At 41.2% G+C, this 114080-nt stretch carries 127 protein-coding genes, 2 pseudogenes, 1 riboswitch and 2 other annotated features (2 of these 132 cut by a window edge); of the genes and pseudogenes, 22 read left to right on the forward strand and 107 right to left on the reverse strand.

Going from position 1 to position 114080, the window contains the following annotated elements:
- The 18 genes from aroB to ACXAD1_RS17115 form a co-directional block, all read right to left on the reverse strand.
- On the reverse strand, positions 1–259 hold the 5' portion of the coding sequence (gene aroB / locus ACXAD1_RS17030) for a 3-dehydroquinate synthase (protein ID WP_474910649.1). It extends 818 nt beyond the left edge of the window; only the first 259 of its 1077 coding nucleotides appear in the window; its start codon is at positions 257–259; its stop codon lies off the left edge, out of view.
- Complete coding sequence (aroC, locus tag ACXAD1_RS17035) at positions 259–1431, reverse strand: chorismate synthase (protein WP_206838203.1); 1173 nt, start codon at positions 1429–1431, stop codon at positions 259–261. Before aroC ends, aroB begins: the two co-directional genes overlap by 1 nt.
- Before the next feature lie 207 nt (positions 1432–1638).
- Complete coding sequence (locus ACXAD1_RS17040; RefSeq protein WP_474910650.1) at positions 1639–2412, reverse strand: CheR family methyltransferase; 774 nt, start codon at positions 2410–2412, stop codon at positions 1639–1641.
- Positions 2413–2534: 122 nt separating this feature from the next.
- Positions 2535–2981, reverse strand: coding sequence for a nucleoside-diphosphate kinase (ndk, locus tag ACXAD1_RS17045; protein ID WP_206838207.1), 447 nt, complete (start codon positions 2979–2981; stop codon positions 2535–2537).
- Positions 2982–3149: 168 nt separating this feature from the next.
- Positions 3150–4112: a heptaprenyl diphosphate synthase component II gene (hepT, locus tag ACXAD1_RS17050; protein ID WP_206838210.1), complete on the reverse strand. Its 963-nt coding sequence runs from the start codon at positions 4110–4112 to the stop codon at positions 3150–3152.
- Between the two features lie 82 nt (positions 4113–4194).
- Positions 4195–4896, reverse strand: coding sequence for a demethylmenaquinone methyltransferase (menG, locus tag ACXAD1_RS17055; RefSeq protein ID WP_474910651.1), 702 nt, complete (start codon positions 4894–4896; stop codon positions 4195–4197).
- A gap of 3 nt (positions 4897–4899) precedes the next feature.
- Complete coding sequence (locus ACXAD1_RS17060; RefSeq protein WP_243504623.1) at positions 4900–5748, reverse strand: heptaprenyl diphosphate synthase component 1; 849 nt, start codon at positions 5746–5748, stop codon at positions 4900–4902.
- Between the two features lie 245 nt (positions 5749–5993).
- Positions 5994–6230, reverse strand: coding sequence for a trp RNA-binding attenuation protein MtrB (gene mtrB / locus ACXAD1_RS17065; protein ID WP_206838215.1), 237 nt, complete (start codon positions 6228–6230; stop codon positions 5994–5996).
- A 122-nt stretch (positions 6231–6352) separates the two neighbouring features.
- Complete coding sequence (folE, locus tag ACXAD1_RS17070) at positions 6353–6919, reverse strand: GTP cyclohydrolase I FolE (RefSeq protein WP_206838218.1); 567 nt, start codon at positions 6917–6919, stop codon at positions 6353–6355.
- Positions 6920–7136: 217 nt separating this feature from the next.
- A complete protein-coding gene (hbs, locus tag ACXAD1_RS17075; RefSeq protein ID WP_009332755.1) occupies positions 7137–7409 on the reverse strand; it encodes a non-specific DNA-binding protein Hbs in 273 nt (90 codons plus the stop codon).
- Positions 7410–7845: 436 nt separating this feature from the next.
- Positions 7846–9324, reverse strand: a complete 1479-nt coding sequence (spoIVA, locus tag ACXAD1_RS17080; protein WP_474910652.1) for a stage IV sporulation protein A — start codon at positions 9322–9324, stop codon at positions 7846–7848.
- Positions 9325–9675: 351 nt separating this feature from the next.
- Entirely contained in the window at positions 9676–10389 is a 714-nt protein-coding gene (locus tag ACXAD1_RS17085; RefSeq protein WP_206838219.1) for a hypothetical protein, read from the reverse strand.
- A gap of 25 nt (positions 10390–10414) precedes the next feature.
- Positions 10415–10618 carry a DUF2768 domain-containing protein gene (locus ACXAD1_RS17090; protein ID WP_035330135.1) on the reverse strand — a complete coding sequence of 68 codons (204 nt, stop codon included), beginning with the start codon at positions 10616–10618 and terminating at the stop codon, positions 10415–10417.
- Positions 10619–10863: 245 nt separating this feature from the next.
- Positions 10864–11925: an NAD(P)H-dependent glycerol-3-phosphate dehydrogenase gene (locus ACXAD1_RS17095; protein WP_206838221.1), complete on the reverse strand. Its 1062-nt coding sequence runs from the start codon at positions 11923–11925 to the stop codon at positions 10864–10866.
- Between the two features lie 96 nt (positions 11926–12021).
- The gene (der, locus tag ACXAD1_RS17100; RefSeq protein WP_221878210.1) at positions 12022–13332 is read right to left on the reverse strand and encodes a ribosome biogenesis GTPase Der; all 1311 of its coding nucleotides are present in this window, start codon (positions 13330–13332) and stop codon (positions 12022–12024) included.
- A 581-nt stretch (positions 13333–13913) separates the two neighbouring features.
- Positions 13914–14099: a capping complex subunit for YIEGIA gene (locus ACXAD1_RS17105; RefSeq protein WP_113884521.1), complete on the reverse strand. Its 186-nt coding sequence runs from the start codon at positions 14097–14099 to the stop codon at positions 13914–13916.
- Between the two features lie 3 nt (positions 14100–14102).
- Positions 14103–14990 (reverse strand): YIEGIA family protein, encoded by an 888-nt coding sequence (locus ACXAD1_RS17110; protein ID WP_474910653.1) that lies wholly within the window; start codon positions 14988–14990, stop codon positions 14103–14105.
- Complete coding sequence (locus ACXAD1_RS17115) at positions 14987–15595, reverse strand: YphA family membrane protein (RefSeq protein WP_206838227.1); 609 nt, start codon at positions 15593–15595, stop codon at positions 14987–14989. Before ACXAD1_RS17115 ends, ACXAD1_RS17110 begins: the two co-directional genes overlap by 4 nt.
- Positions 15596–15742: 147 nt before the next feature.
- On the opposite strand from ACXAD1_RS17115, the gene ACXAD1_RS17120 reads away from it, so the two are divergent.
- Positions 15743–15886: a YpzI family protein gene (locus ACXAD1_RS17120; protein WP_113884518.1), complete on the forward strand. Its 144-nt coding sequence runs from the start codon at positions 15743–15745 to the stop codon at positions 15884–15886.
- A gap of 44 nt (positions 15887–15930) precedes the next feature.
- On the opposite strand, the gene fni is transcribed toward ACXAD1_RS17120, so the two are convergent.
- The 9 genes from fni to prsW all read right to left on the reverse strand — a co-directional run bounded on the left by fni (position 15931) and on the right by prsW (position 24218).
- Positions 15931–16992: a type 2 isopentenyl-diphosphate Delta-isomerase gene (fni, locus tag ACXAD1_RS17125; RefSeq protein WP_474910654.1), complete on the reverse strand. Its 1062-nt coding sequence runs from the start codon at positions 16990–16992 to the stop codon at positions 15931–15933.
- A 12-nt stretch (positions 16993–17004) separates the two neighbouring features.
- The gene (gene rpsA, locus ACXAD1_RS17130; RefSeq protein ID WP_370224033.1) at positions 17005–18144 is read right to left on the reverse strand and encodes a 30S ribosomal protein S1; all 1140 of its coding nucleotides are present in this window, start codon (positions 18142–18144) and stop codon (positions 17005–17007) included.
- 522 nt (positions 18145–18666) lie between these two features.
- Positions 18667–19248 carry a lysophospholipid acyltransferase family protein gene (locus ACXAD1_RS17135; RefSeq protein WP_206838235.1) on the reverse strand — a complete coding sequence of 194 codons (582 nt, stop codon included), beginning with the start codon at positions 19246–19248 and terminating at the stop codon, positions 18667–18669.
- Positions 19245–19925 (reverse strand): (d)CMP kinase, encoded by a 681-nt coding sequence (gene cmk, locus ACXAD1_RS17140; protein ID WP_206838237.1) that lies wholly within the window; start codon positions 19923–19925, stop codon positions 19245–19247. Before cmk ends, ACXAD1_RS17135 begins: the two co-directional genes overlap by 4 nt.
- 191 nt (positions 19926–20116) lie before the next feature.
- A complete protein-coding gene (locus ACXAD1_RS17145) occupies positions 20117–20302 on the reverse strand; it encodes a YpfB family protein (protein ID WP_370224485.1) in 186 nt (61 codons plus the stop codon).
- Positions 20303–20389: 87 nt separating this feature from the next.
- Positions 20390–21049 carry a flagellar brake protein gene (locus ACXAD1_RS17150; protein ID WP_206838239.1) on the reverse strand — a complete coding sequence of 220 codons (660 nt, stop codon included), beginning with the start codon at positions 21047–21049 and terminating at the stop codon, positions 20390–20392.
- A 150-nt stretch (positions 21050–21199) separates the two neighbouring features.
- Positions 21200–22549 (reverse strand): germination protein YpeB, encoded by a 1350-nt coding sequence (gene ypeB / locus ACXAD1_RS17155; RefSeq protein WP_206838242.1) that lies wholly within the window; start codon positions 22547–22549, stop codon positions 21200–21202.
- A 14-nt stretch (positions 22550–22563) separates the two neighbouring features.
- Positions 22564–23403, reverse strand: coding sequence for a spore cortex-lytic enzyme (gene sleB / locus ACXAD1_RS17160; protein ID WP_206838244.1), 840 nt, complete (start codon positions 23401–23403; stop codon positions 22564–22566).
- 125 nt (positions 23404–23528) lie between these two features.
- Positions 23529–24218 (reverse strand): glutamic-type intramembrane protease PrsW, encoded by a 690-nt coding sequence (gene prsW / locus ACXAD1_RS17165; RefSeq protein ID WP_206838246.1) that lies wholly within the window; start codon positions 24216–24218, stop codon positions 23529–23531.
- Between the two features lie 131 nt (positions 24219–24349).
- Here prsW and ACXAD1_RS17170 point away from each other — a divergent pair, with 131 nt between their 5' ends.
- Entirely contained in the window at positions 24350–25318 is a 969-nt protein-coding gene (locus ACXAD1_RS17170) for an asparaginase (RefSeq protein WP_206838249.1), read from the forward strand.
- A gap of 31 nt (positions 25319–25349) precedes the next feature.
- Here the strand turns inward: ACXAD1_RS17170 and ACXAD1_RS17175 are convergent, their stop codons facing one another.
- From ACXAD1_RS17175 to ACXAD1_RS17205, 7 genes are all read right to left on the reverse strand, one after another.
- Positions 25350–26330: a YpdA family putative bacillithiol disulfide reductase gene (locus ACXAD1_RS17175; RefSeq protein ID WP_370224818.1), complete on the reverse strand. Its 981-nt coding sequence runs from the start codon at positions 26328–26330 to the stop codon at positions 25350–25352.
- Between the two features lie 376 nt (positions 26331–26706).
- Positions 26707–27981 (reverse strand): Glu/Leu/Phe/Val family dehydrogenase, encoded by a 1275-nt coding sequence (locus tag ACXAD1_RS17180; protein ID WP_206838251.1) that lies wholly within the window; start codon positions 27979–27981, stop codon positions 26707–26709.
- 429 nt (positions 27982–28410) lie between these two features.
- Complete coding sequence (locus tag ACXAD1_RS17185) at positions 28411–28989, reverse strand: genetic competence negative regulator (protein WP_206838253.1); 579 nt, start codon at positions 28987–28989, stop codon at positions 28411–28413.
- Between the two features lie 127 nt (positions 28990–29116).
- Entirely contained in the window at positions 29117–30022 is a 906-nt protein-coding gene (locus ACXAD1_RS17190) for a MerR family transcriptional regulator (RefSeq protein WP_474910655.1), read from the reverse strand.
- 72 nt (positions 30023–30094) lie between these two features.
- Positions 30095–30865: a metallophosphoesterase gene (locus ACXAD1_RS17195; RefSeq protein WP_206838257.1), complete on the reverse strand. Its 771-nt coding sequence runs from the start codon at positions 30863–30865 to the stop codon at positions 30095–30097.
- A gap of 30 nt (positions 30866–30895) precedes the next feature.
- A complete protein-coding gene (locus ACXAD1_RS17200; protein ID WP_206838259.1) occupies positions 30896–31300 on the reverse strand; it encodes a hypothetical protein in 405 nt (134 codons plus the stop codon).
- Positions 31301–31359: 59 nt separating this feature from the next.
- Positions 31360–31992, reverse strand: a complete 633-nt coding sequence (locus ACXAD1_RS17205) for a CBS domain-containing protein (RefSeq protein ID WP_206838261.1) — start codon at positions 31990–31992, stop codon at positions 31360–31362.
- Positions 31993–32139: 147 nt separating this feature from the next.
- Here ACXAD1_RS17205 and ACXAD1_RS17210 point away from each other — a divergent pair, with 147 nt between their 5' ends.
- From ACXAD1_RS17210 to cotJC, 3 genes are all read left to right on the forward strand, one after another.
- Positions 32140–32364 carry a spore coat associated protein CotJA gene (locus ACXAD1_RS17210; RefSeq protein ID WP_019380371.1) on the forward strand — a complete coding sequence of 75 codons (225 nt, stop codon included), beginning with the start codon at positions 32140–32142 and terminating at the stop codon, positions 32362–32364.
- A gap of 2 nt (positions 32365–32366) precedes the next feature.
- Positions 32367–32627, forward strand: coding sequence for a spore coat protein CotJB (locus ACXAD1_RS17215; protein ID WP_035330112.1), 261 nt, complete (start codon positions 32367–32369; stop codon positions 32625–32627).
- A gap of 74 nt (positions 32628–32701) precedes the next feature.
- Positions 32702–33271, forward strand: coding sequence for a spore coat protein CotJC (cotJC, locus tag ACXAD1_RS17220; protein WP_206838264.1), 570 nt, complete (start codon positions 32702–32704; stop codon positions 33269–33271).
- 56 nt (positions 33272–33327) lie between these two features.
- Here the strand turns inward: cotJC and ACXAD1_RS17225 are convergent, their stop codons facing one another.
- The 5 genes from ACXAD1_RS17225 to ACXAD1_RS17245 all read right to left on the reverse strand — a co-directional run bounded on the left by ACXAD1_RS17225 (position 33328) and on the right by ACXAD1_RS17245 (position 37840).
- The gene (locus ACXAD1_RS17225; protein WP_206838268.1) at positions 33328–33786 is read right to left on the reverse strand and encodes a YpbF family protein; all 459 of its coding nucleotides are present in this window, start codon (positions 33784–33786) and stop codon (positions 33328–33330) included.
- A gap of 92 nt (positions 33787–33878) precedes the next feature.
- Positions 33879–34601: a LysM peptidoglycan-binding domain-containing protein gene (locus ACXAD1_RS17230; RefSeq protein WP_206838270.1), complete on the reverse strand. Its 723-nt coding sequence runs from the start codon at positions 34599–34601 to the stop codon at positions 33879–33881.
- 54 nt (positions 34602–34655) lie between these two features.
- Positions 34656–35279, reverse strand: a complete 624-nt coding sequence (locus ACXAD1_RS17235; protein WP_206838272.1) for a CPBP family intramembrane glutamic endopeptidase — start codon at positions 35277–35279, stop codon at positions 34656–34658.
- 6 nt (positions 35280–35285) lie between these two features.
- A complete protein-coding gene (locus ACXAD1_RS17240) occupies positions 35286–36785 on the reverse strand; it encodes a RecQ family ATP-dependent DNA helicase (RefSeq protein ID WP_474910656.1) in 1500 nt (499 codons plus the stop codon).
- On the reverse strand, positions 36782–37840 hold the full coding sequence (locus tag ACXAD1_RS17245; RefSeq protein ID WP_206838276.1) for a YpbB family protein: 1059 nt from the start codon (positions 37838–37840) through the stop codon (positions 36782–36784). Before ACXAD1_RS17245 ends, ACXAD1_RS17240 begins: the two co-directional genes overlap by 4 nt.
- A gap of 259 nt (positions 37841–38099) precedes the next feature.
- On the opposite strand from ACXAD1_RS17245, the gene ACXAD1_RS17250 reads away from it, so the two are divergent.
- Positions 38100–38348 (forward strand): ferredoxin, encoded by a 249-nt coding sequence (locus ACXAD1_RS17250; protein WP_009332793.1) that lies wholly within the window; start codon positions 38100–38102, stop codon positions 38346–38348.
- A gap of 131 nt (positions 38349–38479) precedes the next feature.
- On the opposite strand, the gene ACXAD1_RS17255 is transcribed toward ACXAD1_RS17250, so the two are convergent.
- The 19 genes from ACXAD1_RS17255 to ACXAD1_RS17345 all read right to left on the reverse strand — a co-directional run bounded on the left by ACXAD1_RS17255 (position 38480) and on the right by ACXAD1_RS17345 (position 56907).
- The gene (locus tag ACXAD1_RS17255; protein WP_206838277.1) at positions 38480–39064 is read right to left on the reverse strand and encodes an ECF transporter S component; all 585 of its coding nucleotides are present in this window, start codon (positions 39062–39064) and stop codon (positions 38480–38482) included.
- 162 nt (positions 39065–39226) lie between these two features.
- A riboswitch (FMN riboswitch) is annotated at positions 39227–39398 on the reverse strand.
- Between the two features lie 146 nt (positions 39399–39544).
- On the reverse strand, positions 39545–40357 hold the full coding sequence (locus ACXAD1_RS17260) for a histidinol-phosphatase (RefSeq protein ID WP_206838279.1): 813 nt from the start codon (positions 40355–40357) through the stop codon (positions 39545–39547).
- A gap of 68 nt (positions 40358–40425) precedes the next feature.
- Positions 40426–41325 carry a M23 family metallopeptidase gene (locus ACXAD1_RS17265; protein WP_206838282.1) on the reverse strand — a complete coding sequence of 300 codons (900 nt, stop codon included), beginning with the start codon at positions 41323–41325 and terminating at the stop codon, positions 40426–40428.
- A gap of 215 nt (positions 41326–41540) precedes the next feature.
- Positions 41541–42806 (reverse strand): hypothetical protein, encoded by a 1266-nt coding sequence (locus ACXAD1_RS17270; protein WP_474910657.1) that lies wholly within the window; start codon positions 42804–42806, stop codon positions 41541–41543.
- Positions 42781–43332: an RNA polymerase sigma factor SigX gene (gene sigX, locus ACXAD1_RS17275; RefSeq protein WP_206838287.1), complete on the reverse strand. Its 552-nt coding sequence runs from the start codon at positions 43330–43332 to the stop codon at positions 42781–42783. Before sigX ends, ACXAD1_RS17270 begins: the two co-directional genes overlap by 26 nt.
- Before the next feature lie 254 nt (positions 43333–43586).
- Positions 43587–45371: an ATP-binding protein gene (locus tag ACXAD1_RS17280; RefSeq protein ID WP_206838290.1), complete on the reverse strand. Its 1785-nt coding sequence runs from the start codon at positions 45369–45371 to the stop codon at positions 43587–43589.
- A complete protein-coding gene (locus ACXAD1_RS17285) occupies positions 45368–46084 on the reverse strand; it encodes a response regulator transcription factor (protein WP_019380359.1) in 717 nt (238 codons plus the stop codon). The genes ACXAD1_RS17280 and ACXAD1_RS17285 overlap by 4 nt, the downstream gene beginning before the upstream one ends.
- Positions 46085–46510: 426 nt before the next feature.
- Positions 46511–47692, reverse strand: coding sequence for a c-type cytochrome biogenesis protein CcsB (gene ccsB / locus ACXAD1_RS17290; RefSeq protein WP_474910658.1), 1182 nt, complete (start codon positions 47690–47692; stop codon positions 46511–46513).
- A gap of 12 nt (positions 47693–47704) precedes the next feature.
- Entirely contained in the window at positions 47705–49336 is a 1632-nt protein-coding gene (gene resB, locus ACXAD1_RS17295) for a cytochrome c biogenesis protein ResB (protein ID WP_474910659.1), read from the reverse strand.
- Positions 49337–49355: 19 nt separating this feature from the next.
- A complete protein-coding gene (gene resA / locus ACXAD1_RS17300; RefSeq protein WP_009332804.1) occupies positions 49356–49880 on the reverse strand; it encodes a thiol-disulfide oxidoreductase ResA in 525 nt (174 codons plus the stop codon).
- A 181-nt stretch (positions 49881–50061) separates the two neighbouring features.
- Positions 50062–50787 carry a 23S rRNA pseudouridine(2605) synthase RluB gene (rluB, locus tag ACXAD1_RS17305; protein ID WP_206838296.1) on the reverse strand — a complete coding sequence of 242 codons (726 nt, stop codon included), beginning with the start codon at positions 50785–50787 and terminating at the stop codon, positions 50062–50064.
- 210 nt (positions 50788–50997) lie between these two features.
- Positions 50998–51534, reverse strand: coding sequence for a spore maturation protein (locus ACXAD1_RS17310; protein ID WP_206838298.1), 537 nt, complete (start codon positions 51532–51534; stop codon positions 50998–51000).
- Positions 51535–51541: 7 nt separating this feature from the next.
- Entirely contained in the window at positions 51542–52129 is a 588-nt protein-coding gene (locus tag ACXAD1_RS17315; RefSeq protein ID WP_206838300.1) for a nucleoside recognition domain-containing protein, read from the reverse strand.
- Positions 52122–53273, reverse strand: coding sequence for a D-alanyl-D-alanine carboxypeptidase family protein (locus ACXAD1_RS17320; protein ID WP_474910660.1), 1152 nt, complete (start codon positions 53271–53273; stop codon positions 52122–52124). Before ACXAD1_RS17320 ends, ACXAD1_RS17315 begins: the two co-directional genes overlap by 8 nt.
- A 225-nt stretch (positions 53274–53498) precedes the next feature.
- Positions 53499–54389 carry a superoxide dismutase gene (locus tag ACXAD1_RS17325; RefSeq protein WP_474910661.1) on the reverse strand — a complete coding sequence of 297 codons (891 nt, stop codon included), beginning with the start codon at positions 54387–54389 and terminating at the stop codon, positions 53499–53501.
- Between the two features lie 129 nt (positions 54390–54518).
- Positions 54519–55007: a YpuI family protein gene (locus tag ACXAD1_RS17330; protein WP_206838308.1), complete on the reverse strand. Its 489-nt coding sequence runs from the start codon at positions 55005–55007 to the stop codon at positions 54519–54521.
- Between the two features lie 31 nt (positions 55008–55038).
- Complete coding sequence (locus ACXAD1_RS17335; protein WP_206838311.1) at positions 55039–55458, reverse strand: hypothetical protein; 420 nt, start codon at positions 55456–55458, stop codon at positions 55039–55041.
- A 98-nt stretch (positions 55459–55556) separates the two neighbouring features.
- On the reverse strand, positions 55557–56144 hold the full coding sequence (scpB, locus tag ACXAD1_RS17340) for an SMC-Scp complex subunit ScpB (protein ID WP_474910662.1): 588 nt from the start codon (positions 56142–56144) through the stop codon (positions 55557–55559).
- A gap of 1 nt (position 56145) precedes the next feature.
- Positions 56146–56907, reverse strand: a complete 762-nt coding sequence (locus tag ACXAD1_RS17345) for a segregation/condensation protein A (RefSeq protein ID WP_474910663.1) — start codon at positions 56905–56907, stop codon at positions 56146–56148.
- Between the two features lie 211 nt (positions 56908–57118).
- Here ACXAD1_RS17345 and ACXAD1_RS17350 point away from each other — a divergent pair, with 211 nt between their 5' ends.
- Together ACXAD1_RS17350 and ACXAD1_RS17355 are read left to right on the forward strand one after the other, a co-directional pair.
- Positions 57119–57217, forward strand: coding sequence for a YjcZ family sporulation protein (locus ACXAD1_RS17350; protein ID WP_206838319.1), 99 nt, complete (start codon positions 57119–57121; stop codon positions 57215–57217).
- Between the two features lie 205 nt (positions 57218–57422).
- Entirely contained in the window at positions 57423–57944 is a 522-nt protein-coding gene (locus ACXAD1_RS17355; protein ID WP_206838321.1) for a DUF309 domain-containing protein, read from the forward strand.
- A 127-nt stretch (positions 57945–58071) separates the two neighbouring features.
- Here the strand turns inward: ACXAD1_RS17355 and ACXAD1_RS17360 are convergent, their stop codons facing one another.
- Positions 58072–58419 carry a GNAT family N-acetyltransferase gene (locus ACXAD1_RS17360; RefSeq protein ID WP_206838322.1) on the reverse strand — a complete coding sequence of 116 codons (348 nt, stop codon included), beginning with the start codon at positions 58417–58419 and terminating at the stop codon, positions 58072–58074.
- 491 nt (positions 58420–58910) lie between these two features.
- Between ACXAD1_RS17360 and ACXAD1_RS17365 the strand changes: the two genes are divergently transcribed.
- Entirely contained in the window at positions 58911–59771 is an 861-nt protein-coding gene (locus tag ACXAD1_RS17365) for a DUF1002 domain-containing protein (protein WP_474910664.1), read from the forward strand.
- Between the two features lie 26 nt (positions 59772–59797).
- On the opposite strand, the gene lysA is transcribed toward ACXAD1_RS17365, so the two are convergent.
- From lysA to spoIIM, 16 genes are all read right to left on the reverse strand, one after another.
- Complete coding sequence (lysA, locus tag ACXAD1_RS17370; protein ID WP_474910665.1) at positions 59798–61117, reverse strand: diaminopimelate decarboxylase; 1320 nt, start codon at positions 61115–61117, stop codon at positions 59798–59800.
- A gap of 184 nt (positions 61118–61301) precedes the next feature.
- Entirely contained in the window at positions 61302–62786 is a 1485-nt protein-coding gene (locus ACXAD1_RS17375; protein ID WP_206838327.1) for a spore germination protein, read from the reverse strand.
- Positions 62758–63348 carry a stage V sporulation protein SpoVABEA gene (spoVAEA, locus tag ACXAD1_RS17380; RefSeq protein ID WP_206838329.1) on the reverse strand — a complete coding sequence of 197 codons (591 nt, stop codon included), beginning with the start codon at positions 63346–63348 and terminating at the stop codon, positions 62758–62760. Before spoVAEA ends, ACXAD1_RS17375 begins: the two co-directional genes overlap by 29 nt.
- A gap of 55 nt (positions 63349–63403) precedes the next feature.
- The gene (locus ACXAD1_RS17385) at positions 63404–63826 is read right to left on the reverse strand and encodes a stage V sporulation protein AB (RefSeq protein WP_206839292.1); all 423 of its coding nucleotides are present in this window, start codon (positions 63824–63826) and stop codon (positions 63404–63406) included.
- On the reverse strand, positions 63816–64436 hold the full coding sequence (locus tag ACXAD1_RS17390; protein ID WP_206838330.1) for a stage V sporulation protein AA: 621 nt from the start codon (positions 64434–64436) through the stop codon (positions 63816–63818). Before ACXAD1_RS17390 ends, ACXAD1_RS17385 begins: the two co-directional genes overlap by 11 nt.
- A 227-nt stretch (positions 64437–64663) precedes the next feature.
- Positions 64664–65422 carry an RNA polymerase sporulation sigma factor SigF gene (sigF, locus tag ACXAD1_RS17395; protein ID WP_009332823.1) on the reverse strand — a complete coding sequence of 253 codons (759 nt, stop codon included), beginning with the start codon at positions 65420–65422 and terminating at the stop codon, positions 64664–64666.
- Positions 65423–65434: 12 nt separating this feature from the next.
- Positions 65435–65875: an anti-sigma F factor gene (spoIIAB, locus tag ACXAD1_RS17400; RefSeq protein ID WP_206838332.1), complete on the reverse strand. Its 441-nt coding sequence runs from the start codon at positions 65873–65875 to the stop codon at positions 65435–65437.
- 4 nt (positions 65876–65879) lie between these two features.
- Positions 65880–66230 carry an anti-sigma F factor antagonist gene (gene spoIIAA / locus ACXAD1_RS17405; protein ID WP_206838334.1) on the reverse strand — a complete coding sequence of 117 codons (351 nt, stop codon included), beginning with the start codon at positions 66228–66230 and terminating at the stop codon, positions 65880–65882.
- A 225-nt stretch (positions 66231–66455) separates the two neighbouring features.
- Positions 66456–67619, reverse strand: a complete 1164-nt coding sequence (locus tag ACXAD1_RS17410; protein ID WP_206838337.1) for a D-alanyl-D-alanine carboxypeptidase family protein — start codon at positions 67617–67619, stop codon at positions 66456–66458.
- Positions 67620–67766: 147 nt separating this feature from the next.
- On the reverse strand, positions 67767–69071 hold the full coding sequence (locus ACXAD1_RS17415; RefSeq protein ID WP_206838340.1) for a pyrimidine-nucleoside phosphorylase: 1305 nt from the start codon (positions 69069–69071) through the stop codon (positions 67767–67769).
- A 228-nt stretch (positions 69072–69299) separates the two neighbouring features.
- A complete protein-coding gene (locus ACXAD1_RS17420) occupies positions 69300–70121 on the reverse strand; it encodes a purine-nucleoside phosphorylase (protein ID WP_206838342.1) in 822 nt (273 codons plus the stop codon).
- A gap of 31 nt (positions 70122–70152) precedes the next feature.
- On the reverse strand, positions 70153–71337 hold the full coding sequence (deoB, locus tag ACXAD1_RS17425) for a phosphopentomutase (protein ID WP_206838343.1): 1185 nt from the start codon (positions 71335–71337) through the stop codon (positions 70153–70155).
- A gap of 323 nt (positions 71338–71660) precedes the next feature.
- Entirely contained in the window at positions 71661–72554 is an 894-nt protein-coding gene (gene xerD, locus ACXAD1_RS17430; RefSeq protein ID WP_206838345.1) for a site-specific tyrosine recombinase XerD, read from the reverse strand.
- Between the two features lie 9 nt (positions 72555–72563).
- The gene (locus ACXAD1_RS17435) at positions 72564–72791 is read right to left on the reverse strand and encodes a YqzK family protein (RefSeq protein WP_206838347.1); all 228 of its coding nucleotides are present in this window, start codon (positions 72789–72791) and stop codon (positions 72564–72566) included.
- A gap of 242 nt (positions 72792–73033) precedes the next feature.
- Positions 73034–73501: a ferric iron uptake transcriptional regulator gene (gene fur / locus ACXAD1_RS17440; RefSeq protein WP_206838350.1), complete on the reverse strand. Its 468-nt coding sequence runs from the start codon at positions 73499–73501 to the stop codon at positions 73034–73036.
- A 236-nt stretch (positions 73502–73737) separates the two neighbouring features.
- Positions 73738–74382, reverse strand: coding sequence for a stage II sporulation protein M (spoIIM, locus tag ACXAD1_RS17445; protein WP_206838352.1), 645 nt, complete (start codon positions 74380–74382; stop codon positions 73738–73740).
- A gap of 168 nt (positions 74383–74550) precedes the next feature.
- Here spoIIM and ACXAD1_RS17450 point away from each other — a divergent pair, with 168 nt between their 5' ends.
- Positions 74551–75126: a GNAT family N-acetyltransferase gene (locus tag ACXAD1_RS17450; RefSeq protein WP_206838354.1), complete on the forward strand. Its 576-nt coding sequence runs from the start codon at positions 74551–74553 to the stop codon at positions 75124–75126.
- 15 nt (positions 75127–75141) lie between these two features.
- Here ACXAD1_RS17450 and ACXAD1_RS17455 read toward each other — a convergent pair whose 3' ends face one another.
- A complete protein-coding gene (locus ACXAD1_RS17455) occupies positions 75142–76308 on the reverse strand; it encodes an endonuclease Q family protein (protein ID WP_206838355.1) in 1167 nt (388 codons plus the stop codon).
- A 1-nt stretch (position 76309) separates the two neighbouring features.
- Positions 76310–76861 carry an NUDIX hydrolase gene (locus tag ACXAD1_RS17460; RefSeq protein WP_206838357.1) on the reverse strand — a complete coding sequence of 184 codons (552 nt, stop codon included), beginning with the start codon at positions 76859–76861 and terminating at the stop codon, positions 76310–76312.
- Positions 76862–76938: 77 nt separating this feature from the next.
- Here ACXAD1_RS17460 and mciZ point away from each other — a divergent pair, with 77 nt between their 5' ends.
- Together mciZ and ACXAD1_RS17470 are read left to right on the forward strand one after the other, a co-directional pair.
- Positions 76939–77073 (forward strand): Z-ring formation inhibitor MciZ, encoded by a 135-nt coding sequence (mciZ, locus tag ACXAD1_RS17465; protein ID WP_206838359.1) that lies wholly within the window; start codon positions 76939–76941, stop codon positions 77071–77073.
- 72 nt (positions 77074–77145) lie between these two features.
- Positions 77146–78069 (forward strand): aldo/keto reductase, encoded by a 924-nt coding sequence (locus ACXAD1_RS17470; RefSeq protein ID WP_474910666.1) that lies wholly within the window; start codon positions 77146–77148, stop codon positions 78067–78069.
- 33 nt (positions 78070–78102) lie between these two features.
- Here the strand turns inward: ACXAD1_RS17470 and ACXAD1_RS17475 are convergent, their stop codons facing one another.
- The 6 genes from ACXAD1_RS17475 to ACXAD1_RS17500 all read right to left on the reverse strand — a co-directional run bounded on the left by ACXAD1_RS17475 (position 78103) and on the right by ACXAD1_RS17500 (position 82283).
- Positions 78103–78825, reverse strand: coding sequence for a ZIP family transporter (locus ACXAD1_RS17475; RefSeq protein ID WP_206838364.1), 723 nt, complete (start codon positions 78823–78825; stop codon positions 78103–78105).
- 67 nt (positions 78826–78892) lie between these two features.
- Positions 78893–79138 (reverse strand): YqkE family protein, encoded by a 246-nt coding sequence (locus ACXAD1_RS17480; protein WP_206838366.1) that lies wholly within the window; start codon positions 79136–79138, stop codon positions 78893–78895.
- A gap of 77 nt (positions 79139–79215) precedes the next feature.
- Complete coding sequence (locus ACXAD1_RS17485) at positions 79216–79587, reverse strand: VOC family protein (protein WP_206838368.1); 372 nt, start codon at positions 79585–79587, stop codon at positions 79216–79218.
- A gap of 70 nt (positions 79588–79657) precedes the next feature.
- Positions 79658–80326, reverse strand: coding sequence for a 3-oxoacid CoA-transferase subunit B (locus ACXAD1_RS17490; RefSeq protein WP_206838371.1), 669 nt, complete (start codon positions 80324–80326; stop codon positions 79658–79660).
- 24 nt (positions 80327–80350) lie between these two features.
- Positions 80351–81040, reverse strand: coding sequence for a CoA transferase subunit A (locus ACXAD1_RS17495; RefSeq protein ID WP_206838374.1), 690 nt, complete (start codon positions 81038–81040; stop codon positions 80351–80353).
- A 55-nt stretch (positions 81041–81095) separates the two neighbouring features.
- Positions 81096–82283 (reverse strand): acetyl-CoA C-acetyltransferase, encoded by a 1188-nt coding sequence (locus tag ACXAD1_RS17500; protein WP_206838376.1) that lies wholly within the window; start codon positions 82281–82283, stop codon positions 81096–81098.
- Positions 82284–82476: 193 nt separating this feature from the next.
- Here ACXAD1_RS17500 and ACXAD1_RS17505 point away from each other — a divergent pair.
- The 3 genes and pseudogenes from ACXAD1_RS17505 to ACXAD1_RS17515 all read left to right on the forward strand — a co-directional run bounded on the left by ACXAD1_RS17505 (position 82477) and on the right by ACXAD1_RS17515 (position 84688).
- Positions 82477–83386, forward strand: a pseudogene (locus tag ACXAD1_RS17505) (hydroxymethylglutaryl-CoA lyase).
- 116 nt (positions 83387–83502) lie between these two features.
- Positions 83503–83634: a hypothetical protein gene (locus ACXAD1_RS17510; RefSeq protein ID WP_269082991.1), complete on the forward strand. Its 132-nt coding sequence runs from the start codon at positions 83503–83505 to the stop codon at positions 83632–83634.
- Between the two features lie 127 nt (positions 83635–83761).
- A complete protein-coding gene (locus ACXAD1_RS17515; RefSeq protein WP_206838380.1) occupies positions 83762–84688 on the forward strand; it encodes an alpha/beta hydrolase in 927 nt (308 codons plus the stop codon).
- A gap of 45 nt (positions 84689–84733) precedes the next feature.
- On the opposite strand, the gene ACXAD1_RS17520 is transcribed toward ACXAD1_RS17515, so the two are convergent.
- Together ACXAD1_RS17520 and ACXAD1_RS17525 are read right to left on the reverse strand one after the other, a co-directional pair.
- Positions 84734–85276, reverse strand: a complete 543-nt coding sequence (locus tag ACXAD1_RS17520) for a hypothetical protein (protein WP_474910667.1) — start codon at positions 85274–85276, stop codon at positions 84734–84736.
- Between the two features lie 182 nt (positions 85277–85458).
- Positions 85459–85785, reverse strand: a complete 327-nt coding sequence (locus ACXAD1_RS17525; protein ID WP_206838383.1) for an iron-sulfur cluster biosynthesis family protein — start codon at positions 85783–85785, stop codon at positions 85459–85461.
- A gap of 116 nt (positions 85786–85901) precedes the next feature.
- Between ACXAD1_RS17525 and ACXAD1_RS17530 the strand changes: the two genes are divergently transcribed.
- Positions 85902–86120 carry a CDGSH iron-sulfur domain-containing protein gene (locus ACXAD1_RS17530; protein ID WP_206838385.1) on the forward strand — a complete coding sequence of 73 codons (219 nt, stop codon included), beginning with the start codon at positions 85902–85904 and terminating at the stop codon, positions 86118–86120.
- A 17-nt stretch (positions 86121–86137) separates the two neighbouring features.
- Here the strand turns inward: ACXAD1_RS17530 and ACXAD1_RS17535 are convergent, their stop codons facing one another.
- The 3 genes from ACXAD1_RS17535 to ACXAD1_RS17545 all read right to left on the reverse strand — a co-directional run bounded on the left by ACXAD1_RS17535 (position 86138) and on the right by ACXAD1_RS17545 (position 87987).
- Positions 86138–86296 carry a hypothetical protein gene (locus ACXAD1_RS17535; protein ID WP_206838387.1) on the reverse strand — a complete coding sequence of 53 codons (159 nt, stop codon included), beginning with the start codon at positions 86294–86296 and terminating at the stop codon, positions 86138–86140.
- Positions 86297–86383: 87 nt separating this feature from the next.
- Positions 86384–86713, reverse strand: coding sequence for a YolD-like family protein (locus tag ACXAD1_RS17540; RefSeq protein WP_206838389.1), 330 nt, complete (start codon positions 86711–86713; stop codon positions 86384–86386).
- A gap of 14 nt (positions 86714–86727) precedes the next feature.
- A complete protein-coding gene (locus ACXAD1_RS17545) occupies positions 86728–87987 on the reverse strand; it encodes a Y-family DNA polymerase (protein ID WP_474910668.1) in 1260 nt (419 codons plus the stop codon).
- Between the two features lie 242 nt (positions 87988–88229).
- Here ACXAD1_RS17545 and ACXAD1_RS17550 point away from each other — a divergent pair, with 242 nt between their 5' ends.
- Positions 88230–88436 (forward strand): YqzH family protein, encoded by a 207-nt coding sequence (locus tag ACXAD1_RS17550; RefSeq protein ID WP_370224771.1) that lies wholly within the window; start codon positions 88230–88232, stop codon positions 88434–88436.
- Between the two features lie 204 nt (positions 88437–88640).
- On the opposite strand, the gene ACXAD1_RS17555 is transcribed toward ACXAD1_RS17550, so the two are convergent.
- Complete coding sequence (locus ACXAD1_RS17555) at positions 88641–89435, reverse strand: SDR family NAD(P)-dependent oxidoreductase (protein ID WP_206838393.1); 795 nt, start codon at positions 89433–89435, stop codon at positions 88641–88643.
- A gap of 1 nt (position 89436) precedes the next feature.
- Complete coding sequence (locus ACXAD1_RS17560; RefSeq protein ID WP_206838395.1) at positions 89437–90411, reverse strand: MBL fold metallo-hydrolase; 975 nt, start codon at positions 90409–90411, stop codon at positions 89437–89439.
- 362 nt (positions 90412–90773) lie between these two features.
- Positions 90774–91023 (forward strand) — a binding site (T-box leader).
- Positions 91024–91089: 66 nt separating this feature from the next.
- Between ACXAD1_RS17560 and proC the strand changes: the two are divergent.
- The 3 genes and pseudogenes from proC (at position 91090) to namA (ending at position 94242) form a co-directional block, all read left to right on the forward strand.
- Positions 91090–91919 (forward strand): annotated as a pseudogene (proC, locus tag ACXAD1_RS17565) (pyrroline-5-carboxylate reductase).
- 66 nt (positions 91920–91985) lie between these two features.
- The gene (locus tag ACXAD1_RS17570; RefSeq protein WP_474910669.1) at positions 91986–93125 is read left to right on the forward strand and encodes a glycosyltransferase family 2 protein; all 1140 of its coding nucleotides are present in this window, start codon (positions 91986–91988) and stop codon (positions 93123–93125) included.
- Positions 93126–93222: 97 nt separating this feature from the next.
- Positions 93223–94242: an NADPH dehydrogenase NamA gene (namA, locus tag ACXAD1_RS17575; RefSeq protein ID WP_474910670.1), complete on the forward strand. Its 1020-nt coding sequence runs from the start codon at positions 93223–93225 to the stop codon at positions 94240–94242.
- A gap of 48 nt (positions 94243–94290) precedes the next feature.
- Here the strand turns inward: namA and ACXAD1_RS17580 are convergent, their stop codons facing one another.
- From ACXAD1_RS17580 to rnz, 3 genes are all read right to left on the reverse strand, one after another.
- Positions 94291–95628, reverse strand: coding sequence for a sodium-dependent transporter (locus ACXAD1_RS17580; RefSeq protein ID WP_370224767.1), 1338 nt, complete (start codon positions 95626–95628; stop codon positions 94291–94293).
- 166 nt (positions 95629–95794) lie between these two features.
- Positions 95795–96010: a binding site (T-box leader), on the reverse strand.
- Positions 96011–96098: 88 nt separating this feature from the next.
- Positions 96099–96644, reverse strand: coding sequence for a histidine phosphatase family protein (locus ACXAD1_RS17585; RefSeq protein ID WP_370224766.1), 546 nt, complete (start codon positions 96642–96644; stop codon positions 96099–96101).
- On the reverse strand, positions 96645–97583 hold the full coding sequence (gene rnz / locus ACXAD1_RS17590; protein WP_206838407.1) for a ribonuclease Z: 939 nt from the start codon (positions 97581–97583) through the stop codon (positions 96645–96647).
- A 335-nt stretch (positions 97584–97918) separates the two neighbouring features.
- Between rnz and zwf the strand changes: the two genes are divergently transcribed.
- On the forward strand, positions 97919–99421 hold the full coding sequence (gene zwf, locus ACXAD1_RS17595) for a glucose-6-phosphate dehydrogenase (protein WP_206838409.1): 1503 nt from the start codon (positions 97919–97921) through the stop codon (positions 99419–99421).
- Positions 99422–99526: 105 nt separating this feature from the next.
- Here zwf and gndA read toward each other — a convergent pair whose 3' ends face one another.
- From gndA to mce, 6 genes are all read right to left on the reverse strand, one after another.
- A complete protein-coding gene (gene gndA, locus ACXAD1_RS17600; protein ID WP_370224765.1) occupies positions 99527–100936 on the reverse strand; it encodes an NADP-dependent phosphogluconate dehydrogenase in 1410 nt (469 codons plus the stop codon).
- Between the two features lie 173 nt (positions 100937–101109).
- Positions 101110–102408, reverse strand: coding sequence for a DNA polymerase IV (locus ACXAD1_RS17605; protein WP_474910671.1), 1299 nt, complete (start codon positions 102406–102408; stop codon positions 101110–101112).
- A gap of 124 nt (positions 102409–102532) precedes the next feature.
- The gene (locus ACXAD1_RS17610) at positions 102533–103009 is read right to left on the reverse strand and encodes a chemotaxis protein CheW (RefSeq protein WP_206838416.1); all 477 of its coding nucleotides are present in this window, start codon (positions 103007–103009) and stop codon (positions 102533–102535) included.
- 137 nt (positions 103010–103146) lie between these two features.
- Positions 103147–104259 carry a tripeptidase T gene (locus ACXAD1_RS17615; RefSeq protein WP_463445823.1) on the reverse strand — a complete coding sequence of 371 codons (1113 nt, stop codon included), beginning with the start codon at positions 104257–104259 and terminating at the stop codon, positions 103147–103149.
- Between the two features lie 77 nt (positions 104260–104336).
- On the reverse strand, positions 104337–105887 hold the full coding sequence (locus tag ACXAD1_RS17620) for an acyl-CoA carboxylase subunit beta (protein ID WP_474910672.1): 1551 nt from the start codon (positions 105885–105887) through the stop codon (positions 104337–104339).
- Positions 105888–105890: 3 nt separating this feature from the next.
- The gene (gene mce / locus ACXAD1_RS17625) at positions 105891–106301 is read right to left on the reverse strand and encodes a methylmalonyl-CoA epimerase (protein ID WP_206838422.1); all 411 of its coding nucleotides are present in this window, start codon (positions 106299–106301) and stop codon (positions 105891–105893) included.
- A 179-nt stretch (positions 106302–106480) separates the two neighbouring features.
- Here mce and prli42 point away from each other — a divergent pair, with 179 nt between their 5' ends.
- Positions 106481–106576, forward strand: coding sequence for a stressosome-associated protein Prli42 (prli42, locus tag ACXAD1_RS17630; protein ID WP_019380208.1), 96 nt, complete (start codon positions 106481–106483; stop codon positions 106574–106576).
- A 193-nt stretch (positions 106577–106769) separates the two neighbouring features.
- On the opposite strand, the gene ACXAD1_RS17635 is transcribed toward prli42, so the two are convergent.
- The 8 genes from ACXAD1_RS17635 to scpA all read right to left on the reverse strand — a co-directional run.
- Positions 106770–107297, reverse strand: a complete 528-nt coding sequence (locus ACXAD1_RS17635; protein ID WP_206838425.1) for a L,D-transpeptidase — start codon at positions 107295–107297, stop codon at positions 106770–106772.
- Positions 107298–107318: 21 nt separating this feature from the next.
- On the reverse strand, positions 107319–108311 hold the full coding sequence (locus ACXAD1_RS17640; protein WP_206838428.1) for an aromatic acid exporter family protein: 993 nt from the start codon (positions 108309–108311) through the stop codon (positions 107319–107321).
- Positions 108312–108427: 116 nt separating this feature from the next.
- Positions 108428–109150, reverse strand: coding sequence for an amino acid ABC transporter ATP-binding protein (locus ACXAD1_RS17645; RefSeq protein WP_474910673.1), 723 nt, complete (start codon positions 109148–109150; stop codon positions 108428–108430).
- Complete coding sequence (locus ACXAD1_RS17650; protein ID WP_206838435.1) at positions 109143–109802, reverse strand: amino acid ABC transporter permease; 660 nt, start codon at positions 109800–109802, stop codon at positions 109143–109145. Before ACXAD1_RS17650 ends, ACXAD1_RS17645 begins: the two co-directional genes overlap by 8 nt.
- A gap of 95 nt (positions 109803–109897) precedes the next feature.
- Positions 109898–110689: a transporter substrate-binding domain-containing protein gene (locus ACXAD1_RS17655; protein ID WP_370224758.1), complete on the reverse strand. Its 792-nt coding sequence runs from the start codon at positions 110687–110689 to the stop codon at positions 109898–109900.
- Positions 110690–110872: 183 nt separating this feature from the next.
- Positions 110873–111310, reverse strand: a complete 438-nt coding sequence (locus ACXAD1_RS17660) for a BrxA/BrxB family bacilliredoxin (protein WP_009332872.1) — start codon at positions 111308–111310, stop codon at positions 110873–110875.
- Positions 111311–111537: 227 nt separating this feature from the next.
- Positions 111538–112656, reverse strand: a complete 1119-nt coding sequence (gene meaB / locus ACXAD1_RS17665; protein ID WP_370224756.1) for a methylmalonyl Co-A mutase-associated GTPase MeaB — start codon at positions 112654–112656, stop codon at positions 111538–111540.
- Positions 112657–114080 carry the 3' portion of a methylmalonyl-CoA mutase gene (gene scpA, locus ACXAD1_RS17670; protein ID WP_474910674.1) on the reverse strand. It continues 769 nt past the right edge of the window, so the window shows 1424 of its 2193 coding nt (coding positions 770–2193); the start codon falls outside the window, past its right edge — the gene reads right to left on this strand; its stop codon occupies positions 112657–112659.

Raw genomic sequence — 114080 nt, forward strand, 5'->3', positions numbered from 1 at the left:
ATGACAAGCATTGATAGTAAACTTCAAAAGTCTTGGCTTTCTCCCCGCTTGGCACTGTGCAGACTTTTGCCTCTATATCCTTAAGTGCTGTTTCCAGAGCAGGAAGATGTATGGTCCGGACCGTTTCATCTGTGATTATCATTAAATTGGTCATAGCCGGAAAAGTATCTTTAATATATGATTCCAATCCTTCAATTGCCCCTGACCCTATATAAACTGGATAGGTCCTTCCGGGGGTTTTAATTGAAATACTATTCATTAAAACTCCCTCGCAAATTTTCTTTGCTGTTCAACCGAAGCTTTTAAAGCTTCGAACCGGTCAGAATAAAATTGATCGACAATAGCTGAAGCCAGTTCCCAGGCAATTACATTTTCTGCAACGACTGCTGCTGCAGGCACTGCACAGCTGTCAGAACGCTCTATGCTTGCTGAGAAGGGTTCCTTTGTTTCAATATCGACACTTTGAAGGGGCTTATAGAGGGTAGGAATTGGTTTCATCACTCCTCTGACGACAATAGGCATCCCCGTTGTCATGCCCCCTTCTAAGCCGCCAAGCCTGTTTGTTTTCCGATAATAGCCTTTTTCAGGATCCCATGCGATTTCATCATGAACTTCACTTCCGGGCTTCCTTGCAGCCTCAAAGCCAATGCCAAACTCAACACCTTTAAATGCATTAATGCTTACCATTGCCCCTGCTAGCTTTGAATCGAGCTTGCGGTCATAGTGTACATAACTTCCGACTCCCGGAGGCATGCCTTCAACAATAACCTCCACTACTCCGCCAATGGAATCGCCATTTTCTTTAGCGGAATCAATGGCATCCATCATTTTTTGGCCGGCATCCTGATCTAAACAGCGGACAGGTGAGTCTTCTGTGATTTCCTTTAACTCTTTTAGTGAAGAATAATCTCTTTTGCCTGAAACAACCCCGCCAATTTCAATAACATGGGCTGCAATTTCAATCCCCAATTCAGAGAGCAGTTTTTTGGCAGCTGCACCGGCCGCCACCCTCACTGTGGTTTCCCTGGCTGAAGATCGCTCCAGCACGTTCCTCATATCCCTGTGCCCATATTTAAGGGCTCCATTTAAGTCAGCATGGCCTGGACGGGGACGGGATATTTTTCTCTTTACTTCACCCTCATCCTCAGAATTAAGCGGGTCCTGGCCCATAATTTTTGTCCAATGCTTCCAATCATTATTCTCAACAACGAGTGCCACCGGCGATCCTAATGTATATCCATGCCTGATACCCGCTGTTATTTGAACAGTATCCTTTTCAATTTGCATCCTTCTGCCTCTGCCGTATCCTTTCTGGCGTTTGGCAAGTTCTTCATTAATATCTGAATCAATCAGCGGCATTCCTGCAGGCAGCCCTTCTATTATAGTGGTCAGCTGCGGTCCGTGAGATTCACCAGATGTAAGATATCTCAAAACTCTTTCCCCCTTCAACTCATTAAAGGATTATGTATCAATATAACATAATGATAAATATAAGAATAGATAAAATTGAAAATTCCTATAATATTTTATTTCTTATTATGAATGGAGCCATTTTAACACGAATAGTTATTTACTACAAAACGGGAAAAACAAAGAAAAGAGGATGTCTGAAAATAATCCCCTATGCTGTTGCTATTTTTATTCTTTTCTATAAAAAAAGGTTTCAGCAGATTCCAAGTGATAACGGCCAGCGTTAAAAATCTGTTCAGTGCTCCCAACAAAGAATATGCCATCTTTTCTTAATGCGCTGCTGAATTTATGATAAAGCTGATCCTTTGCTTCTTCTGTAAAATAAATAAGAACGTTCCTGCATACAATTAAATCAAAAGGCCCGCCGAAATCGTCTGCAAGGAGGTTTTGCTTTTTAAAATTTACCGTCTTTTTTATATCCTCTGATACTTTATAATAACTTCCTTCACGCCAAAAGAACTTCTGTCTAATCGTTTCAGGAACTTCATTAAGCGAACGTTCAGGGTATACACCAATCCGGGCCCTCGCCAGGGCATTTTCATCAATATCTGTTGCAGTAATCTTTATTTGGGATATTGGCAGCAATTTTGATAAAATCATGGCAATTGTATAAGGCTCTTCACCAGTGGAGCATGCTGCGCTCCAGATTTTCAGATTCCTATTCTGCTCTAATAGCCCCGGCAGGATTTTTTTTTCAAGCACCTCCCACCTCTGCGCATTTCGGTAAAATTCGGAAACATTTATCGTCATCCTGTCCAAAAAATCATTCAGGAGTTCCCTATCCTTGACTATGCCATTAAAAAAATCTCCAAATGAATTAAAGCCTTTTTTCTCATACAATGATATCAGCCTTCTCTTCATTTGTGCTTCTTTGTACAGAGAAAGATCGATCCCTGTTTTTCTTTTTATATTTAGAATAAAATCCTGATAATCGTTAGCCATTCCTTTTCCCCTCTTATAATAATTGGTGAGCATGTGTCTCCTTTTATCCATGCCCGCTATCTGTAAAAATGAATTCGGTTACAAAAAAAGCACTTGTCAGGGACAAGTACTTTTTTTGAATATTAGTTAATCCATTCATTCATTAGCTTTTTGTATTCCACTTTTTCTTCCTCTTTGAAGAAAAGCCCGATTTCACGTTCAGCACTTGCCGGTGAATCTGATCCATGGATTACATTTTTTCCAACTGTGATGCCGAATTCTCCGCGGATTGTTCCAGGAGCAGCATCTTTAGGATTTGTTGAACCCATCATCTGACGAGCTGTAGCGATAACATTTTCACCTTCCCAAACCATTGCGAAAACTGGTCCGGACGTAATAAAGTCAACAAGTTCTCCGAAGAATGGACGCTCTTTATGCTCTCCATAATGCTCTTCCGCAAGTTCCTGGCTGATGCTCATTAGCTTGCCGCCTACAAGCTGAAAGCCTTTCTTTTCGAAACGGGAAACGATTTCCCCGATTAGATTGCGCTGTACTCCGTCTGGTTTAACCATTAAAAATGTTCTTTCCATTGAATTCCACTCCTAAAACTTATGTATAGTGATTTATGTTAATCCACGAAAATATTAACATTGTTTTGAAAATTTAGCAACAGAAATCTGAAAGCGCTTTTACTTAATAATTCCCGGAAAAACAAAATTGCCGGCACCCTGTAAAAGTGCTGGCAATTAATTGGCGGATTAAAATTTTCTTTTGCCTATAAATTTTGCAATATCCCGCAAAGCTTTCTTTGACCTGGAAGGAGGCAGCTCTTCGAGAACCCCCAAGGCTTTCTGTAGATATTTATCACTAATTTGCAGGGATTTTTCAATTGCACCGGAGTCTTTGACCAAGGCAATTATTTTCTCTATATCTCTTCGTTCAGTTCCTTCGTGGACTCTGCTGATTTGATCACAGATGGTCCTGTCCTCCATCGCAAATAAAGCAGGGAGTGTAATGTTACCCTGATGGAGATCTCCTCCTGCCGGCTTGCCAAGCTCTTTATCAGTACCGACAAAATCCAGGACATCGTCAATAATTTGATACGACATTCCCACAAAATAGCCGAATTTAAAGAGCTTTTTATGTATACCTTCCTCTACATTAGCCGCAATGCCGCCAAGCTGGCAGCTCACCGCAATAAGCATGGCTGTTTTTCTTTTAATTCTCCGGAAATATGTCCTTATATTCTGATCATAGTTATACTTATCTTTAATTTGCTCAATTTCACCTATGCACAGTTCCACAAGGGTATGAGAGAGAATTTTGTGAGCATGCGGATTTTCCACATTGGTTATTAATTCCAAAGCGCGCGCGAAAATATAATCACCGGTATACATGGCAATCTTATTATCCCACTTTGCTTTAATGGTAGGCTGCCCCCGGCGGAGTTCTGCATCATCAATAACATCATCATGGACTAGCGACGCCATATGGATAAGCTCCAGTGATACCGCTACGTTTTTAATTTTATCAATATCATATTCTCCGAATTTTGCAGCAAGCAAAACAAAAACTGGGCGGATTCTTTTCCCCCCGGCCTGCAGCAGATGCAGGGATGCCTGATGCAATAGAGGAGACTCTGCCTTAATGGTCTCCTCAAGCTCGTTCTCTATAACAGTTAAATCTGAATTTAAAAATGAATACATCATTTTCAATTTCATTTGCTTACTCACCCAGCTTATCGATCCCGTCTGATCTATTCTCTATCGTTCGATGAGAAACATACAGAACAAGTTATTATTTTTATTTCGTTCCAATGTGTACAGCAGCCACACCACCGCTATAAGACTTAAATGTGACATTTTTAAAGCCTGCTTCCTCAAACATTCCTGCAAGTTCTTTCATCCCTGGAAAGTCTCTGGCTGATTCCTGCAGCCAGGAATATTCATTAAAGCTTTTGGCAAAAAGTTTGCCAAACATAGGCATGATAAAACGGAAGTAGAAATAATAAGCCTGCTTGTATCCGAACAGGGTAGGCTGAGAAGTCTCCAGACACACTGCTATACCGCCAGGCTTTGCAACACGGTGCATTTCTTTTAATACCTGCAGATAATCCGGAACATTGCGCAGTCCAAAACCGATTGTAACATAATCGAAGGAATTGTCCGCAAAAGGGAGCTCCATTGCATTTCCATGTACAAGCTCCACTTGCTTCAGTTTCCGATCCTTAATTTTTTCCTCGCCGATTTTTAGCATATTTTTACTAAAATCCAAACCTACTACTTTACCGCTTTCTCCTACGGCTTCAGCAAGCGCTATGGACCAATCGGCTGTACCGCAGCATACATCAAGAGCTTTTGAACCCTTTTGAACATTCATCTTTTTCATTGTATCTTTGCGCCATCTTAAGTGCTGCTGAAAGCTGATGACTGAATTCATTTTATCGTAGTTGCCATAAATCTTTTCAAATACGCTATGAACACGTTCTTCTTTTGATTGCTGCATATTTTATCCTTCTTCCACAAAAGTTTTAGCCACAGACTGACTATTATTGAAAATGCAGTGAATACGCTGCTCTAATAATTCATTTGCAAGAGGGAATTTCCTTAGGGATTGATCAACCAAATTCCTTGAAAAATCAATATATCTGTCACAAATGAGAATCAGATATCTCCGCTGCTCCGCAGACATGTCTTTCACTTTTGGGAAAGTCAGTTTTTTAAGGGCTTCAAAGACAACTGAGGTGCCTTCCTTCATGAACTGCTGCTTTTCTGCAATCAGGCGCTTTATGAATAAAAGATTCGATATTACCTCTTTCCAAGCTGCCTTGCTGAATGCATCAGCCAGTTTTTCAAAAAGTGACGCCTCAACTTTTTTGACTGAATTCATCAGGCTGTCAACTGCATCAGGAGACTTCTGATATAGCGAAATTTTATGCTCATTTACATCTTTTATCCCATCTGCGAAGGCCCTGATCATTCGGATATCATCAAAAGCTGCGAGAATCTTATAATATAAACCGCTGTAATAAACACCTGCAAGGACAGTAAGCTGTCTGTGTTTAAGACCTTTGTCTTCAGATTCATCGTTCTTAACAAGTTCATGGGTATCAAGGGCGATTTGGATAAGCATTGCAGTTACTGCATATTTTTCTGCTTTTGAGTCAGGTATTTCCACATCATCCAGGAAAGAGATTAGAAGCAGAAGCTTGTCTTCATCAATAACAGGAGAATCAATATATCTGAGCAGATAAGGGTGGTTAACTTTTTTCTCAATCTGTTCTTTAACATCTGCTAATTTAATCTTCACATCATGCATGCCATCACCCTTGTTTCCCCTTAGTTTTCTTTTTTCCATAGCCGCGATTTCTCAATGTGAATACTGCGACAAAGAGAACGGGCACATATTGTCTTATTCATCTTATCTATTTTTAGCCAAATCATTGATTACTATTAAATGTAAAACGGGCAAAAAAAAACCTTTTACCCGGTATCTTGTATTCAAGAGAAATAATCAAGCAGAGACAATTATATCATAAATTACAGGAACATGTCAGGACAATCTCCTGTGAAAATATCCTATCCTTCTAATCAAAGGGAAAGCTATTTCTTTCCTTCACTTTCTATTTCCCCGCAGCTTGTCATTATTCTTGCATTTCCCCGGATTTTAATCGCAGACGTATGCTCGGTAAACTGAGCAATCATTACTTCACCCTGGTCAAGTTTTTCTGAATGGTGGAATCTTGTATCAGAGCCTCTTGTTAACCCTATGACATTAACACCGTCTTCTTTGGCTTTTATCACAATATAATCATGTCCTGATGGACTTTTCTTTTCCATCCATACCATCCTTTGCTAAATAATGTTCATTCATAATTACTTACAAAAAAAGGCTAAAAGTTTTATCTTTCAGCCTTTGACCTATTTATAGCCTGAACTCACCATTAACAGAGCTCTAATTTTTATTGTTTAATCAGCGAAAGGACTTCAGCCCGTGCTCTTGCATCCTCTGCAAAAACGCCTCTTACTGCTGATGTCACCGTTTTTGAACCAGGTTTTTTAACACCTCGCATTGTCATACACATATGTTCCGCTTCTACAATGACCATTACACCATGGGGCTCAAGCTTTTCCAGGATGGAATTTGCTACAGTAGATGTGATGCGTTCCTGAAGCTGAGGACGCTTTGCAACTGCCTCCACAGCTCTGGCAAGTTTGCTTAAACCTGTTACTCTGCCGCCCCTCGGGATGTAAGCTACATGAGCAACACCAAAGAAAGGCACAAGGTGATGTTCACACATAGAGTAAAATGGAATATCTTTAACTAAAACAAGTTCTTCATGATCTTCGCCAAATACTGTTTCAAAGTATTCTTTAGGATCCTGGTTAAGCCCCATAAAAACTTCTTCATACATTTTTGCGACCCGCTTTGGCGTATCAAGAAGTCCCTCGCGATTCGGGTCTTCACCGATTGCCTCTAATATTAAACGCACCGCATCTTCTATCTGGGCACGATTTACTTCTGCCATAATTATGCCTCCTATGTATTAACACTGTGGTAATAATATGTTCATATTAGCATAACCCTTTCATTCAGGCAAAACGAAACTTCCGTGTCTTTCACTAATATTAATAAACCGCCGTTTCCCCTGTGGTCAGCGCGATTTCAGATCGGATAAAAAAGAAAAAACCGCGAATATTCGCGGTTTTTAGCTCAAGCATAAGCTTTAAGCACTTGTATGTAGATTATTTAACTGCATCTTTAAGCGCTTTACCTGGTTTGAAAGCAGGAACTTTGCTTGCAGCGATTTCGATTTCTTCGCCAGTTTGCGGGTTGCGTCCTTTACGGGCAGCACGCTCGCGAACTTCAAAGTTTCCGAAACCGATTAGTTGTACCTTATCACCATTTTTCAAAGCATCAAGGATTGTATCGAAAACAGCATCAACTGCTTTAGTCGCGTCTTTTTTAGAAAGTTCGCCAGCTTCAGCAACTGCGTTAATTAGTTCTGTTTTGTTCATGCCTTTCACCTCCTCCCAAATATGGATAAAACCCAGTAAAATAAGATTCCTTACATACATTTGTAAACAAAATTACTGAATTCTATACGTTATGGCGTTTTTTTGTTTAACAAGCCCTATAATAAATGATAAATTGAAATTTTTCAATCCAAAAATCATTATAAACCCTTTAAATATAAGGGTTTCGGACGCCATAACAGTAATTCTGTTAAAAGATTATCACAATCAAATGCTGTTATCAAGAATATTTCATGATTTAATGGGAATCTTTTCTTCTTTGCAACATATTTGTAATAAGCTGACCTGTTTTTATTACCCTTACGGCGCTTTTTAAAACACTATTTTAAAAAATCAATTCCAAATTAAGCAGTGAATTTTTCAAACGTTTCCTTTAAATTAGGATAAACGTAAAAAAAGACTCCAAAAGGAGCCTTCATTAAAGGATTATCGCAATTAATCCGCCAGAGCCTTCGTTGATGATTCTTTCTAATGTTTCTTTCAGTTTGTATCTTGCATTTTCAGGCATTAGGGAGAGTTTGGCCTGAATTCCTTCTCTTACGATGGAGCTTAGGCTGCGTCCAAAGATGTCGGAGTTCCAGATTGAAAGCGGATCGTCTTCAAAGTCCTGCATTAGATAGCGGACAAGTTCTTCACTTTGCTTTTCTGTCCCGATAATAGGTGAGAATTCAGATTCCACATCTACTTTAATCATATGAATAGATGGAGCAACTGCTTTTAGTCTTACACCAAAGCGGGATCCATGGCGTGTAATCTCCGGTTCATCCAGGCTCATATCAGCAAGCGAAGGAGCAGCAATGCCGTAGCCGGTTTGCTTCACCATTCTCAGTGCATCGGAAATTTGGTCATACTCTGCTTTAGCATGGGCAAATTCCTGCATCAGCTCGAGCAAGTGGTCTTTTCCGCGGATTTCAACACCGACTATCTCTTTAAGGACCTCATCGTAAAGATCGTCTGGCGCATATAAGTCAATTTCGGCTACTCCCTGCCCCATTTCAATTCCTGCAAGGCCTGCCCGGTCAATGAATTCAAAGTCGCTGAATTGATGGACCACACGGTCAACATCTCTTAGCCTCTTAATATCCTTAACCGTTTCTTTAACAGCGTCCTGATAGCTTTCACGAAGCCAGTGATCTTCATGCAGCACCATTACCCAGCTCGGAAGGTTTACATTGACTTCCAGTACCGGGAACTCATAAAGAGCTTCACGCATAACATTTAATACATCTGATTCCCTCATGCCCTCAACACTCATGGCCAGGACAGGGATATCATATTTTTCAGCAAGATCATTTCTCAGTGCATCCGTATTTGGATGGTGTGGCTGGACACTGTTAATGATCATGATAAACGGCTTGCCAACTTCCTTTAACTCTTCAATAACCCGTTCTTCGGCTTCCAGATAATTCGCCCTAGGGATTTCTCCAATTGTTCCGTCAGTTGTAATCACCACTCCGATAGTCGAATGCTCCTGAATCACCTTTCTTGTTCCTATTTCAGCAGCTTCATGAAAAGGAATCGGCTCTTCATACCAAGGTGTATTGATCATTCTCGGGCCGTTTTCATCCTCATAGCCCTTCGCCCCAGGTACTGTATATCCCACACAGTCCACGAGCCTGATATTTACATTCAGCCCTTCTGCAACATGTACTGTAGCAGCCTGGTTAGGGACAAATTTCGGTTCTGTTGTCATAATTGTTTTGCCGGCAGCACTTTGAGGAAGCTCATCCTGTGTGCGGGCACGTTCAGCTTCATTCTCCATATTTGGCAGTACAACCAGTTCCATAAACTTTTTTATAAATGTAGATTTGCCTGTGCGAACTGCGCCAACTACTCCAAAATATATATCGCCGCCAGTTCTTTCGGCAATATCTTTAAAAATATCAACCTTTTCCAAGTGATCCCCTCCTGAAATCTTGAGTTAATGGGATAATATTATCCTATCTATTATGTTTGGACATTATATGTGTATGATGTTGTCCTACATTGTTATGACAGTTTTTTTAAATTTTTACCCCCCTATCAGGAATGTGCACTGCACCTGCCAGCCCGGCTGGAAATCGGCAATCCTATGACAGTCTGAAATGGACAGCTGGCCACTCCAGATTTCCTTTTTTATTTACTAACTCCCCTTACTTCTTTATTTCTTTGCCTTTATGCTTATAGTCAATAGTTGAAGAGTGGTTATAAAAGTATATAAAAAAATAACCCTTCTCCTACAATATATTTTGCAGGAGAAGGGTTATGACTATTTCACCAAAAAGATTGGATCATTCGTGCCGGGATCAATTGTATATGGCAGAGAATAGGCGGGAACAAAATCAGAATCCTCCACAAGAAGATCTCTAATATCTTCTCCAGATTCAGGCTTGTTTTCCTTATTTTCCAATGCCTGATATAAATCAGCCCGATAATCCACATATACCTCTGCATTGCCGGTAACGACATACGGGAGGCTCTGGCCGCTGTATGGACTGAGGGCTTTAGGTTCTTCCTTAAATCCTAATTTTTTGAAATCCATTGTAAAGACATTTTCAGCAATCTGCTCTTTATAAGGCGGGAACCCATGTGCTTTAACCCTAAGGTTAATATCCCTGATGGTTTCAGCAATTCTTAAATCAAAAATCTTCACTTTCGGATCTGATTCTGCATCAACGATCACATATTGAAAAACTCCGCCTGATTCAAAGGCATTCCCAGGCGGCTCTGCCATATATTCCGGGGCAATTTTCTTAAAGTCAATTGGATACTTTTGATAGATAGGGGTTGTCTGATCCTTGGTTTTAATCGGCAGAAGGCCATTATTTGCTTCCCGATATTGGTCCACTGCCGACTGGACAGACTGGAGCTGATCCTTGTAGGCTATCTGATTTTGCGATAATTTCTCTTCAGGATACATACACCCCGTCAGAATTAAAGCTCCACTCAACAAAAGCAAAAACATGTTAAAAGCTTTTTTCATTTAATCAACCCTTTATGTAAAAGTGCTAGCTGCTTGTCGGACCGCTGAACACGACAATCACTATAATAATCCCGCTTATTATCATTAAAAAGTAGGCAACAATGGCTGTTATAACCTTAAAAACTCCAGCTTTCAGCTTGTAGCGGCTAAGATATATTAATATTATTGATAAAAACATAAATCCCATTGATGCTAGGGATATCCACATTTTCATTAAAGCCGGCGACATACAAATCAACTCCCTTTTCCGAGATGTATTATAACATATTAAATGAATAAATCTAAAAGCTTTTCATTGCGAAAAAAATTAAGCACAAAAAAAACTGAGGCAAAGAAGGGGCAATTCTTTACCTCAGCCATTTGACTAAATAACCCAGCACCCTGTTCATTACACTAGTTTGCTTCGTTGCATTGTATGCAGGAACCTGCTGTCTCGCATCATCTAATGCCTATATTTTTCAATTAATAAACATTTCAGTTCTTTTTATTCCCGCTTTGATCTTCCAAAACGTTCGCAAGATCTTCCATCTCATGTGTTTTTCCCCTTGCCATCAGAAGATCAACAGCATCCTTCGCATTGACATTATTAAACAGAACATCATACAGAACAGTGGTAATTGGCATTTTTACGTTATATTTTTGAGCCAGCTGATGTGCCGCCTTTGTTGTCCTGACTCCTTCTACGACCATGCCCATATTGTCAAGGACCTCCTGGAGATTATGTCCCTTTCCAAGAAGGTTGCCTGCCCTCCAATTGCGTGAATGGACAGACGTGCATGTAACGATCAAATCACCGATTCCCGCTAATCCGGAGAAAGTAAGCGGGCTTGCTCCCATCTTCATTCCGAGTCGGGCAATTTCAGCAAGACCTCTGGTTATCAGGGCTGCCTTGGCATTGTCTCCATAACCTAAGCCATCTGTAATTCCAGCTGCAAGGGCAATGATATTTTTTAAAGCCCCTCCAATCTCCACTCCAATGATATCCGGGTTTGTATATACTCTGAAATTGTTATTGATAAACAAATCCTGAATTTTTTCGGCGGAGTCCATATTTTTTGATGATACCGTAACAGTAGTTGGATGCCGCAGACTAACTTCTTCTGCATGGCTTGGACCAGAGAGTACCACTACACTATCCAGAAGATTTCCGGGCATTTCTTCTTCAATCATTTCAGAGATCCGGAGAAGTGAGTCTGGTTCAATGCCTTTACTTACATGCACTATGGTAAGAGGCTCTTTTCTAATTCCCTTGATCTTCCCTATTACTTCACGAATGGCCTTTGTCGGGACCGCCAAAATCAAAGTGTCTGTTCCGGTTAAAGCCTCTTCAAGCGACGTGTATCCTCTTATTCCTTCAGGCAGATGTATCCCTGATAAATATTTTTGATTCATATGCTGCTTATTGATTTCCTCTATTTGATCAGGATTATGGCCCCACAGTCTGACATCATGCCCATTATCCGCAAGCACCATCGCCAGGGCAGTACCCCAGCTGCCGGCACCTGCTACAGCTACACTTTCTTTTTTCCGCTCCATTTGATCACTGCCTTTTAACGTATTTGGATGCATCAAAAATTCATACGATTCTGCCTGCCAGACAACAATAAAGATTTCTGGCTGGCGTCATCATAATTATTTTCTTTCCCTAGCAAATATCTTAATAGGTGTGCCTTCAAAGCCAAAAGCGTCTCTAATTCTGTTTTCCAGGAAACGTTCATATGAAAAATGAAGAAGTTCAGGATCATTAACAAACACAACAAATGTCGGCGGCTTCACAGCAACCTGTGTTGTATAATAAATTCTTAGGCGTCTTCCTTTATCTGTAGGTGTAGGATTCATCGCGACAGCATCCATGACGACATCATTGAGGACGCTAGTTTCAACACGCAGAGCATGATTTTCACTTGCTGTGTTAATCATTGGGATGAGAGTATGAATACGTTTTTTCGTTTTAGCAGAAAGGAAAACAACTGGTGCATAATCAAGGAATTGAAAATGCTCACGAATATTTTGTTCAAAAGCCTTCATTGTTCTCTCATCTTTTTCAACAGCATCCCACTTATTGACAACAATAACAACGGCTCTGCCTGCTTCATGAGCATAACCGGCAATACGCTTGTCCTGCTCAATGATTCCTTCTTCCCCATCGATGACCACTAAGACAACATCGGAACGTTCGATTGCCCGCAAAGCTCTCAGTACACTGTATTTTTCTGTTGTTTCATAGACTTTCCCTTTTTTTCGCATTCCTGCAGTATCGATGATGACATATTCCTGACCGTCAACCTTCACCTTCGAGTCGATAGCATCTCTCGTGGTGCCTGCTATATTGCTGACAATGACCCGTTCTTCGCCAAGCATTGCATTTACAAGAGAGGATTTCCCGACATTCGGGCGCCCAATTAATGAAAACTTGATGACGTCTTCTCCATATTCAGTTTGGCCATGTTTCGGGAAATGCTTGGCTGCTTCATCAAGCAAGTCTCCAAGACCAAGCCCATGAGAACCTGAAATAGGAAATGGTTCACCAAAACCAAGTGCATAAAAATCATAAATTAGATCCCGCATCTCAGGGTTATCGATTTTATTTACACCAAGAACTACAGGTTTTTTGGCTTTATATAAAATTTTGGCAACTTCCTCGTCTGCAGAGGTAACACCCTCTCGCCCGTTTACAAGAAAAATGATGACATCTGCTTCATCTATCGCAATTTCTGCCTGAAGGCGAATTTGCTCTAAAAATGGCTCGTCCCCAATATCAATTCCGCCTGTGTCAATAATATTGAAATCATGAGTCAGCCATTCTGCCGAACTATAAATCCTGTCCCTTGTCACTCCCGGAATATCTTCGACAATGGATATCCGTTCTCCTACAATTCTGTTAAATATCGTTGATTTTCCAACGTTAGGACGCCCGACAATAGCCACCACTGGTTTTGCCATGAACATCACCCTTTCAATTCTTTATTCTAAAATGTTTCAACATCCCATTTATGTTCCAGAAATGCCTTTACCTTGGTAAGCATACAGATGGCTGTCCACAATAACACTACATTGATGTTAAAACCATCCAAACAGCTGTACATTTATAAAATAAACCCTTCTCAAAGATAGAAGGGCCTAACTTAGATATTTTAACAAAGAGAAACCTTCCTAGCAATAGGAAAAGCGGAAGGCGCCCGCTTAATGAAGGCACGCAGACTAAAAACGCCACGTCCTGTGGCAACGTCTGCATGACCCACATCCTGTGGGCCTCAAGCATAAGACGAGCCGGCTGAAAGGTTGTTCTTTAACCTTTTGGACTGATTGGAAGAAATGTTGAGGCGACTGCCCAGGGACGACAAGCATAAGACGGTCCCTGTAAGAAGGTGGTTTTTCCTTCTGGAAGGGAACGGCTTATGACCTCGAGTCCCTAGGAGCCGAAACTAGACAAGCTTATGACCTCGAGCCGATGGCGCCTGGAGCTAGACAGGTATCGAAGTTCAAAAATATAATTTCTGTTTTATTAAAACTTGGAAGCTACATTAATGCTTAACAATTACATATAGTTCTTCTGTTAATGCATGGGCAATACCATCAAGAATTGCTTCAAGATTGGCTGCGATGATTTCCATTTCTTTTTTATCTTCACAATGAAACACGGCGGTACCTGATGGTATCTTGGATGGATTTGTTGTAATTGCAGCCAGTATGAATTTTTCAAGCACCATACGCTAACTTCCTTTCCCATTCGTTTGCCGTTCAGTAGGCATCCTAATCGCATTTTCGAGTGTCGGAACCGCTTCGATGACTTTTATCGCTTTATTAATATTCTTTTCCTGCGGCAATACGAAAACTCCTACACGCCCATCATCCAGGTCCCTTTTCGCAAGCGGAACAAGCGCAGGAGTCCCGGAATCCCGGTAAACACCCAAAGCAGTAGAAACATCATGCAAAATAGCCTGCCTCTGCCCAAGATTGGCTATGGTGGAGCGGGCATTGAAATTTTTAGGTTTTAAAATAAATCCCATCCCATATCGCAGCACTTCCTCTTGTCTTTCGGGCAAACCTATATTCATGATATAAATATTATCCACATACAAGCCCGCTCCATCAAAACGCGGTTCCACAAACTCAACTTCAACAATTTCCTTCAGCCTTCCCCCTGACATTAATTTTTTGGAAATAAGTACGGCCAGAAGGGCTGCCGCAAGCCCTCCCCATATATTAAATACCAGATAGCCAAGCGTGCTTAATAAAGATGTGAAAATCACAAGATAATTTCTGCTCTCGAAGGCGATCGCTACACCTTCTATATACGTTTTGCCTCTCGGAACCATTTCGTAGCTGTCCAGTTCAGTAAGCGTGTTTCTTTCCATGTTTCTGACTTCCCTAAACTGGGATGCAGCAAGGGTCAGAAACGTAATAGCTGTGAATTCTTCCTCCATTATTGAAGGAATGGCCACCGTTCCCAGGCCGGCAGCAATGAATCCCAATGCAACGTGTATAATCTTTCCATGTAAGTATGTAGGATATTGCCGGTAGTCGGTCCGAAGCATATAAATACGGGTCAAAGTTCCAACTGCCAGACCAAAAAGTATCGGGTACGTATATTCGCTCATGATAATTTTTGTTTCTCCCTTTCGAAATGTTTAAAGTTGGTTTCAATAAATTTAACCGCCCATTGCACTGTAATCCATACGGCCGATATGGAAACAGAGATTGCCATGATATCCAGAAAGGCCAATGATCCAATAGTGTAAGGAAAGGAAAATTGTTTAAGAATGAGCGCATATAGAACTTCACCCTGGATGCCACCCAGCAATATTAGCGGCAGTCTGAGCATTCTGTTTTTTTGCAGGAGAACAGCCATATAAACGAGAAGGATTGACAGCATCCAATTCCGGGAGAACATTACCCAAACCGGATCAAACAGTTCAAACAGATGAAATATGACATAGGCCATCATCAGGATGAAAGTGCAAAAAAAGAAATAAAGTTTACTCAGTTTTTTTAATCTCCCGGCAAAAATATATAAAGATACAATCAGAAAAAGGCCACCAATACCAGTTTCAACATTGAAGATTTTAAATGTCCAGGGTGACAGCATAATGAAGATTAAAATCCAGGCAGACAATAGAAACCTGTATTTATTATTTCGATCCAGAAAAAAAGTTGCCATAATCCAAACCATCCAGGAAATCCAATAGAAAATTAATCCTTCCATCCTCTACCTCCTATCATTTCCATTATGGCTTTTTCGTATTAAAAATAACCCTGCAAGTTCAAAAGGATTATTCCTTTTGAATCACAGCTATCTTTTTGCATAATTCCTTTACACTCACTTCATCTTAATAACATGGAGGTGTTTATTATGGGTAAAGACAGACAGGAAAAAAAGCTGAAGAACAGCGGAAAAGTGGAATCCGATCGCGACCAGGCACTTCATTATCCTGGAGCTGCCAAGATGCAGAGCCCCGAAGAAGCCAGATCTTTGAATGATTCAAAATACAGTTAAAGGTTAATATCCAAAAATAAAGCTCCCGTCAATTGACGGGAGCTTTATTTTTGGATTATTCGCTGAGAATAGGCTTTTGTATCAATGCCACGTTCATTCAGCCAATGATGGGTTTTTTCGGTTATTATAATTGGAGCCTGCTGAAGCTGGGTGATGTTTGCTGCACCAAGGGCAGTCATGATCACTTTTAATTCAGTATGCATATTGTTAATCTCTTCAATGAGTGCTTCAAGTCCTTCTTTCATCAGAACCTTTAAAAAGTATCCCGCCATCCCTGCAGCTCCTGCCCCAAGAGCAATTGCCTTAGCTATTTCATGACTTGTTCGGATGCCCCCGGAAGCTATGACTTCAATATTATTTTCCAAAGATGCAGCTTCTGCAATGGAGACAGCTGTCGGGATTCCCCACTCATTAAAAAACGACAACAGTCTCTCTCTTCTGGCATTTTCTATGCGGGAGAAATTCGTTCCGCCAAATCCGCCAATATCAATTGCTGTAACACCGGTTGATGCAAGCATTGCAACTGTTTCTTTATTTATGCCAAATCCCACTTCTTTTACAACTACTGGAACTTCAGAATGAGAAACGATATTTTCAATTCTTTTTAAGGCACCCCGAAAATCACGGTCACCTTCAGGCATGGTCAATTCCTGGACTACATTTAAATGAATTTGCAATGCATCTGCTTCAATCATATCAACCGCTGCTTTTGCCTGATCGATTGTAGCTTCGCTGCCTAAATTGCCGAAGATAATTCCACTGGGGTTTTCTCTCCTGACAACCCTGTAGGATTCTGCTTCACTTGGATCCTTCAGGGCAGACATTTGAGATCCAACTGCCATAGCAAGACCTGTTGATCTGGCAGCCAGGGCGAGATCCCGGTTAATTTGAACCGTTCTTTCTCCTCCGCCCCCTGTCATGGCATTTATAAAAATTGGCGAACTTAATGTAAGTCCGCCAATTGAAGTGCCTAAATCAGCCTGATCAAGAAACGCATCAGGAAGACTTTGATGAATAAATGCAATATCCTCTAATCCGGTATTGCTGTTTTGGCCCGTTGCCAAAGCATGCTGGATATGATCCCATTTACGTTTTGATCTAGACAAAATTTATCACCATTACTTTTTTAAATTCTTTAGCTGGTCGCCAATCATATCACCAAGTGAGAAGCCTTTATTTTCTTCAGGAAGTTCATAGTCAGTCACTTCTTCCTGTTCCTTTTCAAGAAGATCTTTGATGCTCAATGACAGGCGCTGGTCCTGTTCGTTCACATCAAGAACCTTTACTTTTACTTCCTGTCCTTCGCTCAATACTTCATGAGGAGTCCCAATATGCTTATGCGCAATTTGAGAAATATGGACAAGTCCTTCTACACCTGGGAAAACTTCCACAAATGCTCCATAAGAAACAAGTCTTTTTACTGTTCCATCGAGAGTGCTTCCTTTAGGAGCCTTTTCACTGATATTATCCCAAGGCCCTGGCAATGTCTCCTTAATGGAAAGTGAGATGCGTTCATTGTCCCGGTCTACACTTAATACTTTCACTTTCACTTTTTGGCCTTCTTCCACAACATCTGAAGGCTTCTCTACATGCTCATAAGAAAGCTGGGAAATATGGACAAGACCATCAATCCCGCCGATATCAACAAATGCTCCAAAGTCAGTAATTCTTTGAACTGTTCCATCCAAAACCTGACCTGCCTGAAGGGATTCAAGCACCTGGTGTTTTTGTTTTCCTTTTTCTTCCTCTATTACAGCACGGTGAGAAAGAATGAGGCGATTTTTATCTTTATCAAGCTCTACAATTTTAAATGTCATCGTTTTGCCTTTATAATCAGTAAAGTCCTCAACAAAGTGAGCTTCAACCAGGGAAGCAGGAACAAATCCGCGCACACCCAAGTCTACTACTAAGCCGCCTTTTACAACATCTTTTATTTCTGCTTCAAAAACTTCACCCTCATTAAATTTCTTTTCGAGAGTTTCCCATGATTTACCGGCATCAACTTTTCTTTTAGAAAGAATAAGGGCATCTTCCTCCACTTTTAAAACTTCAAGCTCGAGCTCATCTCCTTCTGAAACCGCATCGCCTGCTTTTTCAATATGAAGGCTTGAAAGCTCGCTGATTGGGATAATCCCATCCAATTTACTGTCAGCAAGGTCAACAATGACTTGCTTTTCTTCCACTTTGGTAACTTGGCCTTTTACCTTGTCACCCACCTCAAAATTTTTAACTTCTACTTGATTCATTTCCTCTGACATATGTATTCCTCCTTAATCCAATGGCTGCTTTCAAATTTTTAATCTGTATTCAACTGCCTGCCATCCAGGCAAGAACCCTGTGTCAGCAGCAGAAATACTCGAATGGCTATTTATTTTGCAGGCTATTTTTCAACTGCTGTTGAATGTCTCTTTCTGCCCTCATAAGAAAAGCGCAAGCGCCTTGCCCACCCCCGACAAGCACAAGACGGGCCTCACAGAAAGGCGTCCTTTGCCTTTTTGGGCGGATTGACCGAAATGTGGAGGCGACTGCCCAGGGACGACAGGCATAAGACGGTTCCTGTAAGAAGGCGTTTTTCCTTCTGAAAGGAAACGGCTTATGACCCCGAGTCCCTAGGTGCCGAAACAAGACAAGCTTGTGACCTCGAGGGGGTAGGCGATGAGTTAGACATTCCTAGAAGTTCAAAGTAAAGGACAGCCTAATTTTTCGAATATTTTCGCCTTTTTAAAAAATGCCTTTTTACTAACTTCTTACAAAAGAAGATTTTTGTCAAGCAAGAAGGTTTATGAATAATCTTCAATTAATTTACCTATTTCTGACATAATCAATTCGGTGGTTTCCTCCGCCGAAGCCTTTCTTTCCCTTAGCTCTTTCATATCAATTGGTTTACCGTAAACAACTTTTAATTTTGAAAAAGCCTTATAGGGTCCAATAATGGCGCAGGGAACGACATGCGCTTCTGACCTGAGAGCAAAAAAACCTGCACCTGCCAGTCCTTTCCCCAGCTGCCCCGTTTTACTTCTAGTACCCTCTGGAAACAGCCCTAAAACATTTCCTTCTTTTAAGATTCCAAGCCCTTTTCTTAATGCCTCCCTGTCACTCATTCCTCTCTTGACAGGAAATGCGTTTAGATCGGGAAGAATTTTCCCCAGAACCGGGACATTAAATAGCTCTTCTTTAGCCATAAAATAAACTGGCCTTGGGGCATTAATGCCGACCACCGGAGGATCAAGATTATCTATATGATTGGAGCATAAAAGGACGCCCCCTTCAGCAGGAAAGTTCTCCTTACCAATTACTTCAAATCTGTATATGGGTTTTAGAACTCCATAGACTGCTGCTTTGGCAAAAGAATAGAGATTCACTTTGTACCAATCCTTTCAATAGCCAGATCCATTATCTTATTGACTACCTGTCCAATTGACAAAGAAGTTGTATCAATCTCTTTTGCATCCTCTGCTTTCTTTAAGGGAGCTACTTCACGCTCAGAGTCCAATTTGTCCCTTAAGGAAATTTCTTCCTTAAGCTTTTCAAGATCAGATGGATATCCCTTCTGGATATTTTCATTATGTCGCCTTACAGCTCTTTCATCGACAGAGGCTAAAAGGAAAATCTTTACTTCTGCATGGGGCAGGACATGGGTTCCGATATCCCGGCCATCCATTACCACTCCTCCATTTAAGGCAAAGCTTTGCTGGCGCAGTACCATTTCTTCTCTAACCAGCTTATGCATGGAAACTATAGAAACAGAATTTGTCACTTCAGAAGTCCTGATTTCATTTGTCACATCCTGGCCGTCCAGATAAATTAATTGCCCTTTTTCGCCAGGCTGCAGTTCAATACCTGTATTGTTTAGAATCTCCATAAGAGAAGCTTCATCTTCAAGACTTGCATTCTTCTGAATCGCTTTATAAGTCAAGGCACGATACATGGCACCAGTATCAATATATATGTAAGATAATTTTTCTGCCACAATCTTTGCTACTGTACTTTTCCCTGCAGCAGCTGGGCCGTCAATTGCAATTGATATACGTTTGCTCATAGTTCCTCCTGTACCCCTGGCCGCTTCTTCCCCAGGTTCATTCAGCTTTATTTTAACATAATAAGTCTGCATCAGTGCATAATTAAGCTGTTTTTTAAGTCTTGCAATTTTTTAAAAAAAAGCCCCTAAAAGACTTATAATTTATCGTTTTCACACGACCGCCAGCACAAAAATAAGCAGGCGCCCGCCTGCTAATAATTTTCCCTGAACGTTTCAAGCAGCTCAGTGAAATTCTGATCTGTTACACCCTCATACTGTGTCAGCTGCTTTAATTCCGGTAAAGCATCCATATGATGAAAGAAAAATTGAGTGAACAGCAAGAAAACAAATTGCACAATAATTAACTTTAGAATAATCCTCTCTACCGTTTTCATCATTGCCATCTCTCCAACTGTAAATATAAGAATAAGCCAATAGACTTCACCATCTATTATGAGAGATGAATATAAAAAATATTCCTTTATTTATATTTCCAGGCCTTTTTTCTTCATAGCCAATTGCCTATCGAAACAAAATCGCAAAAGCAATTGCCTATCCTGGGGGCTTACGTCCATAAACTGAACAGAAATAAGCGATTTTCCATTTTTAGGTTCAGAAACTCTGATAACTTTACTTTTAAGCCGCAAATAATAATTGTCGCCGTTTTGCATTGCTAATACGAAATAAGTATGTATTTGCATATTCGCTTTTAAAGAACTTCTGCTTTGTGCGATGATTGCAGCCCCGCCCGCACTAATATCATCCGTAACGGATACAAAAGGAATAAACTCATTACTTTCCGGGTGGATAGCAACATCAACAGGTGTTTCAACCCGGACAAACTGGCGCCGCTGAATTTTTACCAAATGTTCGTCCCCTGGATATGATAAAACCATCATCGGAATCTTCAGCTTAACTCTTCCCATAACCTCGCTTTCGAAAAGATATACAGTCCCATCTTCAGCTAAAAAAGTTGCCTTCAGCTGAGTCCCATCGAGCAGGAAAGCAGCTTTATTCGTTTCTTGATTTATCGGATAATCAATATATAGATTATTTCCTTCTCTTTCAGCAAGCTTGCATTTATATTTCTCGGATTTTTCCGAGTAGGTTAATTCCAGCAGCAATGTTTCTCCAATATTTATCACACTGACACACTTCCCCTTAGCAAAAGGATAATCTTGTCATTTAATTATGACCGGTATAAAAGAATCCTGCAATAGCATCTTTGAAAAAATTTAGGCAAAAAGACCCATATGCTATTTAAAGCAAAAAAAAGAAAGCCTATCTGGCTTTCTCTACAATACATCTTCAAATACTGGTTCAGCATTTTTAAGCTTTTCTACTTTTTCTTCCTGTCCTGTTTCTGCGTTTATATAGATTCTGTAGGTATCTTCACCCAAAGTGCCAAGAAATTCATAACAGGAAACTTCCTGATTCAAATCATTAATGATTATTGCCCGTCTGTCTTCCATGACTTTCAGCTGTGGATTTACCTTGGCTCTCGCCTCTTCTGCAGTGATTGCAGGCTCAGGAATTTCTCTCTGGTGATGAGCCTTTAAATAATCCTCAGCAGAAAAGGCTGCCATTTTGCCATTGTCAAGCGCAACTTTCACACGAATGGAGTCCGGATAAATTCTTACACCATCCTGATTGGATACAAAGGTAAATACCCCTAAATTGTCATACTGAGCACTCTCGAATAAATCAAGGTCCTTAAAACCATTGTCTTTCAGAAATTTAACCGCATTATTGCTTGCTTCATTAAGGCTTACTTTTTGTTTCGCCACTTCCCTATCCAGTATAAACCAGATTGGATAACCGCCTTTTTTAGTGATATCCATGTTTGCTTCTTCTTTTGTTTTCTTATTTTGAATGCTTACACTAAAGAACCCGTAATCAGATCCTTTACCGTTTTCCGTCACTCTGATATTAATATTATTTCCCAGGTTTGCATATTGCCGGCCTATTCGTGCAGCTTCTTCTTCTGTTATTTCTTTACCCTTAAGATATTTGTAATTTTCATCTTTCCTCTGCATATTTACAAACGCAGGTCCAAAGTCTGTCTCTCCATAGCCTTCAACCGTTTTTTCCACTGTCTTAAATCCATCTATGATTGTATTATCTGCAGCTTCCTCATTTGAAGCAAGCGCCATTTCTACATCCATCCACCGTAAGTTCTTCTCAAGCACCATATGCTGAACTTTGCGCAAATCCTGCTGAACATCAGCCGACTGTTTATAAAGCTGCTTTAGCGCTTGATATTCTTTATCAGATAAAGGCTCCTTCTCCAAGTCCCTTACTGCTGTCCGATAACTGAAATCTCCAATATTGGATAGAAACTCTTCTGTTTTATTGAAAGGAAGAAGCGAGAGAGGCAGCTGGCCAACATCTGAGTGGGCTTCTGAAGTCAATCTCCATACTTCTGCCAATTCAGGTGATAGTGAAGCTCTAGAATTCATTGCTAAGGTTGTTCCAATTTTGTCATGCAATAAGTCAATTTGGTAAGTTAAATCATGAAATGCCCTTTGATAATTATTTTCGGCATTAATTAGGATTGCATTTTTCTCCCGGTGCTCCTGATAACCCCAGAACGCTGTACCGGCAACACCCAGTGCAAGTACGCCTATTAGAATTCCTCTAAGCATGATCATTCACCCCTCTATTTACAGAATATATGTTTTCCAATTTGCTTGATTTGCGGCCGTGTCCAAATCCATCCGCTTGTAGCTGTATCCGGATTAAAGTAATACAGTGCCTCGCCTGTTGGATCCCATCCATTGATGGCATCAAGGACAGCTTTTTTTGCTGTTTCATTCGGCGTTAGCCATATCTGTCCATCGGCAACGGCAGTAAAAGCACGAGGCTCAAATATAACACCAGAAACAGTGTTTGGAAATGAAGCACTTTCTACACGGTTTAAAATTACTGCGGCAACTGCCACCTGGCCTGTATATGGCTCGCCTCTAGATTCTCCATAAACCGCATTGGCCATCAGCTGGATATCATTTTCTGAGAATCCGTTAGGCACATTTGCAGCGGTCGGCTGTTTAGGAGCTTCCTGCTGCTGTGCCGTTCCCCCGGAAGATCCCCCTTGCTGAGGCTGAGTCTGCTTCTCAGTGTCCACCCCGCCGTAGTGGGTAAATTTATTGCCCTTATTAATTTGTTCTTTCACATACTGTTCATTATACTTGGATGCCTTTACGAGCTTGTTTTTTGTTTCCTGACCAGCAAGCCCGTCTATCGGAAGGCCGAATTCATATTGAAAATTCCTAAGTGCCCAATAAGTTCCCCACCCAAAAACTCCATCGATTTTCCCATTGTAGAATCCTAAATACTGCAGGCGGGACTGAAGCTCGATTACATCATCTCCAACAGCTCCGTGCTGGATAACCTGGTTCGAAAAGGCATTAGCTTTGTCCATATTCCCGCTCAATGGAATTCCCAGAACACAAAGGGAGATTATGAGTAGAACCTTTCCTGCCAAAAAATTCTTTTTCATGGATTTTAACCTCCAAAAGTCAATCTTTTTTCATTGACCCTATTTTTTGTAGTCCTTGGCTTTTTATTCAATAACTTGAGTCTTTTTACTTTAGGTTGGTTTTCGGCAAAATAAAAAACCCTCCATCAGGAATGGAGAGTTTTCTGTAAATCAAATTGATTATTCATGTGGTTTACGCTATGTGCCCTTGCTTTTTTCACTTTTCTTAAGCCCAGCCACCAAAGGAAAATCATAAATGGAAACATGATAAAAATCCAATGTTTTAAGGAAATCAGGATGTAGTCGTAAATACCGTGAAGGAGAAAAGGTATAAAGAGCGAGAAGGCTATCCATTTTTTTGTCGAGGTTGCCGAGAATTTTCCTTTTCCTATATAATAGCCCATGATAACACCAAAGAGAGCATGACTGGAAACCGGAAGCAAGGCCCTTCCAAGAGCGTGTTCCACACCGAGCGCGACGAGATAGAAGATATTTTCTGCAGTGGCAAAGCCAAGTGATACAGAAGCACCATACACAATTCCATCATATGGTTCATCAAATGTGATATGCTGATAAATAGTATAAAATAATATAAACCATTTAAAGAATTCTTCCAGCAGGCTTGATGAAAGAAATGCGTCCATCAGACTAGACTGCAGGACCCCTTCAGTCTCTAAAACATACTGGATGAACATGATGGGGAACACGAGCAAAGCACCAAACAAAAAAGTTTTAAAAACCATTGATATGGGTTCAGACTCATATTGATCTTTTAAATAGAAATAGCTTAATAATGCCAACCCCGGCGCGATGCCAGCGGATAATATTCCCAGCATGAGCTGCCCTCTTTTCAATCTGTTTTCTTAATCGTATCATGATATAGAAAGAATTAAAATGATTATTCAAATATTGGAAAACAAATATTTCGCATCATAATTTGTTTCAAAGCTAGAATTGGGGGATAAACATGGAGAAAAAAAAGATACTGGTTATACACACCGGAGGCACCATTTCAATGAGTGAGGATGCAGCAACTGGTGCTGTTAAGCCGACAGGTAATAATCCATTGACTGAAAAAACAAAGGAACTGCTTTCCCTTGCAGAATTACTGGTTGAAGAGCCTTTTCATCTACCTTCACCGCATATAACACCTAAAGAAATGCTAAAATTGAAGGAAATTATTGCAAAATACCTGGCGAAGGAAGAAATTAGCGGCGTAGTCATTACCCATGGGACAGATACATTAGAAGAGACAGCCTATTTCTTGGATCTGACTGTTAAAACATCCCTTCCCATCGTTGTTACTGGTGCTATGAGATCAAGTAATGAAATCGGCTCTGATGGACTTTACAACCTAATTTCCTCCATTCGCGTAGCTTCATGCGAAGAAGCAAAAGACAAAGGGGTTCTGGTTGTTCTAAATGATGAAATTCATACTGCGGAAAATGTGACAAAGACACACACAAGCAATGTATCTACTTTCCAAAGCCCGCAGTATGGACCAATCGGAATAGTCACAAAGAGAGGTGTATTATTTCATAACACGCCCACAAATAGAGAATATTATCCTTTAGATGCTGCTGTAAAAAAAGTCACACTTATTAAAGCATTTGCCGGAATGGATTCTTCTCTGCTTTATGCTATAGGTGATTTAGATTTTGACGGAGTTGTGATTGAAGCACTTGGACAAGGTAATTTGCCTCCAGCCACAATCGAAGGCATTAAAGCTCTTACAGAGAAGAATATTCCGATTGTATTAGTTTCCCGATGTTTCAATGGAATTGCTCAAGATGTATATGGCTATGACGGAGGCGGAAAACACCTAAAGGACATGGGTGTTATTTTCTCGAATGGACTAAACGGGCAAAAAGCAAGAATTAAACTGCTAATCGGACTGCAAACCCAGCAAAATATCGAAGAGATTTTTCAAATATAAATAACTAATAACAAAGGCTGATCCCATATGATCAGCCTTTGTTATTGCCACTCTCTTTTTCAATTATAGCTTTGGCTATTTGTCCGCCATGGAATCTGCCATTTTCAATAAAAATTTCGTTGGCATTATTTCCGGCAGCAATAACACCTGCAATAAATATTCCAGGAACATTCGTTTCCATCGTTTCAGGATTATAATGAGGGCGGCCTGTTTCTTCACTTATTTGAATCCCCATATTCCTTAAAAATCCGTGGTCAGGATGGTAGCCAGTCATGGCAAATACAAAATCGTTCTTAATGTTGAATTGCTGGCCATCCACCATGTAGGTCAGCTTATTTTCACTGATTTCTTTCACATGTGCATTAAATTCCATTTTAATGACGCCATTTCTAACTAAGGACTCAAATTCAGGGAGTATCCATGGCTTTATGCTTGGTGAATATTCTGTTCCGCGGTAGATCACCGTAACTCGGGCTCCAGCTTTAACCAGTTCAATCGCAGCATCGACACTTGAGTTTTTCCCGCCAATTACCGTTACGTCTTTATCAAAATAAGGGTGGGCTTCCTTGAAATAGTGAAAAACCTTTGGCAGGTCCTCTCCTGGTACTTCCATGTAATTTGGATGGTCGTAATACCCTGTAGCAATTATTACGTTATTGGCGGTATAATCCCCCTTATCTGTGTGTACTTCAAATACCTCAGATTGATTTTTAACTACTTTGAGAACTTTTTCAAAGGCGTTAATCTTAATGCTCTTTCTTTTCACAACTTCCCGGTAATATGTCAGCGCCTGGTTTCTCTTAGGCTTGTAATTTTCCGTTATGAAGGGGACCCCGCCGATTTCGAGCTTTTCGCTTGTGCTGAAGAAGGTTTGGTGTGTGGGGTAGTGGTAAATTGCGTTTACAATATTGCCTTTTTCAATAACAAGCGGGTTTCTCCCGGCTTCCTGAAGAGCAATGGCAGCTGCCAATCCGCATGGTCCTCCGCCAACAATAATAGCGTCTATATTCAAAATTCTCACTCCTTAATCAATACCAATGAAAAAAATTTCATGTTGCTGTTTTTTCTACAGATATTGTTTTAGCCTATAATAATGCCCGTTGATTTCAGCACGGGGCACTTGCTTTCCGCGGGGAGAGAAGAGAGCCCTCACCTCCCGCAGGACACTGAATTAGCTTCCTGGAATTAACTCCGCACGATGGAAATGCGGATGCATTTTCGAGGATCAAGTACCGACAGCGAAGGTCAACTCAACAGGTTAAACTTAGTTTGAAGTTAAAAAGCAACAAACTTTACTGAAAACAACATAAAAAACTCCCATCAGTTTATGATAGGAGATTTTTTATGATTATTCAAATGTCTTACATTCATCAATGGAGAATTTACAGTTAGATCCATCCGCGGAATCTTGAAGCTTCCGCCATTTTTCTTACACCTACCATATAGGCAGCCAGACGCATGTCTACACGGCGGGTTTGAGAGGTCTGATAAATATTATCGAATGATTTGACCATGACTTTTTCAAGCTTTTCTTCTACTTCTTCTTCAGTCCAGTAATATCCCTGGTTATTTTGTACCCATTCGAAATATGAAACTGTTACACCGCCGGCAGAAGCCAGTACATCAGGGACAAGCAGTATCCCTCGCTCGGAAAGGATTCGTGTAGCTTCCAAAGTAGTCGGGCCGTTAGCAGCCTCCACTACAATACCCGCTCTTATATTATGTGCATTTTCTTCTGTTATCTGATTTTCGATGGCCGCAGGAACCAGAATATCGCAATCGAGTTCAAGCAGCTCTTTATTTGTAATTGTATCATTAAACAATTTTGTCACAGTGCCAAAGCTATCACGGCGATCCAAGAGGTAATCAATATCAAGGCCTTCCGGATCATATAAACCGCCATATGCATCTGAAATGCCAACAACCTTTGCTCCGGCATCATGCATAAACTTTGAGAGGAAACTTCCAGCGTTCCCGAATCCCTGAACAACAACTCTTGCACCTTCGAGATTAATGCCTTTTTTCTTGGCAGCTTCCCGAATGCAAATTGTAACTCCTTTAGCTGTTGCTGATTCCCGTCCATGTGAACCGCCAAGTACAAGTGGTTTACCTGTAATGAAGCCTGGAGAGTTAAATTCATCAATCCGGCTGTATTCATCCATCATCCATGCCATGATCTGCGAATTGGTAAATACATCAGGTGCAGGAATATCCTTAGTCGGCCCCACAATTTGACTGATGGCCCGTACATACCCGCGGCTTAGCCGCTCTAACTCACCGAAGGACATATCGCGAGGGTCACAAACGATTCCGCCTTTGCCTCCGCCATATGGAAGATCCACAATTCCGCATTTTAAGCTCATCCAAATTGACAGTGCCTTGACTTCCTTTTCAGTTACATTCGGGTGAAAACGAATACCGCCTTTAGTAGGACCCACTGCATCATTATGCTGGGCCCGGTAGCCAGTAAAGACTTTTACTGTTCCGTCATCCATCCGTACAGGAATTTTTACTGTCATCATGCGAATTGGCTCTTTTAGAAGCTCATATACCTCATCAGAATATCCCAGCTTCCCTAAAGCCTTATGTATGACAGTTTGAGTCGACTTTAAGACGTCCAATTTTTCTGCTTTATTTGAATCAGTACCTTTCTCGGCTACCATTTGTAAACCTCCTAGAAAAATCACTTTCATTAGTTGTCCGCTTCCATGGATTAGTATACACCTTTGCCTAATTTATGCAAGAAGAATCATGTACTTTTCCGCATTTTTTAATATTTTTATGAAACCGCTCTCAGCCTTGATATTAAAGGGAATTTTCTGTTTACTCCTAGTACCCGTTTTCCCGTTTAGGCCCAAAAGAAACATCCCATTTCCTTCTTTACTGTATATTTAAAAACTTTTCCATTTTTATACTATTTTTGCAGCTGATTAACTATACTTGTTTTACCCAATTTTTATATAGTTCATGACCATTTAATCCAAATTCACTGCATTTATCTGTTATCATCCTGCCGGCTATTCTCTTTGGCAACCTGCAAAACAAGAGACTTCCTTTGTTCAAAAAAAAAGAGGATGTCCCCCTCTTCCGACTTATAAAAAGTATTCCACCAGCTTTTTTACTGCATTGGACTCGATAAGTACTTTCCCATATTCCTGAATTACATGTATGCTGGTAAAGGCTGAATCACCGTACTCAGCTAATATGGCAATAACTCTATGAATGTCATCTCCCGCTAAATCTGTAACATGATAATAATACATTTCTTTATAACAATATAGGCTTCCTTCCTGAATCTGCACACGGTTCAGCTCTTTAGCCATTTGAATTACGTCTTCAAAATCCTGGAACTCGAATAATATATCTTCACTGCCCTCAACAGTTACTTGCATTTCAATAAAACCATCCTCAAGGAGCTCTTCATCCATCTGATCCTCCATTGTAACGATCATAACCATTCCCTGAGCCTGCATGGAGAATATCTCCACAGCAACTGTGCCTTGAATATCTACACCAAATTCTTCACTTGCCTCTTCCAGCATCTCATGAAAAAGCTGATGCCATTTTAGAGAATCCTTCCAGACATCTTCCTTAGTCAGTCCCCTATCATTCAAGTCATCTAAGGTTAGAAAGATTTTGATTTTATTATAATTCAAACGTTCTAAGCGCATGATAAGCCCCCTGCCCTGAACCAACTCTTTGGTTTAGTGTATGAAACATTGCTCAGTTTGTGAGTCGTCTTATTTTGTATGACTAAAAAAAAGAAAAGACCCGGCAACTTAACCGCCAGGTCTTATGTTATAGGAGCCGTTCTCTAATCCATTCTTCCCACTCATGAGCGGAACCGCCGGGAATAAACTGTTCATACTTCATTTTTTCTTCATTACTAAGGGTATCAATGCCGAATCCCCCAATGCCTACATGCAGCTTCCCATTAGTCTCTGCAAGTCTCTCAGAAAGTTTGAGGGTTTCAGGTACGTTGGACTTCATCGTACAGGATAAGAATACAAATTTTGGTTTAACAATATCAATCACAGTATCAATATCTTCTTCAGCGATGCTTGTCCCAAGGTAAACGACCTCGAATCCCCTTCTGCGCAAAAATAAAGTAAAAATTAAAAGCCCTAATTCATGTGCTTCTCCAGGTCCGCAGACTGCTATCACCTTTGGCAGGACTCCATTATGCGGAAAAGAATGCAGAATCATCCCAATTCTGGATCTTAATATGGATGAGGCAAAATGCTCATGTGCACTAGTTATTTTCCCCTCTTCCCACTGATGACCGATTTTTACAAGTAGAGAGCCTAATATATCAATTAGGACTTTATCTATTGTATAAAAACTGAAAGCCTGATTAATTAAATCATGTGCTTTTGATTCATTAAACTGAAGAAGAGCTTCAAGCAGCTCATTGGCGAGGGCACCAGACCGATCACCTTCCTTATCCATCTGAAGCGGCTCGGCATTTAATTCCTTATTTTCGAGAAGGGAAACAGCCTGGCTTATGGAAAAACCCTGATCCACTTTCCTGATCAGCCATTTTAATACTTTGATATGTTCTTCTGTATATAGCCTGTGACCTGATTCATTTCTCTTAGGAGCAACGATTTGATACCGTCTTTCCCATGCTCTTAACGTTCCAGGCTGAATGCCGAGCATCTTAGATACAGCCTTGATATTATACTTTCCTTCTTCTGTTGCCATGCCCAGCCCTCCATTCATTACTAATTATAAAAAACCGTCGCTAGAACTGTAAAATCTGGGTGTGTTATATTTTCAGCCTTTATTAAGAGTAATGAAATGAGTTTCCGGCTTTGCCCCCAGCCGCAAGGGCACACCGGTCGTACCGTAGCCGTTGCTGATCAGAATTGTTGTTTGCGGCAGTACTTTTATCCGCCCCTTCTCATATGGGCTAAGCCCGAAAATATGAATTTGCCCGCCATGCGTATGTCCGCTTAAAACCAGGTGAATATTTTGTTCTTTTTTTATACTGTTAATGATTCTTGGATCATGGCTGACCAGCACCCGAAATCCTCCTGAACCCGCATCTTCAAGTGCGAGGTCGAGCCGATCCCTATCCTTGCTGAGGTCATCTGTTCCCATCAAAATAAAACGTTCTCCTTCATCTGATTCAAAGGAAAGGGCAGTATTATCGAGAATTTTTACTCCGCATTCGAGGAGAAGAGCATCAAGCTGGTGATAATCCACTTCATAGTCATTATTCCCCCAAACGAAATAGACGGGCCCGCATTCCTTTAACCCCATTAGATTTTTCTTTACTCTTTCAAAAGGGACTCCTTTTTCCAAGAGATCGCCGCCGATGATGACCAGGTCAGGCTTCTTCTCTCTAATCTCCCCGATTATCTTTTCTGACACCGTCCTCTTATGAATATCCGAAATAAAAAAAAGCTTTACTTCACCGAAGCTTTCCGGAAATTCAGGAAAAGAAAGCTCTTTATATATAATTCTATCTGCAAATGCCTCCCTAAGCATAAACATTAGTAAACACACACCGCCAATTAAGGCCAAAGCTATTAAGTATTCCATAAATCCCCTCCTGCCATCAATCGCCTTCAATCAGTCTCCGGCAAGATTGATTTTCTTGAAATCTAAAGAAATAATACCATAAATTACTGAAAAACAGAAAAGGGCCAATGCTTCCCATGGCGAAAGGACTGACAAAACAAAAAAGCCTCCAATAAGCAATAAACTCAGCACAGGCCCAAATAAAGCATCCATATGTTTTGATGACCTCATATTTTTTAAAAGCCTGGCAGTCCACTCGATTATACTTCTAATGATCTCTGCGTTGGCTATAAATGCGATAAGGAAAAAAGTCATTCCCAGGACAAAGCCCGCCGGTTCCAGTACAAAAATGACAATCATATCCGATATGCCCATTGGAATTGACACCGGAAAAAATTTAATAAATAAAATGCCGCTCATAAAACCTGTCATTAGCTTCAGCAAAATTAAAAACACTAAAAATCCCTCCCATACAAAGTGTATGAAAAGGATTTATTTTGTTGACTATATATACATTAATCCTCTGTTATATCAAGAACACGGAAACCGGATTTTTCGAGCCGGCTGATGAACTTATCCATATTATTATTTTTTTCCACCTTCATCACGATGCGGCGGACCAGTTTGTCTGTTTCATCAAAGGTTACAAGGGAAATGATGTGCTCATGGAAATAATGGGCGATTTCGGCTAAACGCGCTATTCGCCCTTCCGCTTCTACCGAAGTAAACGCAATCCTGACACCGGACTTATTGGTGCCGAAGGCGGATTGGAATTGAGCGAGGACATCAAAGCGAGTAACAATGCCCAGAAATTTACGATTATCACCCAAAACAGCAAGTAAAGGGAAATCCTTTAAATCCAGAAGCGTTTTTTCAAAGATCTCATTTCCTTTTAAATATTGCTCCTGATGTGTGGCAATATCCTTTACCAATGTCCCTTCAAGAAAATCATCCTTTGATTTCCCTGACAAAAAGAATTTCTCATATATTCCATATCTCGTAATTATGCCGGCATACTGGTCGCCATCCAATACAGGAAGCCCGTCGATCTGGTGGTCCTCCAGCAAAGCCAGAGCGTCTTTCAACGCTGCATCCTGTCCGATTGTATAACAGGTATGTTTGGGGATCATGATACTTTTCACAAACATTGCCATCACCTCAGAGTAATATTAATTAGACCTGATATTTAACTTCGCCATCACCTCAACTTTCCCCTCTTTTTATTAAAGTAAACAATCATAAAAACACTGCAGTTTTCATAAGTTTCAATGACGCATAAAAAGGAGGGATTATGAATGAATACACTCCGTAAAACCTGGCACCCATATGTAAGCCCCTTTGACCCCTGCACCCCGATAAAGGTCAAAACCTATTCCACTCCTCCAAATCTATATATGGGATTTCAGCCGCCAGGACTTGAACAATTTACACCAATGGAGGCTTTAAGAGCAGGAACGCTTTGGAAGGCTTTCTATGATCCGTGGTACAGTCCCTATGAAAAAGCCAGGGAGGGACAATAGCCATGAAACAATTGCCGGCAGATTACTATCAGCTTCTTGAACAGCTTCAGGCTGTGGATTTTGTCCTTGTTGATCTGACTCTATACCTTGACACCCATAACAATGATACTGAAGCCATTAAGCAATTCAATCACTATGCAAAAGAACGAAAAAAACTGAGAAATGCCATTGAGAGCAAGTATGGTCCATTAATGCAATTTGGACACAGCTATTCCGGTCAGCCATGGAATTGGGATGATGCCCCGTGGCCTTGGCAAGTATAAATTTGGTTCACAGGCGCCTTCTGGCATGAAGGCGCTCAATAGATTAGCGGACTTCCGAAGGGGGCTGAGAAAAAATGTGGGTTTATGAAAAGAAGCTGCAGTATCCGGTGAGGGTAAGCACATGCAATCCCAAACTGGCAAAGTATCTAATTGAACAATATGGGGGAGCGGACGGTGAACTTGCTGCTGCCCTAAGATATTTGAATCAGCGCTATACTATTCCGGATAAGGTCATCGGACTTCTAACAGATATTGGAACTGAGGAGTTTGCCCATCTGGAAATGATTGCAACAATGGTTTACAAGTTAACAAAGGATGCTACGCCTGATCAAATGAAAGCTGCCGGTCTCGATGCCCATTATGTCAACCATGATAACGCTCTTTTTTACCATAATGCTGCAGGTGTGCCTTGGACAGCTTCTTATATTCAGGCAAAGGGGGACCCTATAGCAGACTTATACGAAGACATCGCTGCAGAAGAGAAAGCCAGGGCAACCTATCAGTGGATTATTAATATGAGTGATGACCCGGATTTAAATGACGGACTCCGTTTTTTAAGAGAAAGAGAGATTATTCATTCCCAGCGATTCAGAGAAGCCGTAGAGATTCTTAAGGAAGAACGGGATAAGAAGAAATTCTTTTAAGTATACTTAACAAAAAAGAAGCAGGCGGGCTGCTTCTTTTTCCATTTTCTATGGTGTTATTTATTCTCATGATAAAGATTTATATCATAATTTTTTTTCATCATTTCGAAAACGGTATGTCGATTTTTCCATTCATCTTCTTTTTTCCAAAGATCTTTGCTCTTATCTATAATCTCACACCTAAGGGCATGATATTCTTTTTCTGCTTTCTCCCTTTTTTCCCTCAGAAGATTCATAAGTCCATAAAGGCCAACCGTAAAAACAAGCAAATAGAAATTCGCTGACTGATTGACAAAAGCCGAAAACATGGATGCAAACGAGTAAGAGTATGGCAGCATGACACTCTTATAAATATAAAAAAAGAATAAAAATGAAATAAATACAGTCGCCCACATGGCAATTAAATGCCAGGACTTGAATCGATCAAATTTTTGCTTTCTCTCTACTACTTTCTCAAGCATTTTTCTTGTAGCCTGGTCTGTACGTTCATCAAGCATTCTAATCGGCGATTCCAAAACTCTCCCTCCCTTTCTCAATAATGTATGAGCTTGTACATTATTATATGACTAAGAAGGAGAGGCTGCTGCCGCACCTGTTTTCGATCCTTTTATTGCTCAAGCGGAATCTTTAATACCTGGCCCGTTTGTATCTCATTCGAGGGCAAATTGTTGGCTTGCTTTATTTTTTCAATTCCCGACTGGGATTTATAATAGGTCATGGCAATTCTAAAAATTGTTTCCTTCGGTTTAACCGTATGGTAAATAACTTTACCTTCCTTTTTTAATGCTTCCTTTGTCCCGGCTGTTTTGGAAGAGTCTGTAGTTTCAGATCCTGTTTCCTGAACTTCCTTATTAGGTTCAGATCCTTTATCTTCTATATCAGTCTTTTGAGGGGCCTTTTTTTCCTGCTGGACTTTGGCATCTTCTTTTTCTTGAGCACCCTCAGCTTTTTCAGTTATCTCAGGTTCCTGGGATACCGGTTCTTCTCTGACTTCTATAGTTGTCCCTTTATCTTCATCATTTGTGGCAAAAACCACTGTTTCAGAACCTGTTTCCTCATTTTCTGTATTTAACCCGGCATTGATGCTTTTATCACTGCTTACATATTGATAAATACTGAAAATGGTGATGGGCAGTAGGATAAAAAATAAAGCAAGCAGGCGAATAACAGGGTATTTAATCTTCCATTTACTCTTTTTTCTTTTTTCCTGATGAACACGGCTCCGTGGCGGCAACGCTGATTTTTGCCCGCTATTTTCCGTTTCCAGTTTTCGGTCAATCTTCTTACGGAGTCTTTCAGCCTGATCTCTATAAGGGTCTTCTTTATTCATGTTTCATCCCTTCCTGTAATAAAAAATCATAAGAAGTTTATTTTGATGCTGCTGTTAATGATCGTTAATTACGTTCTCCTCTTCCGCTATCCTTTCAGATTTTTTCAGGAAACGTTTTCGAATAAGAATACCAAGAAGAAAGTCAATCAGAAAATGCATAACAATCGTAACAAGCAAATTATTGGTTATATGATAAATATAACCTATTAAAAAGCTTAATGTAATAATATTTACAAACAAAAACCAATTAAAAAGATATCGATAATGAACAAACGCAAAAATAAGACTTGAGATAGCAAGGCCGAAATGAGTCTGAATGACTCCCCTGAATAGAAGTTCTTCACTAAAAGCCACCACTGCAGCAATAAAAGCAATATGGAGAAAACTGCGATTTTGAAAGATTTTCTCATTTAATCCTCCATCATCATACAATTTTTCCGGAAGAACCTTCATCAAGCCGATATCTATCAGGACAACTGCCGCTCCTGCCGCCGCTCCAATTACAAGAATATTTATATCATAGAATACAAAGAGAACTTGGAATTCCTCAATATTATTAAATAATATTATACTTAGAATTAAAGAAATGGATAAAATAAGCAACTGAGTAAGATAAAGATGAAATAATAGTTCCTTGTCTGTCAATTCCTTAATGATGTCCGCGTATCTTTTTCCCATTTTAATTCACTCACTTGGAATCAGGAGGTATTCTAAATGATTTTTCCAATCATAAAGCGGGTTTTCCTGATTATCTGAATTTGTATTTCTTGTGAATTTTTCAAATCGCAAACCACATATATCACAGCAGAATGGGACTGAGGAATTTTTTTCCTCATCAAAATAGGAAAGTATATTCTCTCTCCGGCATGTCTTCTTGTGTATCCACTTATATACTTCCTCAATGCTATCCCTTTTCAATTTGATCCTGCCTTCATAATAACCCTTCATCTCCTGCAGAATCCTTCTGTAATCGAGTCCAGTTTTGCTTTTCCGCTCAAAAAAGTCATTAAATATTCTCCACTGAACATCGTTTAAACCTGAACGCTGCTTAATTGTCTCTTCAAATGCACCGATATTCAGGATCGCATTTGGGTTTTCTTCTAGCCATTCCCTAATCCAATCAATTTGAGCTTTGTCAGGTAATTCACTTTCTGCAAGCTGTATAGGAAGCTGCTCGTCACCCGGTGCATAGAGCATGATGGCAATACTTTGATTTCCATCCCTCCCAGCCCGCCCAATTTCCTGCAGGTAGGATTCCATCTGAAGAGGCATATGAAAGTGTATTACATACCTGATATTATCTTTGTTAATCCCCATGCCAAAGGCGCTTGTAGCACAAATAAGATCGAGCTGTCCATGAATAAATTGCTGCTGCACAAGGATACGGCTTTCCTGGTCCATTCCCCCATGGTAAGCCATCACTCTTCTGAGTCCCTTGTCCCTAAGCAGATCAGCTGTCTGTTCCGCCATTTTTTTGCTGGAGAAATAAATAATTCCAGGGCCCTCAAGGATTTCAGCAAGCTCCTCAAGTCTCTCTGTTTTTGCACGGAAATTCTCTAACTTTTCTACAGATAGTGCAATATTAGGACGGTCAACGGAGTAAATAAACTCGCTGCATTCCAGTATGCCAAGTGACTTTTTTATATCTGCTTTTACTTCAGGGGTAGCTGTAGCAGTTAAAGCCAGTGTAACCGGGTTCCCTATAATTTTTCTGACTTCGCCAAGCTTTAAATAATCTGGCCTGAAATCATATCCCCATTGGGAGATACAATGAGCTTCATCCACAACAAATAAAGCAATCCGCAATTTCTTCAGCTGAGAAAGTACTGACTCATAATAAAGCATTTCGGGTGAAATAAAGATAAACTTATATTGATTCAAATGAATCAATGCCTGTTTTTTTTCTGAGCGGGATAAAAAAGAATTGAATGCAATTACCTGTTTTTCCCCATTTATCATAAGCTGTTCAGCCTGATCCTGCATAAGAGACAGCAAGGGAGATATAATAATCACCTGGCCTTCAACCATATATCCCGGCAGCTGATAACAGAGGGATTTCCCTGTACCTGTTGGCAGCATGGCAACAGTATTTCTCCCTGAAAGTACTGATTCAATGATCTCCTTTTGTCCAAGTCTGAAGGAAGGATAGCCAAATTTGCTCTGCAATAACGCTTCTAATTTCATTGTCCCTCTCCAAGCTTTGCCATGACTAATCTGATTTCAAAATAATCGGATTCCGGCACCATTTGACGTATTTGCTTTAGTTGTAATGAGGCAGCACTGTTTGCTGCTTGAAGAATCAATTTCTGTTTCCTCTCCGATACATACCGTGTGATATTAAAGCCGCTGTCATTCAGAGCTACCTCCACCACATGATCCTCAATTGTACTTTTTTTCAATTTTCTCGTTTTCGCTATAACATCCAAATCCAGTCCCTGTTTTAGCAATGTGTATGTTTTTTGGGCCGACAACGTTAGCTGAACTTCATTTCCTGCCCCGCACACTAATTTATCGATAAGCGGATATCCGGCAGCATTTTCTCTTACGCTAGCAAGAATATGATGAATGGCTCCGAGGAACTGATGGTGGTAATAATCCTGACTGATTCCCAGGTGTTCTGAAGCCTGAACAGCAGTGAGGCCAATACGGTTATAGCCTGACAGCCTCAAAGTCAGCACAGCAGGATTAATATCCCTTAGCCTTTCGAGGCATTGGCAGAGTTCCCTGTTCAGCACACTTCCTATTTCATTGCGGGCGAATCCAGATGTTCTCAAAAAATATTTCAGCCATTCATGAACATCTCTTTTTCTTTGAATTGGAAGGTATTTTACATTGTCATTATTTAAATGTGATATAACCTGAATTAAAAGAGTAATCCTCTCCCAAAACAGGTCAGCTGCACTATGATACAGCCATCCGTTTAATGAAGACGGTATTGGACATTCTAAAAGAGACCTTTCCAGCTCTTCCTTGCCCTCTGCAGTCAAAATGTAATGCTTTTCATCAGCTGCAGTCATCCAGCTTCTGCTTTCAATCTCTTGTGAAAGATGATCCAGAGCATCCCGGCTTAAACTTCCAAATGTTCGAAAAAGCTGGGTCAGCTGAAATAAATGAGCATCTTGAATGGTTTGGGAAGTTTTTTTTCCATTGAGCAAATGTAAAATAGAGTATATAGTCCTTTGTCCCTGTAATTCTTTAACACAGTACATTATTACAGTTTTCAAATAAGTTCTATCCATTTTTTTCACCTTACGGCCAAAGATTTTAATCTTGTTTTCATAAGCTTGTTCTCCTTCTTCCATTTTATCATGAAAGAAATCGGCAGGCCGTTTTAATTATTTTTTCATAGGGTAAATTATGCCTAAACCCTTGTGTGATAAGCATTCTCAATACATTTTCTATTGAAAAGTTGAACATTCAGTTTTACAATAGATGTGAGGAATGTGTTACCATCATTTTGATGGACGATTAATTGTTTAAATCTTGGGAGGTTTTTTCATGGCAAAGTATACAATTGTTGACAAAGAAACATGCATTGCATGTGGAGCTTGCGGCGCAGCTGCACCGGACATTTATGATTATGATGATGAAGGCATCGCTTTCGTTACCCTTGATGATAACCAGGGTATCGTTGAAATTCCTGATGTATTAGTTGATGATATGATGGATGCATTCGAAGGCTGCCCGACCGATTCAATCAAAGTAGCTGATGATGCTTTTGATGGCGACCCGCTTAAATACGAATAATCCTCAACCATACTCTAACCTTTGTTAAGCTGCTGCTCCCTTTCATCATGAAAGGGAGTTTTTTTGTTAACATTGCATGCATGAACAGAAAAGCAGCGGCACATTTGCCGCTGCTATAAACTTATATAGTATTAAGCTGCGCTTTTAATAACAGCCTGCTTTTCCACCCAAGTTCTCATGCGTGTAAAAATAAGCATGAAAACAAATGAAATGATTAAACCTTTTAAAATGTTGAATGGCAAAATCCCTGTCACAATCATTGTTCTCATTTCAGGCGCTGACATTGCAGGGAAGTTAAGGAAGAATGTATATGCCGGCAGAATTACAAGGTAATTCAGCACACTCATAATGACAGCCATAACCATTGTGCCGATTACAAGCCCAAACGTCATGCCCTTTTTTGTTTTCAGCTTGCTGTACACATAATAGGTCGGCAGGACGAACAAAATGCCTGCGGCAAAGTTTGCAATATGCCCAACAGGAACACCTGTTGCACTCCCTGTCATGAAGTAATCAAGAATATTCTTAATAAGTTCCACTAAGATCCCTGCTGCTGGACCAAAGATTAACGCTGCGATTAATGCAGGAATATCGCTGAAGTCAATCATCAGAAATTGCGGAAACGGCGGGATTGGGAAATTGAGCAGCATTAATACGTAAGAGATGCTGCTTAGCATTCCAATAGCAACCATAGATTTGATATTAAGTTTTTTCAAGTTCCTCTCTCCTTTTTAGGACTATCTCTCCTAAAGAAGAAAGGTTCAGCTAAGCAATAGTCTTCGCAATAAATAACCCTCAAGCTAATATAACTTGAGGGATAGTTGCAAAGGCACGCTTAATAACGTTCAAAACCTGCATTTTTTGAACGTCTGCAGAACCTCCATCTTCTCCCATCCAGACTGTACTGTCGGCTTTGGAATTGCACCAAATCCTGCCCAAATAAACTCCAGAGCTTTTTATTCAAAAACTCTGCTCTAAGGCTCGCGGGCTTAGAGTCAATATTGACCCATCACCGCCGGTCGGGAATTTCACCCTGCCCCGAAGATAGACCGTATTATTTATACAGATTCATTATACTGAAAAAAAGTTATTCTGTGAAGGGATATGTTCACCTGTCAGGTTTAGATCCATGCCAAAACCCTTTCAGTTTTTTTAGATATAACAAAAAAAGACGGCAATAAGCCATCCTTTATATATTATCCAAGCGGATATTCCTTTCTTTCTCCTTTTGAGAAGGTCATGATGGACTGATACCCCACTTCTTTTGCAAGGTCAATTGCCTTTTCAAAATCTGCACCTACATGTTCAGGAAAGTGCGCATCAGACGATAAAACAATCGGGATATTTTTTTCATGGCATTTCTGAAGAAGACGTTTGTCCGGGTATAGTTCCCCCACTGGTTTTCTCAGACCAGCCGTGCTAATTTCAACACATGTCTTGGATTCTGCCAGCGCATTGGCTGCACGATCATATTGCTCCAGCAAAAATTCTTCGTCCTGTGGAACATATTTAAAAATTTTCACGAGGTCTAAATGGCCAACAATATCGAATAAATTTGACTGAGCCAGAGTAACCACCTGATCAAAATATTTTCGATATACTTCATATAGATCCCGTTTATCCCATTCTTTTCTAAATTCAGCCAGGTCTATACCGAAATCTCCAACCCAATGAATGGATCCGATTACATAGTCAAACGAATAACTATTGATAAACTTCTCCATTTCACCATGTTTGCCTGGTGTGTAGTCCATTTCGATCGACATCTTCACATCTATGTCATTGCTCCAAGCTTCATGAAAAACATTCACATAGTCTTTCATATCATAAAAACGCCTCTCGTTTACCCATGGATTCTGCAGGATGTCTGCTGTCTGGTAGAAATGATATGCATGCTCTGAAATTCCAAAAGATTCAATCCCTTTCTGAACTGCAGCATCTGTGAATTTTTTTAAGTAATCCAGGCTCAACGTGCCATTTTCGAGATGATTATGATAGTCTGTAAGCATTTTTCAAACTCCCCCAGTTTTTTACCCATTATACTTTAAGGGAGTAAAGCGGTGCAATCATTTCTATTCTATTTTTTGCGAATGATTAGAATTTGTCCAATTTTTATTACATCTGAATCAGCATTATTTAAGTCTTTGATTGCTTCTGCAGTTGTATCATGAAATTTCGCAATAGAAGATAGAGTATCTCCTTGTTTAACAGTGTATTCTGTATATTTCTCGGGTTTTATCAATAGCTTTTGACCTAAAAAAATGTGATCAGGATTAATATTATTTAAAACCGCAATATCCCCAGCATTCAGATTATAGTGTGCAGCAATAGACCACAATGTTTCCCCTGTTTTAACTATATGGTAAGTTTCCACGGAATCATTTTTTATTTTCCCTGATTCAACATTAGACGGCCGTGCTGAAACTTCACGCGCATTTTCCTCTTTAATCACAGCATTTACAGCTTGTCCAACTACTCCCATTCCAAATGCAACAGAGGGATCAACTGCATTTATTTTATCAGCTGTCCATGCATGCGTATGTATTTCAAAATGGAGATGCACACCTGACGAGTCACCAGTGCTTCCCATCAGTCCGATTTTCTGTCCCTGCTCAACATTTTCTCCTTCGGCAGAAAAACGTTTTTCCAGATGGGCGTACACTGTTTCAGTTTGGTTGTTATGTTTAATGAATATCACATTTCCGTATGTTTGGGAATAATAAGACCTGGACACAATTCCTGTGTCAACAGCATAAACTGGATTCCCGGAATCCCCAGCTATATCGATGCCTTTATGATGCCCTTTCCTTGTCCCAAACGTGTCTGTAATTACACCATCTGCAGGCCATACCCAATGCTTTGTCATTTCCGGAATTTTTGGCTCCGCAGCTTTAGAATGCTTCCCTCCCAAAAATAACAGACTCACACAAAGAGCCATTATTCCTGCGATAAAGAAACGCCTTATGTAATCCTTCATCCTTTTCCTCCTATGTTGTCAGCTGAAATATCCGTACGAGTGCCTGCCACTGTCCACACTCTCTTTCACCCTATGACAGCTTGTACTCTTTTAGAACAATTAACATAAAGCTCTTAAAAGCACAGTTATTAGTATACTTCCAGCAGCATGGTTTTTATGCAGTCCTGAGGGATTTTTATTCAAAAAAAGAAAGGCAGCCACATGGGCCGCCCTCTCTAATTTGGCAAATCTCGTTTATTAGCTGCTACTGGTACCTTTAATTCTTCAGTAAGGTCAAACTTGCCGATTTTATCAACATCTGCATTTTCCAATTTAACTGTATCAAAATTAAAATCTTTTGCCGTAAGAAGTATTGCTTCAATCGCATGAAGTGTTGATTCATCATCAATTATTTCTGATTCATTATGAAAACGGATTAAGAGTTTGCCATCCTGTATTTCTTCTGTTTCAAAATCAATGTCTTTTGGTATGGATGCCTGCAAATTATTTTCAGTCCGGTCTTCCTTCATGGCTGTTAGAGCATCTTTTATAGAGTTGAGCTGTTGTCTAAGCGGGACCAGGAATGGTGTTGATTCTGCGCCATTTGGATATAAGAAATAATAAATTAAGTTACCATTGCTATTTTCCGGGATAAATTCCTCTCTATTTCCATAATGGCTAAATTCAACGCCGATTTCCCCTTCAGTCATGAGGTTAATCTTTTCTATATCAAGATTATTCATTATATTGGACAAGACCTTCTCTAAAAGTAATTCTGTCGCGGAAGACATACTATATGGATGATCCGCTGGCACATCAACAGTTAACATTTTATTTTCCTGATCATAGGTGAAATTTGCTTTCAGAGGATAGTAATCATCTAAACCCCATTCATCTTCGGTAAGCCTGCTCATCGTGTCTTCAAATTGTTCAAATTTCGTCCTGGCAGGGTCTTCATCAATTAAAACACTGACGGGTACAATATTTTGCGCATCCTTATCCGGAATCGCATAAGTCAGTACCTCTTTCCCTGCCAAATCTTCTTCATAAACGGCAGTAGGGCTTGATTCTGATGCAACTGTCTTCTTGTTTATCTCATCATTTAATTTCGCTTCCGCTTCCGGCTCAGTTGACAGCTCTGCCTGGTCCAGTTCTTCTGAGCCTTTCTCTTGGGCAATTAATTCAGAGTCTTCCTCTTTCGCTTCCAGAATAGTGTTATTTTCATTGGTTATTTGTTCAGATGAGGTTGATCGGTCCGCTTTCAATTCGACCTGCTTATCTGCAGACTCCTGCCAGCTCATAAGGTTTGGGACGAGAATAAAAAGCAGGAGCAAGGCAGCAGCCGCTGCGATAGATGGCAGGATCCATGTTCTGCTTTTTTGCTTTCCCATCTTCATTTCGATGGCTTGATAAATGTCTCTCGGATCACGATCATCTTTAATTTTAGGCATCTGGCTCAGCAATTCCTTAAGCTGCTCATCGCTCCACTTTGATTCCTTCATTATCCATTCCCTCCTTCACCTTAAAATCTTCCATATGCTTTTTAAGCACCTTTAAAGCACGATGCTGGGTTGTTTTAACCTTGCTTTCGGTCCAGCCTAGTGAATCAGCTGTTTCAGTAATGCTGAGTTCATGTATATATCTCATAATTATGACAAGCCTCTGGTCAATAGTGCATAAATCCAGACAGCGATAGATCAGCTGAATTTCTTCTCTTTGCAAGGCAATTTCTTCAGGCAGGGGGAGCTCATCCTTTACCTGCTGAGTTGACCAGTCAAATTTCTCCATAATCCTTTGCTTCCAGCCCTTTTGTTTGCGAAAGGAATCTATGGCAACATTCCGCGCAATTGAAAAGAGCCATGTTTTTTCGCTGCTTTTTCCTTCAAACCTTTCATATGATTTTAATACTCTTATATAGACTTCCTGGACTAAATCCTCAGCCAGTTCCTTGTTTTTGACCATATAAAAAAGAAATTGAAAAACGTCATGATGGTATTTTTTATAAAGTTCATCAAAAACGGAGTCCATGGATTCCCCTCCCCGTTCAATAAAATAGTCGTTCTCTCTCTAAAAAAAGTTACAGTTTAACTATATTATTATTTCGCAGAAAAGCGCAAGAGCCTGTTTAAGTGCAGGATTACTCCCTTTCCTGCAGAAACCCCGGCCTAATGCATAGAAATACCTTTCAAAAAAAAGGGGAAGGAAATTTCATGCATCTCCTTCCCTAAGCTTATTATTAATTGTTTCCCGTGTATCAAGAACAATCGTCACATTTCTCGCCTTTATCCTTCATTTCGAGGAATAAAAATTGAAAATGTCGTACCATGTCCGGTCTTGCTTTGAACGGTAATATGACCTTTATGAGCTTCAATTATATTTTTTGCAATTGCAAGGCCTAGACCTGTTCCAGATCGGCCCCTCGTTCTTGCTTTGTCCGCTTTGTAAAAGCGTTCAAATACAAACGGCAGGTCTTCTTCGGGAATCCCCGAGCCAGAATCCTTCACTTCAATAAACAGTCCCCGTTCATCACTTCTTTCGATCACTTTTACCTCTCCATTCTGAGGGGTATGCCGGATGGCATTATCAATCAGATTGGTCATGACCTGTTCAATTCTGTCCGGATCAAATTGAATAGGGACACCCTTGCTTTGCAGATCATTTTCCAGACTAATTTCCTTCTCTTTTGCCAGCCCCTGAAACTTCCTTATAATTCTTTGCAGATAGGAATTCACTTCAGTTTCTTCCATTGTCAGCTGAATATGTCCAGCTTCCATTCTGGCAAGATCCAGCAATTCATTCACAAGCCGGCCCATTCTCAGGGATTCATCATAAATGACACTTGCCATTTCTTTTTTCTCTTCGTCCGTTCCGGCAATATCATCGACGATCGCTTCACTATACCCCTGCATCATAGAAATGGGCGTCCTTAATTCATGAGAAACATTCGCTATAAAATCGTTGCGGAGCTTATCAAGCTTACGCTCCTCCGTCATATCCCGGATAACCGCAACCGCTCCTCTTATATATTTATTGTTATAAAGAGGGCTGACGATGATCACCCAGGAACGTCCCTGTATAGAGATTTCACCAATTTGCTCCTTTTCGGTATTTACAGCAAGCTGGAAAAGCTCCATTACTTTGGATGGCACTTCCTCTGTATTATTCTCTATGTCATCCAGTTCATAAAACCAGCTTTGCAAAAACCGCTCCGCAGGAGGATTTGTGATCAGGATCGTGCCATCCCGGTTAAAGGTAATTACCCCATCAGCCATTCCGCTTAGAATGCTTGCCAGCTGTTCTTTTTCCTGGCTTAGAGCATTCATATTGAATTTCAGCTGTCTGCCCATTTGATTAAAAGCCATGGCTAATTCACCAACCTCATCATTAGTCAGAATCGGAACCTTTGTATCAAATTTGCCTCTTGCTACCTCAAAGGCAGCTTCTTTCATTTTTCTGAGCGGAGCATTAATTCTTGTCGATAAGAAAAATGCAAAGATGGTTGTTAAAATGATGGCGACTCCTGCTGCCAGCAAAATGAACTTGGTCGTTGAACGCAGTGTTTCATGCATGACTTCAATGGATTGATAAATAAAGACGGCCCCTTTGCTGCTGTCACCTTCAAGAGGCACCCCAATTATAAGAATCTTGCTGTCATCATCTGCATCTTCTTCTGAATACTCAGGATTAACAGATGTTACTTTTTTTACAGTTTTATCTTCCGTGAGAACTTCTTTTAAATCATCCTCCTCGGTGAGGTAGGAGATGGGGAGTTTTAATGAACCTGTATGGTTTGGGGAATAGTAGTACTCATTCGGCGAGTTAATAATGACTACTTTGGTAACATCATCGACAAGCTCCCAGGAAATCTCCAAACCGACTTCACGATTATGCTCTTTTAAAATTCTGGTTATTTTATGGGCTGTATTCGATAATCCTTTTTCTGTTTCATTTATATGGTAATTCTCAAAAAACTCAAGCAGCATGACTGTTAAAATCAGCAGTACAAAGGAAACTAATAAAAGAATAGTGCCCCATAGCTTACCTGCAACACTCCTAAAGAGCATCATTCATTGATAACCTCGAACTTGTAGCCCACTCCCCAAACAGTGACAATCATTCTGGCAGCCTGCTCAGAAACTTTATTTAATTTTTCTCGCAAGCGCTTTACATGAGTATCGACTGTTCTTAAATCTCCGAAAAATTCATAGTGCCATACTTCCTTTAGCAGCTGTTCCCTGTCAAAAACCTTATCTGGCGCCTTTGCCAGGAAATAAAGAAGTTCATATTCCTTAGGCGTTAAACTGACTTCTTTCCCATCAGCCAGCACTTTGTGAGCATCATTATCAATCGTTAGATGAGGAAAAACGATTACATCTTTCGCTGTTGTTTCTGTTTGAAGGTAGGTAGTTTTAGAAGACCTGCGCAATAATGCCTTCACGCGAAGCACAACTTCTCTTGGGCTGAAAGGTTTTACAATGTAATCATCAGTGCCCACTTCAAAACCCTGTACGCGGTTAACTTCTTCCCCTTTTGCTGTCAGCATGATTACGGGGGTAGCTTTTTTCTCTCTCAGCTCTCTGCAGACTTCAATGCCGTCTTTGCCAGGCATCATTAAATCCAAAAGAATGACATCGTAATCATTTGCCAAAGCTTTTGACAAAGCCTGGTTTCCATTTTCCGCTTCATCAATCGAATAATTTTCACGCTCAAGGTACATCTTTAATAAACGGCGGATTCTCTCTTCATCATCCACTAGTAAGATTTTTACTTGGTTTTCCATTTTTCAATCCCCCTAACGTTCAATTAAATAAATAAAGCTTTAATTAAAGCCCTCACTATTGTGAAGTGAAGGCTTGTATGTTTAATATCAGAATTATTATCTTTGAATTTTGAGAACTGTCTAGCTCCAGCGCCTATCCCCTCGAGGTCACAAGCTTGTCTTGTTTCGGCTCCTAGGGACTCGGGGTCATAAGCCGTTTCCTTTCAGAAGGAAAAACGCCTTCTTACAGGAACCGTCTTATGCCTGTCGTCCCTGGGCAGTCGCCTCCACATTTCGGTCAATCCGCCCAAAAAGGCAAAGAACGCCTTTCCGGGAGGCTCGTCTTGTGCTTGAGGCCCGCAGGATGCGGGTCATGCAGACGTTGCCACAGGACGTGGTGTTCTTAGTCTGCGTTCCTTCGTGAGCAAGGCGCTTCCGCTTTTCTTGTTATGATCCGGCGTAGGAGTGCAATCCTGCAATGACCAGGTTTACCGCAACCAGGTTAAACATGATAATGATAAATCCGATTACTGCGAGCCACGCAGACTTTTCACCGTGCCAGCCCTTTGAAAGGCGAAGGTGAAGATAGGCAGCATAAAATAAAAAGGTAATAAGCGCCCATACTTCCTTTGGATCCCATCCCCAGAAACGGGTCCAGGCGATTTGTGCCCATATCATGGCAAAAATCAACGCTCCGAGCGTAAATACCGGAAATCCGATTAATACTGAACGGTAGCCGATCTCATCAACCAAATCCAGATTAATATTTTTTGCAAGCGGCTGAAGCGCAGCTCCAACCCTTTTTCGGAGAATCAATCTTAAAGCAAGATATAGAAGGATACCTGAAGCCAATGACCATATAACTGTATTTAGTTTTTTGGCATTAATAATTGCAGGCATTTCCGCCAGTGGTTCAAATTTTCCTTCCGTAATCAGCTTTCCCTCGTTTGGACCGGTTAAAGCAGGCATATGATATTCAAGCACAGCTTCCTGTCCGTTCTTATCGACCCAGTTAAATTCGGCCTTGTAGCCGGAAGCTGAAAAGCTTGAGCTTATAATAATAAAGCCAAGTGTACAAACCAAGCCAAACATAACGGCTTCCAGCCAGAATCTCTGTTTGCTTTGCTTAGATTGATCGACTGATTTTACTAAATAGATAATACCTGCAGCAAAGCTTACAGCTAATATAGCCTGTCCAACTGCTGCTGTTGTAACGTGGATATGAAGCCAATCACTCTGCAGAGCCGGAATCAGGGGTGAAACTTCCCGCGGAAACATGCTTGCATAAGCGATCATAAGCACAGCAACAGGTAGTGTAAAGACTCCTAAAATAGGTGTTTTATAAATCAAGTAAATCACTATAAAAGCACCTACAAGCGACATTCCAAAGAATGTTGTAAATTCAAATAAGTTGCTGACAGGCGCATGTCCGGCTGCAATCCATCTCGTAATAAAGTAGCCGAGCTGTGCAGCAAACCCGATAATGGTAATCCATAGTCCAATTGCTGCCCATTTGTTTGGCCCTTTGTTTATATTTTTCTTATCCTTTATGGAGCCAGCAAAAAAGACAGTAGCAATTAAATAGAGGATAAAAGCTGTATATAGTAAATTGCTGCTTATTGTAACCAATCAGATTCCTCCTTAGCCTTTCTTTTCACTTTGATTTTGAAGCTGGTCTTCCGGCACCTTAATTCCGGTTCCGTCCAATGCTGCCTCTATTTCCCTTTTAAGTCCATGCCAGTTTTTATTAGTGTGTCCGGCTACCCACACTTCTCCATTGACACGGCGCAGCCAGATTCTACGATGGTTCCAATAAGACCCTTGCGCAACACCTATCATGAAAATAACACCGCCCAATGCGATAATCCATAGAGTCAAATCTTTTCGGACAGTCAGAGCCGATACATTTTTAGTATCTATGCCTTTAAATGCCATCTTATATTCATTGTCGCCAAAAGGTTCAATTGTCTGCCGGATTGCAACAAAGCTAATTTCTCCATCTGGCTTTTCCGGAGTAAACATTTTAAAAACAAAGGCAGGATTATTAGGAACTCTGGACTTTGTAATCGGTTCCCCATTTTCATCAAATTCAAAATCGGGAAAATAACTGACAACCTCCGCTTTATAGCCATTTCCAAGATCATAAACATCCTGAGGATCGTTCAGGTCGACTGTTAAATCACCATATTCTTCACCCGTTTTTTTATTTGTCAGGGCAAAGGACATTTTGTTAAGCTCATTAAGTTTATAATCTACTTGGTATAATGCAAATTTTTCAAACTTCAGAGGTTTATTTACCTTAATTTCAAAGTCCTTAACTTTCTCGAGATCAGCCTCTTCCCCTGCAACTGTATCTCCCTTTTTTTTATATAGAGTCACATTGGACTGATAATTTTTTGCTACCATCCCTGCCTTATCAATCGCTTCTTCAAACACTTCTTTATCTTTCTCTTTATCGTACATTTCAAGGATGAAGCCATCATTTTTAAGGTAGTATTCTCCATTGGTTTCAGGAATGACCTTTGTCTCGCCTTCCCGGATCCAAAGTATTTTGTCAACGTACATGCCCGGTACAAAACGCAGCATACCTCCGATTAAAAATATGATAAGCCCTACATGGTTAACGTATGGGCCCCATCTTGAAAAACGTCCCTTTTCGGCAAGGATGTTTCCATTCTCTTCTCTGATGCTGTATTTCTTGGATTTTAATTTTTCTTTTGCCATTGTAAATGCCCGGTCATTGTCTTCTGCCTGAGACACCCCAAAAATCCTCTGGCGCAGCAGATAGCTTTCATGACGGCTTACCCTCTGTTTTTTTAGAGCCCTGTACAAAGGGATTACCCTATCCAGGCTGCATATCACAAGCGAAATGCCAATTGAGGCAATCAAAATCAAATACCACCATGAGCTATAAAGGTTATGAAATCCTAAATCATAGTATAATTTGCCTATCCAGCCATATTGATCTTCGTAATATTCTTCAGCAGGCATGATCGGCGGAATATACATTTCCTGAGGCAGAATTGTCCCGAGAGCTGAAGCAATCAGCGTAATGACAATCAGCCAGACTCCAACCTTAACAGATGAGAAGAAATTCCATATCTTATCAATTATCGTTTTGTTATAGGTTTGCGAACGGCGTGCACTTCCCTCATACCGCATATCCAGAAGTTTCTTATCCTTTTCCTTTTCTTCCAATACCTTGCCGCATGACTCACATAGTATTGTACCTATGGGGTTTACATGGCCGCAGTCGCACTTTACTTCTTTCATATATAAAACTCCCCGTAACCTATGGTTTAATCTGTTCCATATAGTTCTTGATCGTATCTTCAGTCATCTCTCCTGTAATATACTTGACAACCTTACCATCTTTATCGATAAGGAAAGTGGCAGGAAGAGGATTAATCCCGTAAGCTGATTGGACCTGGGTATTCTTATCAATGACAATAGGGAAAGATAAATCGTAACGCTCAGAAAATTTATTAACTGCCAAATCTGTTTCTCCTACATTGACAGCCAAAACCTGAACACCCTCATCTTTAAATTGCTTATATTGGTTGTTCATATATGGCATCTCTTTCTCACAGGGCTTGCACCATGTTCCCCAAAAGTTCAGGAAAACACCCTGGCCTTCATAATCTGATAATCGGTGTTTATTTCCATCCATATCTGTCAGAACAAAATCTGGTGCCTTTTCCCCCACGGCAACCTTTTGAATCTTGTCTTTTGTAAAATTAGCGTATAGCGTATATGCCACGGCAGCACCAAGGACAAGCAATATGACAGTTCTCATTACCAGACGCTGCTTTTTCATAAAAAACTTCCCTCCTAAGGCATCCTTTCAGATCAAAAATCGTACATTTAACAAGTTATATGTAACATATGGAAAAAGAATTTAGCCTCATAGCTGTTTACTATTATAGCATTTTTCATCATACCTATATTGTTAACAAATTATCGTAACTGTGACACTTCTATGAATTTTTCAGGGCTAACTATTTCTTCGTCATAGCAAGTGCCCGCAGCTGCTTAACTTCATGGGCCGTAAGTTCTCTCGCATCTCCCGCTGATAAACCCTGCAAATTGAGATAGCCATATCTCTCCCTCTTCAGTTTCAGAACGGGGTGGCCAATGGCTTCAAACATCCTCCTAACCTGGCGGTTACGTCCTTCATGAATGCTGATTTCCACAATTGCTGTCTGTTTTTTCTTATCCATTGATAAAAGTTTGGTTTTAGCAGGCGCTGTTTTTCCATCTTCGAGTACCACACCTCTTTGAAGGCTTCTCATGCTTTCTTTTGAAGGGATGCCTTTTACCTTGGCAACGTAGACTTTTTCAATCTCATTGCTTGGGTGCATTAAAAGATTTGCAAACTCCCCATCATTGGTAAGAATGAGAATTCCGGATGTATCGTAATCCAGTCTGCCAACTGGGTAAATTCTTTGTTTGATGCCTTCAAAAAAATCCGTGACGACTTTTCTGCCTTTATCATCGGAAACGGCAGAAATTACGCCTCTTGGCTTATAGAGAAGGAAATAAACGGGCTCCTCTCTCTCAACTGGAATTCCATCCACTTCAATCCGATCTGAAGGAGATACTTTAACACCCAGTTCCTTCACAGTTTTTCCATTAACTTTTACACGGCCTTCAGCCATTAGCTCTTCCGCTTTTCTTCGCGAAGCAAACCCGGCATGGGCAATAACCTTCTGCAATCTTTCCATATATGTCACCTCAAAGTTTTATTTACAGTATTTCATACTTTTTCACTCCTACTGAATTATGACATAATTCGTCAAATTTTCAAAGCAAACCATAGTCAAAACAGCTTACATTAAAAAGAGTCTATATTTACTGAAAGTTGGAATTTGGAAGTAAAATAAAAAAGATACCCCAATTCAGGTATCTTTTGTGCAGGAAAATGTATTTAAATGTTACATACTGCCAAAAACAAGTGTTACGATCACAATGGATGCAATGATGCCTGCCAAATCGGCTAAGAGTCCGACTTTGAGGGCATCTCCCATTTTTTTGATTCCTACCGCTCCAAAGTAGACCGTCAATACATAAAAAGTTGTATCTGTACTGCCCTGAAGCACGGAGGCAAGTCTGCCTATGAACGAGTCGGGACCATGGACAGCGATTAGGTCACTGGTCATTCCCAGAGCTGCAGTCCCAGAGATCGGACGGATGATAGCAAGGGGTACGATATCAGGAGGTACTCCAATTGCATCAAGTCCGGGCCTGATCAGATCCATAAAATACTCCAGAGCGCCGGAAGCCCTGAAGACCGAGATGGCTACAAGCATGCCGACAAGAAACGGAATGATGGATACAGCAATTTTTATGCCTTCTTTTCCGCCTTCAGTAAAGCTTTCATAAGTAGGAACTTTCTTAAATGTTCCATATATTAATATAAAGCCTATTAAAATAGGAATTAACCAAAGGGAAACAGCTGACACAATCTCCATCCTAACCTCATCCTTTACGCGTTCTTCGGTAATAGAAATAACGATCTATCATTATTGCGGCCAATGTTGAGCAGAATGTAGCCACTAAAGTGGGACCTACAATATCGGTTGGCGAGGCGGAATTATAATTCATCCGTATTGCAATCACGGTTGTAGGAATTAAAGTAAGACTTGAAGTGTTGATGGCCAAAAAGGTAATCATAGAGCGGCTCGCTTCATTTTTGCCTCCATTCAATTGTTTCAGCTCTTCCATAGCTTTTATGCCGAGCGGGGTAGCTGCGTTTCCAAGACCGAACATATTGGCCATCATATTTGAAAGCATATATCCCATCGCAGGGTGATCTCCGGGCACCTCTGGAAATAGCTTTTTCACAATTGGCCGGAATAACGAAGCAAGCTTTTTCAGCAATCCAGCGTCCTCTGCTATTCTCATCATTCCCAGCCAAAAAACAAGAATGCTAATTAGGCCGATGCATAACGTGACCGCTTCTTTTGCACCATTGAAAATGGCTTCGTTCACTTCATTCATGGTGCCATTTATCATAGCGAAAACTATGCCTATAGCGGTAAGCATCACCCAAATGATATTAACCATTTGTTTTCACTCCCGCAATGGAGGTAAAAAGCCCCTTAAAGTAATCTAATAGCGATTTATCTTCTTTTGCTGGATCATGCTTATAATATAAAGAGAGCTTTTTAACAGGCTGATCTTCAAAATACACTGTTGCATGACCGATGACTTCAGGCATAGTCCGGCTGTCTTCCCGCTCTGATTCAGGTTTCTGCAGCTTTATATCAATTTTAAACTTGCCTTTTTCCTCCTTTGAAACAGGGTAGTTGTAGGAATGCTTTAAATAAACTTTGCCTTTATAATAATCTTCATCAATATCCTCTATAACTCCCTTCGGCAAGACTTCCACCATGTCATAGGTTTTAAAAGCTGTCTCATACATATTAATATGATCATTCCAGTCATCGGGTCCGTTTAATGTTACTGCTATCAGATTTAAACTTCCTTTGGATGCTGTTGTTACTAAAGTTCTCTTCGCCCTCTTTGTATAGCCTGTTTTTCCTCCGGTGCAATACTCATATAATTCAGTCAGAAGCCTATTTTTATTTTTCCAAACCCTGTCCCAGCTTTCATTTGGATTTGGCGCTCTATGCACCTTTGTTCCAGCAATTTTTTGGTAGATCTCATTATTCATTGCATACCTGGTTAGCAATGCCATATCATACGCTGTCGAATAATGGTCTTCATGATCATCCAGACCATGGGGGTTTGCGAAATGTGTGTTTTTCATGCCAATCTCTTCAGCTTTCTTATTCATTAAAAAGCCAAATCCTTCAAGGCTTCCGCCAACATGCTCTGCGATTGCAACAGCAGAGTCATTGCCTGAACGAAGCATGAGTCCATAGACCAGATCTTCAAGCTTTATTTTTTCGCCTGCCTTTAGATAAATCGAGGAGCCTTCCGCTCTGACAGCACGGTCACTAACTTTAACCAAGTCATCCATTTTCCCGGACTCTATAGCCAGAATTGCTGTCATGATTTTTGTAATGCTTGCTATTCTCCTCACTTCATTTGCATCTTTCTGGTAAAGGATACGGCCAGAATCCTGCTCCATTAATATTGCGCTCCGGGCACTTACTGAAACAGATGCTTCTGTCTCCTGAGGAATATACATCATCATCAACGCGGTGACCAAAACCATGGCCAGCAGCCTGCTAAACCTTTTCATTGCACAAAACCCCGTCTCCTTTATGGATGTCAAATTGAGCGAAATACATGATCTCCCCGCCAGGGAGGAGTTCCATGTTTTTCATTTATTTGTACAAGTTTATGCAGGACAAGTAGTGATATGACTATTAAGTTTGTCTTGTCTGGAAGCTTTGGAGGTGGCCTGTCCATCAAAAATAAGGGAAATACTCTTGGTACTCCCCCTCTTACTTATTTCTGCTCCTATTTAGTACGGCTTCCATTTTAACTCAGATGCTTTTAAATACCTGTCCTCCACATCCTTCCAGTTGACAACATTCCACCAATTTTCCACATAATCTCCGCGATTATTTTTATATTGCAGATAATAAGCATGTTCCCATACATCTAAAACCAGCAATGGGATCGTATCCCACTGGGTTAAAAGCATATGTCTTTCCGACTGAAGTATTTCAAGTCTGCGCGCTCTTGGCGACCAGACCAGGATTGCCCAGCCTACGCCTTCTACCTGTTTGGCGGCTTCAGAGAAATGGCTTTTGAACCTTTCAAAGCTCCCAAAGTATTTGTTGATTTCTTTCAGGAGTGCCCCAGAAGGTTTTCCTCCGCCCTCAGGGCTCATATTATTCCAGAATATCGTATGCAAATAATGGCCAGATCCATGAAAGGCAAGTTCACGGGACCAGTGTTTTACCAGACTGTAATCATTATTGTCCCTGGCATTTTGAAGCATCACCTCTGCTTTGTTCAATCCATCCACATATGATTGATGATGCTTATCATGATGCAGCCTCATAATTTCGCCTGAAATATGCGGCTCAAGCGCATTGTAATCATAAGGGAGCGGAGGCAAAATATGCTTACCCGCAGAAATGTACGGTTCATTAATATAGATATTTCCAAGCTGCTGTCTATTAGAAAAGTAATTCTCCATATCGGAATGTAGAGCATCCACTTGTTCCTGCAGCTTTTCCAGGGCTTCTATATCGAGGGGGCCGCTTATTCCATCCATAATTCCGGTAAAATGATCCAGCCTTTGCCACAGTTCACTGTTTTGTTCAACATCCTCCGAGTCTAAAAACTCTCTTAGCTCTTTGTTCCATTTTGTAACTTCCCTGATGTAATCTTCCATTTTACTCATACAATCCCTCACTCACTTCTTTTTATAGCTCACTTTCTATTTGTATGAGTGGAAGTTTGTACGTTTTCCAAAGAACCAGGAATTCTTCACACAAAAAAAAGAACAGCTTCAAGCTGTTCTTCAACATTCCTATTTTGATTGAATCATTTTTGTCCGGTAATCAGTTTCGTAATATTCAAGTTCCTCCCGAATCCTTTGGAATTCTCCTTCCAGCTGCCTGAACATTGTTTTTAAGCTGTCGGGAACTTCCTCATGGAATTGGATTGAGTTTTTTCCAGTATATGCTGAACGGCTATTCTCAAACCAGGCATCATTTTTCGGAGAGAAAAACTCTTCAATGCATTGATGGTAAATCCTATATAATGTCTTTTCGGCAGCCCCCTTTTGGAAGGGTTCGCTTTTTAAAATGATCTTGCAGGTATCAAGCCCTTCTTCACAATAAACCAGCAGTTTTCTGACATGTGAAAGAATGCTTTTATAATAATTCACATTTCCCTGTTTTTCTGTTTCAAGATCTTTAATCGTTGTATTATTTAAGAAATCTTCAAAAGCGGCAACGCTATTACCGAGGAAATTTTTCACATCTTCCATTTGTGATTTAACGATTGAATTCCCCATCCATTACACCCCCGTATTTATACACTGGCTATTACTGCGGTTGAACAATAAAATCTAAAGGTGATCGCAGGTCAAAGGATTTTTTATTCTCCAGCGCTTCAAAAATGGAGGGAAGCCTGGAAAAGTCCAGATCCTGAAAATAGGATGCAAAATCAGCCTTTGAGTTTAGATAAATTCGTTTGCGATGCCTAAAACCCGGGTTCTTTAATAAACATGAAAGAGCAACAAGATCCTTGAACTGCACCTCTCTCGTACCAGCAATGAAGACTGGATTCTGTTCATAGGGTGTGAACTCATTCATGGATTCATCAAAGAAACGGACATATAAAACATGAAAAGTTTTCTCCTGCCCATCTTCTTCGAACACAATCTCGCTTCTGTTAAAAAAGTCCTCCGAAGTGTTCGGCTTTTCTTTTTCAAGCTCGTATCCCCTGCAATGTTTAATCAGCAAGCAAAACCCTCCTATTTCCCCCGATGGTTTTAAGTTAATATGTATAGGAAAAATATAAATCTATTTTACCACACATCCTTTGTAATGTGTCAGAAAACTCAAGAATCTAGCTCCTGGAATTTCTCAAAGAATAAATCTGCTTCTTCCTGGAATGAATCCTCTTCTTCACTAATCTTATCCGGCAGCGGCGGAAGCTCTTCTATGCTTTTAAGGCCAAAATAATCAAGAAACTCTTTAGTCGTTCCATACAGGTAGGCTCTCCCTGTTCCTTCTGCCCGTCCAACTTCTTTAATCAGTGCTTTTGCGGATAATGTCTGAAGAGGCCTCTCTGTCTTGACTCCTCTTATCTCTTCAATCTCTGTCCTTGTAATAGGCTGTCTGTATGCGATGATTGCCAGTGTCTCGAGTGCCGCCTGAGATAAGGAGGCGGCAGATGGAGATTCTACCAGCTTTTTTAAATATGGAGAAAACTCTTTTTTCGTAACAAGCTGAATAGTCCCCGCCAGTTCAACCGCCATAATTCCGCGGCTGCTATTGCTATAGTCTTCAATAAGGCTGTCCATGATTTCACGTGCCTGAAGTTCTTCCACCTCCAGAACATGGGCAATTTGCTTTAGGGATAATCCTTCATCACCAGCAGCAAACAGAAGGCTTTCAGCAATTCCCTTCCAATTAATAAACTCCATCTTATTTTTCTCCTTCCATGGAAGCTACAAAGATATCCGAGAAGTTTTTGTCCTGCTCGACCAGTATTTCTTTACGCTTGATTAACTCAAGTACCGCCAAGAAAGTTACCACTATATGTTCTCTGTCTGATATTGGAAAAAGGTCGGTAAATTTTTTCCTGCCCTTAAAATTCCTTAACTGGTCCACAATTTCAGACATCCGCTTCTCTATGGGAATCTCCTGGCGGGCAACCTTCGCAGAAAGCGGCCTTTGCAGTTTCTTCCTTCTTAATAACTTTTGCAGAGCGCTAAGCATATCATAAAGACTTACATTCAAATCAGCTTTTTCCTGCTGTGAATCATTTACATATTCCGAAAGGTCTGCAGGCGGCTTTGTGTACATTAAACTTCTATCCTGTTCCCGCTCCTTAAGCTCTTCTGCAGCTTCCTTATATTTACGGTATTCAATCAGCCGCTCTACAAGTTCATCCCTTGGATCTTCTTCCATTTCCATTCCAAATTCATCTTCCAGCTCTTCCTCATCATGCTTGGGCAGCAGCATTTTGCTTTTAATTGCCAGCAATGTAGCTGCCATTACAAGATATTCGCTTGCTACGTCAAGCTGAAGCTCCTTCATTGTATGTATATAAATGAGGTATTGCTCGGTGATTTCTGATACAGGAATGTCATAGATATCGATTTCAAGCCGATTGATAAGATGTAGAAGAAGATCCAGCGGCCCTTCGAACGCATCTATTTTTACATTATAATGATCATATTGCATAAATACCCACCAAATTTTCCTAATATAAATTTCCCTTAAACGCCAAAATACTATATCTAGTATAGATTATTCATTAGTGTTATCCAATAGAAAAATAACCCTGATGCCCGTTATGCCCGCAAATTCAATTTCGAACTTTTTGATGCGCCCAATCATTCAGGCAATTGCCTACATACGATGTATGGAAATAAAGATACAGGAGGTATTTTATATGTCTAATGCTGGATTTGGAGATTGCGGAAAAGGGTTTGCTTTAATTGTTGTGCTGTTCATCCTATTAATTATTGTAGGAGCTTCCTGTTGCTTCTAAATTGTTGCGTTTAATACAGCAAATAAGGCTCTTTGCTTGCTGGTCCTGAAAAAAGATGGCATCTCAGAGACCAGCCAGCAGCGCTCAAATATAAGTGTTCAAATGCATCCCCTGTAAAAGCCCGGTCTTATCGCCGGGTTTTTATTTTTCTGATAACCGTTTCCCTTATGTTAAAATAAAGAAAGAATTGTCAAGGAGTGAAAGTATGTATCCTGATGAATATATCGAATTCATGGTCCATTTTCATGGTGACCGTGATTATTTTGAATGTCACGAAATACTGGAGGAATACTGGAAGAATACGGATCGAAACAATAAGAGTTCTACATGGGTCGGATTAATTCTCATGGCAGTTTCTTTTTATCATCATCGCAGAGAAAATTTTAATGGTGCCGAACGCACTCTCCGCAAAGGAATCGGCATATTGGAGTGCAGCCCTGCAGATTTGACGGCACTGGGACTTAATGCAGATCATTTGATGAAAGACCTTAAGGAAAGGCTCGACCTGATACAAAAAGGCGGGAAGTACACGAGCGTTAATTTGCCAATTACAGACAACTTGCTTAAGGAAAAATGCATGAATATTTGCTCCTCCAAGGGAATTGCCTGGTGCTCTGACAGCATTCTGCTGGATAAAGAAATTGTTCACCGTCATAAAAGAAGAGATAGAACCATGGTCATTAAAGAGAGACTTGATGCCCTGAATCAGAAAAAAAGGCAGGAATAATGATTATTCGCTGCCTTTTTCAATGTATGATATTGTATTATTTTGAACCTCAATAACTGACCAGCTCCGTCTCCTGACCTCTCGAGATCAAAAGATTGTCGGGGGTGGCAAGGCGCTTCCTCTTTTCTTAATTAACATCACATTTGTTCAGAAAAGATTCCGTTTCATCAGTTGCAGTTAACGTTTTGCCAGGATAAAGTTCATCCAATGCTTTTATCATTGTTTTTCCTATCCCTTGATGCCGGTGTGACGGGTTAACAGAGATATGCTGAATCTCCATGGTCTGATCACTTGATGTAACACCGACCAGCCCAATGATGTCTTCGCCTTCCTTCCACAAAAACAGCTGCCAATTTTCTTCTGATTCATATTGCTTCATCGTCTGCTGCAGCCTTTTCAAGTCTTTTTCATTAGGCATGAAAGATAAAAGACCCATTGCAATTTTTTCAAATGATTTTTTATATCGAATTAGCATATTAATCCCTCATTATTTGAATAAAAACATCATAAACCATTTTTCCCATTTTTTAATATTTGTAAACTTACCATAACAGTATATGTATTCAAGCTGAATGTTGCTATTTTCGAATAAAAACCGGCTTATTCATTGCATTAACGCATTTTCTGATATAAGTGGGCTCTAAACTATAAAAAACCAGTAAACCAGTCCCCATCCGATGCTTAATACAAGCAATAAAATAAAAAGAAGCCAATTGCTTTTTTTCATGATTCCTTACTGCCCCCATTTATATATAAATCCTGAGACTTACAAACTATCATTCATTTTACACTATTCTTTCTGATAATTCCATTCTGCTTGCTGAAATAGGCATTTTGAGCTAATGTTTCATTTATAGAAGAATTGAAACTTTTTCGCATAAGAATCGTCTATTTACAGGAAGCCGGTATGATTAAGGCAGACTTATTCTACAAGGCTTACCTAATTTTACACCGGGAGGAAACCGCATGAAATGGAATAAAATACTTGCGCTGTTCATGATTTCACTATTATTTATTATGCCGATACAGGCATTTGCCGATATGGCAGAAGGTGATGTAATTGTCACTCTAGGAGAGAATCTTTCAGAAGAACAAAAAAATATGCTTCTTGCTGAAATGAAAGCTCCGAAAGATGCGACAATCATTACTGTTTCAAATGAAGAAGAACATAAATATCTTGGCAATTATATCTCTAAAGCTTTAATAGGCACCAGAGCGATATCTTCTTCAGCCGTCACAATAGCAAAACAAGGCTCCGGACTTGAAGTTGAAACAAAGAATATCAACTGGGTTACTGATGAAATGTATATTAATGCTTTGATTACTGCAGGTGTAAAAGATGCGAAAATCTATATAACAGCTCCTGCGAATGTTTCCGGAACAGCTGCCTTAACAGGCATCATCAAGGCATATGAAATCTCAGCCGAAAAAACAATTCCTGAAGATGTCAAACAGGCAGCCAATGAAGAAATGGTTGAAACAGCAAAGCTTGGCGATTCGGTCGGAAACGAGAATGCTGCTGCTTTGATTGCCAAAATTAAAGAGGAAATTGCCAAAAACTCACCTGAAACCGATGCAGAACTAAGAACCATTATTGAAAATGCCGCAAAAGAACTTGGCATCACTCTGACTGAACAGGAGACTTTAAGCTTAATAGATTTATTCAATAAGCTGAAAGAGCTTGATATCGACTGGAATCAGGTCGGCGAGCAGCTTAACCAGGCTAAAGACAAAATTTCCAAATATCTTGAAAGTGAGGAAGGCCAAGGGTTTTTAGAAAGTTTAAAGCGTTTTTTTGTGAGTGCTGTTAAAGCCATCTTTTCTTAAAAAATTAAGCTGCCTTGGCAGGCAGCTTAATTTTTTATTTTTTCATTTATCGGCAGATCTAATCTTAAAATGTCCTCGTATGTTTCTCTTTTAACAACCAGCTTAGCCTCTCCATTTTCAATAAAAACTACAGGCGGCCTTGGGATTCGGTTATAGTTGTTTGCCATGGAATAACCATATGCGCCGGTACAGAAAACGGCCAGGAGGTCTTGATCCCCTGCTTTTGGAAGAGGCAAATCCCAAATAAGCATATCGCCTGATTCACAGCATTTACCTGCAATTGATACCGTCTCTTCCGGTTTATCCAATACCCGGTTTGCCAATACTGCTTCATACTTAGCCTGATAAAGAGCCGGCCTGATATTGTCACTCATGCCGCCGTCCACAGCCAGATAATTTCTTACATTTGGAACCTCTTTACGTGATCCCGTCTGGTATAAAGTTGTCCCTGCATCTCCCACAAGTGACCGGCCCGGCTCAATCCAAATTTCCGGCATCTTCATTGAATAGTGTTCAGCCTGTTTCTTAACTTCCCCAATGATTTCTTCAACATATTGAGATGCGTGAATCGGATCATCATCTTCTGTATAGCGGATTCCAAAACCTCCGCCTAAGTTAAGCACTTTAGGTTCATAAGCATGCTTTTCTTTCCATTCTGCCATCTTTTCAAAAATTTTCTTGGCAGCCAAAATGAACCCTGTTGTATCGAAAATCTGAGAACCAATATGGCAATGAAGTCCAAGCGTTTCGATCCAGCTTGAATTAAGCGCTTTAAGTAAAGCCGTTTCCGCCTGTCCATTCTGAAGGTCAAACCCAAATTTTGAATCTTCCTGGCCAGTCAAGATATAGTCGTGGGTATGGGCTTCAATTCCAGGTGTAACCCTCAGTAAAATTTTTGTCCTGGCTGCAAGTGATTCACAAAGCTCTTCTAATAATTCCAGCTCATGAAAATTATCGACAACAATACAGCCGACATGATTTTTAAGAGCCATTTCCAATTCTTCTCTGCTTTTATTGTTCCCGTGAAAATGAATTCTTTCAGATGGAAAATCTGCTGCAAGAGCTGTGTATAACTCACCCCCTGAAACTACATCCAAAGAAAGACCTTCTTGATCAACAAGCTGAACCATCGCCATGGTAGAAAAAGCTTTGCTAGCATATGCCACTTGTGCTTTTATTCCAAGCTTATCGAAAGTCTGCTTAAATCCCCTTGCCCTTTCTCTTATTAATGCCACATCATATACATATAAAGGTGTTCCAAATTGACCGGCAAGATCGACTGTGTCCATACCGCCAATTTCAAGATGCCCTTTTTCATTTACCTTCATTGTGCCGTGAAAAAACATGGTTCCCCCTCTTCCTTTTTCCGCAGGAGCCAGGCCAGGTGCCCCTGCCCCCGAGATTAATCAGTATGAAAGAAATAGACAGCTGCGTAAGAGACTGTCTATTCTGTTTCCTTTAATCCTTTATTTAATTAAAAAAACTTTACCATATTTCGTGTATTTCCGCAATCGGCTTTACGCGTATTTCTTATTTAACAGGCTGTTTATAACGATTTTTAGTCTGGACGATGCTCGGCCTGATCTTTGAACCGGGCATGGACCGGCGAATCAGGATTTGGGTTAAAGCCACCGGACTGAATGGAATAAAAGGCCAAAGATATGGTGTGTTTAATGATTTGATGCTTGCAAGAAGAAGAATGGTCAGTGTAAGCCCTACCACCAAGCCTGGTGTATGGAAAATCGCAACAGCAATAAGCAGGCCAAGTCTTACAATTTTATTGGCAATACTCAATTCATAGCTTGGTGTTGCAAATGTTCCAATAGCTGCGAGCGCTACATACAAGATGACCTCTGGCACAAACAAACCGACATCAATAGCAATTTGACCAATAAGTACTGCTGCTATTAATCCCATCGCGGTTGAAAGCGGAGTTGGTGTATGAATGGCGGCAATCCTTAGAAATTCAATCCCGACATCGGCAAGAAACAGCTGGACAATGACAGGAACATTCGTTTCTTCATTTGGACCGACAAACGCAATTCTTTCAGGCAGGAGTGAAGGCTCCAAAACGAACAAAAACCAAAGCGGCAGCAGCACAATCGATGCCAATAAGCCTAAGAAACGAATCCAGCGGACAAATGTACCGACAGCTGGCGATTGTCTGTATTCTTCCGCATGCTGTAAATGATGAAAATAAGTAGTAGGCGTTATAATGACACTTGGTGAAGTATCAACGAATACGATAACATGCCCCTCTAGCAAATGGGCTGCTGCCACATCCGCCCTTTCCGTATACCGGACCAGCGGGAAAGGATTGTACCCCTGTTTCAATATAAATTCTTCAACTGTTTTATCAGCCATGGTAATTCCATCTATTTCAATTGCCTTTATTTCTTTTCTAATTAAATCAACTAAATCTTGATTTGCAACATCTTTAATGAAGCCGATGGCAACATCTGTTTTAGACCTTTCGCCTACACGCATGATCTCAAACCGAAGTCTTTCATCCCTAATTCTTCTGCGGGTTAAGGCAGTGTTTACTATAATATTTTCTACATAGCCATCCCTTGATCCACGGACAACTTTTTCAGTATCCGGCTCCTGAGGGGTTCTGCCGGGATAGCTTCTGACATCGATGACAAGCCCTTCTCCCTCTCCCTCGCCGACAACCACAATTAGGCCTGAGAGCACTTGATCGACCAGCTCATCCATTGTTTTAATGTGCTCAATTGATTGATGCCTCAGCCTGTTTTCAATGATTTTAAATAGGTTAGAGGAAAGTTTTTCACTATCATTGACCCCAACCAGTCCCTCAATGATGGCTATAATGAAACTTGTATCCGTTAACCCATTAATATAATAGAAATGTACATCTTTCCTTAATATCGTTAGCTTTCTGACACCCAGATCGAAGCTTTCTCCCAGGCCGACTCTTTTTTTCATATATTTTTCAATTTCATGTACAGATTCAAAAATGGGTGTCTTATCTTCCTTCGTCTTGCTTTGTGCCATAATAGCCGCTCCTTTCCAATACAAGTTCTACTGCCTTTTTAGTAATTGGTGATCCTGCATCATAATGATCTTTTTTGGACATCTTCCCGATATCGCCAATTCCCACGATTATCGGGACATCCAGCTGATCAAGACAATAAACGGTATCACCATTGATTCTGCCTGTTTCCATCTCGGGAACTCCAAATTTATCAACTCCGTAGGGGGTTAATTCGCCATTATTATCAATACATACATCTACCTTTGTCCATTCGGCCTGTCTTGTTTTTGAGGCAACAGCTATGATTCCCAGAACATCGATATCCTTATGGCACGCAACATATTTCAGCGCATTCTCCCCAGCTCCCTCCCCGATAAACCCGCTGTCATCAAACATGACCAGCACAGGATCATGGGAGACTTTTTTTATCAGCTTGACGATTTGCTGACCGGTTAAGATTGAAGGATTTCCATGCGACAAGGATAAACATCTTCCCCCAATTTCCTTAGCAACAAGCTCAACTGTCTTCCTTGCAAAATCGTCTCCATCTGTTATAAGAATGACGTGCCTCCGTTCATCCATAGCGGTTTTTCCTTTCCGAATCCTCATTTTTCTTTAAATATGCCCAGCCGATTGCTTATTTATTTACAAAATAAATCCATTGAAACAGTGATCCGAACACCTTTCCAAATACAAATGCCATTAATAAAATCGCAATTTTCCCATCCACTCCGATTCTTTTCGCAAGAATTGGAAATACATTCAAAACTTCAGTTAAAGCTGCTGCCAGCATTCCAATAAATATTCCCGAAGCCAGCCCAAGAGGTATCAAAAGCAAGGGTGTAAACTGCATCACCGGATTCCATAAAGTTGCCAGTGCACCTGCCAAAGCACCCATAACAACTGCAGCTTCATAATGATGGATCATCTTCATCGTTTTGGTCAGCTGTGTCAGCCTGGGGATGATGCCCAAAACAGCCAAAAAGGCAACAAAACCTGAACCAACAGCGAGCCCCCCGGCAAATCCAATGATCATTACCAGGACAACATTAATGGTCATCAAGATGCTTCATACTCTCCTTGTTTTCTTTCAATGCAACATAATTATCAAGATCCAGCTGATAATTGAACATTTCTACTTCCAATGGGCTAGGCTCTTCATTAAGCCGCTTCTTAAAAACATGATTAAAGAATATGATCATGCCAAGCCCCAGGCCTATTGAATAGGGAATTTGAAAAATGAGGGGCTTGCTGTCCACTTCCCCAGTTATGAGAGTGTAAATTCTAAGCTGTACAGCCTGCATACTCACGTCTTCATGAAAATTCATAATAGCCAGGGCAGCACCAATAAACAGAAGCAGCCAAACCAGCAGGAAAAGAGGGAATGATACTTTTTGCTTTTTTGTAACCACCTCAACTATCGCTTGAGCCGGCCCGATCGACTGGACTTCCAGGTTCGAAAATAATTGGGTAATGGCGCGAATTACTTTCATAACGTCAATTATCACAATATTCCGGTCATGCTCGCTTACTTTATAAAGCGGAAGTGCACAAAGCTTTTCATAAATGTCCTCATCGGCAATGACCTGTGCGATATCTTTTAGCAGTATTCTCTGATTGGGCCGTATTTGCAGACGGTGCCGCAAGCGAATATAAACTGTTTTTTCCAAAGCGCTCACTTCCTACAAAGTGATTTCCTTTACATCAACTTGTTACGCCTATTTAGAGCGATTCCGCTTTTGTGTCTATATTTAGTATGAGTTACATATATTAGCTTCATGAACTCCAATAATTGGCTGTTTAGAAAAACAATAGATATGGGGATCTAGACAGTTATCTATGTGTTTATACTTTATGCAATTTATTTTGAAAATAAAAAAAGAAAGACCGGATGGATTTAAATATCCATTCGGTCTTTCATTTGCTGGAGTATCTTTTTTTCAAGACGCGATACCTGGACCTGGGAAATACCAAGCCTTGCTGCCACTTCGGATTGGGTCTGATCTTTATAGTAGCGCAAATAGACTATCAGTCTTTCCCGCTCATCCAATTCGCGGATCGCTTCTTTTAGAGCTATCTTATCAAACCATTTTCCTTCATTCCCATCATCTATCTGATCGAGCAGCGTTATGGGATCCCCGTCATTTTCATACACTGTTTCATGTATTGATGAAGGAATCCGGCTTGCTTCCTGGGCGAGGATAATATCTTCCGGAGAAATTTCCAGAAACTCGGAAAGCTCTGTAACTGTTGGGATGCGGCCAAGCGTTTTTGATAGCTCATCTTTGGCCTTCCTGATTTTATTGCCCATTTCCTTCAATGAACGGCTTACCTTAACCGTTCCATCATCCCGTATGAATCTTTGGATCTCTCCAATAATCATTGGAACCGCATAGGTTGAAAACTTTACATCATAACTGAGATCAAATTTATCAACAGATTTCAACAAGCCGATACAGCCAATTTGGAAGAGGTCATCCGGTTCATATCCTCTATTCAAGAATCTTTGGACGACAGACCAGACAAGACGCATATTTTTTTGAACAATTTTGTCTCTTGCACCCTGATCCCCGCTTTGGCTTTGCTTTATAAGCTCCTTGACTTCATTGTCCTTTAAATAGGTTTGGCCCTTCTCTGCTTTAACCTCCACATCCATAGCAAGACTCCCTTAATTGCATAGCATTTTACTATTTGATAAATGCTTCCTTAATCGGATCTCTGTGCCTATTCCCGGCTGCGATTTGATTTCGATTTCATCCATGAAATTTTCCATGATGGTAAAGCCCATCCCTGATCTTTCCAGTTCAGGTTTTGTTGTAAATAACGGCTGTCTGGCCTCCTCCACATCCATAATTCCATGGCCTTTATCCTTAACGGTCAAATCAATAAATCCATCTTCAATCAGGACAGAAATATAGACAATCCCATTAGGATCATTTTCATAGCCGTGAATAATGGAGTTGGTTACAGCTTCGGAAACGACAGTTTTAATTTCTGTCAGTTCATCCATCGTTGGATCAAGCTGGGCAATAAAGGCAGCAACAGTAACACGAGCGAATGATTCATTTTGGCTAAGTGCGCTAAATTCGAGGTTCATCACATTTTTCATAATTCTAGGCAACCCCCAATCTTTGCAGTGCGTTTTCTTCTGTCGTTTCTAAACGGATAATCTTAAATAAACCCGACATATCAAATAGTCTCTGCACTGCTGGAGAAATCGCACAAACAACCATTTCACCATGCTTTTGTTTGATTTGTTTGTACCTGCCCAAAATAACTCCCAACCCTGAACTATCCATAAACGAAAGCTGCTCAAGGTTCAAAATAATATGATTGATACCATGATCTTCAATCGCCCTTGCTGCCTGTTCACGCAGCTCATCTGCAGAATGATGGTCGAGCTCCCCGCTTAAACGAATACATAAGACATCATTCTTCACTTCCAAATTAATGTTAAGACTCACTACCTTAGCCTCCTTATCTGGTATCCGGAACTGAAAAAGCCGCTAATGCTTCATGCTTTTCCTGCGGATAGGATAAGCCGGAACCTCAAAAAATTCCGGTATCCGCCCTTATAGTGAGTCAATTTCGATGCCCGATGTTTCATTTCCTTCCTGGAGACAAAACTAGTGCATTTTCGCTAAAAATAATTAACATTAATATTCTTTTCGACAAAAATGGAATGGTATTTATTCTGCTTTTGAAAATAATCCCATTGATCTCTTAAACAAGGTCCACCATGATGCTTCCTTACTATCTTCTTTAGCAACCAGAGGGCTTTCAACTAAAACTTTTCCATCCTTTTTCAAGGTTAATGTTCCGATTTGATCGCCCTTTTGGACAGGTGCCTGAATATTATTATTTAAAGTGACTTTTTGTTCAATTTCCTCAATGCTTTCACCTTTTTTAGTTAATAGGGAAATCGGTTCGCTTGTCAGGGCTTCAACCATTTTCTTCTCCCCTTTACTTACTGCAATTTTGCCAAGTACGTGATTTCTTTCATACATTGGGTGTGTCTTATATTGGCTGAATGCATAGTCGAGCATTTTAGTCACCTGGGCATTGCGTTCTTTCGAAGTCGGTGCGCCAAATACAACTGCTATCACCCGCATGCCATCTTTCTCCGCTGTTGCTGTCAGACAGTATTTTGCTTCAGAAGTAAAACCTGTTTTAAGTCCATCAACTCCTGGATAAAAACGCACAAGGCGGTTTGTATTGACAAGCCAGAATTTTTTATCTGTGTCCTCACGAAGATAAGCTTCATATGTGCCTGTAAACGCAGTTATTTTTTCATATTTAAGAAGCTCTTTCGCCATAATTGCCATATCATGTGCAGTACTGTAATGTTCCTTAGCTGAAAGGCCTGTGGGGTTTTGGAAATTAGTATTCTTAAGACCTAATTCCTTTGCCTTTTTATTCATCATTTCAACAAAAGCTTCTTCTGAACCGGCAATTCTCTCAGCCATTGCAACGGACGCATCGTTTCCGGAACCAATTGCGATTCCCTGCAGCATTTGCTTTGTGGTCATTTCTTCACCTGGCTCGAGGAAGATTTGCGAACCGCCCATGGATGCTGCATACTCACTTGTCCGGATTTTCTCATCCCATGACAGCTTTCCTTCATCTATAGCTTCCATGATTAAAAGCATTGTCATTACTTTAGTCATACTCGCAGGCGGAAGCTGTTCACTGCTATTTTTTTCATACAATATCGAACCGGTATCACGTTCGATAAGAATTGCGGATTTCACATTATCCGCTAAATCTGCACTGCTTTCTCTTGCAAATCCTGAAGGAACAAAGATTGTTGCCATTAATAATGTTATTAACATTAATGAGACGAGTCGTTTCATCACACAATACCTCCATTCTTTATAGCCTCCATTTTTTCCATTCAAAGAAAATTTATACAGTTAAGGCAGATTAAAAATAATAAGAGAAGACAGCACCACAGCAAAAAGCCGCCAGACATAAAGTCCTGGCGGCTTTTTGCTGCTATATTATTCAGTTATTTCCTCATGAATCAATATTGGAGCCGGTACTTTTTCAGTCGACATAGTAATGTTTTCATAAAGCATATTTCTTACTTCTTCTACATTTTCAAAGTTGCTGTAGATGGTTACAAGAGATTCACCCTTTTGTACCTGGTCCCCGATTTTCTTTCTTAACATAAGGCCGACAGCAAGATCGATTTCGGATTCCTTGGTTGCTCTTCCTGCTCCCAAAAGCATGGCTGCTGTTCCAATTTCATCTGCTATAATCTCAGATACATAGCCATCCTGCTTAGCTTCTAATTCAAATGTATATTTTGCCTGAGGCAATTTTTGCGGATCATCAACAACTGAAGCATCTCCGCCCTGAGAGCTTAAGAATACTTTGAATGTTTCTAAAGCGGAACCATCTTTAATAACATTCTCAAGCTTTTCACGCGCTTCCTTCAATGAATCCGCTTTTTTCGCCAAGAAAACCATATGGCTGCCCAAGGTCAGGCAAAGTTCTGTCAGATCTTCAGGACCTTCGCCTTTTAATGTATCGATCGCTTCTTTTACTTCAAGGGCATTTCCAATTGCATAACCCAGCGGCTGGCTCATATCCGATATAACTGCCATTGTGTTTCTGCCAACATTATTTCCGATTCGAACCATCGCTTTCGCTAATTCACGGGAATCGTCAAGCGTCTTCATGAATGCGCCAGCGCCTGTTTTAACATCAAGGACAATGGCGTCAGCACCTGCAGCGATTTTTTTGCTCATTATCGAACTTGCAATTAGAGGAATGCTGTCAACTGTAGCTGTAACATCGCGAAGTGCATACAACTTTTTATCAGCTGGTGTTAAGTTGCCGCTCTGTCCAATTACTGCAATCTTATTTTGATTAACAAGCTTAATGAATTCATCATTTTCAATTTCTACATGGAAACCTTCTACCGACTCAAGTTTGTCGATGGTTCCGCCTGTATGTCCGAGTCCCCTCCCTGACATCTTCGCAACCGGAACACCCACTGCCGCTACAAGCGGTCCCAGGACCAGTGTTGTTGTATCGCCAACACCGCCAGTTGAATGTTTATCTACTTTAATGCCTTCTATTTTTGATAAGTCGATTTGATCACCGGATTCTACCATCGCCATAGTCAAGTCGGCTCTTTCGTTCTCTGTCATTCCCTGGAAAAAGATAGCCATTGTTAAAGCACTTACCTGATAATCCGGGATTGAACCGTCTGTATATCCTTTAATGACAAACTGAATTTCTTCAGTTGTTAACTCAAGTCCATCCCTTTTCTTTTCAATAAGATCCACCATTCTCATAATCAAACACCACTGCTTTCATTTATTCTTTTCTTATGGCTCTAATCTAATCGATTGTTGTTTTTGATCAATAAGTCAGCCCGTTGATTTCCGCTACGGACACTTGCTTTCCGCGGGGAGGAACGAGAGCCTCCACCCGCAGGAGTCAAGTGCCCTCCGCTCCAATCAACTCAGTAATTAAACTAAGTTAGCCGCATAGCCTCCAGAATCAACATGCCTTAAGAAATCTTATACACCAAGTTCCTTAACGATTGCTTTCACATAACGAAGGAAATCGGCTTTGACTTTCTCAGTTGTTTCGATTACTTCTTCGTGGTTTAGCGGCTGATCCAGGATACCTGCAGCCATATTTGAAATACAGGAGATTCCAAGCACATTCATTCCTGAATGCTGTGCCACAATGACTTCTGGAACAGTTGACATGCCGACTGCATCTCCGCCAATTGTTCTCAGCATGTGAATTTCTGCAGGAGTTTCATAAGTCGGCCCCGTATTGCCGACATAAACTCCTTCCTGAATCTTCAGGTTTAGCTTATCGGCAATTCCTTTTGCAAGTTTTCTTAATTCTTTGGAATATGCTTCTGACATATCCGGAAAACGCGGACCCATGCGGGAATCATTAGGACCAATAAGCGGATTGCTGCCCATATTGTTGATATGGTCTGAAATAAGCATGAGATCTCCAGGTGAATAGGTTTCATTCACTCCGCCTGCTGCATTTGTAACAATCAGCTTCTCAACACCCATTTCATTCATAACTCTTACAGGAAAAGTTACCTTATCAAATGAGTATCCTTCGTAATAATGAAAACGGCCTTGCATAGCAACCACTTCAATGCCGTTCAAACGTCCGAAAACCAGCTGTCCAGCATGGCCCTCTACCGTTGATACAGGAAAATCAGGGATTTCGTTATATGGGATTTTAACCGGTTCTTCAATTTCGTCTGCCAGTACTCCGAGTCCTGACCCTAATATCAGCCCAATCTTTGGCTGCCCAGTATATTTATTTTTAAGAAACTCAGCCGCATTTTGAATTTTGCTATAATTCATCGTCATTCTCCTCATCTGTTTTTATATTGCGTTATTTCAATTGATTTAAAAAGCTTTTGCCAAAAGCCGGCATCTTTACATTAAAGTTATCAGCGATCGTTGCTCCAATATCTGCAAAAGTTTCGCTAATTGGAAGCTCTTGCCCTTCCTTCATGTCTTTTGAGTAAACAAGAAGAGGAACATATTCACGTGTATGATCTGTACCATGATGTACAGGGTCATTCCCATGGTCGGCAGTAATCATTAATAGGTCGCCGTTCTGCATTTTTTCAAATACTTCAGGCAGGCGCTCATCAAATTCTTCAAGTGCTTTTCCATAGCCTTCTGGATCGCGTCTATGCCCAAACAATGCATCAAAGTCAACAAGATTCAAAAAGCTCAGGCCCGTAAACTCTTTTTCAAATGTTTCAATCAGCTTATCCATTCCATCCATATTTGAAGTTGTGCGAATGGCTTCAGTCACCCCTTCACCATCAAAAATGTCGGAGATTTTGCCGATTGCCAATACATCGAGGCCGCTGTCAGCCATTTCGTTCATTACTGTACGGTCAAATGGCTTTAACGCATAATCATGTCTATTGGATGTTCTTTGGAAATTTCCCGGCTCTCCAAGGAATGGTCTGGCAATCACTCTGCCGACCATATATTTTTCATCCAGCGTCAGCTCGCGTGCAATCTTACAGATTTTATACTGTTCTTCGATTGGTATTATATCTTCATGCGCCGCGATTTGCAGTACGGAATCTGCTGATGTATAAACAATCAAAGCGCCGGTTTTCATATGCTCTTCCCCGAGTTCAACTAGAATTTCCGTTCCGCTCGCCGGTTTATTACCGATTATTTTTCTCCCCGTACGGGCTTCAAGTTCAGAAATCAATTCCGGCGGGAACCCGTCTGAAAATACCCGAAAGGGAGTCTGGATATTCAAGCCCATGATCTCCCAATGTCCAGTCATTGTGTCTTTTCCGTTAGAAGCTTCCTGCATTTTTGTGTAAAATGCCATTGGCTTCTCTGCTTTTTCGATTCCTTTGATTTCACTGATATTACTAAGCCCAAGTTTGCCCATATTCGGCATCTTCAGGCCATTCATTTTTTCTGCGATATGGCCGAGCGTATCAGCACCTTTATCACCGAACTTATCGGCATCTGGCGCTTCTCCAATTCCCACTGAGTCCATGACGATTAAAAAAACACGCTTATATGTATATGCAGACATATGATAACCTCCTAATTATTTGAATACGGTTACAAAAATCATATTCGTATAGTACCCTTTTTAGGTTTATTTAACACTGATTCTCTTGCTGAAAGAAAAGCGGAACGACTTGCCCAGCCCATGCACCTCAAGGAGGCAGGCGAAGGAGCTGAACAGTAAAAAAGAGAAATTCTTTCATTTAAATAAATATATAGATAGCCTTTTCATTCGTCAGAAGTCTGACATCTATATTTTACATAATAAACAGGTAAAAAGACAAGAAAAAGCTGCCTATTTTTCATGGCAGCTTTATGACATTTATATTTACTTATACAATTAATGCTTTAAGCACGCGGATGATATTGGCTGTACACATCTTTAAGACGAGTTTTGGTTACATGCGTATAAATTTGCGTGGTTGAAATATCGGCATGTCCAAGCATTTCCTGGACTGCTCGTAAATCAGCACCATTTTCAAGGAGATGAGTAGCAAATGAATGTCTCAGCGTATGTGGAGTAAGTTCCTTCTCGATCCCTGCCTCCTGAGCCAGCCGCTTCAATATTTTCCAAAATCCCTGTCTTGAAAGACGTTTGCCGTGATGATTTAAAAATAACGCTTCATCTTTATGCTTTTTTGAAGCAAACTTTCCTCTTCCTTCATTTAAATACATTTCAAGCGCTTCGGAGGCTGTTTTGCCGATAGGCACAATCCGTTCCTTGTTTCCTTTGCCTAAACATCTTACAAAGCCCATCGTTAAATGCACATCACCTATGTTCAGGCCTATCAGCTCACTCACGCGAATACCTGTAGCATATAAAAGTTCAAGCATGGCTTTATCGCGCAAACCAAAGTGATCCTTTATCTCTGGTAAATCCAATAAAGTTTCCACTTCCTGCATGTTTAATACTTTTGGAAGCGAACGTTCCATTTGCGGTGTTTCTATATGAACAGAAGGGTCATGGCCAACTGCTTTTTCGCGGAGCAGAAATTGGTGAAAGGCCCTTAAAGAGGCTATATGCCGGGCCAAAGTTTTTGAGGATTTGCCCTGTTTTTTTAAAAAACCGAGAAATTGGACAATCTGCATACGCTGCACACTCTCAAGGCTTGAAATCTTCTCTTCAGACTTGAGATATTTCAGATAACTTTTCAAATCTCTTTCATAAGATACAATTGTATTTTTGGCGAGGCCTTTTTCTACAAGTAAATAATGAATAAAGTCTCTTAATTGATCATCCATATGATTGCATTACTCCCCATTTAAGTAGAAAAGAATTAACCGGTCCAGCCAGCTCGCATCTTCATCCGTTCCGCTCGCCGACACCTTAACAGCCGCTCCCTGTGGTTCGTCATAGCGGTGATAATCCTGGTATTCTTCGTTTAACCACATAATACCATAATAAAAAAGGATTGTGCATCCAGTAAAAATGACAAATACTTTAATGGTCTGAAAAGCCATACTCAGCCAGGATTTCATTGTTTGGTCCTCCATAACTTTTAATAAAAAGAAAGATTTAGAAGCTTACTATTATTAAAAGGTATGCCATTTTGGACAAGAATTATACCTGAATCTGCATAATAGGCGTTTCTTCAGGGCACATTCCTTTATAGCCAGGCTATTCTAGATTATTGTTTTTCCGCTGAAAAAAGCAAACTATATAAAATTAAATCAAAATAAAAAGCCCATTCTAATGTTAGAATAAGCTTTGTCAATAAGTATTAGTTTCCTTCTGCTTCGTTGTCTGTCTGTTTATCCTGGCAGCGGTAGCAGATGCCATGAAACGTAAGGCGGTGATCCTTTATTTTAAAGTTCCAGCGGCGTTCAACCACTTCCTCTACGTCTTCAAGCAAATCTTCCTGAATTTCATCAACAGCTCCGCACTCAATACAGACTAAATGGTGGTGGAAATGGGCTGCCCCTTCCTGACGCAGGTCATAACGGGAAACTCCATCACCAAAGTTAATTTTATCGACAATTTTTAGTTCAGTCAGCAATTCAAGTGTTCTATATACAGTTGCCAAGCCTATCTCAGGCGATTTCTCTTTTACTAGGAGGTAGACATCTTCCGCACTTAAATGATCCTCTTCGTGTTCTAACAGGACGCGAACTGTTGCCTCTCGCTGTGGTGTTAGTTTGTAGCTGGATGAATGCAACTGTTTTTTTATTCTTTCAATTCTGCTTTCCATACCGAAAGTCCCTCCCTCGCCACTAACATTCTCATTATAACAGAAATAAGATCACATTCAAAATAAAATAATTATAAATAACAGATAAAAATTAATTTTATATAATAATTATTATAATATACTTCAAAAGATTCTTATACCTCTTTATATGTACCCTATCTTTTTGTTTCTACCCCTTTTCCTGTACAAACAAAAGGCAGAGCCGCCCGCTCTGCCTTTCGCAATAATTCATATATTTAGGATTGGATTGAGTTGACAACAGACTTCATTAAGACAGGCGAGATAAACGCCTCCACTCCTGCTGCAGCAATTAAAAACAGAATGGCTACAGCAAAAGCAATCATATATCTTCCAAAAAGAGGCATCATGGGCTGACCTGCTTTTTTCATAAATTGTCTTCTTATCATTTTTAAAGAGAAAGAAACAGCCAGAGTTGCAGCGAGAATAAATATAGGTATGATGATCAGATTCTGGGGAAGGACAGATACGAAGGAAAGCAAAAATCCTTCCAACCCCATTTGGTTAACGAGAAAACCAACAGTAAAGCCAACCACCATCCCTTTCATAAATAGAAGTATTAGAATAACAGGCAGTCCAATTATGGAGATTCCCAAAATCCACATCAGTCCTATAAATTTTGTATTATGAAAAAAGCTCTGTTTGAATAATTCATCTGCTGCTGCAACATGTCCATCTGATACTTGGCCAAAAAACTGCGACAGATAATAAAATAAATCTTCTTTTTGTGTAAAGCTTAAGCTATTTACAACGATAGCCCCAAAAATGACACCCATCAGGAATAGCACAATAATAAATAAATAGATTGAGGAATGTTCGCGAAAGTGGGCTGCTGCAGCGTTCTGGTACATTTTTTTCTTCATTGCTCTTCCTCCTAAAACAAACAGATTGGATATTAAATTGTATGCCTGTCCCAGATTTGTATGACAATGAATTGGATAATTCCCCAATGAAAAAAAGTCTTGAATATTCCAGTTATTTCCGCTATAATTTTCAAAATTATTTAAATTGTCACAGGAGGGAATAAGAAAATGGATCCGATTTTAAATGAGTTTCCAGAGAGAATTGAAACCGAAAGACTTTATTTGAGACCTGCCTTGCCCGGAGATGGAAAAACAGTGCATGAGGCCGTATCAGCTTCAGCTGATGAACTTAAAAAATGGCTTCCTTTTGCACAGAATGAACAATCAGTGGATGAAACTGAAGCTGGCATCCGCAAATCTTATGCCAAGTTTATACTTAGGGAAGATTTCCGTATCCATATATATAGGAAAGAAGACGATGCGTTTATTGGCTCTACTGGCCTGCATCGTATAGATTGGGATGTCCGTAAATTCGAAATTGGCTATTGGGGAGATTCGAGGTTTCAGAAAAAAGGATATATTACTGAAGCTGCTGAAGGTTTGACGAAATTTGCCTTTGAGCATTTCCAAGCGAATAGAGTGGAAATTAGATGTGATCCGAGAAACATAAATAGCAGAAGGATTCCCGAAAGGCTGGGGTTCACACTTGAAGGAATACTTATTAATGACAGTCTAAGCGCAGATGGAACAGAGCTTAGGGATACATGCATTTATGCTAAAGCACCTAAAAAACATAGAGCCTGATGAGCTCTATGTTTTTTAGGAATCCATAATTTTGCCGTACTTTCCCCCGCCCCCTGCCTTTAAGTTTAATGTTCCTTCACGCGCCTTCCCAATAAGCCTGGCTGTTTTCTCAGGTATTACTTTGCTTATTTCTGATAAAGGAACATCATGAAGAATGGCCATTTCAGTGCCGAAATGATTCAGCATCTTCTCCAGCATTTTCGGGCCTAACCCTGGAATGAATTCAAGCGGTACCTGATGAATATAAGGAGGCCGTTCAACAAGCAATTCTCCAGATGATTTTAGTTCAGAGATCCTGTCAGCCACGCCTTTGATAAATTTGTGGTGACCGCAATTTCTGCATTTACCATTTGCTTCATCGAAGTGGCCAAAACATTCAGTGCAAACAGTCTGATGGTATTTTCCAAGCATCGGATCAAGCCCGAAATTGGTTTTCACTTTGCCTTTTTCTTTTCCAGTCAAAGCCTTTTTCAGGTCAGCAAATGCTGGTGACTCCATTTCAAGGATTTGATATTCTCTCGCGATCTTTTTTAGTGAATGGGCATCTGAGTTTGTTAAAAAGGTATATCTGTGAAGTTCAGCTATTTGGTCAGCCATCCCAGTATCTGCACTGAGCCCCAGCTCTATTGCATCAATTAAGCCAGGATCAAACACCTCTGACAGCGACCGCTCTACCCCTTTCCCGAATAAACTTTTAAATGGGGTAAAAACATGGGCAGGAATAAAAAGCCCATCCAGTTCCTTCACTTTTTCCTGAAGCATTCTGCCTGAGGCATAAATTCTCTGTGAGCTTAACGTTATGTTCTTTAAATGTCCCGATAGCCAGGCTGAGAAAACCTTCATGGCTGAAAGTGTCGGAAAGAAGCAAAGAACATGAATTGGGCCTTTACAGGATTCATCATATATTTCAAGTTCTGACCCGGGTATAATCGTTAAATCTCCATATTGAAGTCCCCCGTACCTATGCTCAGTTATAAGGCCTTTTTGGGACAAATCCTCGATTTCAAGTATGACTTCAGGAGAATGACAATCAATAATTCCGATGATATCAAGCCCTTTTTCATTTCGGGCATGCCTGATGATATTTGTGAAGGTTAGGGATTTAGCGCCTGTTATTTTAACAGGCTTTCCCGTAAACGTACGTCCAATATGGATATGGAGATCAGCAAAAAAGCGCTTCATGCTATTTTTTCAGCGCCTCTTGCAGCTGCAGATATTGGATAGCATAAGCTGTTTTCGCATCATAAATTCTTTGCTGCTTCAGCAGGGATATTGCTTCATCAAGCGTTACTTCCATAAGATTCACAAATTCATCTTCATCAGGCGAAGCGGCATTTTCTATTTTCATAAGTCCCTTTGCTATATATAAATGTACCAGCTCATCGGCAAATCCAGGAGAAGTGTAGAATGAGATCAGCCATTCCATTTCCGTGCAGCCGTACCCCGTTTCTTCTTCCAGTTCCCTTTCTGCACAAACTCTGGGTTCTTCTCCTGTTTCAAGCTTTCCGGCAGGGATTTCAGCAATAATCTTATCCAGCGCTTTCCTATATTGTTCGACCATCACTATTTTATTATCTTCTGTTACTGCCAATACAGCTACTGCCCCGGGATGTTTGATAATTTCCCGCTTCGATGTTTTGCCATTCGGCAGCTCAACATCTTCCACTTGCAGACTAATGACTTTACCAGTGAAGATTTTTTCCGTATTAATCGTTTTTTCTTCTAGGCGGCTCATTGTTTTCAGTCACTCCTGTTCTATTCCGATAATGATTGCTCATACATTTTATCATACTTGATGAGGGGGAGTATGGCATGAAGGTGTATGTCCACAATAGGGGAATTATTCTGACCGGCAAAGCCTGGGAAGTCCGGGAGAAACTAAAACAATACAGCAGGCAGTATGTTCTTGTAAAAGACTGGGTTGAATCTCAGAACAATATAAAATGATAAGCCTCTAAATTTGAGTATGCCTCATTTATTTATGTACAATTATATAAAACACTCAAATGAGGTGGGTACTTGAAAAAGAGAAGACTTGGAAACTCAGACTTGTACGTAAGCGAGCTCGGGCTGGGCTGCATGTCAATTGGCACCAACCCTTCCCAGGCTCAGGAGATTATTGAAGCTGCCCTTGAAGAAGGAATCAATTATTTTGACACAGCTGATTTATATGACTTTGGCGAAAATGAAAAGCTTGTCGGACAATCCTTAAAGAGTGTCCGCGAACAGGTGATCATTGCTACCAAAGCCGGCAACCGCTGGAATAAAAATAAAGATGGCTGGAGCTGGGATCCCTCAAAAAGCCACATCAAAGAAGCTGTAAAGGACAGTTTGAAAAGGCTGGACACAGACTATATTGATTTATATCAGCTTCATGGCGGCACGATGGAAGATTCTATTGATGAAACCATTGAAGCATTTGAGGAACTGAAGGAAGAAGGATACATCCTGCAGTATGGCATATCCTCCATCCGTCCCAATGTGATCCGTGAATATGTTTCAAGATCCTCCATCGTTTCTGTCATGATGCAATACAGCATTTTAGATCGGCGTCCTGAAGAAGAAGCTTTGCCGCTTCTAAATCAAAAAGGCATCAGCGCGGTTACACGAGGTCCGCTCGCTAAAGGATTGCTCAGCGACAAAATGCTGGATAAGGCTACGGAGTCAGTTAAAGAGAAAGGCTATTTGGATTACAGCTATGCTGAATTGGCAGAAGCACTTACCAGCATTAGGAAAAAAATTTCGGATGAGCGCTCCATGACTGAGATAGCATTTCAGTATAATCTTGCGGATCCCGCTGTCGCTTCCGTGATGGCAGGTGCCAGCACGTCAGAGCAAGTTAGGGCAAATGCAAGAGCAGCAAGAGCTAATCCCCTGAATAAGGATGAATTGGCTATTATTCAATCCATTGCCAAGCTAAACAAATATGAGCAGCATCGATAATTTAACCGATGAGGGCTGATGAAAGTTCAGCCCTTAAATCATTATTAAGATTATCGTATACCCTGCCACTCCGCCAATAAAAGCAGCAAAGTTACTTTCTCTATTCTCCGGCAGTTCCTCCTTAAGCACATTTAATATCACGCCTCCTGCTAGAGTCGCAAATAAAAAAGCAATCACCATCTCACTTACTTCAGTAATGACTCCAACTGCCCATCCTATTAATATGGAAAATGTCAGTACCCAGTGTCCATATTTATCGTATATTCTTTTATGTGATTGTCTCAAGCCATGATCATTAGAAATGAAATGGACTGATAGAGCAAAAAAGTATATTAGCCATTCTTTTAAACTGTCAAACTCTCCATGTACAAGCAAATAGCCAATCAGCATATTGTAAATAAAGAAGCTGGACATATGAAGCCAAAAAAGTTTTGCTGTGTTCCGCTTTTCTTTACTTTTTTGAGAATATTTCACTGCTTTCTCAATCCCGTAAAAAGCGCAAAGACCCAACATTGCAAATATGTATACATGGCTATCCAGGTATTTGAAAAGCTCTGAACTTTCCATACCTTCTATACTTTCTTGATGCTCTTTAAGCTCAGGCAGGACATGGACAAATATATAAGCCACTGAAATTCCGCTGGCTGCTGATAAAAGCCTGCTTCTTGGGATATAGGTTAAGAATTTCATGTACCTTGATAAGAAGTGCACAAATGAAAAACCGAGGGCAAAAATAAAATTTAATAAAGAAAACATGGAACGACTCCCATCATTTTTTATTAATCATTGCCCTCGGTTATTTTAAATGAAACTTGTTTATTTTTTATTTGAACTCTTTCCAGTTAAGATCGCTTTCTCCTAGCAGTTCTTCAAAACTTTTATTTTTTTCGCGCAGTCTTCTTTCTTCTCTTTTTCTGCGCTCATCTTCTTCCTTCTGTTTATCTTCAGCAGCTTTTAATTCCTGCTTTTTCCCTTTTAATTGCTCCATTAAGTCCTGATTTAGCATGTCGCCGAGTGTGACTGGCTTATCGTCTTTTTTAGGCTGGGAATGGTGTTTCTTCTTTTTCATATAAACCCCTCATCAACTAAGTTTGCCATTTATTATAACATATTTTATTATTCTTGAAGGAATAGGCTGAATCGCTATTATGGCAAAAACTCCAGAAACTCAATTCTATTTCCGAATGGATCATCAACAAAAAATCGGTTTCTTCCTTCTATAGGCGGTTCTTCCTTTATAGCTATTTTCTGCTTTTGAAGACTGCTTCTCAAGTCTTCGAGGTTTTCCACAATAAATCCAGGGTGGGCTTTTTTTGCCGGAAAGAAGCTTTCCTGCACCCCAATATGGATTTCCTGATCTCCGCATATAAACCAGCAGCCGCCGCGCTTTTGAAGATTTTCAGGCTTGGGAATTTCCTTCAGTCCAAGCTGTTCACCGTAAAATCTCCTGGCTTCATCCTCGCAGCCTTGTGGAGCAGCAAGCTGGATATGGTCGATTCCTTTAAATGAAAAACTCATTTCTTCCCCTCATTTCCTTTGGCTGAAAATAATGAAAAGCACAGCAGGCAGCTGTACTTTTCAAAAGATATTAATAAGCTTCTGTTATAACGTTTTCATCAACTTGCAATTCAGGTTCTGTTGAATTGATTATGTCCTCGACTGTGAAGCCTTTAGCGACTTCAACAAGCTTCAAACCAGAAGCAGTGACATCGATGACTGCCCGCTCAGTGATAATGCGGTCAACGACGTTTTTTCCTGTTAAAGGAAGGCTGCATTCTTTAAGGATTTTCGAATCACCATTTTTATTGGTGTGGTCCATGATCACGATGATTTTATTGGCGCCATGAACCAGATCCATTGCACCGCCCATTCCCTTGATCATTTTCCCGGGAATCATCCAGTTGGCCAGATCTCCTTTTTCAGAAACCTCCATACCGCCGAGAATTGCAATATTCACATGGCCTCCCCTGATCATCGCAAAAGATTCAGCACTATCAAAATAGGAGGACCCCGAAATTGCGGTAACTGTTTCTTTTCCTGCATTAATTAAATCCGGATCCACTTCGCTTTCCGCAGGATATGGTCCAATTCCCAGCAATCCATTTTCAGATTGAAGGACTACTTCTTTATTATCAGAAATATAGTTTGCAACCAATGTCGGCATGCCGATTCCCAAATTCACGTAATAGCCATTTTCAATTTCTTTCTCAGCACGTCTGGCAATTTTCTCACGGACTGCTGCTTTATCGTTACTCATGAGTCCCACTCCTTCCGTCAGTATCTATTTCTTTACAGTCAGTCTTTCAATGCGCTTTTCCTGTTTTCCCTCAACCAGCGACTGAACATAGATGCTCGGCGTATGAATATAGTTCGGATCCAATTCACCAATTTCATAAAGTGTCTCCACTTCTGCAATTGTCACTTTGCCTGCTGCTGCAATCATTGGATTGAAGTTCCGGGCAGTTTTGTGATATACAAGATTGCCCATTTTATCGCCCTTCCATGCTCTTACAAGGCTGAAGTCTGCTTTCAGTGCCTCTTCGAGGAGATATTCCTTGCCGTCAAAAACCTTGGTTTCTTTCCCCTCTGCAATCGGTGTACCTACTCCTGCCGGCGTATAAAAAGCAGGAATGCCGGCACCGCCTGCACGGATTTTTTCCGCGAGTGTTCCTTGAGGAAGCAGCTCTACTTCAATTTCCCCTGAGAGAACCTGTCTTTCAAACTCTTTGTTTTCGCCGACATAAGATCCGACCATTTTCTTAATCTGTTTATTTTTTAAAAGCAGTCCCAGTCCCCAATCGTCAACACCGCAATTGTTCGAAATGACTGTAAGGTCCTTGACCCCTTTATCAACTAAAGCCAAAATAAGGTTTTCCGGAATTCCGCAAAGGCCGAAACCGCCAACCATTAGGACAGCACCATCGTGAATTTCCTGAACCGCTCCACTGAAGGAAGTACAAATTTTCTTCACTTCAATCGCTCCTTTCATTAAAATACTTATTTTTGCTAAACTTTTTTGAAGTTTTCTATGCAAGCTCCACCACTGTGGCTACCCCTTGGCCTCCTCCAATGCAAAGAGTCGCAAGGCCTTTCTTTGCCTGTCTTTTTTGCATCTCATGAATAAGAGTTACCAGGATCCTTGCTCCGCTTGCGCCGATTGGATGTCCCAGTGCAATTGCTCCGCCATTTACATTCAGAATCTCCTTGTTAAAACGAAGCTCCCTGTCAACTGCGAGCGACTGGGCTGCAAATGCTTCGTTTGCTTCAATAAGCTCCAATTCATCCATGGGAACAGATGCCTTTTCAAGCGCTTTTTTTACGGCTGCAACAGGGCCAATGCCCATGATGCTTGGATCCACACCTGCACTTGCATTTCCTTTAATCGTCACTAAGGCCTTAAGCCCCAGTTCATCTGCTTTCTTTCTGCTCATAACCAGCAATACAGCAGCCCCGTCATTAATCCCGGAAGCATTTCCGGCTGTTACGCTGCCGTCCTTCTTAAACGCCGGGCGCAAGCCTCCGAGCTTTTCAGCAGTCGTCCCTTTTTTCGGATACTCGTCTGTATCAAAAACAATCGGATTCCCTTTTCGCTGAGGAATTTCAACAGGAACGATTTCATCTTTGAATTTTCCTTCTTCAATTGCCTTTGCCGCCTTTTCCTGGCTGGCTGCGGCGAATTCGTCCTGTTCTTCCCGGCTCAGCTCGTATTTCGAGCAGAGATTCTCAGCAGTAACTCCCATATGGTAATCATTAAATGCACACCAGAGCCCGTCTGATATCATCGAATCTATAAGCTTTTGATCTCCCATTTTAAAGCCATTTCTTGCATTTTTCATTATGTAAGGAGCCTGACTCATATTCTCCATGCCGCCAGCAATCACCGCTTCAGCATCACCTGCTAAAATGGCCTGTGCAGCTAAATGAACTGCCTTCAGCCCGGAACCGCAGACCTTATTAATCGTCATTGCGGAAACGCTTTCAGGAAGACCCGCTTTAAGAGCTGCCTGCCTTGCCGGATTCTGGCCCAGACCTGCCTGCAGGACATTTCCCAGGATTACTTCATCTATCTGATCCGGTGTTACACCTGCTTTTTCAAGAGCGCCTTTTATCGCAATCGCCCCAAGTTCTGGTGCTGATACACCTTTAAGGCTTCCATTAAAACTGCCGATTGCTGTCCGGACAGCGCTGACTATTACGACCTCTGTTTGTGTCATCTCTCTCATCCTTTCAAAACATCTCTCTGCTTATATTCGTGCCAAGATCCCAAAATTCCTTTTATTTTGTCAAAATTTTTATTATTCTTGCAATCAAAAATACTTTCCTACTACAATAAATTTAAGGCATATAGCAATTTTTAAGAAAGCGCTTACCATACACGATTTAAAATATGAAACGGGAGCTGAAAACATGACGCTGGCATTTCCAAATAAAGTAACAATTATTGAAGTGGGCCCGCGGGATGGACTGCAAAATGAAAAGTCCTTTGTACCCACGGAAGTCAAGAAAGACTTTATTAAAAGTTTAAAAAATGCAGGATTAACAGAGTTGGAGCTTACTTCATTTGTGTCTCCGAAGTGGGTCCCGCAGATGGGGGATGCCGACTGAAATTACGGCAGATTGCCTTGATGCAAATACAAGGGATATCGTGCTGGCCCCAAACCGCAAAGGCATTGACAGGGTATATATGACTGAATGCCGGGCCGTTGCCGTTTTCGTCGGTGTAAGCAATACATTTAATAACAAGAATATCAATAAACCCACTCAGGAAAGCATGGATGAACTAAAGCCGATTATCGGAGAACTGAAGGAGAAAGGTTACTTTGTCCGCGCCTGCATCTCTACGGCATTTCATTGCCCCTATGAAGGAGCAATCAACCCTGAAGATACAGTTGGGCTATGCCGTCAATTTGTTGACGCAGGGGCTGATGAATTAAGCGTAGCAGATACTATCGGGATGGCTGCTCCCCATGAATCGTATGGACTTTTTTCCCGTTTAAAAGAAGAGTTTCCAAATACCCTGCTGACTGCTCATTTCCATGACACAAGAAAAATGGCCCTTACCAATATCTTTGCAGCCTTACAGGCAGGTGTCGACCGATTTGATACTTCCGCCGGAGGACTTGGCGGATGCCCATTTGCCCCTGGCGCTGCAGGCAATGCGGCAACTGAAGATGTTGTTTATATGCTTGAGCGTATGGGAATTGAAACCAATGTTAACCTTGATCAATTAATGGAAGCGGTAAAAATTGTTCAGCCTCATCTTTCCAGGCCGATTGAAAGCACCTATTTCAGGCTGAACGCTCAAACAGTTCAATAGCTGCTTCTTAGGATGAATAATACGCCCTTTCTTATAGCATCTTATTAGATGAAGCAACTGCTAAAGCAGCTGACGAATTCAATTCAGCTGCAGCCTATTAGAAGGGGGATAATCCGATGAGCCAAAAACGCGATAAAGGATATAGCCAGAAGGGGAAGCCGAATTCCGATACAGTAAACCAGACGATTGCTGCCGAGGAATTGGAAAAAGCAATACATCCAACTAAAAGACAAAACGCAAAGCAATGAGCCGCTGCATAGCGGCTTTTTTTTATGCGTAGAGCCCCTCATGAAATTTCAGCATGTCCCGGCTCACATCTCTGTTTTAATTTTATCCAGAATGGTAAAATAAAGAAAAAAAGATGGAGGGATGGGTTTGAGAAGGTTTTTACGTTATTTATTTTCCATCGTTCTCTTTCTTTCATCACTCGGCGTCTATTTTACAAATAGGCTTATGTTTATGAAAAAGAAGGAAGATGGCTATATTTTAGAAAGGGAGAAGGAGTCCGGCAGACTTGATCTTATCAAGTATGAAAGCCTGCCAAAGAGAGACGTGCTTATTCCCTCCCCATTTGGCTATAACTTAAAAGCCGTGGCTGTCGAACCACATAAAAATAGTCGCTATATTGTTATTTCCCACGGGGTTACGGAAAATAAAATGAACTCGATTAAATATATGAACCTCTTTTTGGACCGGGGATTTAATGCGGTTATCTATGATCATCGCCGCCACGGAGAATCTGGAGGAAGAACGACAAGTTACGGGCATTATGAAAAGTTTGATTTAAAAGCAATTGTTGATTGGCTTAAAGCCGAAAAAGGGCCAAATATTCAGATTGGCATTCATGGCGAAAGCATGGGAGCTGCTACAATGATCCTCTATGCGGGAATGCTCGAAGACGGTGCAGACTTTTACATCGCCGATTGCCCTTTTTCAGACTTTAAAGAGCAGCTGGCTTACCGTTTAAAAGCAGAGATGAAGCTGTCGCCAAAGCTCTTTTTGCCTGTCGCTGATCTATTTCTGCGGATGCGTGAGAAATACTCCATTGCAGATGTATCGCCTATTTCTGTTATTGAAAATATAAAGAAACCTATCCTGTTCATTCACAGTGAAAAAGACGATTTTATTTTGCCGACCATGTCCGAGGCTTTGTACGAGAAGAAAAAAGGTCCTAAACAATTTTACCTTGCTGTCAATGGGATCCATGCTCAATCCTTCAATGAAAACAGAGAAGACTATGAAAAAGTCATCGACGAGTTTTTGGATCAGTATGTCAACAGCAAAGATGCTTTATCACAATAGAAACAGCTGGCTTCAATGTAAGCCAGCTGTTTCATATAAGATCCTCTAATTTTTCTTTTTCTTTATGATTTCCTTGCCGTCTTCAGACAGTCCTCTTGCAGTATGAAAATCTCCCATTTTAAAATAATAGCGTTTGTTTTCTTTTTTAATAATTGCCGCTTCTTCAAATTTCTCTTCCTTGCCGGCTGTTTCTACTTTTTTAATATCCCCGCTTTGAATCTCACCAAAAATTACCGGCAATCTGTTTTCTAAATTACCTTCTTTATCATAATCATAAAAAGTATCTGTATAAACGGTCATATGTTCATTCTCATAATGTTCCCAATGGTTATGGCCTTCATTTTTCCAGCCTTTTTTGTCACTGCCTTTCAAATAGGCGGCTGCCATGGCCTCGACCTCATTGTGTCCATCATTCTGCTGCGTTAAATACAGGAGAATAACTCCATCTTTTACTTTTTCTTTATGTAAGATTTCTTTTACATTGAATGGAATTCCATCATCAATCGCCTGGCCCATTGTTGCTGTACTGCACCCTGACAACATCAGGAAAGCTGCCAGCAGCGAAAATAACAGATAGTTCTGCTTCATTCAAATCTCCCCCAATCAGCACTCTCTTCACCCATAATGACAAACATCTTCGTTATTCTATTTAGCCTGTAACCTTTTACTAATATATTAAAACCTTATTTTCCAGAATTTTGGAAGGGTATTTTTACCTATGTACTAATTAAAAAAGACCGCCATCCCATAGCGGCCGCCTGCTACATCATTTATTTTGTTTTATCAATAAAGCTCATTCTCGGGTTTAAATACTGATTCGGACTTTTTAACTGAAAGCAGTTTGCCTTCTCTGAAAAGTCTATTATCAAATCGTCATCTAAAAATACTTCCTTTGATTTTTCCACATATATGCTGCCAGTGTTCGTTTTGATTTCCCTGTCATCATCATCAAGCTCGTCAACAAGCCAGAGTGCCGTCACTCCGCTTACAACACAGCCGCAGCCATCTATATCATACTTAAGCCTTATAAATCCATCTTTGCCGGCAATGCGTCCCGATAATTTTTCTGCCGCCAATTCAGTTAATGCAATTTCCATGTTTTAAAACTACCTCCCCTTTGCATATGCTGTATTTTAACACAGATAGGAATAACATGCTTCTGAAAGAGACAGTTGCTTATTCAGCCACCAAAATTGTGAAAGGATGATTGGATATGTCAAAGGCGCAGATTAAAGTAATGGATAATGGATCGTTTCGTGTAACAGGTGATGTAGAATTAATCGATATGGATGGCAATAAATTTGAAACAAAACAAACCTTCTCCCTTTGCCGCTGCGGAAGATCCTCGAAAATCCCATTTTGTGATGGCACTCATAAAGGAACTTTTCAATCCTGTGTCCGTGCGGAGAAAGCTCTCGATGACAAGCAATAAGGGTGGAAAACGGGGACTTATCCCCGTTTTTTTTCATTTTTTATTCCTGCGGGTGTTGCTCTTTCATCCTGTACAATCCCTTGAAGCAGTTCCCGGTCCCTGTCCGTACTGTCTTCTCCGGCCCCTGGTGCGATATTAGCCATCGGCAGCTGTTCCAGTTCTTTTCCTCTAGGCATATTTCATACACCTCCCTGCTGTTAAGATGCTTCCCGCGTCCAAAAACTACCCGTTTTAAATTCATCCAGTTCAGACATCTCTATTCATCAAGTGAACCGCGCATCCGCTATAGCGTTAATGGAAATATGATGAATTTCCCCAAATCGATCAACAATATGAAGCTTTTGGCCAAGTTCATCCCAATAATGGATGCTCCCGATGACGAGTTCATAATTCCTGCCCCTGTAATGAGTAAGTGTAACGCTTTTTTGAAATTCCATTGCCTCTGAAAGAATTTCATTCATATATTCAAATTTCTGCTCATCCAATTCCCGCTCTTGCTCGTACGTATCTTCCTCTGCCCAGTCTCTTAAGAGCTTTACATGTTCCGGCAGCATCATAGAAGTCCATTTTATTCTGCCCCGATCGCGAATCATAAGCTGACCCCCTTTTACATTTTATGGCCGCCAACCAATGTCGCACGGTGCTTGGCGGTTCCTGCGCTTGTATAAGAGACGGCTCTCAGCAGAGCTCCCCCTCCAAACTTGGAGCGGATCCGGTCCACTGTGTAGCCGAGCTCCCTTTTTTTCCAGCCATCCAAATCGAACAGATTCAGCTGCATTTCGCAGTCATCCGTAATATTGCCGAGGGAAATGGAAATCTGACGCACTGTTTTGCCCTCATAATTCTCGTCAAAAAGCTCGAGGCAGACGCGGTAAAGATCCATCGTAATATTGGTTGGCTGGTCAACTGTCCTTGAGCGGTAGAAGCCTCCTCCGAATTCATCCTGGCTGTAGCCAAGGCCAAAGCTGATGGTCCTGCCGGCTTTACGGTGGCTGCGGGCCCTTCTTGCCACTTCCTCACACATCTCAAGGACCACATGCTTAATTTCCTTTTCCTCTTTGTAATCCCTCAGTAAAATCTGGCTTTTCCCGAAGCTGATCTGCCCTTCCATGATCGGTGCCCCTATTTCCGACAGATCAATACCCCATGCATGGTGATAGAGCTGATTGCCCATAATCCCAAACTTTTTTTCAAGCTTAGCCAAATCATAGCGGGCAAGCTGTCCTACTGTAAAAATCCCCATTCCATTCAATGTCTTTTCAACACGGCGGCCGATGCCCCACATTTCCCTTAAAGGGGATACATTCCACAGCTTTGTTTTCACATCTTCATACGTCCATTCAGCAACTCCCTTTTTTTTCGCTTCAAGATCCAGGCAGAGCTTTGACATAAGCAAATTAGGCCCTATTCCTATGGCACAGGGGAGCTGAAATTCCCGTTCAATATCATCTTTTATTTTCCAGGCAATTGTCCGGGCATCACCCCAGAGATGCACTGCGCCGTCTACTTTTATAAAACTTTCATCGACACTGTACGTATGGATGGCTTCCTTGGGGACATAACGGTTAAACACCCTGGTGATTTCAGTGGAGATTCTTAAATAAGTCGCCATTTTCGGCTCCTCAATTCTAATGCGCGGGTCATTAGGAACCTCAAAAAGGCGGGCCCCTGTCTTTATCCCAAACTCTTTTTTCATTCGCGGAGAGGCAGCCAGAACAACGCTGCCCTTCCGTTCCACATTCCCCGCAATCACAAGATAGCAGTCAAGGGGATCCAGACCAAGCATGACAGCAGAACAGCTTGCATAAAAGCTCTTCATATCAACACACAAAATTTGATTATTCGGCATTGTGCTGTAATCAACCATGACTTCGACATCCTCCTTCAGAAAAGCGCAAGGCGCCGCACCGGCTTATGCAGGTCGGCAGCGCCCGAATCCAAATAAAAATAACCAAGAACATTTGTTCTATATATATGTATACCCAATATATTAAGCGAATATGCGTTCGGTTTCAATGGAAATTTTACGCGATTTTTCTTAAAACAGGTTCTTTTGCCAGGTGCCGATATGACCAGAAACCAGTATAATCAGCTTGAGGTGCAAAAATAATGAACAAAAAACTGATATATAAAATGGTTCAAAACTGTTTAAAGCAATATAACGAGGACAGCCATTCCATTACGTTTGAAAGCAGGGAATTTGCAGAGATATTCAATAAAGTCATAAAGGAGAAAAATAAAGAAGCAGACAGCGAGCTGCATGAAATAGTAAATGATGTGGTATACGGGTATATTACGGGCTCACCTTATTTTTAAAGAATAAAAAAGCAGCTGCAGGGATTTGGCTGCAGCTGCTTTCTTATAAGATAAGACAGTATAAATTTTTGAACGTCAATAACTGTCTAGCTCCAGCGCCTACCCCCTCGAGGTCACAAGCCAATCCTCCCAAAAAGGCAAAGAACGCCTTTCCGGGGGCTCGTCTTGTGCTTGTCGGGGGTGGGCAAGGCGCTTCCGCTTTTCTTATTTCTGATTGAATGCACGTTTTCCAATTTTTTCGAACAGTCCTGGAAAAAGTGTATAGACAATACTTCCCGCATTCATCCACCGCGGGAGATTAATTTCCCTGACTGGCATCAGCATGGCATTGACTACTTTAAGCGCCACATACTCGGGCTTAAGCATATACTTGCTGACATTTTTCACATATGTGCCTTTTTCATCGGCAATATTGAAGAAGTTTGTCTCAATCGGTCCGGGATTAACAGCAGTCACAAAGACATTGCTGTCAGCCAGCTCCATGCGAAGGCTGTTCGTATAGCCAAGAACAGCATGCTTGGTTGCAGAATAGATACTGGATTTCGGTGTGGCAATTTTGCCCGCCTGTGAGGCGATGTTGATAATATGGCCGCTTCTCTGTTTCCTCATCACCGGCAGCACCATGCTGGTGCAAGCCATTAAACCAACTACATTTACATCAAACATTTCCTTTATTTCTTCAACTTTTGCTTCATGCGCCTCACGGAAAACTCCGAACCCGGCATTATTAACAAGAACATCTATGCGATCAAACCGCGCAAGTACTTCGGAAAAAACAGCCGAGACTTCGTCAGTGTCCGAAACATCGAGTTTACGTATGTAAACATCCACTGAAAAACGCCTCTGCAAATCTGCCTGCAGTTCCTGCAATTTGTCAAGGCTGCGGGCAAGAAGGACAAGGTTTGCTCCCCTCTCAGCACAAAGAACAGCCATTTGGGCTCCAATCCCTCCAGATGCACCTGTGATAATCACATTTTTATTTTTCAAACTGTCTGACAAATCAAACCACCTCTTTTGATGCGGAATACAAGAATGCTTCCTCCTCTTTATTTATATAAATCTCTCCTATTGAATGCAAATAGTCAAGCTGCGCGACCGTTTCGGAAATCGTCAGGGAAAGCTCCTTCTCATAAACTTTCGGAAAAAGGCGGCGGCACACTTCAAAAACAGTGAGTGACTCAGACTCAAGCCATGCCTTTACTTTCATTGCCCGCTCATGCTGGCGGCCAAGCCTTTCGTTTATTAACTCATTCACATTTGTAATATCCTCTCCATGTCCAGAGTAAAAAAGGGATATTGGCAGCTGCCGCAGCTTTTTCAGCGACTCGTTATACTGAAGCTGCGGCTTCGGCCGTTCCGAATTGCCGGGAAGCGGCGGCTCCAGGATGGGATTGGGAGAAATGTGTGCAAGCAAATGGTCTCCTCCAAGGAATACACCATCTTTCTCCCTGAACAAACCTATATGGCTCTGTGCATGCCCAGGCGTCTCCACTACCGTCCAATCGTCCATCCCTTCAGGCTGGCTGCCTTCCTTCAGTTCGCCCGTCAGGGTACGATTGCAGGAATAGCGCAGAGTCTTTTTCATCTTGTTTATAAAAGAAAAATAGCTTTCAGGAATCCCAAATTCGTTAAACAGTTTTATGTAAAATTCATCATGAAATTTTAGAAACTGGTCCGTCCGGGACAGCCACCTTTGATTAACCGGGTGCCCGAACACATCGAGACTGTCTGGAAAAAAGTCAAGCAGCCCGGCATGATCGGGATGATGATGTGTAAGGACAACCTGTTCAAAATCACCGGGAGTTAAATTCAGCTCTTTAAGCTGGGATTTTAGAGCTTCCCACGCTTCATCCGTTTTAGGGCCGGCGTCCACAAGAGTCAGCTTTTCCCCTTTTACTGCATATACATTAACGTCACCGACAGGAAAAGGTGTCGGGATAACAAGTTTTGCAATTCCATCCTTCCAATCTGCCATTTTAACAATCCCCCTAAAATCACTATATTTAAATAAAATAAAGCTGTTTTTTTTATATACTTCCGCTGGCCATCCAAGTCATACAGTCCATATGCCCTTAAGATAACCACCCTGTTTCACCCTTAAAATATAAGTATTTGCCATGCGTACAAATTACTGAAATTCCATAACAAAATTTAGAAATCTTCATATATAAAAATAAGTGTACCGTTCTTTTTGCTAATTGTCATTATTTTCACATAATTTTTGCGCATTATTAATATTTTTTTGGGAAATACCGCTTGACAAATAAGCGTGTCTTCTTGCATAATCACAATTAAAATTTGATTTCCACAGACCAAAGCTGGAATATGGACAGCAGAAAAATAGCGATGAATAAGATTAGTAAATGGAAAACGGCGAAAGAGAGTGAAGCTCAGCGGCTGAAAGGCTTCACAGTCCACTTGACCATTGAACCTGCCTTATGAGCTGTTAGGAAAACCTAAACGCACCCCCGGCGTTATCGGGATCGAGATGCCTTTTCAAAGACAGCGGATGCAGCAGGCATGCTGCACCAAGAAGGAAAAGGCAATGAAGGTGGTACCGCGGAAGCATAGTCTTTTCGTCCTTTACTGGATGGAAAGGCTTTTTTATTTTAGTCAGCCGGCATTATGAACAATAAAGGAGGAATAACAGCAAATGAAAAAGTTAGCTATTGTTGGGGCAGGATCAATGACAGAAGCGTTAATATCAGGAATGATTGAAAGCCGGCTCATTACCGGCAGCAATATTTGGGTCACAAACAAATGCAGCAGGGAAAAGCTGCAATCCATGCAAAAAGCCTATGGCGTTCAGACTACTTATAATCTCAGCGACCTGTTCAGTGGTGCTGAAACTGTTATTTTAGCGATGAAGCCAAAAGATGCAGCGGATGCCATCACTCTCATAAAACCTTATTTACAGGAAGATATGCTGATCATTTCCGTTCTGGCTGGGGTTTCAATCGAAAGCATTGAACGTTTGGCGGAAAAAAGCTGCCAGTCGTGAGAGCCATGCCGAATACATCGGCAGCCGTCGGAAAGTCCGCCAGCGCGTTATCGGCTAATGAAAGAGTGACCAAAGAACAGATGGAAGCAGTAAGAAGCATTTTTGATACAGTGGGAAAGTCAGCGTTTGTAGAGGAAAGTCAGCTGGATGCCGTAACAGGCCTGTCAGGCAGCGGACCGGCGTATATTTACTATCTTGCGGAAGCCATGGAAAAAAGCGCGGAAGAAATCGGGCTCGAAAAGGAGATGGCGAAAGAATTCATCATCCAGACCCTCATAGGGGCAGCCGAAATGCTGGCCAGGTCAGCCAAGGATCCTCAGCAGCTTAGGAAGGAAGTAACAAGTCCCGGCGGCACTACCGAAGCAGGTGTAAAAGTTCTTGAAGCGAACGGTGTGCAGAAAGCCTTTATTGAATGCATTAAAGAAGCGACAGCCCAATCCAGGCGGCTTGGCCAAAGCTTCAGCAGCACAGTGAAAATTTAGCCGGGGCATCTCCCCTGTAAATACGCCTTCTTAATGCAAACTATGAAAAAAGGATGAGAACCTGCAATGCTCATTATTCTATTAAGCGCAAGTCTCCTTGTATGGATTGCAGTACTAATTGATGCCGCTCTGGGACTAAAAAGCCTGGACCGCCTTGAAGATAGCGATACGATGACTGAAGGCCCTCTTCTTTCTGTCATAACAGCGGCAAGGAATGAAGAAGCCAGGCTTGAGGAGAGCTTAAAAACCCAGCTGCAGCAAAGCTACAAACGCATTGAATGGATATTGGTCAATGATCGTTCAACAGACAGCACGGGGAGGATCATGGACCGCCTCCAGGAGCGTGATTCAAGGGTTAAGTGTCTCAATATCAAGACGCTCCCCAGTGGGTGGCTTGGAAAAAATCATGCCCTTTACAAGGGATATTTAGAGTCATCAGGGGAATTAATCTTGTTCACAGATGCCGATGTGTTATTTAAAAAGGATGCCCTCAGCAAGGCGGTTCATTATTTTAATAAGAATGACCTTGACCATTTAACGGCGGCACCGAGCTTGGCAGGAAGGAGTTTCTGGCTCAATACATTCATTGCTTTTTTTCTTTTCGGCTTTTCCTATTATAAACGCCCCTGGCTGGCGAACAATCAGCGTTCCAAAACCGGCATTGGCATTGGGGCATTTAACATGGTATCCAGGCAATCCTATGAAGCAATCGGAACACATAAAGCAATAAAAATGAGGCCAGATGATGATTTAATGCTGGGAATGAGAATAAAACAAAATGGTCTCAAACAGAAATTTGCAACGGCGATGGACCTGATTGAAGTTGAATGGTATGAAAGCTTAAAAGAAGCCTTCAAAGGAATGGAGAAAAATACATTTGCTGGCCTTCATTACCGGGTTAGCATGGTTCTGTTTGCCATTGCCGGCACATTCATTTCTCAGGTGCTTCCCTTTATCACCATTTTTTCAGCCGAAAAAGTTATTTTCAGTTTAAGCCTTGCAAACATCACTTTTTTAGCAGTTGTTTATACAATCATTACAAAAAGAATGTCCAAATTTTCTCCGCTTCTGTTTGTTGTATTTCCAATTACAGCTCTCCTGTTTATTTATTCCATACTCCGTGCCAGCATTCTAACCTTTGTAAGGGGCGGTATAGTCTGGAGAGGTACATTATATAAATTAAGCGAACTCAGGAATAAACGCTGAAGTGAGCAAACACCTTCCTAAGTGCATGTTCTTTTTCATTTGCCGAATCGCCTGATATACTTAATATTTAGGATAGCGAAATAAGGAGGCATTGATTATGGAAACAAAGCTTTTTTCCCCTTTAACAATTAAAGGAATCACCTTTAAGAACAGAATTGTTATGGCCCCGATGTGCATGTACTCAAGCCATAATGAAGACGGCATGGTTGAAAACTGGCACCGGACACATTATACGAGCCGGGCTGTTGGCCAGGTGGGATTAATCATCCTGGAGGCAACTGCTGTAACTCCGCAGGGACGTATTTCTCCGCAGGATCTGGGAATATGGAACGATGACCATATCGCAGGCCTGAGAGAATTAACCGGGCTAATGAAAGAACACGGGGCATCAGCCGGGATACAGCTTGCACATGCCGGCAGAAAAGCGACTGTCGAAGGGGAAATTCTCGCTCCATCGGCTATTGCTTTTAATGAAAAAATGAAAACGCCTAAAGAAATGACAAAAGAAGAGGTGTCCGAAACTGTAGAGTCATTCAAAAGAGGTGCTGAAAGAGCGAAAAAAGCCGGCTTTGAAGTAATTGAAATCCATGCGGCACACGGCTACCTGATTAATGAGTTTCTTTCACCGCTAAGCAATAAGCGAAGTGATGAGTATGGGGGATCAGCCGAAAACCGATACCGTTTCCTCCGTGAAGTCATTGAAGCAGTTAAAACGGTTTGGGATGGGCCTTTATTTGTTAGAGTATCAGCACATGATTATCATGATGAAGGGTTAACTGCAGAGGATTATGCAGAAATGGGCAAATGGATGAAGGAGCAGGGAGTGGATCTTATTGACGTAAGTTCCGGAGCAGTAGTGCCGGCTAGAATAAATAGCTACCCGGGCTACCAGGTCAAATTCTCTGAAACCATTAAGGAAGGTGCCAATATTCAGACTGGTGCGGTCGGGCTGATTACATCCGGCCTGCAGGCCGAAGAAATCCTGCAAAACGGACGGGCAGATTTAATATTCATTGCGAGGGAATTGCTGAGAGATCCTTACTGGCCTCGTACGGCAGCAAAGGAACTTGGGGCAGCAATTGAACCGCCTAAGCAATATGAGCGCGGATGGATTTAAGTTAAAATATAAAGAGAAAAGGGATGGTGAACCACCATCCCTTTTCTCTTATATAATCTGCAGTGAATCAAGGAATACAATGATGATGACCAAAGGCACCACATAACGCAGAAGGAAATACCACACGGAAAAGATCCCATTCAGCGATTTTGAACCTTGAATTAATTCATTTCTCAGCAGGTCCACCTTCATTTTGTATGAAACAAAAATAGAAATGAACAGCGCCCCTACCGGCATTAATACATTGCTGACAAGAAAATCAGCGCTGTCAAAAATCGTTTTGCCGAAAATTGAAATATCTGATAGGCTGCTGAAGGAAAGTGCCGATGGGACTCCCACGATAAAGATTGCCAATCCTGTCAGCCATGCTGCACGGTTTCTTCCACTGCCCTTCTTATTCGTCAGAGCAGCCACCACAATCTCGAGCATTGAAAAAGCGGAAGTTAAGGTTGCAAATAAAAACAGTGCAAGGAATAGAAGCAAGAAAACTCGTCCAAACAGAATCTGATCAAAAACAGATGGCAGGACAATGAACAATAAACCAGGACCTGCAGCAGGCTCAAATCCCAGTGAGAAAACTGCAGGAAAAATAGCCAATCCGGCTAGAATTGAAATAAATAAATTCATTCCGACAACGGAAAAGGCCGGCTGCATCAGATTTTCATTTTTAGATAGATAAGAGCTGTACGTTACCATTACCGATACCCCGACACTTAGAGAGAAAAATGATTGACCCATCGCATAAAGGACAGTTTCAGATGTTAAATTTGAAAAATCAGGCTTTAAAAAGAATGAGACGCCTTCCATGGCATTATCCAATGTTAGAGATCGTGCAATCAAGATAATAAATAAAACGAACAAAGCCGGCATCATAATTTTGCTGACCTGCTCGATACCCTTCTGGATGCCCTTAGCCACCACTAAAACAGTTATGAATAGGAAGATCCCTTGTGCCGCTACAACAGACACAGAGTCTGACACCGATGCGCCAAATAGCTCTTCGTAATTGCCGGCTCCATTCATAGAACCGGTAACCCCGTAAACAATGTACTTCAGAATCCACCCGCCTATCACACTATAAAACGATAAAAGCAGAAAACAGGTAAATACGCCAAGGTAGCCAATCCAGTGCCACTTAGTTCCCGGAGCAATATCCTTATATGCCGAGATTGCCTCTTTCCCCGTGCTGCGGCCGATCACAAACTCAGCCAGCAAAAGCGGAAAACCAATTAAAAGGGAAAATAGCAGAAATAATAATATAAATGCTCCGCCGCCGCTTGTTCCCGTCACATACGGAAGCTTCCAGATAGCTCCAAGTCCGATTGCCGAACCGGCCGAGGCTAAAATAAATCCAATCTTCGATGACCATTGCTCATTTTGCTGCATGCCTGTACCTCCATAATTTAAAAATAAGAAAGTTTAAAGTTCCGAAATTCAATAACTGTCTAGCTCAAGACTCCAATAAACGGTGCCTGCAGCTGTTCTTAATAGAAACCGGCCGGATTTCCATTTTAAGATATTCTTCCAAAAAAACAAAAAAGCCACCTACTTCAAAAGGGACGCGAATCAGATTCACGCGGTACCACCCTTTTTGAAAGCATGTGACTTTCCACTCGAAATATAACGGATTAACCGTCTTTTCTGCTATATTGCAGAAAAGAAAAGCTCCAAGATGAAATTCATCTTATCTTTGTGCCAGTTTCCACCATCCACTGGCTCTCTATAAACAGGGAGATAAGACTTAATAGAGTCTCTTCATAGCTTTTTAATATAATGTTTTAAAGTATAAGTGTGATTATATTATGCCTGCAGGAAACCGTCAATGCCAAATTTGAAAAATTCAATTTTTCAAGTCATTACTTTTCGTTCCAAATCCGCCTCCAAACCGCACCCTCACTATCTGCCTTAATTTCGAAAACATCCGGGTTGCTCATCTTCATAAGATGCTCGAAGCCTGCATTTTCATCGAAATAGCGCAGCAGCAAAGTGGATAAATTGCCATGGCTGACCAGAACGAAATGATTTTCTTTAGAAGCAATTAATTCACCCAGCAGGGAAGCAGCTCGTTCCATACCTGACGAATGGGATTCTCCACCTTCGAAAACCAGATCAAAATCGGAAAAGCTTTGCTTAAGCTTCTCCTGCCAATCATCAAAAAGAATGGAGCTAAGCACCCTTTCCCCCAAACGGCTTTCCTCAACAATCTCAAGCTTTCTCGACTGTGCGAGCGGCCGGATAGTTTCAATCGCCCGCACAAAAGGGCTTGAGTATATGCGATGAATTTCCTTGCCTTTAAAGAAATCAACTAGTTTTAACGCCTGTTCCCTTCCGCTTTCTGTCAATTTAGCGGAAAAAGGCTGGCCCTCAGCCTTTGCATGGCGCACGATATAGAAAGTTTTCAATTAATTCTCCTCTCCTTTATCAAGCGGTATATGAATTTCTTTAAAGTCCTCAGCCATTACCGTATTGGGGAAAATTGTCTGCGATTCCTTCACAAGCTGTTCCCAATCCTGGCGTTCATATCGTGAACTGATATGATTCAGGCAAAGTTTCCTTGCGTTCGCCTTGCGAGCGACTTTGGCAGCCTGCAGGGTTGTCGAATGAAAATAATCGTATGCAAGCTTTTCTTCCCCTTGCGAGAAGGTTGCCTCATGAATTAATAGATCAGCATGAGCAGCTAATTCAATTGCCGCATCACAGATTCTGGTATCTCCCAGAACCGTGATAATTCTTCCCTTTTGAGCAGGGCCCAGAAAGTTCTTTGCTTCCAGAATACGCCCATCCTCAAGCTCTATGTTTTCGCCATTTTTTATTTTCTTATATATTGGACCCGGTTTGATTCCCGCTTCGGCAAGCTTATCCGCGAGCAATGTTCCCGGACGGTCCTTTTCAGTGACCCGGTAGCCATATGAAGGAATCCCGTGCTCGAGCAAGCGCGCTTCCACCTTAAAGTCTTTTTCATCCAATATAGTGCCATCACTGATTTCAGCAACTTTCAAAGGGTATTTCAGGTATGTACCGCTGACAGAGAGCGAGACTTCAATATATTCTTTCAGCCCTTTTGGTCCATAGAGAGTCACCTCAGTATCACCGCCCTGAAAAGAGCGGCTGGACAGCAATCCGGGCAAGCCATAAATATGATCTCCATGAAGATGGGTAATAAAGATTTTTTCAATTCTCCTCGGTTTAATGCTTGTATGTAATATTTGGTGCTGAGTAGCTTCCCCACAGTCAAAAAGCCAAATGCACCCTCTTTCATCCAGGAGCTTTAAAGCCATCGAAGATACATTCCTCAGTTTTGCTGGAATTCCCGCACCCGTACCCAAGAAAAAAACATCCATTGAAAAAAACAGCCTCCTTTCCGGCAGTTCGGATTAAAAACCTGTCAGGCCTTGCCAGTTCGAATATAAACAATATACCATAGCATCCTCGGAATTCATTCTAAAACAATTGGTTTTTGTTTTATTTGACAGGATAGTTCCTGGCCTTTAGAAAGAAACTATGTTAAAAAGGACAAACTTAATATTTGCGAAAATAGCTTTAAACAGATACAATTTTATACTTGTACAGACGTTTTTTTTCGAATGCAATATAACAGCTTTTTCTAAAGCTGCTGGCGGACAAATGTCAGTCCAGCCTTACATACAGAAATTTGTCGAAAAGAGGTTCTAGAATCGTGAAATCAAACGAAAAACCGACCGCATTAATAATGATATTTGGGGCAACGGGGGATTTGGCAAAAAGGAAATTGTTTCCCTCACTTTACCGCTTGTACAAAAAAGGCAGGCTGTCTGAACGTTTCGCGGTAGTCGGGATTGCCAGAAGGCCGCTCTCGAATGATGAATTTCAGGCAAGTGTCAAAACCTCTGTTGAGTCAGCTATTAAAGATAATGGAGAACTTGATGATTTTATTTCTCATTTTTACTACCATTCGCATGATGTGACGAATTCAAGCTCCTATTTGGCATTAAAGAGTATGGCCGAAAAATTGGATACTCATTATTCCCTTGAAGGCAACCGCATTTTCTACCTCGCCATGGCTCCTGAATTTTTTGGAACCATCGCAGAGCATTTAAAAGCCGATGGCCTGACGGATGTGGACGGCTTTAAGCGTCTTGTCATTGAAAAGCCTTTTGGTCATGATTTGGAATCAGCGAAACAGCTTAACAAGCAAATTCGAAAAGCTTTTTCAGAAAATGAAATATACCGGATTGACCACTACTTAGGAAAAGATATGGTGCAAAATATTGAAGTTATCCGTTTTGCCAATGCCATTTTCGAACCTTTATGGAACAATCGCTACATCTCAAATATCCAGGTTACATCAAGCGAAGTATTGGGTGTAGAAGAACGCGGCCGTTACTATGAAAAAAGCGGTGCTCTTCGTGACATGGTTCAAAACCATATGATGCAAATGGTTGCCCTCCTGGCAATGGAACCTCCAATCCGGCTGACAACGGATGAGATCAGATCTGAAAAAGTGAAGGTATTAAGAGCAATGCGTCCGCTTGAAGGGGATCAGGTGAAAGAATACTTTGTCCGCGGCCAATATGGAAAAGGCCAAATAAACGGACAGGAAGTCCCCGCTTACAATGAAGAACCGATGGTGGATGAACAATCAAACACCGAAACTTATGTTGCTGGCAAGCTGATGATTGACAATTTCCGCTGGGCAGGTGTGCCAATCTACATTCGCACTGGAAAAAGAATGGCTGCAAAATCAACGAAAATTGTTATCCAGTTCAAGGATATTCCGATGAACTTATATTATCAGACTGAGCAAACGTTAAATCCGAACCTTCTGGTCATCCATATTCAGCCTGAAGAAGGAATTACCCTTTATTTGAATGCACAAAAATCAGGTCAAAACATGGAAGCCACACCAGTAAAATTAAACTTTGCCAACAAAGGCATCGATGATATGAATACGCCTGAGGCCTATGAAAGGCTATTATATGATTGCATGCGAGGAGACGCAACCAACTTTACCCACTGGGATGAAGTGGCCCTTTCCTGGAGTTTTGTCGACAAAATTTCCGACGTATGGGAAAACACTAAAGAAGGCGGCTTCCCTAACTACGAATCCGGTTCAATGGGTCCAAACGAAGCAGACCAGCTGCTTGAAAAAGACGGTTTCTTCTGGTGGCCAGTAACAGACCTTGATGTTGAACAATGCTAAATAATTTTCGACCCCCCTGCCGCGGCAGGGGGGTCGTTTAGTGAATGCCATAATTCAGCTTCCTGCAATACAAAAAAACAGCGCCTTTTGGACGCTGTTTTTATATTACTCCATCCAATTGGTATGGAAGATGCCTTCTTTGTCTGTACGCTGATAAGTGTGTGCGCCAAAGTAGTCACGCTGTGCCTGAAGAAGGTTAGCAGGCAAAGTTTCTGTGCGGTAGCTGTCATAATAGGACAGCGCAGCAGAGAAGCATGGTACAGGGATGCCGTTTTTCACAGCCGTACTGATAATTTCACGGGTAGCATCCTGGTAGCTTTCCACGATTTCCTTGAAATACGGATCAAGAAGCAGGTTCTTTAAACCAGGCTCACGGTCATATGCTTCCTTAATTTTTTGAAGGAATTGGGCACGGATAATGCATCCGCCGCGGAAAATCATAGCAATATCGCCGTATTTAAGATCCCATCCATATTCTTCGGATGCTGCTCTCATTTGAGCAAAGCCTTGTGCGTATGAGCAGATTTTGCTCATGTAAAGGGCTTTGCGGACACTTTCGATAAAGGCTTTTTTATCGCCGGCGAATTCCGATGCGGCTGGCCCGCGCAGAACTTTGCTTGCGTTGACACGCTCTTCTTTCATAGCAGAAATGAATCGGGCAAATACGGATTCAGTAATGATTGGAAGCGGTACACCGAGGTCAAGCGCACTTTGGCTTGTCCATTTGCCGGTTCCCTTTTGGCCAGCTGTGTCAAGAATGACATCTACCAGCGGCTTGCCGGTTTCATCATCTTTTTTCGTGAAGATATCAGCCGTGATTTCAATTAGATAGCTGTCAAGCTCACCTTTATTCCAATCGGCAAATACTTCATGAAGCTCCTCAGCAGTCAAGCCAAGCACATTTTTCAAAAGAAAATAAGATTCGGAAATCAGCTGCATATCACCGTATTCAATGCCGTTGTGGACCATTTTTACATAATGGCCTGCCCCATCCGGACCGATGTATGTTGTGCATGCTTCACCACTAACCTTTGCCGCGATATCTTGAAAAATCGGGGCAACCAGCTCGTAGGCTTCTTTTTGGCCGCCAGGCATAATCGAAGGCCCTTTTAATGCGCCTTCTTCACCGCCGGATACTCCTGTACCGATGAAGTGGATGCCCAGCTCGCTTAATTCCTTATTGCGGCGCTGTGTGTCCACAAAGAAGGTATTTCCGCCATCAATCAGAATATCCCCTTTATCCAATAAAGGCTTTAACTGCTCAATTGTCGCATCTGTCGGACCGCCTGCTTTAACCATAAGCATGATTTTACGCGGTTTTTCCAGGGAATCCACAAACTCTTCAAGTGTATATGTACCTTTAAAATTTCTTCCTTCCACTTCTCTAAGCATCTCATCCGTTTTTTCACGTGAGCGGTTAAAAACGGATACAGAGTAACCTCTGCTTTCAATATTCATGGCAAGATTTTTGCCCATTACGGCTAAGCCGATAACACCAAACTGTGATTTCGTCATCTTTTTATTACTTCCCTTCTAGCCTTTATGCGTGTAATTGCTTGTTCAAAAAAAGCTTTCTTAAGAGTTTTTATGAACATTTAATCCAATAAAAGAATCCACTTTACTTTAGCAAGATTCCTATTCTTATTCAACTTTCCTGTCTTAGTTTAGCTTATAGCCGCCTGAAAAACTCATGAAATATCATCTTTTTCTTTTTTATTGCCCCTTTCAGGCATACTATGCAAAAAGTCTTTATCAAAGCTGGTATCAGTGCCGATTTTGGGGCGGGTCAATTTCATTTCCGAAAGTGCACCTGCATTGTCGATTATTTTAGTTCCGTATTTCTTGCGCAAAAGTTCCATTGTCTGAAATAACGGCTCCTTTCTGGCATCCTTTTCAAAACTGAATAGATCCAGCTGTTTAACCGCCTGTTCGGGATAAACAAGGTCTGTTCCTGTAATGCCCAGCAATCGTACTGCATTTCCATTCCAATGTTTTATAAAAAGCTCTTTTGCCATTTGATAAATATCTTCATCCTGCTGAATCGGATTCTTCAGTTTGCGGCTTCTGGTAATGGTTTTCCGGTCCTTATACCGAATGGTAATCCCCAGAGATACCGCCATTACTTTTTTCCTTTTCAGTCTGGAAGAAACCTGTGCAGCCAATTTTTCAAGCACCTGAAGCAGCTCTCTTTGATTTGAAACGTCCCTTGGCAGTGTAGTCGAATTCCCCACACTTTTAAATTCAGAAGCCGATTCCGGATCGACTTTTCTAAGATCTTGGCCATTAGCTTTTTGTTTCAGTCTCGGGCCATTGATGCCCAAGGCTGCTTTTAAAATAATTTCATCCGCTTTTGCCAATTCGCCGATAGTGGTGATGTTGAGATTTCTCAGCTTTTCCCCGGTTTTCTTGCCGACTCCGTGCATTTCTTCCACTTGCATTGGCCATAGAATATGCGGTACATCTCTTTTTCTGAGAACAGTAATCCCCATTGGCTTTTTCATGTCAGAAGCCATCTTGGCTAAAAATTTGTTGGGAGCAACACCGATGCTGCAGGGCAAATCGAGCTGCTGAAAGATCTGCTTCTGTATCGTCTCGGCAATCTCTATTGGGCTCCCAAACTCATAGCTGTCTGTTATGTCCACATATCCTTCATCAATGGATACAGGTTCAACAAGGGAGGAATATTCGTGCAATATATCAAACATTCCCATAGAAGCTGCACGATATCTCTCAAAATTTGGCTTCATTATAATCAGCTGGGGACAGAGCTTTTTAGCCTCCCATAGAGGCATGGTGGTTTTTACGCCGAAGCTCCTTGCCTCATAGCTGCAAGTCACAATTATTCCGCGCCTCTCCTCCGGATTGCCTGCGATCGCTAAAGGCTTGCCCTTTAATGTGGGATCATAAGCCATTTCAACCGAAGCATAAAAACTATTCATATCAACATGGAGGATAACTCTCCCGTTTTTTGGATACATTTGTTTCATGCCGGCACTTCCCTGTAAAAATAATTCAATTCTATTTTAGCAGAAATTTTTCTTTTCTTTTATTAGAAGGATTTTATAAAAGCAAAAACAGAGAATCTTGATCCCCTGTTTTTATATTCGATCACTATGCTGTTGTGTGCTGCGTTTTCATATACTCCTTTATTTCCCTTATTCCTTCCAGAGATTCCACCAGCTTTGCAGGGTCGATTATGGTAATCAGCCTGCTTTCGATATTGGCTACACCTGTAAAATAATTGGTCTTTTGATAGGCAATCAAACCTGGCTGTTTCAGGCAGTCTGCTGGAATATCGAGAATTTCCTTGGCTTCATTCACTAGCACTCCGAATGATAGCTCGTCTGTCTGCAGCACGATCATTCTTGCTGAGTCGCTATCGGGCAGTGTCCGGCTGTAAAGAATTTCTTCAAAATCAACAACGGGAATTAGCTCTCCCCGGACTTTAACAATTCCTCTTACATGACTAGGCAAATGAGGAATCGGTGTAATGCCCTCCATTTTTTCAATTGATATAACAAAAGGAATGGGCGTGGCATACTCCTCATTTCCTGCACAGAAAACGACAGCTTTATTATTTTCAGTCATTCCATTTCCTCCTCGGAAACTCTTATGTATAGAACTAATATACCATAGCCATTATTTTCTAACTAGTGAGGAAACTAATTGAATTCAGTAATATAAAAAAGAGAACCGCATCGGGTTCCCTTTCTTTAAGCTTACGCTTAGACTTCTTCGATAATGGCAATAACCATTTCAGCCAATTTATTTAATTCTTCAATAGGCATGCGCTCATTGGTTGTATGAATTTCTTCATAGCCAACAGCAAGATTGACTGTAGGAATTCCTAAACCGGCAATAACGTTCGCATCGCTTCCGCCGCCGCTGTGAAGAAGCTCGGAGCTCCTGCCAATCTTGGCAGCGGCTTTGCGGGCTACCTCAACGACATGGTCACCTTCGCCAAATTTAAAGCCAGGGTACATAACCTGAACATCCACTTCAGCTTTGCCGCCCATTTCTTCGGCAGCACTTTCAAAAGCTTCTTTCATTTTAGCTACCTGCTGTTCCATTTTTTCAGGAATTAATGAACGTGCTTCTGCTAAAATATCAACATGATCACACACGATATTCGTCTGCTGGCCGCCTTCAAAACGCCCAATGTTAGCCGTTGTTTCTTCATCAATGCGGCCAAGTGGCATTCTTGAAATCGCTTTCGCTGCCATAGTGATAGCAGAAATGCCTTTCTCAGGGGCTACACCGGCATGTGCTGTTTTCCCTAGAATAGCAGCTTTTACTTTTGCTTGTGTCGGAGCGGCAACGATAATATTTCCCACTTTTCCGTCACTGTCCAGTGCATAGCCGAACTTCGCTTTAACAAGTGAAGGATCGAGTACCTTCGCTCCGACCAGTCCGGATTCTTCACCAACTGTGATTATAAACTGGATAGTTCCATGAGCAATATTCTGCTCTTTCAGGACTTTAACAACTTCCAGCATAACAGCAAGTCCTGCCTTGTCGTCGGCACCCAGGATCGTTGTTCCATCTGTTACAACATAGCCGTCCTTAATGGAAGGTTTAATTCCTTTTCCAGGAACAACCGTATCCATATGGGAAGTGAAATAAATTGTGTCTGTTCCTTCTTTAGTTCCCTGCAGAGTGCAGATGAGGTTGCCTGCACCGTGTCCGGTCTGTGCAGTTGTATCGTCTTCGTACACCTCAACCCCAAGATCCCTGAATTTTTTCTTCAGGACTTTTGCAATTTGAGCTTCATACTTTGTTTCAGAATCAATTTGCACCAGTTCCAGAAATTCGTTTAATAAGCGTTCCTCATTAATCATTTATGTACAAACCTCCAAATTTAAGCTTACTAAGCAAGTATAACTCCAAAATTTTGGCACAGCAAATAAGGAATCATTTATAGCGGAATATTTCCATGCTTTTTATGCGGCCTGCTTTCTTTTTTATTTCGCAGCATTTCAAGCGCCTGAATGATCTTGATTCTCGTTTCTCGCGGATCGATGACATCATCCACCATGCCCCTGCTTGCCGCCACATATGGATTAGCGAACTTTTCTCTGTACTCCTCGATTTTTTGTGCTCTGGTGGCCTCGGGATCTTCACTATTCTGGATTTCCCTTGCAAAAATAATGTTGGCTGCACCTTGAGGACCCATTACGGCTACTTCCGCATTCGGCCATGCAAATACAAGATCTGCGCCGATAGATTTACTGTTAAGGGCAACGTAGGCTCCGCCGAAAGCTTTTCTTAAAATAACAGTAAGCTTTGGCACTGTTGCTTCTGAGTAAGCATAGAGAATCTTTGCACCATGCCGTATGATCCCGCCATGCTCCTGTTTAACACCTGGGAAAAAGCCTGTAACGTCCTCAAATGTAATAAGAGGAATATTAAAGGAATCACAGAACCGGATAAACCTTGAAGCCTTATCGGAAGAATCAATATCAAGTCCTCCTGCCATTACCTTCGGCTGATTGCAGACAAGTCCCACCGTTTCACCCTTGATTCGGGCAAGCCCGACTACAATATTCTTAGCAAAGTCACGCTGTACCTCCATAAAAGTATCTTTATCCACTACCTGTTCAATGACTTTTCGGACGTCATATGGACGAAGGGCATCAAAAGGAATGGCGTCTGTCAGATCCGGACGGTAATCATCGTCCTCATCCCGTTCTGACAATGGCGGTTTTTCCTTATTATTCTGTGGAAGGTAGCTTAAAAGACTTCGCACCTGCTCAATAACTTCCTCTTCGGACTCGCCTCTAAAGTGTGCGTTTCCGCTGATTGTGTTATGCACACGGGCACCGCCCAGATCCTCCGGTGAAATTTTTTCCCCAGTTACCGTTTCGATTACTTTTGGGCCAGTTATGAACATCTGGCTCGTTTTTTCCACCATGAAGACAAAATCCGTGATCGCTGGAGAATAAACCGCTCCGCCTGCACAAGGCCCCATAATGACGGAGATCTGAGGAATCACTCCTGAATAAATGGAATTCCGGTAGAAAATATGGCCGTACCCATCAAGGGAAACAACACCTTCCTGAATTCTTGCACCTCCGGAATCATTCAAGCCTACAAATGGAGCCCCATTTTCTGCCGCCAAATCCATTACATTGGCAATTTTTTTTGCATGCATTTCCCCAAGGGCACCGCCAAAAACAGTAAAGTCCTGGGAAAATAAGAAGATAGGCCGTCCGTTGACTTTACCATAGCCAGTTACAACACCATCGCCGGGGCCTTTTTGGTTTTCCAATCCAAAATCTGTGCTGCGGTGCTCAATAAATGGATTCAGCTCAACGAATGTGCCCGGGTCAACTAATAAATCGATTCGTTCACGGGCAGTCAGTTTCCCTTTTTCATGCTGTTTTTGTATACGCTCATCCCCTCCGCCCAGTTCGACTTCCCTGCGGCGGTCGTATAACTCATTTATTTTCTCATAGATGTCTGCCATGCTTTATTTCAATCCTTTCTTTTCACAAAATTCGTATAATATGCCGCCTGTTGATTTCGGGTGCATAAAGGCTACCTGGGCACCGCCAGCACCAATCTTCGGTTCATCCTGCAGCATCCTGATGCCCTGTTCCTTCATTTGATTAATGCGTTCCTGTATGCTGTCAACACCTAATGCTACATGATGAAGACCTTCGCCTCGCTTCTCTATAAACTTGGCAATTGGACTTTCTTCACTTGTCGGTTCCAGCAGCTCAAGTTTCGTTTCCCCTGCTTTAATAAAAGCAACCTTTACCCCTTGACTTTCCACTTCCTCAATTCCGAGAAATTCTAGCTGCAGCGTTTCAGTATAAAATGGAAGCGCTTCATCAAGAGACCTGACAGCAATCCCTATATGGTCCACCTTCTGGATCATCTGGTTTCCTCCTCATGGATGTCGGATATTATCAATTTCCCGCAGAATGCGGGCATATTTTAAGACTATTATTTAAATATTCGTTAAAAATGTCGAAAATCCTTTTAAAAATTGAGCGGTTGTTCAATTTGAAGATTCTTAGTAAAATAATAATAAGAATTGGGACGAGGAGGAATAGAATGTCAAATAAGAAAATGACAAAGGTAATTGTTTATTTAATGATATTTGCAATGCTCGCATCTACACTCATTATGGGAATGTCGATGTTTTTATAACAGAAACTATGTAGATTTTTTCAGCTGCTGCGGATGGCCATTCCGGGCAGCTTTTTTTGTTTTATCCAACATATTTTTAACAGGTTATCTAATTTATCTAACATATTTTAGAATTTATTTTACATCTATAACACTTTCCAGTCATACAAGGCATTAAAAAACTGCATCCATTCAGATGCAGCTGTACATTCTTTTAATTATCTTTTTTTATTGCGCCGTATTCTCTTCCTAGTTCGTCAAAGTTTTTGGTCGAGGTGACTACTAAGATCTTTGTTCCAATCGGCACGGATTCATATAACGACTCGACAGCTTCATTCTGCAGTCTAATACATCCATTGGAGACATATCTGCCGATGGACGATGGATCGTTGGTTCCGTGAATGCCATAGATTCTGCCATCTGTTTCCTCTGCGTCAAACCCAATCCATCTTGACCCTAGCGGATTACGGGGGTCACCGCCTTTAATTTCCTTTTTCCTATAGTAAGGATCCGCTGCCTTTACAGTAACAGTAAACAGGCCTTCAGGTGTAAGATCATCCGTTTTCCCGGTTGCAGCTGAGATGACATTCTGGACATTATTATCCTGAATATACGCAACTTCATTAGTCCGTTTATTGACAATTAAAAATGGATCTCCTGGCAGCGGGTTGGGTCCCAAAGGCCAGATTGGGGAAAATGAAAAAAACATGATGGCCGCTGCAGCAAACTTCAGCATGATCATTCACGCTCCAATTCCTTTTCCTTAGTTTGCTTCTGCTGTCCTGTCTTGATTCATTTCCCTATCCTTTAATCCTATAAAAGAGCTTTTTATAATTAAATACTGTTCCATTTCTTTTACAAAGTGAAGCAGCGCAGCCCGTGCCTCAAATTCCTCTCTTGTCTTGGGGAGCTCCATATTTTCAAATGAAACTCTCATTCGGTATAATTTCTCCAGAAATTGAATGGCCGTATTCCCTGGATGAATGTGGTCCGATAACTCCTCAATAAAGTCAGCAATCATCTCCCCCTGTTCAACAGGCAATGCAATGGACGTAACACTTGGAAGAACACGCTCAATAATCTCAAATTGTTTTTCCCTCATTTTAAAATAGTGATAATATAAATTATCATTCCTTCGGAAATGGTTTTCGACATCTCTGAAAGCCAATGTTTTTGCCTTATCGATCAATTCCATCGTTTCAGTGATTTCTCTGCCATCCCAGCTGCTTTCATGCGTGCGCAAATACTTCACGATTTCATCAAAGATTATCTTAAAGTTATCCTCTATCTCGAGTCTATACTCCTTAAGCTTCGATTCCAGACTGGGCATATAGAGGTTTGCGATGAGCGCCACACCAATACCGACAGTAATAATGCCCAGTTCATTCAGCAGGAGTTCCTTTGAAACTTTCCCTGCAGAATAAATATGCAGAATAATAACGGAGCTTGTCACTATCCCATCACTGGCCTTTACCATGACAGCTGCGGGGATAAAAAACAAAAGCAGCAGTCCAATTACAAGCGGATGGTAGGCAATCCCCTCAAAAAACAAGGAAGAAAACACCATTGCCATTAAGCAGGCAAAAAAACGGTCCCATGAAGCGCGCAGAGACTTTTTCTTCGTTACTTTTATGCATAAAATAGTTAAGATTCCTGCAGAGACAAAATTATCAAGCTGCAGCATTTGTGCAATCATAATGCTAATGGAAGTTCCCACGGCAGTCTTGATTGTCCGGTAGCCAATTCTGTACTTCATTTAGTCAAACTCCTATATTCATTTGCCCGCATCAAATTATAAGAAGGCTGTTAGTTTTGAGAAAAGCGAAAGAGAAGATGATCCTTTTGATCATCTTCTCCCATAGCATATATCGATTATAGCATTTTTTGCAAGAAATCCCTTGCACGTTCACTCTTAGGACTAGAAAAAAATTCTTTAGGTGAAGAATCCTCTACAAGCACGCCGCCATCCAGGAAAAGCACCCTGTCTGCCACTTCACGGGCAAATCCCATTTCATGGGTTACAATTGCCATTGTCATGCCTGTATGGGCTAAATTTTTCATAACGTCCAGCACTTCTTTCACCATTTCCGGGTCAAGAGCGGATGTCGGTTCATCAAACAGCATGACATCAGGCTTCATAGCAAGAGCTCTGGCAATCGCGACCCTTTGCTTCTGTCCCCCGGATAACCGATTTGGATATTCGTATGCTTTGGCTGATAATCCGACCTTCTCCAAAAGCTCGAGCCCTGCTTTCTCAGCGTCCGATTTCGAAACTCCCTTAACCTTCATTGGTGCATAGGTCAGGTTTTGCAGAACCGTTTTGTGTGGAAATAAATGAAAATGCTGAAAAACCATTCCCACATTTTGGCGCACTTTCATAATGTTCGTGCTCTTATCCGTAATGTTCTGCCCGTTAATCATGATCCGGCCGTCTGTAGGCATTTCTAGGAGATTGATGCAGCGCAGCAATGTTGACTTGCCGGAACCGGATGGACCAATAATTGCTACTACTTCGCCATCTTGAATACTGGTAGAAATACCTTTAAGAACTTCAAGTTTACCGAAATGTTTATGCAAATTTTCCACTTTAATCACTGCGTCTCATTCTCCTTTCGATCCCTTTTCCAAGCACAGTCAGGATCATAACCATAATGTAATAGATAAGCCCGGCAATCAGTATTGGTTCGAAGTATGAAAACTTTTCGCCTCCCACGATGTAAGCCCGGCGCATCACGTCTGTAACACCAATAACCGTTACGATTGCAGACTCTTTTGTCAGGGTAATAAACTCGTTCATCAAAGCAGGCAAAATGTTTTTCATCGCCTGCGGGAGAATGATATCCATCATGGCCGGCCTATATGGTACACCTAAAGCCATGGCCGCTTCACTTTGGCCCTTATCTACGGCCAGGATGCCGGCCCGGATAATCTCCGAAATATAGGCTGCTGAGTTTAGTCCAAAAGACAAGACGGCAGCTGTGGAAGGATCAATTTTATACCCGATCAGCTGTGGTGATCCATAATAAATGAGCATTAGCTGAAGAACAAGAGGTGTTCCTCTAAAGACGGATGTATAGGCATCTGCAATCCACCCAAGAGGTTTAAATCTGCTGATTTTAAAGAATGATAGAATAATGCCTAAGACAAAACCCAGTATCCCTGCCATAGAAACTATTTGAAGCGTGACGCCAATGCCTTTCAGTATATATGGAAGGGAGGGGATGAACTGCTGAAAATCCAGATTCACTATCTTTCCATCCTCTCTATAAGTAGTTTATTAGTTTTCGAGAAGAATAAAGCGTCCAAAGGAAAATATGCCTTGGACGCCAATTCCCAGCGGAATTATTTGTTATCAAACCATTTTACGATTAGTTCTTCCAATTCACCGTTTTCTTTCATCTTCAAAAGCTCTGCATTAAATTTTTCAGTTAAATCGCTTCCTTTAGGAAAAGCAATGGCCGAACCTGCCTCCGCTTCAGCTTCTTCGATAGTAAAACCGGCTAAATCTTCATTTTTTTCAAAGTATCCTTTAGCAACAGTGTCTTCAATCATGGCAGCATCAAAACGGCCTGCCATAATTTCCTGAATCAATTCAGGGATGCGATTGCGGTTTTCCACAGTCATATCAACTGTCTCACCAATTTCTTCTGCTTTATCTGCCTGGATGGAGGCAAGCTGAACTCCTAAAGTTTTTCCGTTCAAATCTTCCAATGACTCAATTCCGCTTCCTTTTTTTGAAACGATCATGTGGCTCGCTGTATAATATACATCACTGAAATCAACGTTTTGTTTGCGCTCTTCAGTAGGTGTCATACCGGCCAGAACAAAATCAACCTGGCTTGTTTCCAATGCAGGAATCAATCCGTTAAAGTCCATATCCTTTACTTGTATCTCATAACCCAGTTTTTCAGCGATCGCTTTGGCCAAATCCACATCAAAGCCGATAATTTCTTCCCCTTTTGCGGAATCTACATATTCAAATGGCGGATAATCCGCTGACGTGCCCATTGTTAATACTTTTTTATCTGAGTTTTCCCCTGATCCGCTTCCCGTGCTGGCTTCTTCACTTGTGCCGCATGCAGCTAATACACTGACTAAAAGTATACTTAAAGCAAACATGATGACTTTTTTCATTTTAGTTTCCCCCTATAAAATATGAATAATTTCTGCATAACTATTAATAAATATTCACTAAAATGAATTTTAACAGATTTTTATATTTATGCAATAACATTTTTAAATATTTATACGAAGTTTAATTATTCAGACAAGTATACACACAAAAAAAAGTCCCGAAATTCGGGACCTTTCCGCTATTTAAAGCTCTTCGCAATATTTCTCAAAGGTATCCTGCAGTTTTTGAACAACAGCCATTGGCTCATGTCCTTCAATTTCATGGCGCTCGATCATCGTGCATAATTCTCCGTCTTTAAGAAGAGCAAAAGATGGTGATGATGGCGGATAACCGGTAAAATAAGATCTTGCTTTTTCTGTTGCTTCTTTGTCCTGGCCGGCAAATACAGTAACCAAATGGTCAGGGCGCTTATCATAATGCAGGGAATGCATGGCCGCCGGACGGGCAATTCCGCCTGCACACCCGCAGACTGAGTTCACCATTACAAGTGTTGTGCCTTTTTTATTAAGGGCTTCATCCACTTCTTCCGGTGTCGTTAATTCTGTATAGCCAGCATGCACAATTTCCTGCCGCGCCTGCCTTACAACATCATTCATAAATAAATTGAAATCCATATTCATAATCATCGCTCCTCTGCCAAATTTCTTTTTCACTATATACATAATACCAAGACAAGAACAAATTTTACAATCAAGTCAATTTTTCGAATAAAAAAGTTTAGCTTTTGGGTTATGGGGGAAAGATAAAACTACAGCTAGATCCATACCCCTAAACTCCCTAGATTCGCCAGTGCCCGCAAGGCACTGGCCATTTTTTTGTATGAAAAGCTGCCCCGGCGCGGGCAGCTTTATCTTTTCGAATAGATATTAAACAATTCTTCCACTGCAGATGTAACCGTCCTGTTTCCTGCGATGACCTCGTTTTCGATTTTTGGAAGGAGCGGCTTTACTGCAGGATGATAAAAAAAGCTGAATTGAAGCTGATCGAGGATCATGGAATGGATCCATTGTTTTGTCTGGAGTCTTCTTCTTTCCTCAAACACGCCTGAGGCTTTTGAGGTATCTTCAAATGTTTTGATTACTTTCCATATCTCAGGGATGCCCTGATTAAAAACAGAAGAGCAGGTATAGGCTCTGGTTTGCCATCCCTTTGTAGCAGGCTGGAGAAAATGAAGAATACGGTTATATTCTGCTTTTGTTTTCTCGGCCAATTTTTTATTGCTTCCATCGGCTTTGTTGACAATTACCGCATCCGCCAGTTCCATAATGCCTTTTTTCATTCCCTGCAATTCATCGCCTGCCCCTGTCAGCGTTAATAGCATAAAAAAGTCAACCATGTCCCTGACAATGACCTCACTTTGTCCCACACCGACTGTTTCGACCAGAATTACATCAAAGCCTGCCGCTTCACACAGAAGCATGGTTTCTCTTGTTTTCCGGTGGACTCCTCCCAATTTCCCTGCTGAAGGGGAAGGCCTTATGAATGCATTTGGGTTTCTGGACAGCTGCTCCATTCTCGTTTTATCGCCAAGGATGCTGCCGCCGCTCAAGCTGGAGCTCGGATCGACGGCAAGCACCGCTACTTTTAATCCTGCATCACATAGGTATGTCCCAAATGATTCAATGAATGTGCTCTTACCTGCTCCCGGCACCCCTGTTATCCCAATCCTGAGCGATTGTCCTGAATGGGGCAAAAGTTTGAGCAGGATTTCCTGTGCATGACGAAAATGATGTTCTGCATTACTTTCAATCAGAGTGATCGCTCTGGCAAGCACACCTCTGCTGCCATTCAAAATGCCTTCTTCCAGAACGTTAAGATCAGGGAGGGCGGCAGATTTTTTTTGAAACCTGCCTTTTTTCTCAAATTTCAGCTCCGGCTCACCTGTATCCACACCACCGCGGACAATGCTTGAAAAATTATCTGCTTTTTCTTCATCAAACCATTCCGGTTTCTTATCCTCAGTCATTTACTGGGTCACTTCCTCATACCCGAGACGGCTGTATATCTCCCTGATGACTTTTTGGGCTGCCACTGGAATGACGGTGCCCGGGCCAAAAATGGCAGAAGCACCATGCTCATATAAATACTGATAATCCTGTGCCGGAATAACCCCGCCAATGACGACAATAATATCTTCCCTGTCCAGTTTTTTCAGTTCAGCGGCAAGCTGCGGAAGAAGGGTTTTATGTCCGGCAGCAAGTGAACTGATGCCAATGACATGAACATCATTTTCTACAGCCTGCATGGCTGTTTCTTCCGGTGTCTGGAAAAGAGGGCCTATATCCACATCAAAGCCGAGATCGGCAAAGGCAGTGGAAATGACTTTTGCTCCTCTGTCATGTCCATCCTGCCCCATCTTGGCAATCAGAATCCGCGGCCTCCTTCCCTCATTTTCAAGAAATTCATCTGTCATCTGCTTCACTTCTGCAATTTCATCTTCGTTGGAAAAAGCAGAACTGTACACGCCGCTGATAGAACGGATAATTGCTTTATGGCGATTGGCCACTTTTTCAATCGCTTCAGAAATTTCCCCAAGAGTGGCTCGAACCCTGGCTGCATTTACTGCTAGCTCAAGAAGATTTCCTTCCCCTGTATCTGCAGCTCTTGTAATAGCTTCCAAGGCTTCAGCAACTTTCTCATTATCGCGTGAAGCCTTCAGCTGCTCCAGCTTCTCGATTTGCTTTAATCGGACAGCTGTGTTATCAATATCGAGGATATCAATCGGCTCTTCTTTTTCCAGCCGGTATTTATTCACACCTATTATGGTTTCTTTTCCGGAATCAATTTGTGCCTGCCTTCTGGCTGCCGCTTCTTCGATCTTCATTTTTGGCAAGCCTGTTTCGATCGCCTTGGCCATTCCGCCAAGATTTTCGATTTCTTCAATATGCTCCCAGGCGCGCTTAATTAACTGATCTGTTAAAGCTTCAACATAATAAGAGCCGCCCCAAGGATCAATTACATTCGTGATCCCTGTCTCTTCCTGAAGGTACAGCTGCGTATTTCTAGCTATACGGGCAGAAAAGTCTGTCGGCAATGCAATGGCTTCATCCAGTGCATTCGTATGAAGGGATTGTGTATGGCCCATTGAAGCTGCATGCGCCTCAATGAGAGTCCTTGTTACATTATTAAACGGATCCTGCTCTGTTAAGCTCCAGCCAGAGGTTTGAGAATGCGTTCTAAGTGCCATTGATTTTGGATTATCCGGCTCGAAGGTCTTCATCATTTTTGCCCATATGAAGCGGGCTGCCCGCATTTTTGCCACTTCCATAAAGTAATTCATGCCGATTGCCCAGAAAAACGAGAGCCTTGGTGCAAAGGAGTCGATATCGATTCCAGCTTTAAGGCCGGTTCTTACATATTCGAGACCATCTGCCAGCGTATAGGCAAGTT

It is taken from the genome of Cytobacillus sp. ABV4_503 (assembly GCF_056158445.1).

What these genes read in the sequence shown, in the direction of transcription:
- ACXAD1_RS17040 (WP_474910650.1), bottom strand. Translation starts at nt 2,412, where the DNA reads ATGGCTAACGATTATCAGGATTTTATTCTAAATATAAAAAGAAAAACA.
- ndk (WP_206838207.1), bottom strand. Translation starts at nt 2,981, where the DNA reads ATGGAAAGAACATTTTTAATGGTTAAACCAGACGGAGTACAGCGCAAT.
- hepT (WP_206838210.1), bottom strand. Translation starts at nt 4,112, where the DNA reads ATGAAATTGAAAATGATGTATTCATTTTTAAATTCAGATTTAACTGTT.
- menG (WP_474910651.1), bottom strand. Translation starts at nt 4,896, where the DNA reads ATGCAGCAATCAAAAGAAGAACGTGTTCATAGCGTATTTGAAAAGATT.
- ACXAD1_RS17060 (WP_243504623.1), bottom strand. Translation starts at nt 5,748, where the DNA reads ATGGAAAAAAGAAAACTAAGGGGAAACAAGGGTGATGGCATGCATGAT.
- mtrB (WP_206838215.1), bottom strand. Translation starts at nt 6,230, where the DNA reads ATGGAAAAGAAAAGTCCATCAGGACATGATTATATTGTGATAAAAGCC.
- folE (WP_206838218.1), bottom strand. Translation starts at nt 6,919, where the DNA reads ATGGCAGAAGTAAATCGTGCCCAGATAGAAGATGCGGTGCGTTTAATA.
- hbs (WP_009332755.1), bottom strand. Translation starts at nt 7,409, where the DNA reads ATGAACAAAACAGAACTAATTAACGCAGTTGCTGAAGCTGGCGAACTT.
- ACXAD1_RS17085 (WP_206838219.1), bottom strand. Translation starts at nt 10,389, where the DNA reads ATGAAAAAAGCTTTTAACATGTTTTTGCTTTTGTTGAGTGGAGCTTTA.
- ACXAD1_RS17090 (WP_035330135.1), bottom strand. Translation starts at nt 10,618, where the DNA reads ATGTCGCCGGCTTTAATGAAAATGTGGATATCCCTAGCATCAATGGGA.
- ACXAD1_RS17095 (WP_206838221.1), bottom strand. Translation starts at nt 11,925, where the DNA reads ATGGAGCGGAAAAAAGAAAGTGTAGCTGTAGCAGGTGCCGGCAGCTGG.
- der (WP_221878210.1), bottom strand. Translation starts at nt 13,332, where the DNA reads ATGGCAAAACCAGTGGTGGCTATTGTCGGGCGTCCTAACGTTGGAAAA.
- ACXAD1_RS17105 (WP_113884521.1), bottom strand. Translation starts at nt 14,099, where the DNA reads ATGGTGCTTGAAAAATTCATACTGGCTGCAATTACAACAAATCCATCC.
- ACXAD1_RS17110 (WP_474910653.1), bottom strand. Translation starts at nt 14,990, where the DNA reads ATGAGCGAATATACGTACCCGATACTTTTTGGTCTGGCAGTTGGAACT.
- ACXAD1_RS17115 (WP_206838227.1), bottom strand. Translation starts at nt 15,595, where the DNA reads ATGGAAGGATTAATTTTCTATTGGATTTCCTGGATGGTTTGGATTATG.
- ACXAD1_RS17120 (WP_113884518.1), top strand. Translation starts at nt 15,743, where the DNA reads ATGGGTAAAGACAGACAGGAAAAAAAGCTGAAGAACAGCGGAAAAGTG.
- rpsA (WP_370224033.1), bottom strand. Translation starts at nt 18,144, where the DNA reads ATGTCAGAGGAAATGAATCAAGTAGAAGTTAAAAATTTTGAGGTGGGT.
- cmk (WP_206838237.1), bottom strand. Translation starts at nt 19,925, where the DNA reads ATGAGCAAACGTATATCAATTGCAATTGACGGCCCAGCTGCTGCAGGG.
- ACXAD1_RS17145 (WP_370224485.1), bottom strand. Translation starts at nt 20,302, where the DNA reads ATGATGAAAACGGTAGAGAGGATTATTCTAAAGTTAATTATTGTGCAA.
- ypeB (WP_206838242.1), bottom strand. Translation starts at nt 22,549, where the DNA reads ATGCTTAGAGGAATTCTAATAGGCGTACTTGCACTGGGTGTTGCCGGT.
- sleB (WP_206838244.1), bottom strand. Translation starts at nt 23,403, where the DNA reads ATGAAAAAGAATTTTTTGGCAGGAAAGGTTCTACTCATAATCTCCCTT.
- prsW (WP_206838246.1), bottom strand. Translation starts at nt 24,218, where the DNA reads ATGCTGGGAATATTATCCGCTGGCATCGCGCCGGGGTTGGCATTATTA.
- ACXAD1_RS17170 (WP_206838249.1), top strand. Translation starts at nt 24,350, where the DNA reads ATGGAGAAAAAAAAGATACTGGTTATACACACCGGAGGCACCATTTCA.
- ACXAD1_RS17180 (WP_206838251.1), bottom strand. Translation starts at nt 27,981, where the DNA reads ATGGTAGCCGAGAAAGGTACTGATTCAAATAAAGCAGAAAAATTGGAC.
- ACXAD1_RS17185 (WP_206838253.1), bottom strand. Translation starts at nt 28,989, where the DNA reads ATGCGCTTAGAACGTTTGAATTATAATAAAATCAAAATCTTTCTAACC.
- ACXAD1_RS17190 (WP_474910655.1), bottom strand. Translation starts at nt 30,022, where the DNA reads ATGGCAACAGAAGAAGGAAAGTATAATATCAAGGCTGTATCTAAGATG.
- ACXAD1_RS17195 (WP_206838257.1), bottom strand. Translation starts at nt 30,865, where the DNA reads ATGGAATACTTAATAGCTTTGGCCTTAATTGGCGGTGTGTGTTTACTA.
- ACXAD1_RS17205 (WP_206838261.1), bottom strand. Translation starts at nt 31,992, where the DNA reads ATGTTTGTGAAAAGTATCATGATCCCCAAACATACCTGTTATACAATC.
- ACXAD1_RS17210 (WP_019380371.1), top strand. Translation starts at nt 32,140, where the DNA reads ATGAATACACTCCGTAAAACCTGGCACCCATATGTAAGCCCCTTTGAC.
- ACXAD1_RS17215 (WP_035330112.1), top strand. Translation starts at nt 32,367, where the DNA reads ATGAAACAATTGCCGGCAGATTACTATCAGCTTCTTGAACAGCTTCAG.
- cotJC (WP_206838264.1), top strand. Translation starts at nt 32,702, where the DNA reads ATGTGGGTTTATGAAAAGAAGCTGCAGTATCCGGTGAGGGTAAGCACA.
- ACXAD1_RS17230 (WP_206838270.1), bottom strand. Translation starts at nt 34,601, where the DNA reads ATGAATAAAGAAGACCCTTATAGAGATCAGGCTGAAAGACTCCGTAAG.
- ACXAD1_RS17235 (WP_206838272.1), bottom strand. Translation starts at nt 35,279, where the DNA reads ATGGGAAAAAGATACGCGGACATCATTAAGGAATTGACAGACAAGGAA.
- ACXAD1_RS17240 (WP_474910656.1), bottom strand. Translation starts at nt 36,785, where the DNA reads ATGAAATTAGAAGCGTTATTGCAGAGCAAATTTGGCTATCCTTCCTTC.
- ACXAD1_RS17245 (WP_206838276.1), bottom strand. Translation starts at nt 37,840, where the DNA reads ATGGATAGAACTTATTTGAAAACTGTAATAATGTACTGTGTTAAAGAA.
- ACXAD1_RS17250 (WP_009332793.1), top strand. Translation starts at nt 38,100, where the DNA reads ATGGCAAAGTATACAATTGTTGACAAAGAAACATGCATTGCATGTGGA.
- ACXAD1_RS17260 (WP_206838279.1), bottom strand. Translation starts at nt 40,357, where the DNA reads ATGCTTACAGACTATCATAATCATCTCGAAAATGGCACGTTGAGCCTG.
- ACXAD1_RS17265 (WP_206838282.1), bottom strand. Translation starts at nt 41,325, where the DNA reads ATGAAGGATTACATAAGGCGTTTCTTTATCGCAGGAATAATGGCTCTT.
- ACXAD1_RS17270 (WP_474910657.1), bottom strand. Translation starts at nt 42,806, where the DNA reads ATGAAGGAATCAAAGTGGAGCGATGAGCAGCTTAAGGAATTGCTGAGC.
- sigX (WP_206838287.1), bottom strand. Translation starts at nt 43,332, where the DNA reads ATGGACTCCGTTTTTGATGAACTTTATAAAAAATACCATCATGACGTT.
- ACXAD1_RS17280 (WP_206838290.1), bottom strand. Translation starts at nt 45,371, where the DNA reads ATGATGCTCTTTAGGAGTGTTGCAGGTAAGCTATGGGGCACTATTCTT.
- ACXAD1_RS17285 (WP_019380359.1), bottom strand. Translation starts at nt 46,084, where the DNA reads ATGGAAAACCAAGTAAAAATCTTACTAGTGGATGATGAAGAGAGAATC.
- resB (WP_474910659.1), bottom strand. Translation starts at nt 49,336, where the DNA reads ATGAAAGAAGTAAAGTGCGACTGCGGCCATGTAAACCCCATAGGTACA.
- resA (WP_009332804.1), bottom strand. Translation starts at nt 49,880, where the DNA reads ATGAAAAAGCAGCGTCTGGTAATGAGAACTGTCATATTGCTTGTCCTT.
- rluB (WP_206838296.1), bottom strand. Translation starts at nt 50,787, where the DNA reads ATGGAAAGATTGCAGAAGGTTATTGCCCATGCCGGGTTTGCTTCGCGA.
- ACXAD1_RS17310 (WP_206838298.1), bottom strand. Translation starts at nt 51,534, where the DNA reads ATGGAGATTGTGTCAGCTGTTTCCCTTTGGTTAATTCCTATTTTAATA.
- ACXAD1_RS17315 (WP_206838300.1), bottom strand. Translation starts at nt 52,129, where the DNA reads ATGGTTAATATCATTTGGGTGATGCTTACCGCTATAGGCATAGTTTTC.
- ACXAD1_RS17320 (WP_474910660.1), bottom strand. Translation starts at nt 53,273, where the DNA reads ATGAAAAGGTTTAGCAGGCTGCTGGCCATGGTTTTGGTCACCGCGTTG.
- ACXAD1_RS17325 (WP_474910661.1), bottom strand. Translation starts at nt 54,389, where the DNA reads ATGAGTAAAATGGAAGATTACATCAGGGAAGTTACAAAATGGAACAAA.
- ACXAD1_RS17330 (WP_206838308.1), bottom strand. Translation starts at nt 55,007, where the DNA reads ATGGGGAATTCAATCGTTAAATCACAAATGGAAGATGTGAAAAATTTC.
- scpB (WP_474910662.1), bottom strand. Translation starts at nt 56,144, where the DNA reads ATGGAGTTTATTAATTGGAAGGGAATTGCTGAAAGCCTTCTGTTTGCT.
- ACXAD1_RS17345 (WP_474910663.1), bottom strand. Translation starts at nt 56,907, where the DNA reads ATGCAATATGATCATTATAATGTAAAAATAGATGCGTTCGAAGGGCCG.
- ACXAD1_RS17350 (WP_206838319.1), top strand. Translation starts at nt 57,119, where the DNA reads ATGTCTAATGCTGGATTTGGAGATTGCGGAAAAGGGTTTGCTTTAATT.
- ACXAD1_RS17355 (WP_206838321.1), top strand. Translation starts at nt 57,423, where the DNA reads ATGTATCCTGATGAATATATCGAATTCATGGTCCATTTTCATGGTGAC.
- ACXAD1_RS17360 (WP_206838322.1), bottom strand. Translation starts at nt 58,419, where the DNA reads ATGCTAATTCGATATAAAAAATCATTTGAAAAAATTGCAATGGGTCTT.
- ACXAD1_RS17365 (WP_474910664.1), top strand. Translation starts at nt 58,911, where the DNA reads ATGAAATGGAATAAAATACTTGCGCTGTTCATGATTTCACTATTATTT.
- lysA (WP_474910665.1), bottom strand. Translation starts at nt 61,117, where the DNA reads ATGTTTTTTCACGGCACAATGAAGGTAAATGAAAAAGGGCATCTTGAA.
- ACXAD1_RS17375 (WP_206838327.1), bottom strand. Translation starts at nt 62,786, where the DNA reads ATGGCACAAAGCAAGACGAAGGAAGATAAGACACCCATTTTTGAATCT.
- spoVAEA (WP_206838329.1), bottom strand. Translation starts at nt 63,348, where the DNA reads ATGGATGAACGGAGGCACGTCATTCTTATAACAGATGGAGACGATTTT.
- ACXAD1_RS17385 (WP_206839292.1), bottom strand. Translation starts at nt 63,826, where the DNA reads ATGACCATTAATGTTGTCCTGGTAATGATCATTGGATTTGCCGGGGGG.
- sigF (WP_009332823.1), bottom strand. Translation starts at nt 65,422, where the DNA reads ATGGATGTGGAGGTTAAAGCAGAGAAGGGCCAAACCTATTTAAAGGAC.
- spoIIAB (WP_206838332.1), bottom strand. Translation starts at nt 65,875, where the DNA reads ATGAAAAATGTGATGAACCTCGAATTTAGCGCACTTAGCCAAAATGAA.
- ACXAD1_RS17410 (WP_206838337.1), bottom strand. Translation starts at nt 67,619, where the DNA reads ATGAAACGACTCGTCTCATTAATGTTAATAACATTATTAATGGCAACA.
- ACXAD1_RS17415 (WP_206838340.1), bottom strand. Translation starts at nt 69,071, where the DNA reads ATGAGAATGGTGGATCTTATTGAAAAGAAAAGGGATGGACTTGAGTTA.
- ACXAD1_RS17420 (WP_206838342.1), bottom strand. Translation starts at nt 70,121, where the DNA reads ATGAATTATAGCAAAATTCAAAATGCGGCTGAGTTTCTTAAAAATAAA.
- deoB (WP_206838343.1), bottom strand. Translation starts at nt 71,337, where the DNA reads ATGTCTGCATATACATATAAGCGTGTTTTTTTAATCGTCATGGACTCA.
- xerD (WP_206838345.1), bottom strand. Translation starts at nt 72,554, where the DNA reads ATGGATGATCAATTAAGAGACTTTATTCATTATTTACTTGTAGAAAAA.
- ACXAD1_RS17435 (WP_206838347.1), bottom strand. Translation starts at nt 72,791, where the DNA reads ATGAAATCCTGGCTGAGTATGGCTTTTCAGACCATTAAAGTATTTGTC.
- fur (WP_206838350.1), bottom strand. Translation starts at nt 73,501, where the DNA reads ATGGAAAGCAGAATTGAAAGAATAAAAAAACAGTTGCATTCATCCAGC.
- spoIIM (WP_206838352.1), bottom strand. Translation starts at nt 74,382, where the DNA reads ATGAAGAAAAAAATGTACCAGAACGCTGCAGCAGCCCACTTTCGCGAA.
- ACXAD1_RS17450 (WP_206838354.1), top strand. Translation starts at nt 74,551, where the DNA reads ATGGATCCGATTTTAAATGAGTTTCCAGAGAGAATTGAAACCGAAAGA.
- ACXAD1_RS17455 (WP_206838355.1), bottom strand. Translation starts at nt 76,308, where the DNA reads ATGAAGCGCTTTTTTGCTGATCTCCATATCCATATTGGACGTACGTTT.
- ACXAD1_RS17460 (WP_206838357.1), bottom strand. Translation starts at nt 76,861, where the DNA reads ATGAGCCGCCTAGAAGAAAAAACGATTAATACGGAAAAAATCTTCACT.
- mciZ (WP_206838359.1), top strand. Translation starts at nt 76,939, where the DNA reads ATGAAGGTGTATGTCCACAATAGGGGAATTATTCTGACCGGCAAAGCC.
- ACXAD1_RS17475 (WP_206838364.1), bottom strand. Translation starts at nt 78,825, where the DNA reads ATGTTTTCTTTATTAAATTTTATTTTTGCCCTCGGTTTTTCATTTGTG.
- ACXAD1_RS17480 (WP_206838366.1), bottom strand. Translation starts at nt 79,138, where the DNA reads ATGAAAAAGAAGAAACACCATTCCCAGCCTAAAAAAGACGATAAGCCA.
- ACXAD1_RS17485 (WP_206838368.1), bottom strand. Translation starts at nt 79,587, where the DNA reads ATGAGTTTTTCATTTAAAGGAATCGACCATATCCAGCTTGCTGCTCCA.
- ACXAD1_RS17490 (WP_206838371.1), bottom strand. Translation starts at nt 80,326, where the DNA reads ATGAGTAACGATAAAGCAGCAGTCCGTGAGAAAATTGCCAGACGTGCT.
- ACXAD1_RS17500 (WP_206838376.1), bottom strand. Translation starts at nt 82,283, where the DNA reads ATGACACAAACAGAGGTCGTAATAGTCAGCGCTGTCCGGACAGCAATC.
- ACXAD1_RS17510 (WP_269082991.1), top strand. Translation starts at nt 83,503, where the DNA reads ATGAGCCAAAAACGCGATAAAGGATATAGCCAGAAGGGGAAGCCGAAT.
- ACXAD1_RS17520 (WP_474910667.1), bottom strand. Translation starts at nt 85,276, where the DNA reads ATGAAGCAGAACTATCTGTTATTTTCGCTGCTGGCAGCTTTCCTGATG.
- ACXAD1_RS17525 (WP_206838383.1), bottom strand. Translation starts at nt 85,785, where the DNA reads ATGGAAATTGCATTAACTGAATTGGCGGCAGAAAAATTATCGGGACGC.
- ACXAD1_RS17530 (WP_206838385.1), top strand. Translation starts at nt 85,902, where the DNA reads ATGTCAAAGGCGCAGATTAAAGTAATGGATAATGGATCGTTTCGTGTA.
- ACXAD1_RS17535 (WP_206838387.1), bottom strand. Translation starts at nt 86,296, where the DNA reads ATGCCTAGAGGAAAAGAACTGGAACAGCTGCCGATGGCTAATATCGCA.
- ACXAD1_RS17540 (WP_206838389.1), bottom strand. Translation starts at nt 86,713, where the DNA reads ATGATTCGCGATCGGGGCAGAATAAAATGGACTTCTATGATGCTGCCG.
- ACXAD1_RS17545 (WP_474910668.1), bottom strand. Translation starts at nt 87,987, where the DNA reads ATGGTTGATTACAGCACAATGCCGAATAATCAAATTTTGTGTGTTGAT.
- ACXAD1_RS17550 (WP_370224771.1), top strand. Translation starts at nt 88,230, where the DNA reads ATGAACAAAAAACTGATATATAAAATGGTTCAAAACTGTTTAAAGCAA.
- ACXAD1_RS17560 (WP_206838395.1), bottom strand. Translation starts at nt 90,411, where the DNA reads ATGGCAGATTGGAAGGATGGAATTGCAAAACTTGTTATCCCGACACCT.
- ACXAD1_RS17570 (WP_474910669.1), top strand. Translation starts at nt 91,986, where the DNA reads ATGCTCATTATTCTATTAAGCGCAAGTCTCCTTGTATGGATTGCAGTA.
- namA (WP_474910670.1), top strand. Translation starts at nt 93,223, where the DNA reads ATGGAAACAAAGCTTTTTTCCCCTTTAACAATTAAAGGAATCACCTTT.
- ACXAD1_RS17580 (WP_370224767.1), bottom strand. Translation starts at nt 95,628, where the DNA reads ATGCAGCAAAATGAGCAATGGTCATCGAAGATTGGATTTATTTTAGCC.
- rnz (WP_206838407.1), bottom strand. Translation starts at nt 97,583, where the DNA reads ATGGATGTTTTTTTCTTGGGTACGGGTGCGGGAATTCCAGCAAAACTG.
- gndA (WP_370224765.1), bottom strand. Translation starts at nt 100,936, where the DNA reads ATGACGAAATCACAGTTTGGTGTTATCGGCTTAGCCGTAATGGGCAAA.
- ACXAD1_RS17605 (WP_474910671.1), bottom strand. Translation starts at nt 102,408, where the DNA reads ATGAAACAAATGTATCCAAAAAACGGGAGAGTTATCCTCCATGTTGAT.
- ACXAD1_RS17610 (WP_206838416.1), bottom strand. Translation starts at nt 103,009, where the DNA reads ATGACTGAAAATAATAAAGCTGTCGTTTTCTGTGCAGGAAATGAGGAG.
- ACXAD1_RS17615 (WP_463445823.1), bottom strand. Translation starts at nt 104,259, where the DNA reads ATGATTAATGAGGAACGCTTATTAAACGAATTTCTGGAACTGGTGCAA.
- ACXAD1_RS17620 (WP_474910672.1), bottom strand. Translation starts at nt 105,887, where the DNA reads ATGGCAGACATCTATGAGAAAATAAATGAGTTATACGACCGCCGCAGG.
- mce (WP_206838422.1), bottom strand. Translation starts at nt 106,301, where the DNA reads ATGATCCAGAAGGTGGACCATATAGGGATTGCTGTCAGGTCTCTTGAT.
- prli42 (WP_019380208.1), top strand. Translation starts at nt 106,481, where the DNA reads ATGTCAAATAAGAAAATGACAAAGGTAATTGTTTATTTAATGATATTT.
- ACXAD1_RS17635 (WP_206838425.1), bottom strand. Translation starts at nt 107,297, where the DNA reads ATGATCATGCTGAAGTTTGCTGCAGCGGCCATCATGTTTTTTTCATTT.
- ACXAD1_RS17640 (WP_206838428.1), bottom strand. Translation starts at nt 108,311, where the DNA reads ATGAAGTACAGAATTGGCTACCGGACAATCAAGACTGCCGTGGGAACT.
- ACXAD1_RS17655 (WP_370224758.1), bottom strand. Translation starts at nt 110,689, where the DNA reads ATGAAAAAAGTCATCATGTTTGCTTTAAGTATACTTTTAGTCAGTGTA.
- ACXAD1_RS17660 (WP_009332872.1), bottom strand. Translation starts at nt 111,310, where the DNA reads ATGAATATGGATTTCAATTTATTTATGAATGATGTTGTAAGGCAGGCG.
- meaB (WP_370224756.1), bottom strand. Translation starts at nt 112,656, where the DNA reads ATGACTGAGGATAAGAAACCGGAATGGTTTGATGAAGAAAAAGCAGAT.